Genomic DNA, 106,181 nt, shown 5'->3' with positions numbered 1-106,181 from the left:
TACAACAAACTACATTGAAATTTAGTCAGATTTAACTGTAGCATATTCGGGGTTCCAGTTAAGATGCGTTTACCCTGATATTTGTGGTACGCTCGACACCAACGAGTGCAGCGAGTTAAGGGGATGGAACTATTTAGGTGTCTGAATCCAGGGGATATTCTGCGCGATCGCTACCGAATAATCGCTCAATTAGGTGAGGGAGGGTTTGCTAAAACCTATACGGCTAACGACGCTTTGGGCAGCCCCGAAAATCCCTTGTGCGTCGTCAAGGAAATTCCGCCTCCTGAATCTAACGATCCGCGACTGTTGGAGGAAGCACAGCACCAATTTGAAAAAGAAGCTAAAACCCTGAAGTATCTCGATAAGTGTCCGCAGATTCCCAAGTTAATCGATCGCTTTCTTGAACAGGGAAAATTTTACTTAATTCAAGAATACATTGAAGGAAATCCGCTGAACAAAGAGATCGGTTCAGGCAGGCAGTTTCAGGAGTCAGAAGTTATTGATTTATTGCAGGACATTTTGTCCGTTTTAGCTTTAGTCCACGATCAAGGGATTATTCACCGCGATTTAAAACCATCAAACTTAATCCGGTGCAAAAGAACCGGCAAAATTGCCGTGATTGATTTTGGCGCGGTAAAAGCGATCGGCACTTTGGCGATCGAGGGCGGCCAAATAACTCAAACTCGTGTCATCGGTACAGACGGTTATATGCCAGCCGAACAGTGGAAAAATCAACCAAGATTTAACAGCGATATCTATGCTGTGGGAATCATCGGCATTCAAGCGATCGCAGGGTTAGATATTGAAGACTTTTTTCATGATAAAAAAACTGGGGAACTCGTCTGGCACTACTCAACTGACGATCGCCCGATGGTACAAATTAGCGACCAACTGAAAAAAGTTTTAAATAAGATGGTGCGCTACCACTTTAACGATCGCTATCAATCCGCTGCTGAAGTGTTGCAGGATTTGCGTGAAGCGAAGCTATCCCGTAGGGAATCGCTAACAGCGTTGCACTCACCTGCGCCCCCTTCACAACAACCTCTGCTGCCGAAGCCTCAACGCCAATGGCAAGATACATTGAGAGTCTGCTTGCCGATCGCGATCGCAGGATGCCTCGGGCTAGCAGCATTTTTAATACACAAAATTTTCACCCCTCAAACTTGTCCTTTAATCCAGGGAGATGCTGTGAGTTGCGGCGATGAAATTCTTATCAAAACATCTGCTTCTCGATTAAAACAATGGGGAGTAAATGATTTTTTTAATGGCAACCATCAATCAGCTTTTAATTTATTAAAACAATCGTGGAACGAAGAAGAACGCAAAGATCCAGAAACTTTAATTTACATGAATAATGCCCTTTTGAAGGCCCAAAAAGCTGATTACTACACCCTGGCAGTTGCCGTTCCCATTAGCAACAGCGAAGGAGGTACTGTCAATTCAGATTTGGCTAGAGAAATGTTGCGGGGCATTGCCCAGGCCCAAACAGAAGTCAACCTAGGACTGTTTAATTCCGATCGCAATAACGACTTTCCCGGTCAAGGTTTTTTAGCAGGGAAAGCCATTAATGGCAAGGGTATTAGAGTCATTATCGCTGACGATGCCAATCTGAAAGCAGAGGCACAAGCTAGGGCTTCTTCACTCGTCAAGCAAACCGAGATTTTGGGTGTCGTCGGTCACTATACGAGCGAGATGACTGTGCATGCAGTCGATATTTATGACAAAAATCACTTAGTCTTAATTTCGCCTGGGACTACAACGGAACAATTAACAGAAAAACCTCGGAAGTTTTTCTTTCGCACTGTCCCTAGACATCAAATTACTGCTGAAAACTTCAAGAACTATCTGATTGAAAACGCAGGTCAGAAAAAAGCGGTGGGTTTCTACTGTCCTGAGATTCAAGCTACTTCTTCATTGTGGGAAGAATTCAGAAAACAGTTTAGACAAGCAGGAGGAAATATTTTAAGCATCACTGAATACAATGTGTGTAAGAAAAATTTCAACGTTGAACTAGCATTACAAGAAGTCGAACGAAGCGAGAAAACAGCGATCGTCTTAAGTACGAGTCATGTCCCGGATGCAGTCAAAAATGCGATGGCACTTATTAAAGCCAATGGCGCTCGCAATTGGGTAGTGGGAACCGGGGGAATCTACAGCCAGAAAACCTTAGAAACTGCCTCCCAGTTACCGTCTTTTGAGAAACTGGTGACATCATCCTCTTGGCATCCCTTAGCTGCTCCCAACCGCACATTTGCCGAGAATGCTCGAAAGCTTTGGGGAGGAAATGTCAACCACCGCACAGCTTTAACCTACGATGCAACTCGCACGCTAATTAAAGCAATAGAAAGCCAAGCGCAACCGAGCCGCGAAGGGATGCAGAAAACTATTGCGAGTGCGAATTTTAGCGCCACAGGAGCAACCGGAACTATTGAGTTTGATCCGAAGGGCGATCGCCAAAATTTTCAACCGGATTTAGTGCATATTGTCAAGTGTCGAAAAGAACAGTTCGGTGTAGCTTTTGTTCCCGTCAAATATCGGACGGCAAAATCGGCAGGTTTAAAGTGCGATTGAACTCGTTTTTGACGGTTTCTGTGCGTTATTCCTGACTTATTTACCTAATTCTTGAGAACGCAAACAAGCTGCTTTCACGGCTTCGATTAGCGCAGAACGGAAGCCGCTACTCTCTAATTTAGCAATTCCCGCAATAGTTGTACCGCCGGGACTCGTAACTTGATCTTTCAATTGTGCCGGGTGCATTCCCGTTTCTTGCATTAGCTTCGCTGTACCGAATACTGTTTGTAAAGCTAATTGAGAGGCGATCGCCCGTGGCAAACCTGCACAAACTCCGCCATCTGTCAAGGCCTCAATCAAAATTGCTACATAACCAGGCCCGGAACCCGAAAGCCCTGTCACCGCATCCAGCATACTCTCAGGCACTTCTACCACTTCTCCCACGGCCTGAAAGATGCGCTTTACCAATTCTAAATCAGCCGGTTGAACAAGTTTTCCCGGAGCGATCGCGCTCATTCCCGCCCCCACCGTCGCCGGAGTATTCGGCATCACCCGCAGCACTCCCCGCCCCGGAAACGCTGGTTCTAGCTTGCTGAGTGGTACTCCTGCCAAAATCGACACTACCACCGCTTCAGGCTGGGAATTAGCCGTTTCTCCATTATTTCCCTGTTTGCGATCGGCCGCCACCGTCAACTCCAAAGCTACCGTATCAAAAACTTGCGGTTTAATGGCCAAAAACAGCACTTCTGTAGCGGCAGCAACTTCTAGATTGCTGGCTGTTGTTCCAACCCCGTATTTCTCAGTCAAAAAATCGCGGCGCTTTACCCCAGGCTCGCTCACCAATATTTCTGAAGGCAAATAAACTTTTTCTGCTATTAAGCGGGATAAGAGAGCTTCTCCCATTACCCCGCCGCCGATCGTACCAAATTTTATGTTTGTCATTAGTCAGTTATTAGTTAGTTGTTATTAGTTAGTTAGTTATTATTAGTTATTTGTTATTAGTTATTTTTCAATAGCCAACTGCCAACTGCCAACTGCCAACCGTCAACTGCCAACAGTCAACAGTCAACAGTCAACAGTCAACAGTCAACAGTCAACAGACTACTGAGCGACTGGAGCTTGTTCTGCCGGCCAGACTGTCGGTGCAGGAGCAGCAGGACGAGGGCGTCCTTGAGCAGGAGGCACTTCGTGAACCACACCAGACTGAGTTCTCACCTGCACGCAGCTAGGCGTAAACAAGAAAATACTTTCGCCAATTCGCTCTTGATGACCGTCCAGGGCATAAGTACCGCCCGCCACAAAGTCCACAGCTCTTTGCGCTTGGTCTGGGTCCATCACCGTCAGGTTCAAAACCACAGACTTCCGTTCCTTAAGCGCTCGAATTGCTGCCGGCATCTCTTCAAAAGTGCGCGGCTCCATTACTACTACTTCCGAAATCCCGTTCATAGCTCCAGGCATTCCTATCACGTTATTCATTACTGACCCTACTCCGCCGGTTGGTGCAACGACATCCATACCTGTCGATCCTACTACTGACCGCTCCCGCATTCTACGATTTTGACGACGTTCTTCCTCTGCTGCTGCGACGGCAGCGGGGTTGGGTTCAGGCGCTTGGTAGAAGTTCTGATAGCGCTCCCCTTCCGTTTCGTCGTAAACGTCATCGTACTCAGGCTCATTGTTGATGCCTACAAAATCTCGCAGTTTAGAAAAAATATTCATGATTCACGCTCCTTCACGACTTGGCTGCCCTGACTATACTCGCGTTGCGCGTTAGTCGCGGGTGGCTGACTATTCTATATTTAACCCAAATTGTCTTTATTAGAAGATTTCAATTATTTATCCCCTCCTAGAGCCAAATAAGGTTTGTCCTAGCCGTACCATAGTAGCACCTGCTTGAATTGCCAAATGATAATCTCCCGACATCCCCATCGAGAGCTGCTGCATTTGAATGCAGGGCAAATTTTGCTGCTGGATTTTCTGTGCAAGTTCGCGAGTGCTGTTAAATAATTCTAGGCTTTGCGAGTCATCTAATCCCAGCGGAGGAATTGTCATCAAACCTTGAATTTTGATATGCTGACATTTGTTGAGTTCTGGAAGGTCGGCCAGCAGTTCTGGAACGCTCCAGCCGTATTTGTCCGCATCTGGCAACATTTTGACTTGCAGGCAGACTTCGGGACAGCAGGACTGTTCGCCCGCCAAGCGCGAGAGCCGCTGAGCGAGTTTTAAGTTGTCGAGAGAGTGAATCCACTGGAAATGCTCTAAGGCCTTGGCGGCTTTGTTGGCTTGCAAGTGGCCGATCAAGTGCCAGTTGATATCCGGCAAATCTTGCAGTTGGCTTTGTTTTTCGACAGTCTCTTGAACCTTACTCTCGCCAAAATCTCGGATACCGGCCTCGTATGCTTCGCGAATAGCATCAGTCGATACCTGTTTGGTAACGGCAATTAACCGCACTGATTCGGGCAAGTGTTGGCGAATGCTGTTAATTCGAGAGGCAATGGTCATGGTTGCTCAACGCTGGGAACTGGAGGGAAGGAAAATTAACTCAATTGGCGTAAGTCCCACGCTGTAATTGTACTCAATTGGGCGTTGGGATATAAGCCAAGCAAGGTCTATGAAAAAAGAGCGACAATTTCCTCAAAAGTCTAAGATATAAGTGGTTGCGACCCACCCACTCGACTGCAAACAACAGGCTACAGTAGCAGTAAAATGCTTGGCCTCGGACAACTGCGAGAGAAAAGGGGAAAGAGCAGACCGCTGGTTGGTAAGGTACGTCCCACCATAAAATACAATCCAAGTTTGTTGTACGAAAATAGTTTTTTGCTTTGGGAAACAGGGCTTCTGCGTGGAGTCCCTACGAAGGGATAAAGGCCGTAAAAAGCTTTCTTATGCTGTGTCAGACTCCGATCGTCTTCAGTGACGAATACCCAGAAATGGGTATACCCAACAGAGCAACGGCAAACGATACACGAAGCCCGAACTATAACGGTATTCCGTTTAGTTTGGGTATTTCACGACAGTTACCAATTACCAAATTACTGATTTTAGTTATTGAAATGTGCGCTGGTGAATGGTCTGCAATTGTTCGTATTCGTGATATTGACCGCTGCGACGCAGGGTTCGCAGGCGAATTTCGACCATGAGGCGAGCGTCGGAGCGGCTGATTGGTTCAAATCTCAGCCCGCCAGGGCCGTTTGTCACCAAAAAAAACAGGCGTTGGGCGTATAGGGTGGTAAATAATTCTTGGCTGTCTTCAACCTGGGATACCCTGAAGAGGAGGCCAAAGTTTGGATGATTCAGGTAAGTTTCGGTAGTCATTCACACTCACAATCTATCAATTTTAGATTAAAGATTTAGATTTTAGATTTTAGTTTCGCTCGATCGCCCGACGGCGTTGTTTGACGGCGGGCTACAAAGGGCTATAGCCGTAGCCGTGCAATAGTCTCCGTCATGGCTGAGGCTCAATTGCCACTGGCAATTTCCCCAAACAGAGGCTTGTGCTGCTGCGGTTCCGTGCAGTTGCACATTTGGAGCACCGTTTTCGGAGCGCCGAATTTCCACATCTGCATACCGTATTCCCCGCCATCCCGTGCCTAGAGCTTTGACAACGGCTTCTTTTGCTGCCCAGCGCCCCGCTAGCTGGTTGCAGGAAACTCGATTCATTTTACCTTTAATGCTGCTGTGTTGAGAATTTAGTTGCGCGCAATCCCTTTGTTCGGCGGGCGTGTAAACTTTTTCGAGGAAGCGATCGCCAAACCGATCTAATGCAGCTTGTATGCGCGGAATATATACGATATCTGTCCCAAGATAGATGTTCAAGGTCTTGGTTCTCTAAATATTTGTCTCCATTACTTTAGCAGGACTATCGCCCACCAGACAAAACTGACTCAACTTTAGGCCAGTGATCGAAACCCCGCTAGAATCAGTCAATCGATTTGAGATTTGAGATTTGAGATTTGAGAATTGAAGCATTCACCCCACGGATAAATTCGGGGCAAGTTTCATCGGATACAGGTTTTTGATTTCTCCACATATGAATCCGGGGGCTTGTATCCTGGATGCTTTCAGTCATTCCCAATTATTGAATATTATTCAATCTAAAATCTAAAATCTAAAATCTCAACTGTCCCAACCCCAAACCAAGCGGGCGCTCCAGAGGAGGAGCAAGCAGCCGAGGGCGATCCAGTCTCGGATTTTCAATTGCAACTGGTGCCATTCTACACGGTGTCGATCGGGACTGGTGAAGCCACGAACTTTCATGGCGCTGGCTATTTGTTCAGCTCGCAGGAGCAAGTTTTCTAACAGCCGCTCCGCTATCATCAACCACACTTGAGCGGCGCTGCGAAATCCGAGTTTTTTCCAGTTTATCGCTCTGGTTCTGACCGATCGCACTAAATTTTGTATTTCTTCCAATACTAAGGGAATGAATCGCAAAGATAAAGTTAATGTTAAGGCTATTTCGGTAATAGGCCAGTTCAAGCGGCGCAAGGGCTGCATTAAGTTTTCAAGGGCGGCGGTAATTTCTTCGCTGGCTGTGGTAAGGAGGTAGAGGTTGGTGCTGTAAATTACTGTGAAAAATAGGGTGCTAACGTTGATAGCTAAATCTAGGGATTTGCGGGTGATTTTAATCGGGCCTTGTTTTAATAAAACGTAACGGTAGCTTGTGGGTTGGGGGAGTTGATTTGGGTTTTGGGCTTTGGGATTGGGGATTAGGGAGTTTGATCCCAACTTAAAAGATTGGTACCAGGGTTTGGGCTTTTGAGGGGCCCGAAGAGTTGCCGGTTGTTGGGAAAAGGTTAATTCGTCGGCGGGGATGCGGGGCTGGTGTTCTGCGGGGAGTCCGTCGGGGGCGATCGCGCTGAGGCAAAATACGAATAGACAGAATAGCAGCAGCAGTCCCATTTGCTGTTTCCACACGCGCAAGGGAATTGCTGCTGTTAGTGTCAGTACGATTAACATTCCTACTAGCATCAACCGCCAGATAGGATTGGCGAGTATTGGTGCAATCAGAAATGTCATCAACCAGGCTAGTTTTACGCGGGAGTCTAGCCTGTGAAGCCAGGTTACGGGTTGTTCTAGGTATAGTCCTATGGGGAGCGATCTAAGTAAGTCCATCTTGCGATTTTAGATTTTAGATTTTAGATTTTAGATTTTTTGATTAATTGATTGATTGGGGATTTTTTGATTGATTGGGGATTTTTTGATTGATTGGGATTTTTTTGATTGATTGGGGATTTTTTGATCGATTGGGGATTTTTGTGGGATTTGAATTTTTTTTTATTTACGATTTGCTGTTGGGTTTTTAGCAATTAAAGTTTTGATTGAGGCAACTGTCATCGCTAAAATTTCATTCGTTTCTGACATGATACTCCTCAAATTAGTGACCTCTAATAATTTAGCTTCAACTATCAGCTCCATCCAGTAAAAACATTCATCTGCTTCTTCTTCCACTATTCTGAGTTTGGCAATTAAGTCTGCTGTTGATCTAGTGCGACAAGCTGCTCGATAGTTAGCCCCAACAGAAGTTCCTGAACGAATTAACTGCTTGCCAATTACCTCAGAAACGGTAGTTTTTGGCAGCGAACTTACTAGCTTAATTACTCTCAATGCTAGTTCTTTCGTTCTTTGTTTAAACTCTTGTTCGTCCATCTTGGGATTTTAGATTTTATATTTTAGATTTTAGATTTTTTCATGGGGGATTTAAGATTGTTGATTTTCGATTGGGTATTTGACATTTGAATTTGGCAATTGTTTGATTTTTGAGGATACAAAAAAAACGCAATTCATTAATTTTATGATTCAATTGCGTTTTTTCTTCAATCTAAAATCTAAAATCTAAAATCTAAAATTACTTGACCCGCAGTGCTCTGTTTGTTGTGCTGATTTCTGTGGCCCGAACTTTTTTGCCTCTCCAAAGTAGCCGCATTGGTGTACCGGTAAAGCCGAGGTGTTTGCGGAATTGGCTTTCCATGTAGCGGCGGTAATTTTCGGTGAAACGTTTGGGATCGTTGACAAATAGGGCGATCGTCGGTGGCTGCGATCGCACTTGAGTACCGTAATAGATTTTGCCTTGTTTTCCTTGGCGGGTAACTGGGGCTGAGTGCCAGGTTGTGGCTTCTTCTATGACTTCGTTAATGACGGCGGTAGGGACGCGACGTTTGTGTTCGTCGGAGGCTTTGTCTACTAATTCAATGATTTTTTCAACTCGCTGTCCACTCATGGCGCTAACAAAAATCATTTCTGCCCAGTCGAGGAAATAAAGTCGGGTTCTTACTTCTCTTTCGTACTCGTATATGGTGTCGGACTCTTTTTCTACGGCATCCCATTTGTTGACGACTATGATGCAGGCTCGACCTTCTTGGCTGATGCGATCGGCTAATTTTTGGTCTTGATCTGTAACACCGTCTATTGCGTCAATTACTAACAGTATGACGTTGGCGCGGCGGATGGCTTTGAAAGCGCGGTTGATGCCGAAAAATTCTGCGCCGTATTCGACGTTTTTCTTTTTGCGGATTCCCGCTGTGTCGATCAGGCGGTAGGTTTTACCGTTCCGTTCTACTAAGGTGTCGATCGCGTCGCGGGTTGTGCCGGAAATCGGGCTGACTATGGCGCGGTTTTCTCCGAGAAATGCGTTTAACAAACTCGATTTGCCGACGTTGGGACGACCGATAATTGCTACTTTAATTTCCTCAACTTCGGGTAATACTTCCGTGGGAAGGTAAGTTATTAATTTGTCTAGCAATTCGCCGGTGCCGTTGCCATGAATGCCGGAAACTGGGAAAGGTTCTCCGAGTCCCAATTGCCAAAAGTCGGCTGCTTGGGTGAGTCCTGTATTTTCCGATTCGCATTTGTTGACGGCGAGAATAACCGGAACTTTTTGCAGTCTCAGCCAAGATGCGATCGATTCGTCGCCGCCGGTGAGCCCGGTTTTTCCGTCAACTACGAAAATGGCTGCGCTGGCTTCTGCGAGGGCCGCCATTGCTTGTTCGCGAATTAAAGGCAAAAATTCTGTTTCGTCGTCGAATACTAGCCCGCCGGTGTCTACGACTTGATATTCCCGATCGCCCCAGTATGCTGGTCTGTAAGTGCGATCGCGGGTGATTCCTGGTTCGTCGTGGACGATCGCGTCTTGGGTGTTGGCTAAACGGTTGACGAGCGTCGATTTGCCTACATTGGGGCGTCCAATAATAGCAACTATAGGTAGAGACATAAAAGTAGCAGCAATGAGGCTGCGCCGTAATTTTGAGCTTTAGTCTTGTATTGTAAGCTAATCTGACGAGATTTTTATAGATTGAGGCTGTGTTTCTGTCTTTTCATGCTGTAGGCGGTGTTTTACCGATCGCCCGTTTAAACATCGAACCCTAAAAAATAGCCACAGCCTATGGATCTGCATTCCCAGCCCCACTCTGAGAATTAGAAATAAAACTTAAATAACTCAACAAATCATCTCATCTGTGGTAATTCTTTGATGATTATGAAGGTAGATATAGGATTTTAGCGATCGGCTATTATTGAAAATAAGCAGGAGTTTAGTTTTTGACCAAAGCTTAAAACAGCAGCTTAAAAATGGAAACTAAATTTCCCTCAAAGCTCAACAAATTAGGTGGTAATATGGCTGTTCTGCAACTAGAAGACGGTAGAACATATACGGACATCCGGGCGATCGCGAATCAACTGGCCGTTTTAAATATTGAGATCGATTCCCTGCCCACAAACAAAAATCCGGCGTTTCAAGAACTGCTAGTTCAAGACATTCTCAATGTTACACAAAAACAGCAGATTCTCGCAGCATTTAATAGCGAGTTTGAACAGTTTAAGCGCGCCAGCGGATATCGGTGGTGCGACTTAAAAGTGCTGCATCCAGGTTCGCAGCAGATTTACGCGCTGATGACTCAAAGCGATCGCACTCACACCCACACAGATGCAGAAGTTCTTCACATTTTAGCTGGGGAATGCGTTTTTGGGTTTGTGTATTCTAACGGCTCTCAGGTACAATTAATGCTGCAAGCTGAAGAATACATTAAAGTGCCTGCCAATACCGAACATTGGTTTTATCTCACTCCCTCGCTGTACTTGAAAGCCTTGCAGTATTACACCACTGCTCAAGGCTGGGTTCCTAAGTATACTAACAGGAAACTAAAAATTAAAAACTAAATGTATGGTGCGCTTCGGCGCACCTTCCTATATCAAAATAGGCGATTCAAATGGCGACTTAACAAACAAAATCTCTCTCTAAGAGACTAGGATTAAATGCTCTCTGCTTCATTAGGTGTGGCCATTTCAATTTCTTCGCAACGCTGTAAAAGCGCTTCTATTTCCTGAGCTAAAAAAATTACTTCCGGCCAAGAAGAACCGTTGATTAAATCTTGAGCATGAGCTAATTTGTTTCTCAATGCTTCTGCTGACTTTAAAAAACGCTCCCCGTAGCGTTTGGATTTGAGCCCCAGCCGATCGACTATTTCAGCAGAAGTCAGGATTAAATCTCGCTTGTCGCAGAATTGCAGGTAATCGATTAAGTCAATTGCTTCATTTCGCGATCTCCCCAATTCCCAAAGGTGTTTTGCTGCTAAAATACGATCGCCCTTAAGGAATTTCTGCCAAGAATCTTGGGGAAAGTAAATCCGCACGATTCGCAATAAATTCATTTCGAGAAGCGTCACCAATCCAAACAGCAGCATCCGCACCGGTGCTTTTTGCAAATCGCCGCAGGTAACGATACCGTTGATCCTGTTGCTTTCTAATACAAATAACCTCGGTTTTTCTCGCAGCAGCGGCAGCAATTCCATCAAAGGAGTCGAGGCGGCAATTAATTGTGAGGGGTGAAAAATTTGCTGGTAGTCACTGCACTTGCCTGTCATTAAGTGCGATCGTTCTACATAGCCGCAAACCGTGCCGTTTTCTTCGATACCGAGCACGTCAAAATCGCGGGCCTCCATCCACGATCGCAATTTAGCTGCGTCTTCGCAAGCGGGGACAGCTTTCAGCGGTTCCGCGAGATATTTAACTGTAATGCTGTCTTTGAATAAATCCCGCAAATCGGCGGAACTTGATTTTAAATGTTTCATCTCATGTCTGGTAATTTCATGGATCGTTGCCCGACAAAATGACAATTAATATTTTAACTGCCAGTAAAGACGCCGTATTACCGTGGGAGAATCTCAGTTTTGTAAAAATGGTTTTTTAGAAGTGCGATCGTCCCCCTTGCACTCCTGTAAAATCAAAACTGAGATGCTGCCTTACCCTGTCCATACAGATTTCATGATATTACTTACTGGCTAATTCCGGGCAATAATGATTGGCGGCAAGGGTGGTAATAATATCGGCATCGGCGAGAAAACTTTCTTTGGCAGTTGGATTTTCGATACTGACAGCTTGCCCGATCGCTCTTAATTTAACTTCCGGCAGAGAAACTCCCGATTTTGCTTCTGCACACATTCTTTTAGCGGCCGCAATTTTTTGACCAGGGGCCCTTTGGATTGCTTGCAGTAAATTATTCGTTGCTTCGGGAGAGTAGCTTTTTGCTAAGCGTTTGTAGTCTTCAAGAAATTTACCATCGTTTCCTGTCAGCTTAATGTCTGATTCTTGAGGCGAACACAACAAATTTAAGTTAATTACTTCTCCCACTGAATTAACAAGAAAACATCCTTCGCGTTCTTGGGCGATCGCGCTTTGGTTGCTGGGTACAAATTGTATAATAACGGCGGACATAACAGCAGTTAAACGCGAGTAATTTAGCATGGGAATTACGTGATATATTTGGGATTTTTAACCGCCGAATGCGGAGCAATATGGTGTTTTTGAGTTAGAGCGTGTCCGGTAAATTAACCGAAATAATTGTAGGGTGGGTTTCACCAACCATCTATACTTATAACGGAAAATCTACATAAACCCGCCCTCCAAGCTGTCGGCAATTCAACAAAAATAATATCAGACGAACATTTCGTTGTCTAGGGAAGTTTTCATTAACAGCAAACATCCCCCTTCTGTGAGGGGCGAATGTGTGGAACCGGGAACCGATCGAATGTAGTCGCCTTGATGGCAAATTTCCCCTTCTACAATTAAGTCTCCTTCTAATACAAGCACTTCCTCCGAGGCAGCGTGTCGGTGCAGGGGAAATGTTACTCCAGGTTCTAGTCGCATCAAGCAGGTAATTTCGCGCTTTTTTTTATCAATGTAAAGCTTGCCGAACGAAACCCCCGGAACTCCATAAGATTTCCATTGGACATCGTGCGATCGCACTATTAAAGATGGAGCATTGTTCTCCGTTGGGGAGGTAACAATGGGCTTTAAATTGACTGATTTTGCTGGGGTTGGCGGCAGTTCGGCTATGCGCTGTAACAGGCGGTTTTTGAGGTCGGGTGCGACGGGAACTGGGGGGGCTGTGTAGGCGATCGCGGCAATTGTGGATTCCAAAGCAGCTAATTCACTTTTAAGTTCTGCGAACTCTTTCAATTTCTCTGCAAATGCGCCGCGTTCTGACTCGTCGAGGATATCGAGAGCTTGAAGGGCTGCAAGGATGATAGACTCCTCGTCTGGCATCATTTCCATCTGTTTTCCGCCAATAATTGTAATTCCACCTAAGTTGATTTTAAATTTGAGATTGTCTGCTGCCCTCGCACTCAAGATGGATGATTCGAGATGCCACAATTTTAGATAGATGTTAAACAACTTAAATTTTGTTTTTGACAATCTAAAATTGTTCGCTCAAAGCTTGACGCAATTTGGAAATACCCAACCGAATTCTGGTTTTGATTGTACCTGTCGGGATACCAGTTTTAGCTGCGATAGCCGCGCAAGTCAGCCCTTGGTAGTAGGCCAGTTCGATCGCCTGTTGCTGTTCCTTTGGCAGTTTTTCTAAGGCTGCTTTGACTTGTTCGCGGCGTTCTTTAAACATGGCATCTTCCATCGGTTCTGCAACGCTAGAGATGGGTACTTTAGCCTCTTCCAGACAAGCTTCAGCAGCCCGGACTGTTCGCTGCACAGCTCGGAGCCGATCGAGGGAACGACTGCGCGTAAGCATGAACAACCAGGTATCTGCTCGACTGCGAGAAGGATCGTAAGTTGCTGCTTTTTGCCAAATTTGGGAAAAAACATCGAGTACAACTTCTTCAGCTTCTTCTACCGAACCCAGAATTTTGTAAGCGAGAGCGTAACTTGGGCGACCGTAGCGATCGTAAAGTTTAGCTAATGCCGTTTCATCTTTCTGGGCAATCTGCACTAAAAGCAGCGATTCATCGCCTGACTTCTGGCCTGTCATCTCAGTGTACCGAAAATTTTTGTTTTGACTGCACAGATCCAAAATTAAAAATTCGGCGTATATCCCTACAGAACATAATTGTAAGTTTGAAGTTGGGGCTACCAGCTAGAGTATGCCTTTTCGGGCTAATTTTGTCGTGCTTTGAATTGTAAAAATCCCAAGTCATCTTGAATTTTACCACCGAATTAGTGATTTTTTTGAGACTTAGCAATCCGCTTTATGCAGAACGAAGAAATCCCTGAGCCTGAACAGTCAAAACCCCGCCCTGCACTCGTTCCTAAGCTCTGTTCGCTCGCTCCCAAGAAGAGCCGGGAAATTCATATAAGCGAGGCTTTGGCTCCACTAGATCGAGGGAGGCTCTGTCTCCGAGCAGGCATTGCCAAGAATACTCCGGGAACGAATAAATCCTCAATAACGCACTTTTTTACATAAATTAATCTTGCAGCACAGATCCAAAATTGCGAAACCTTCGTATACCATCAATAGGAGAAGGCTCAGCAACAGCGCAAAATCCCGACAGGTTGACAGATTTCGACCTGTTGCTACAAAAGTAAAAGCCGCGAATGCGGGTTATTTACCATTGATTTGTGCGAAAATATCATTGAAATAAAGGTGCTAACAGTGAAGCTCACAAAAAAAATTCGCCGAACCATATTAGCTATTGAAGTAGCTCTAATTGCTCTATTAACTCCAGGCATAATTGTCGCTTCTGACCACGACGACGGCGAAGTAGATATCAAAGGTCGCGCTGTAAATTTAACTGACCTGTACGTATATCGCGAAAAAGACCAAAACTCCGGTGCTGCGGACGGCGATTTAGTATTTACCATGAATTCAAATCCCAGGTCTGTAGCTCGCTATCAATATTATTTCAGCACTACAGCCCTCTACCAATTTCACATCACCCAGGTAGGTGACGTAAATTCTACACCTACTGGACGTTCGGATATTATCTTGCGGTTTGCCTTCAGTCCGCCTAACAATCAAGGTATGCAAGCGGTAGCTGTAACTGTTGTTCGCGGTGGCTCGGAGACTGTTGCTAAGACTACAGTTAACGGCGGGTTAATTGCCACAACTCCGCTGAATTCTAATGCTGTTTTGAATACAGTACCTGTCGGCAGTTCTAACTTGACTGTATTTGCTGGTTTACGCGAAGACCCGTTTTTCTTTGATGTGGAACAATTTTTCCGAGTTCGCGCCGCAGCTTTGGGAACGGGGCCGCGCACTGCTTTTAAACAACCGAATCAAGCGATTGACTTTACTAAAGGTTACAACGTCAATACAATTGCTGTCCGCATTCCGAAAGCATTTTTGCAAGCAGGAAGTGGGGCGAATACTTTTGATGTTTGGTCAACAGTTTCGATCCGGGATGGAGCTGGCGGTTTTAAACAATTCGAGCGTTTGGCAAGACCTGCAATTAATGAGGGTTTGATAGTTACTCCCGCTTATCTGGAAGCATTCAATAATATTCCTCCGAGATTGGATTTGAGCGGTGCGGCTGCTCCAGTGCGGCAGGAAGCTGTTGCTACTTTGAATGCTGTCGATCTGTTGGACGGTCGGGATAATGTCGATCCAAATGCGATCGCCGGAGCTTTCTTACCCGATGTCATGCGGATCGATACCACAAAAACCAGCGGCTACGCTAGCGCTACAAATGCTCAAGGAAGCTTGATCGGAGGTCGTATGCTGATGGACGACGTTATTGATATCACTCTGGGAGCTTTGGTGGGCTCTCCGGTTGGCGATAACGTTTCTTATAACGGAACTCCGGGAAATCCGGCTCAGGGACACAAACCTTTAGAACCGACTTTTCCTTATTTGGCTTTGCCTAATTAGTGATTAGTCATTGGTGATTAGTCATTAGTCATTAGTCATTAGTCATTGGTGATTAGTCATTAGTCATTAGTCATTAGTTATTGGTGATTAGTCATTAGTCATTAGTCATTAGTCATTAGTCATTAGTCATTAGTCATTAGTTATTGGCTAAGCTGTAGCGCATTTAAATTGTATATTCAGGGCGGGCGGGACACCCCACAAGACTTTAATTTGTTTGGACATACAATTTAAATGCCGCAACAGCTTAATGACCGAAAATACTTTTTTTAACCGCAGATGAACGCTGATTAACGCGGATGTATGAAAACTAAAATTAAACAGGAAATAAAATCGGATATTTTTTCGTGGTGGCTGCTGATAGTAGTTCCTGTAGTTGGGATGGTAGTAGTGAATTTACCTCCTAATTTGCGTTTTATTTCAGATAATTATTCTAACAAAAGTCCCGAAAATCTCGATACTAATTACCGCTATCATTTCTCGGAAAGTTTGAGAAATAATCCTAATCAAAAGGAAGCAATTCAGCAAGAGATTGCTTTTTACCAGCAGCGGTTGGCTGTTGATTCCCGCAGCGGTTTGAACCGGGCGTCACTGGCGGGATCTTATTTGAAAATGGCTCGCGCTACTGGGGAGGGAGGTTGGTTTTTATTGGCAGAACAAGCTGCTCAAAGGTCGATCGCCGATTTGCCTTTTGACAACCAAGGTGCGCTGTTAGTTTTAGCTCGAATTGCTGAGGCGAGACACGATTTTGCTACTGCTTTGCGCTTTGCTAAACAGGTGGGTTCTGACAATGAAGATGCGATCGCCCTTTCAGTTACATCTCACTTAGCAATGGGAAAAGTGAGCGAGGCAAATGCAGCCGCAGAAGCCTTAGTTAAACGGATTCCCAATTTGGGTTCTCTCACTTTAAGAGCTTTAGTGAGAGAGTCTCAGGGCCGAGATGCTGAGGTTTTGCAGGATTACCGCCAAGCAATGGCGGCGGAGGAACCGGGAGAGGTTGCGGGTTCGGCGCGGGCCCGATCGCTCTTGGGTCGATTTTACTCGCGTCGCGGGCAGTTTGTGCAGGCGAAAGCGCTGTTTTTGGAGGCGCTGCGGTTGGTGCCGCGATACCCGCTGGCGCTGATTTATTTGGCGGATTTGGAGACGCGGCAGGGCAATTATCGGGAGGCGGAAGGCTATTACAGCAAGGTTTCTGCGTATTCTGGCCCGGTTGAGACTGTGTTCGATCGCATTGTCGATCGCGGTATGGCGAGGGTGAAGGATTTGCAGGGAGATGCGATCGAATCCCGGCGACTTCGGGAAAAAGCAGAAGCTGGGCTGCGACAGGAACAGGTTTCTGGATCTGGCGGTTTTGGCCACCGCAGGGATTTGGCAAGTTTGCTGCTGGAAAAAGGTCGATCGCAGGATGTGACGGAAGCGCTGGCGTTAATGCAGGAGGAGGTAAAAATTCGGCGGGATGCTGTCACGCTGGATACTTTAGCCTGGGCGTTTTCGAGTGCTGGGGAATGGCAAAAGGCCGATCGAGTGATGGCCGAAATAATGCGATCGGGCATTCGGGATGCGGGGATGTTTTACCGGGCTGGTGCGATCGCCCGGACTTTAGGTAAGGATGCTGAATCTCGCGCTTATTTTCAAAAGTCCAAGGAAATTGACCCGAGTTTTGACGATCGAGCTCGCCAAGCATTGGGCTTGGGAAGTTATGAATTTTGAGATTAGCTAATAGCAGCCATTCGGCCAAGTTCGCTATTCCGTCAATCCGCCAGGGGTTGAAACCCCTGGCGGACTGTGAGACTCACGAAAAGATTGATCGCCTCAAAAATCCCAACAAACACAAATAATTCAAAAACAAATTACCTAAAAACGAAGGTATTTATGCACTACAAATTGAACCAATTACTAAAGTTTTTCCTCCTATTTTTCTTGACACTTTCATTGTTACTAACAACCTCAACCAGACCAGTTTACTCGCACTGGTCAGACTTATCCGTAGCAGAAATAGTAGTCAACGATTTGCAAACCGAAATAACATTAACTTTCCCAACTGGCTTAACAAACTTCGCCGACGACAATCGAGACAGCCAGCTACAACCTGCTGAAGTTCGCAGCCACCAAACACAGCTAGAAAAGTTTTTTAGCCAACAAATTCGCCTCACCAACAGTACCAACATTCAAGGCTCAGTAGCAGTAAACCCGCTAGAAATAGCAGCTAAAAGCGCCAGTGCGATCCAGCAGCCCAATACCCACAGCACCTTAATTTTAGACTACACCTGGCCCGCATCTTCTCAAGATAAAACCCCCGGTTTACCTGACTCCATTTCCAAACTAGAGAAATTGCGGATTAATTACAATCTGTTTTTGCCCGGAGTTCCGACAGCTAGCTGTCAAGCTACGATTGTGCAAGCCGGTGCTGTAAAAAGCTTTGTGTTTACGCCGCAAAACCGGGACTTTTTGTTAGCAGCAGGAAACGAATCTATCTGGGATTCAGGTTGGAGTTTACTGCTAGCAGTAGCGGGAGCATTTGCTTGGGGATGCGTGCACGCGATGTCGCCCGGACACGGAAAAACCATAGTCGGCGCTTATTTAGTGGGTTCGCGGGCCACTCCCCTACACGCTTTATTTCTAGCAGCGACGACTACAATTACTCACACTGCCGGCGTGTTTGCTGTGGGCGGAATTACTTTGTTTGCTTCTAACTTAATCGATCCAGAAAAATTAGATCCTTGGCTGAGTTTAATCTCTGGTTTATTAGTAGCCTTCATCGGGTTTAACTTACTATTATCAAAAATCAAGACAAGGTTGGTAGTGAGGGCTGAAGTTCTCAAAAAAATCAAAAGTAAAGTTTTTAATAAAAACTGGTTTCTAAGGACTAAAGTCCTTACTGCGGAATGTGAAGAACCAGTAAATCTTTTGAGCAGGGGAAGTTGGGAGCGAGAATTTAAGCCTGTAAAACCCGATATATCTCACCACTACCACGATCACGGAGACGGTCGCCTTCACTCGCATTTGCCGCCCGGTACTGACGGTTCTCCCATTACTTGGAAAAGCTTATTAGCATTGGGGATTTCCGGCGGTTTGTTGCCTTGTCCTTCCGCTTTGGTGATGCTGTTGAGTGCATCGGCTTTGGGCAATGTTGGTTTGGGAATGACGTTAGTGGTAGCGTTTAGTTTGGGATTGGCTTTAGTGCTGAGTGCGATCGGATTAATTTTAGTTTATGCCAAACGGAATTTTGATAAACTGCCCAAACAGATAACAGCAGTCAAATTTCTGCCTGCGATTAGCGCTATGTTTGTAATGTTTTTGGGGTTGGGAATTACCGGACAGGCGATGTTGAAAATATTGGGGGCGAGTCAATGGGTAATTGGCAATGGATAAGCCTACAATTAGGAGTCTCTCTCCTAACTACAAACTTACGAATAAGTCGGATTTTAGATACCCGATTTCTTGAAGAAGCCGAGTATCTGGGTATTCTGTTTTTTAGCCGTTGCTCACTTATCCGGCCGCACTATGTTTATTAATAATTTCGGCTAAATCCGGTACTCCCTTTTCCACGTAATTCTTAGCTGAGGGGCGGAGTTTGGCATAGGCGCCTTTAACCATCGCTCTTGTGCTTTTCTCGACCCTTTTGTCGCTGATCTGGAGCAATTCGTCTGCTACTTCACCTTTTCTTTGGGCTAGATATTCGACTGGGTTGCCATTGTTTACGGCTTCAGTCCACATCGGATCGAGTGCGATCGAGATTTCGGGCAGAAGTTGATCGACGACTTGGGCGCAATAGTCAGCCCGTATCCCCTTGACAGTAGAGTAGGCAGCTTTAAGAGCCATACCACCCAATCCTGGCGCTGTCGCCACTTGTTGGTCTATCAACTTCACACAGTCATTCACAAAAGTTTCTCTATTGTTTTCATTCAATAGAATATCGCTAAGTCCCATTTTTACTCTCCTTGATTTAATAGTCAATGTGCTTATTAGCTTTGAGCTCAATCTGACATCATATATCTATTTTGAACTTTTACTCAAAGTTCCCCAAGTTTTTTAATGTTTGAATGTCTCTATAAGACAGCCTAATGTTGAGATTTGTTGAGTATTTTATAGGAATTAATGTTCTATCTACTACTAATTATTAGCCTACGGTTTGTAGTCAGGGGTTTAGTCCTTATTAGGTGATATTAATGAGGACTAAAGCCCTGACTACAAACTGATGATTTGTCAACACTCACATAGAAAAGAGAAGAACTCGAAAAAAATATTATAGAGGCTCTGCCTAAGTCCGATCGCACTTGCACGTATGATCTGGCACGTATCATTAGGATTGGACATTCGGCTTGATGCCCGCAGGTACTGCAACGATGGGAAGTTTCACAGTTTGAGCCGGGCGATCGCTCGATCGTAACACCACATTTTTCGGTAATTTCGCGGAAGTGCTTAGTCCGGGAAATATTTGAAGCGATAAGGTTAAGCCGGCCGCTAATAATAGTTTTTCTAACATGGCATTGTCTCCCCTACATATGCCCTAGGGCATAATTTCTCTTACACCTACAACATATAAACATCCTCAGTCGCTTGGTGCGATCGCACGGGCATAGTTAAGTGACATCTATCACCACTGAGAAGGGGGTGATGGGGATAGGGGGTGTGGGCATAGGGGGTGATGGGCATTAGGGAGGTGGGGGAGAGTGGGAAATCTTGACTCGCACTTCTGGCGTCAACATCCGTTGAACGTGTTAAATTCCTTACACTGCTTCCTTGCCAAACTTCCCTACAAATCAAGAATTGTCCTAGAGAAAGAAGCCGTTGAGTCTCTCTCAAAGGTAGAATTAGCGCGTAGAAGTTATTTGACACAGCGGAGGTACCGACAATATGCTTGCATACTTTCTGGCGTTAGCGGTCGGTCTAGGCAGCTTCAGTATTTACATGGCGGCCTTCTTTTTTCCAGAAGTGCACCGCAAAAGTGATTTTACCTGGAGCGGGGTAGGACTTTTTTATGCGTTAATTTTATGGGCTTGTGCGGGACGAATTACTGGTGCTCTCCTGCTTGGTCAAATGGCGGGCGTGGCGATGTTGGGCTGGTTTGCCTGGGAAACTCTGACTTTGCGCCGGCAGGTGACGCCCGTTGCTGAGCAAACGCCGATTCCTCAGTCGGCGAATTTGGCTGCTGCAGGCTTGCCGTTGGCTGGCTTGTTTGCCAAGAAAAAAGAACCCGCAGCAGCGAAAAAACCTAAGTTTGTTCGATCGCCCAAACCGAAAACTGATGTGGTTCCAGCACCCACTCTGGATAAGGGCGAGGTAAAGCTAGAGGAACAGCCAGCGATTCCCCCCATAGCTGAAAGTATTGCCGAAAGTGCGATCGACGAGCCAACGACCGAAAGTGCGATCGCCCCTGACTTGAAAATTCCCGACTCGAAACCACCTGCAATTGCAGAAATACCCGTCTTTTCAGTCGAAACTCCTGCTGCTGAAACTTCATCAACCCCAGCAGAAATAGCCAGCAGCTTCACTCCTCTACCTCTACCTCTAGAAATTTCAGAAATAGCCGTTGCACCAAGTGTGGAGCCAGCAGAGGCTCAGCCAGAGCCTCAACAGCAGCCAGAAGCAGATGATTTTGACGAGGAAACAGAATGGAGGACAGCCGTTAAAGAGTCGCAGGCGGCAGCGGCGGCGGCCCCAACTCCTCCAACTCCTCCAACTCCTCCTAAACCAGCTAAAAAATCTGGCGGTTTCGGAAGTCTGTTCGGCAATATCAAAAATAGTCTCGGCGGTATGTTGGGAAGAGGTGTGGCTAAAAACAAGTCTGATGCAACTCCCCAGACGCCAAAACCCTCAGTGACTCCAGAATCGATCGTACCTGAATCTAAAATAACGGCAACTCCTGCACCGGGTATCGACCAAATTCTCGAATCCGAATTAGCCCAGGCGGCTGCGGAAGTGGCAGCAGAAACCAGCAACACTGCTGTCGAAACCAGCCTTGGAGTGCCTTTTCCCACCAATGTTGAAGCAATGGCCGCGTTGATGGCCACAGAAACCGCGAGTTCTGACAAAATAGGGGAAACTCCGATCGAAGATCGATCGTCCGCTGAAATTCAGACACCTCTGGCTGCAGTTGGTGAACCGGAAGCAGCAGCCCCTGCTGTATCTCTTGAAACCCAGACACCGCTGGCTGCAGTTGGTGAACCGGAAGAAGCAGCAGGCGTACCGGAAGCAGAAGCCCCTCCTGTATCTATAGAAATGACTGTGGTGGAAATGGTTTCAGTAGCGCCTGTGGAGATGGAAGCATCGGGAGAAACCGAGTTAAGCGCGCCAGTGGAAGCAGTTTCAGTAACAGTTATCTCGATCGAATCTACAAATGAAGAACTCTCTTCTGAGGCAGAACAAACTGAATTGAGTTCCCCGAATCACCCCGATCCGAATCTAGTTGAAACTGCTAAACCGGCCACTGAATCCAAGTCTGAGAATGTATCCGGCGAAGATAAGCCGTCATCTTAAGGCAGAAAGCAAAAGGTAGAAACCAGAATTTTTTTGATTCTGCCTTCTGCCTTCTTACTTCTTACTTCTTACTTCTTACTTTTTTCTTCTTACTTCTTACTTCTTACTTCTTACTTCTTACTTCTTCCCTCTTCCCTCTTTCCTCTTCCTTCTTCCTTCTCCCTTCTCCCTTAATATTATGAAAGCAATTATGGTCGTGGGAACAACATCTCACGCAGGGAAATCTTTACTCGTGGCAGCTTTGTGTCGAATCTTTTCTCGGCGAGGCTGGCGGGTAACTCCGTTTAAAGGTCAGAATATGGCACTGAATTCCTATGTCACAGCGGCCGGCGGAGAGATTGGTTACGCTCAAGCAGTGCAAGCTTGGGCTGCGGGCGTCGCACCTTGGGTAGAAATGAATCCGATTTTGCTCAAGCCACAAGGAGACATGACTTCTCAATTAATTGTCAAGGGCCGGGCGATCGCCAATGTGCGAGCATCTCAATATTACGAGCAGTATTTCGATCTCGGCTGGCAAGCTATTCGGGAATCTTTAGAATTTCTCAGCCAAGAATTTGACATGATTGTGTGTGAGGGAGCCGGTAGCCCTGCTGAGATTAATCTCAAACACCGCGATTTAACAAATATGCGGGTAGCTAAATATTTAAAGGCTCGGACTTTGCTAGTAGTTGATATCGATCGCGGTGGTGCTTTTGCTCACCTTATCGGTACTTTGGAATTGCTCGATCCCGACGAACGAGCTTTAATTAAAGGATTCATTATTAATAAGTTCCGAGGGCAAAAATCGATATTAGATCCGGGCCTGACTTGGCTAGAAGAAAGGACGGGAATCCCGGTAGTTGGGGTGATTCCTTGGATAGACGAAGTGTTTCCCTCAGAAGATTCTCTCGATTTGCTCGATCGACGTTCTCCAAATTCTCAAACCGACATAAATATTTCGGTCATCCGCCTGCCCAGGATTTCCAATTTTACCGACTTTGACCCCCTGGAGTCGGAAACTTCCGTCACAGTCAAATATGTCAGCCCAAAAGACCATTTAGGCCATCCAGACGCCGTGATTTTACCAGGCTCTAAAACTACAATTTCCGATTTGCAGGTGCTGCGCCAAACAGGTATGGCAAAAGCTATTCAAAATTATTTAGTAGCTGGCGGTACAGTCATGGGAGTTTGTGGCGGCTTTCAGATGCTGGGACAAAGTATCACGGATAAAGAAGGGGTTGAGGGAGAAAAGGGAGAATTTCCAGGATTGGGGTTGCTGCCTTTGAAAACTGCGATGGCACCGAACAAAATTGCGCGCCAACGAATCGTAACATCTAATTATCCTCAACCGGGTTTGCCAGTTTCCGGTTACGAAATTCATCAAGGAAAAACGCAAATCCTAGAGTCAGATTTGACTCAACCGCTATTTGACGATGCTAGTTTAGGCATTGTCAATACTTCTCAATCAATTTGGGGTACATACCTGCACGGCATTTTTGACAACGGAGCTTGGCGGCGAGCTTGGTTAAATCACTTGCGGCAGCAGCGGGGACTCCGCGCATTGCCTACAGGTATTCCTAATTACAGAGAACACCGAGAAACTCTGTTAGACTCTCTAGCAGATACAGTGGAAAAGCATTTAGATATAAAGCATATTTTAGGTTAATTAGTTAACTGTTGACTGTTGACTGTTGACTGTTGACTATTAACTATCGTTTGTTAGAGTTGAGGTTCAAATTAAATGACAAAAGTTTGTTTTTTACCTGATAACGTGACAGTTGAAGCTGAACCAGGAGAGCTTTTGCTAGATGTAGCCAAACGTGCAGGGGTTTCTATTCCTACTGGCTGCCTCATGGGTTCTTGTCACGCTTGCGAAGTAGAAATTGATGGCGGAGATACGATTTGTGCTTGTATTTCCGGCATTCCTTCCGGGAAAAAGCAAGTGACAATTAATCTGTATGTTGACCCAACTTGGTAATTTGTCAGTTGTCAGTTGGCAGTTGGCAGTTGGTTGTTGGCATTAGTCATTAGTCATTAGTCATTAGTCATTAGTCATTAGTCATTAGTTAACAGTCAACAGTCAACAGTCAACAGTCAACACCTAATTTTTTTGCCATTCTTGCTGTTTCTTGCGAGCAGATTGCAGCCATTTTTGGGATTCGGGATAAACAGTTGTTCCGGGTTTCACGGATTCTAATTGATTGATAATTTGTTGCAACTGGCTGAGGGAGTAACCAGGATTTTGACTCAGAGAATTCACATTATTTTGCAAGTTGGCAAACAATCTTTTAGCTTCTTGCAAAGCTTTTGCAGAATCTTTTTCTGCTTCCAGTCTAATCTGGGTAATTCCTAAATTTTTTTGATATTCAGCGAGTTTGGTTTGAGCGTCGAGATACCCAGGGTTATCGACAGAAATCAATTTCAGTCTATTAATACCTTCTTGCCACAATTGTGCTATTTGCTCCCACTGTGCGGCGGGATGCGGCGGTTTTTGGGAGGCGACAGCGGCGGAGAGAGCAAATTCTTTAGCAGCTTCAATTAAGTTGTCAGCCTGCACAGAACCGGTGGCGACGCCGCCCATTGCTTGAAAGTCTCTTTCTGCTGCTGTGAGTGTTTTCTTAGCCGTTTCTCCCGCGAGGGTTTCGGCGGGAATTTGATTGAGTTGGTCGATCGCACTTTGCCAATTTACCGTTGCTTTTTGTCTATCCGCAGCGGTTTTGGCTTGCTGATACTCCTGTTTCGCCGCGTTGAGAGTTTGTTCGACTTGATTTAACTGACTAAAAGCATTTTTTTGCTGGAAAATCTGAGCCTCCATCCGCCCGACATTTTTGCGGGCGGCTTGAAATTCATCGACTGTAAACCGCCAACGGCAGCCGAAAAAAGAGCAGTAGGTTTGTGGATAATAACCTAAAAACCAAACCGGCAAGGCGTCGAGGTGTTTTTGAGCCTCTTTTGCTTTAATTTCGCCCAAGTCAAAATCAGCGACAGCCGTAGCTTTATTGATTAGTTGATCGGATTGTTCCACAAGGGCGATCGCCTGCCGGTAATTGTGATCCATACTCCTAAAACTCGGCAGCAATAATATCGGCATTGTTTTCGCCACGGGCCAGCGAATCATGGGAAAAGGTAGGTTAATCAGCCAAATTATCCCCGCAGCACTTCCCAGCAAACTCCCAGCAAAGATGATTTTACCGAACAATCCGGGCGGGCGGTTGGCTTTGACGGCAGCTTTGAGAGCTTGTTCGCTGAAGTTGGGAAATTCGTCTTTGAAGGTATCGCGGATTTCTTCTATTGAGGCGAAAGTGCCGTTTTGCGATCGTAACTTCTCCAACCGCTTGATTACCATCCGTCGGTAGACATCACCGGCTAGACTATCAGCCGCCGCGCACTTGTCAACTTCTGCCCGCAAAATTTCAAAAGCTCGATCGGTAAGACGCGCCATAAAACTCACCTATTCCCTTTTAATTATTTTATAAGTTTCCCGTCGAAATAATTGTTAAAACATATAAAGTTTATCTCAAATAATCCGAATTAACTTCATGGCTACTGCTTTAATCACTGGTGCTTCTGGCGGAATTGGTGCAGCCTTTGCCGCCGAATTAGCCAAACGCCAGCACAATCTAATCTTGGTAGCTCGTTCCGAAGATAAATTGCAACAGCTAGCTGCTCAACTGCAACAGGAATTCAATATTTTGGTCGAAATTATCGTTCAAGATTTGACCGCACCAGGAGCCACAACTGCTGTATTTGACGCGGTTGTTAAAAAAGGTTGGACGGTTGATTTGTTGGTGAACAATGCGGGTTTTGGCGATTACGGTGTTTTTGCTGTTAGCGAAGCCCTCGAAGAGGATCGCCCGCTTGCGAAACAACTAACAATGGTGCAACTAAATATTGTAGCATTAGTTGAACTCTCGCACTTATTTTTGCAGGGAATGCGGCAGCGAAAATCAGGAAATATTATAAATGTTGCCTCCCTCGCAGCTTTTCAACCGATGCCGTACTTGTCAATCTATGCAGCTACTAAAGCCTTTGTTTTGAGTTTCAGCGAGGCACTTTGGGCGGAAAACAAAGACTTAGGAATTGGCGTTTTGTGCCTTTGTCCAGGGCCGACAGAATCCGACTTTGCTGCAGTAGCTGAATTTCCGAAATCTCTGGCATCCAGCAGCGGGCAAAAACTCGTTCCTGCTGCGGAAGTAGTGCGAGATGCTTTGAAAGCTTTAGACAAAAATGAGTCTAATGTTGTGACAGGGGGAATTCCCAATCAAATCATTGCAAATATGCCTCGATTGATGCCGCGAGAACTTTTGGTGAAGTCGGTAGGAAAGCTGTTTCGGGCGAAAGCGTAATTACCAAGGAAGTAGTCTACGGGATTTAACGGATTTAACCGAGGTAGATTCTAGGAAAGTTCGGCAACAGATTGTGTACGAGATTTAACCCATTTAGCCGGGATCGGGAAAAAGGAACAGGGAAAAGAATTCCCAATTCCCAATTCTTAATTACTAATTCCGAGAATTACAAATATCGAGTTAACTGGACTCGATAGCGTTCCTTCTTAGTAACAGCAACTTCCCCAATTTCCAATCTTCCCTTGCCCGTAACAGCAATTAAATCTCCAGACTTGACATTATAACTAGCTTGAGTAACGTCTTTCCAGTTAACTCGCACGTCGCCACTATCAATTAAATCGGCCATTTTGCTGCGAGACATTGCGAATCCAGCCGAGGCGACAGCATCCAATCTCATGGATGCTTCAACGGTTGTCATTTCTTTCTTTTTGGGTTCTCTAATTTTGAGTTCGCTCAACTCAATGCGCCGCGTTTGCACGGGAACCGATCGCACTTGCTGCAAACTCATCTCCAAATACTCTACCATCTCCGGCATGACAATAGCTTGCGCGCCGCGTTCACCCAAAACAATCACATCGCCAGTTTTCTCGCGGACAATCCCCGTACCCAACATCGCCCCCAAAAAGTCGCGGTGAGAAGCTGTATCGAACAAGAAATTGCCAGCGATTTCTACCGCAGCAACGTTAACGCTAGCAGAGTCGATCGGGATATCCGATCGCGCGATCGCAATTCTTTGTCTTTCAGCTTGCGGGTAGCCGCCCCAAGCCACTACTTCCACGTCTGTTAAGCGCTTAAATACTGTCAGAGTGTCCGCCAATTCTGGAGGCGACAGAAAATCAGTCAGAGTAACTTCCCAAGTTTTAATTGCTTGTTCCGCTTGGTCGATCGCCCGCGCCACACATTCGCGGTTTTCGATGCCTTTTAACAGTTCTTCTTTTTGTAACATCAGTTAATGCTAGATTCTAATTTGAAATTGCCAAAAATTGCTGTAACTAAAAAGTCTACTTTTTTAACAGTCGCACTACTTTAATTATAGTCTAAAATCATCAAATAACGATCGTATGATTTTAGTTGCTGGTAAAGCTGATATGATGAGCACGATTATTGTACCAAATGTATGAAGTCTTCGAGTTTAAGTTTTTGCAAGAGTTCGATCGAGTATGGCAGCAAAATAGTCCACCCAACTACTTATTCTTCTTCACCCGCAAATAGAGTTCTTCCATCGCCTCAATAAACGAACCATCCTTGTGCCAAAACTGTGGAAAATCTCCCTGTTTCTTCACCACGATCGCACTTACCCCACTTGGCGCTGCCACCTCAATCGTCTGCGGTAATCGCTTCGCACCATGCCAAAACTCTTTCAGGCTGACCGTTTGCGCCTCACTGGCGATCGCCTGCGTGTAATAGGAATCCACCGCCACAGGGGCCGCTGCATCAGCCGTTAACTCGGCAGAAAGCGCCAAGCCCAAAGGCGTTTTTGCTAATTCGCGGTGCAGCACTTCCTTAGAAAGCCCCCGTAATTCAAACAGTAAAAATGGATCTTTGTCCAATTCGGCCGCCACCAAATAATAAACTCCGGCAATATGTTTGCAGGGATTGCTATAGTCTGGGCAAGAGCAAGTAGTCTTAAAGTCCTCGCGGCTGCTGGGTAAAAGGTGCAATCCGAGGGGTGAGAAAGCATTTTCAATATTGTCGGGCATTTCGTTGAGTAGCAGCCGGGAAATGAAGCTGGCTTTCGATGCCATTTGGGCGATCGCCACTTTCCACTTTTCCTGACTAATCGGCTCAAACTCAATTTTAGTTTTGTACAGAGGTTCCTTATAAACCCCAAAATAAGGATTTACCGATCCCCTTACTTCTGCCATCACTAAGCCATCATTAATCTTAAAGCTTTTTACCTTGTCATTCCGTGCATAGGAACGTCCCCGTCCGAGTCGCCCAGAATCTGTAAATCTTTCCAGCGCGCTGATAAATTCATTACCCCACCAAGTCCGAGTAAATTGTGACATAAGCTGTTCTGCATTTAAATTGTATATTTCGATGACAATCAAAAATCCTCTCCCTCTCTCCCCCTCTCCCCCTCTCCCTCTCTTATGTTGTTTCTCCTAATCTAGAACCGCATTTTTATTGAGCCTAATTAATTTCTTAAATGCCTCATTATCCAACTCAGTCAACCACGACTCATCCGCACCAATAATTGACCCTGCCAATTTCTTTTTGTCTTCAATCATTTGGTCAATCTTTTCTTCCAAAGTGCCAATTGCCACAAACTTATGCACAAACACATTTTTTTGCTGTCCGATCCGAAACGCCCGATCCGTTGCTTGATCTTCCACAGCCGGATTCCACCAGCGATCGAAATGGAACACGTGATTGGCTTTTGTCAGCGTAATTCCCACGCCGCCCGCCTTCAGTGACAGAATAAATACCGAAGGTTCAGACTCTGGATCTTGAAACTCTGAAATCATCCGTTCCCGTTTTTCGCGACTGGTTCCCCCGTGGATGTAGTAAGTGTTGTAATGTAGCGTTTGTTTAATATATTTTTCCAACGCGCTTCCCAGTTCTGTAAACTGCGTAAATACCAATAAACTTTCGCCTTCTGCTTTGACTTCCTCAATCATCTCGATCAGCCGTTCCAGTTTGTGCGATCGCTCTGGTGTAAACTCACTTTCATCTTGCAAAAACTGGCGCGGATGGTTACAAATTTGCTTCAGCTTCAGCAGTGTCGCCAAAATCATCCCCTTGCGCTTCATCCCTTCCGCCGCGTCAATTTCTTGTTCTACCTCTTTCACAATCGCTTCATAAAGCGAAGCTTGCTCGCGGGTGAGATTGCAGTAGAGCTTTTGCTCAACTTTGTCGGGGAGATCCTGAATAATCGACTTATCGGTTTTTAGACGCCGGAGAATAAAGGGTTCCACTAATTTTTTGAGCGCTGCCGATTGTATGCGACTCCCATGTTTTTGAATCGGTAATTCAAACATTTTCCGAAACTGTGCCTCTTTACCCAAATATCCGGGATTGAGGAAATTAAAAATTGACCATAAATCCAGCAATCGATTTTCCACCGGTGTTCCAGTCAATGCTAGTCGATGGGTAGCAGGTAACTTTAAAATCGCCTTGGTTTGCGCCGCTTTTGGATTTTTAATATTCTGCGCTTCATCAATTACCACGCGATGCCACGCTACGCTGCTCAACAGTTTCTCGTCTTTTCGCACCAAGGTAAAGGAAGTGATCAACATATCACAATCTTGGACGGCGGCTTTAAATGCTTTGGCATCTTGCAAACGCCCTGGGCCGTGGTGAATCAGCGATCGCAATTCTGGAGCAAATTTTTCCATTTCCTTTTGCCAGTTACCAACTACGGATGTGGGCGCAATTAGCAGCGTGGGTAGAACCGAAGGTGCGATCGCTTTTTCTGTCTTTTTTTCTGTCTCTTTTGTAGTAGATAAAACTTCCCGCTCTTGCAATAATCGAGCAATTACCTGCGCCGATTTACCCAAACCCATATCATCGGCAAGACAGCCATTTAATCCCAAACTTTCCAAATAACTCAACCAAGAAACGCCGCGCTTTTGGTAATCCCGTAACTTGCCGTGAAACTTTGCTGGATCTGCAATTAACTCTAACCGACTCTTATCGTTCAGCTTCTCCAACATCTCCGATAACGCCCGATCGCGCTCAACCTCCAACTGTTCGCTCGCTTCTCCTTCTGCCGTCAACTTCATAAAGTCAATCAGGCTTAAATCGGGGTTTTCTTCGCGATGTTTTTGCCAAAAATTTAGCATCTCCTGCATCTTGTCTTTGTCCAGTTCCATCCATTGTCCTCGGAACTGCACCAGCGGTGTTTTGCTATTTACTAACGCCTGCCATTCTTGTTCGCTAACCCGTTCACCCCCGATCGCCAATTCATATTGATATTCCACCAAGGAATCCGCCGAAAACAATCCTTTGCCCTTGATGGCAGCGCTCTTGCTGCCCTTCCCTTTGACTTGCAGGCGAATCTTCGCCCGTTGTCGTCCCTTCGGCGTCCACCAAGCGGGGACAATCACTTTGTATCCGGCATCTTCTAATACCCAAGCGGACTCGCTGAGAAAGGTGAAAGCATCATCTAAGCTGAGGGTAATGTTAACAGGTTTGTCGGTTTCTAGCCCTTGCCAAAGTTGGGGATAAATGCGGGCAGCGTAGCCGAGATTTGTCAGCAAATGTTGCTCAAAGTTGTCTCCGAATTGTGTTTTCAACTGTTTTTGTTGAGTCGATCGCGATCGCCAATAATCCTGCAACGGCATCCGCAGAGATGGGTCTTTTTTCGCAGCCACCTGAAACTCTAAAACCCAAGGCTGTTCGGGGTTTTCGGGGGACTGTAGTTGAAAGCAGAGGGAGAATGAGTCAGCAGATTGATTGCGCGTAATGCGATCGCGCCAGGTTTGCCATTGCCGGTATTGCTCAAGGCTTACTCGCGCGATTTTTCGTGTTTGGTTGAGGCAGATTTGGAGTAAAGAATCCGCAATCTTATTTTCAAACGATGCTGGGATGGGGGTTTGAGTGACAATTTCCGCGATCGCACACTCGGAAAAATGCCGCAGCAACCGTTCGCGATCGTAGAACTTTGGTGTATCTTGTAGCTGGATCTTCCGAAAACCGGACACACAAACTAAAGGCATCCATTCAACATAGCGTTGTAAATCAGTTTCGTACTGTGTTGAAACAATTTCCCATCCCGGATAAATCTCAAAGCTGGGTTCAATTTTGGCAGGTGTTTTTGGAGTTTTTGCAGTTGTTTTGGTTTTTGTCTCGCCCGCTTTCTTACGCCCGCGCGTGGCTTTCTCAGCGGGTTCGGATGTTTCGATGGGTGCGATCGTGATCGGAGCAGTTTCTCGATAGCGCAACGCCGGAATATAATGATCTTTCAGAACAATTTGCTTAAAATTTTGGGTGTAGTGATACCAAAATAGCAAGTCTGAACCAAACTGAACTTCTGCTACATCGTAGAGGGCAAAAAAATGCAGATCGTTCAATACTTTAGTCAAAGTGTGGGTGGCGATGCACACACAATCAACTTGCCAATACTCCAACTCAAATGTTTCGGGTAACTCTGTCTCTAAATATCGCGCTAACTCTAAAGAGGGCAACGGCTGGTTGTCGGCAGTGGGCAGTAAAAAATACCGAGGGAGGATCGCGTATTCTCGCCCCATCGCACTTGTATTGCTGACTGCTGACAGTTGAATCCCGGCTTCTTTCGTTAGAAACTCTCTTAACTGTGCCGTCTCCAATTGTCGGGGATGAACCTTAGCAGGCTGTTTTTTCTTTTGAGTGGTTTCAACCCAAAGACAAAAAGTTCCAGGTTGAATAAAATTTTCTTCTGCTTGAGGAATCCAAGTCCCGTGGAGGATTTTCATAGGTCATACCAAACGCAACCTTTGGCAGCCTATCATACCATGAATGAGTGGGAAAAGATAAGACGGCGGTTGAAAGCAGGTTTATACAAACCATGTCTGCTGGATGCCGACTAAATAGAATAACGTAATTTTACCCCAGTTGTACTCTTTACTCTTTAACCCGCCTCTGCGTATTTTGACTTGATAGATGCGGTTTCAAACGCCGAGTCTTCTTACAAATTTAGAAAATATCAGTTAAATCCAACACAAAACCTGGTAGTACATCTTCACCGGACAGAGTTGCAGGCGAGTCTAAAATTTCCACATCTGAACCTTGACGGGAGATTTCTACTTTTCTATTTTTGCGATCGAGCAACCATCCCAACCTCGCTCCATTTTTCACATATACTTTCATTTTAGCCCGCAATTTTTCTAGCGAGTCAGTAGTCGATCGCAATTCCACCACAAAATCTGGACAAATCGGCGCAAATTTCTCTTTGTCTTCAGCAGTTAAAGCATCCCACCTATCGCGCCGCATCCAAGCAGCATCGGGAGAAATGTCTGTACCGTCGGGGAGTTTAAATCCAGTTGAAGAGTCAAAAGCAATTCCCAAAAGCTTATTTTGACGGCTCCAACCTTCGAGTTGAAAACTTAGATCCGCATTCCGTCTGCCTGTATCGCTACTCGCAGGCGGCATAATAATTAATTCTCCCGTTGCAGTCCGTTCAAATCTTAAATCCCGGTTGTCAATACACAACTGAAAAAACTGCTCGTCTGTTAATTCCAGCGTTAATTCTAGGGGAGAATGTAGGGGGATAGTTTGTAATTCCATAACTGCCTCCAAATATTACACGAGTTGAATGTCAACAGTCAACAGTCAACTGTTAACAAACAAATAACTAAGTCTCTGTATAACCTTGGATATTTTCCGGTTTAAACTGCTGCAAAATCTTCGCAGCTTTCCCAGTCAAATCATCAGTACCCTTAACCGCAATCAAAAATTTACCCGCATTCAAACGGTTGCGGTAGGGCAAAGCATCGCCGCTACCAAAAGCCATACCGCCCGCGCCTCCAACAAACACACTGCCCATTGCAGCGGCGATCGCACCGAGTACACCACCGATCACATGATCGCCAATTTCTCCCGCCCAGGCAAAAGTCTTCAACTCAGTAATCAAGCTGAAAGTAACCCCAGCAATAAAGCCAAAGGGAATCAGCCAAATAGCCATGAGTTTAGCTTGTTTCTTCGCTTGCTGGTTCGGGTCGATCAAGCCAAATTCATCAGCAGTTTTGTAGCCGCGGCCCAAAATACTCACTTGCTTCATAGGCAAGCCTTCTTTTTCCAGAGCACAGTAGGCAGCTTCGGCTTGAATTCGATCGGGCAGTACGGCGATAAGATAATTCATTAGAAAACAATTCCTGATAGTTAGGCTGGAATAGCCAAAGTCTATTATATCCCGAAAAGACATACTAGCTAAGCAGTTGGGGGATTTTAAGACGTTCAGAGAGTCCGATCGCCCGCAAAGCTAAAATATTTCACGCAAAAAACGGCCGACCTTGACCGAATACAGATACAATTCAAACTGCACAAAGGCAAGCTTGAGCTGAGCTGTTAGATACTGCTCTAAGTCATAAGTCTCACTTTGAGCTCGCCAACGCTCGGTCTATTTTTACTATTGCACTCAATTGCTTGCTATGCCTAAAGTTCTAGTATCCGATCCGATCGACCAAGCCGGAATTGACATCCTCTCCCAAGTCGCGCAAGTTGACGTAAACACAGGACTCTCAGCCGAACAACTGGTAAAAATTATTCCAGATTACGACGCTTTAATGATCCGTTCTGGCACCCAAGTTACCAAAGAAATCATAGAAGCCGGGAATTTACTCAAAATCATCGGCAGAGCCGGTGTCGGTGTAGATAATGTCGATGTACCCGCCGCTACCCGCAAAGGAATTGTAGTCGTCAATTCCCCCGAAGGCAACACGATCGCCGCCGCCGAACACGCGCTCGCCATGATGCTCTCGATGTCCCGCCACATCCCGGAAGCTAACGAATCCGTTAAAGGTGGTAAATGGGAACGCAACCGCTTTCTCGGCGTAGAAGTTTACAAAAAAACCCTCGGCATCGTCGGTTTGGGCAAAATCGGCTCCCACCTCGCCGCCGCAGCCAAAGCAATGGGCATGAAACTGCTGGCCTACGATCCCTTCATTTCGACCGAAAGAGCCGACCAGTTGGGCTGCCGCTTGGTAGAACTCGAACTGCTGATGCGCGAATCCGACTACATTACCCTGCACATCCCCAAAACGCCGGAAACCCTGCACTTAATTAACGCTGAAGTGCTGTCGAAAATGAAGCCCACGGCCCGCATCATAAACTGCGCCAGAGGCGGCATCATCGACGAATCAGCCCTCGCAGAAGCTATAAAATCAGGCCAGATAGCCGGCGCAGCGATCGACGTTTACGAACACGAACCCCTCGAAGCCGATTCCCCGCTGCGGAGTGTCGGCCAGAACATCGTGCTGACACCTCACTTGGGAGCATCCACAGCGGAAGCTCAGGTGAATGTGGCGATCGATGTTGCTGAACAAATCCGCGATGTACTGTTGGGGCTGCCCGCGCGATCGGCTGTCAACATACCAGGAATTTACCCAGACTCGATCGAAAAACTCAAACCCTACCTGCAACTCGCCGAAACCCTCGGCAACCTCGTCAGCCAGCTAGCCGGAGGCCGAGTCGATTACCTCAACGTTCAACTGCAAGGCGAATTGGCCAGCAACCAAAGCCAGCCCGTAGTCGTCGCCGCCCTCAAAGGCCTGCTATCCCAAGCCCTGCGAGAGCGCGTTAACTACGTCAACGCCAGCATTGAAGCCAAAGAACGCGGAATTCGCGTCGTCGAAACCAGAGACGCCTCAATTCGCGACTACACCGGCTCCCTGCACCTCTCGGCCAAGGGAACCCTCGGCGAACACACCGTGACAGGTGCAGTGCTCGGCGAAAGCGAAATTCGGATTACCAGCGTTGACGATTTCCCGGTTAACGTTTCCCCCACTCACCATATGCTGTTTACCCTGCACCGCGATATGCCGGGGATTATTGGCAAAATTGGTTCCCAATTGGGCAGTTTTAATGTCAATATTGCCAGTATGCAGGTAGGCCGTAAAATCGTGCGAGGCGATGCGGTGATGGTTTTGAGCCTTGATGACCCTCTACCAGAGGGGATACTGGCCGAGATCCTAAAAGTTCCGGGAATTCGGGATGCTTACACGGTAAATCTTTGACGGATTTTGGAGTTTAGATTTTGGATGCCAGGGCTGATAATTGGTAATGGGTAATTGGTAATTGGTCATTGGCCTGAAAGCGGGAATTTTTCTATTAGCCAATCCTCCTTCCTCACTCCCCAGTTCCCAGTCTCCAGTTCCCCTGGGCCAATCTAAAATCTAAAATCTAAAATCTAAAATCGTTATGGCACATAGCTGGTGGGAAATTAGAATTCTTTGCGATCCGGCGCTGGAAGATATCATCTTTTGGCGTTTGGAACGATTTAACTGTCGGGGAACTGCTACTGAGCTCAAAAGCAATTCCTGCCTGATGTCGGCTTATTTGCCCGAAGAACAGGCAGGATTGCTGGATTTGGCCGCTCTGTCTCTGTGGCTGCGCCAAGATGCTCTGTGTGCAGGTTTGCCCCTACCTGCGATGCAGTGGGATTTGATTGAAGACGAAGACTGGGGCAGCACTTGGAAGGAGCACTGGCAGCCTCAAGAAGTGGGCGATCGCTTTTTAATTAACCCGGCTTGGCTGCCCTTACCGACTGATACCGATCGCGTTATTTTGCGTTTAGATCCGGGTGTAGCTTTCGGTACTGGTGCTCACGCTACTACTCAACTTTGTCTGGAGTCGCTGGAAATGCGTCTCGGTTTTGATGACAAAGAGTGCGTAGTTGCTGATATCGGCTGCGGATCGGGTATTTTGTCGATCGGCGCGGTGTTGTTGGGCGCTACAAAAGTTTATGCTTTGGATACTGATCCTTTGGCAGTGCGATCGACCATTAGCAACAGACTACTCAACCGCGTTAATTCTCAGCAGTTGGTTGCAGAACTCGGAAGTATCGATCGTTTGAAAGAAATGGTAGATGAGCCGATCGACGGTTTGATCTGCAACATTTTAGCAGAAGTAATCATTGATTTAATCCCGCACTTCACTGCAATTAGCAAACCCACTACTTGGGGCGTGCTCAGCGGCATTTTGCTCGACCAAGCTAAGCCAATTGCTGACACTCTCGAACAGCATGGCTGGATTGTCGCTACTCTGTGGAAGCGCCAAGATTGGTGCTGTTTTAATATTCGGCGTAGTTAACAATATGGTAATTGCTAATTCCTAATTGCTAATTGGTAATTTTGAGCTCATGTTTCATCTTTGGGAAGTGAATTTAAATAAATGTCGCACCTGAAAATAAACCGCGCCAGCCCAGTAAAAACCATTCACCAAAATCAACAACGTTTTTCCAGCATAAGAGTTAACAAAACCAAAAACCCGGAAAGTTGACAGCAGCACTAACAACATTTCCACCACAGAAACAATTGACCCGTAGTGCTTCCGATCCCAATAAGAAAACGGGCTAATAAAACGGTAATTGCTGAACGGAAAAAAGTGCCTATGAGCGTCGTCATTGTGTACAGGCAAATCTCCCAGAGAGTGTAGTATCATACTAATAAACAGAATTTGCACGCTTTGCCAGCCAAAGTAATAAGCAATTAGCAAACCAATAACCGCCAGGGGAATTGAATGAAACAGAGCCACAATATCTTGCACAAAAGGCTCATAATATGCTTTTGACCAAATTGTAGCTGCGGGCAAGCGAGCAATGTATTTCGCCCAAAAGTAAAATAGAAATATTGGGATGTCGGGTAAGATTCCGCCGATCACAATAATTAGATTAGCTTGCGGCAGTTGCGGTTTGCCAAGAATGGCGAGATTGATAATAGCGTGGCTGGGAGTCTTCATAAGTAAGGTGCGTCAACTAGGATTATTTTATTCATAATTAATCAGATATTAGACATCTCCCATAATTGTTGTGGAACAGGCAGGATGCCTGTTCTTGAATATCTTTTTGGGAGATGTCTATTGGCTGACGCACCCTACGTGTGAGATAATTGGCTCCGGCTACAAGTAAGGTTGCACTCGATCGATCAACTGCGCCGCTTGCATAACTCCCTCAATTCGATCGACCTCAGCGCCATTTTTGAACAGCACCAAAGTCGGCAAAGCATAAATGTGATGCTGCGACGCCAACTGTTCGTACTTATCGGTGTCAATTTTGACAACCATCAGCTTGTCTTTCATCTGACCGCTTACTTGCTCCAAAATCGGTGCCATCATCTGACAAGGCCCGCACCAAGTAGCGTAAAAATCTACCAACACCGGCAAGTCAGAGCCCGATAGTAACTCCTCAAAACTGCTGAACTGTTTTTGAACTGCCATAAGACAAAATAATTTTTTTGGTTCTGGCTCGATTTTAGTGCAAAATTCTCTGGTAGATTGCGAGGATACAATTATGGAACTATTGCCAGAGACTTTTCAGAGATTGCGGGGTCAAGTTGCTGTCGTGACCGGTGCGTCGCGGGGAATCGGCCGCGCCGTTGCTTTAGCCCTAGCGGCAGAGGGCGCTAAAGTCGCCGTCAACTATGCGAGTTCGAGTGCTGCTGCTGATGAGGTGGTAGCAGAAATAGTTGCTGCTGGAGGAGAAGCTGTCGCACTTGCAGCAGATGTCTCGAAAACTGAGCAAGTAGATTTACTCACCAGTAATGTCATGGAAAAATGGGGACGGATTGACATTTTGGTGAACAATGCAGGCATTAATCGCGATACTTTGCTATTGCGGATGAAGTTGGAAGATTGGCAAGCGGTAATTGATTTGAATTTAACTGGCGTGTTTTTGTGTGCGAAAGCTGCGAGTAAAATCATGCTGAAGCAGCGAAGCGGCCGAATTATTAATATTGCTTCGGTTGCTGGGCAAATGGGCAATCCCGGACAAGCTAATTACAGTGCGGCAAAGGCTGGGGTAATTGGGTTTACTAAAACAGTGGCGAAAGAGTTGGCGAGTCGCGGGATTACTGTGAATGCAGTTGCACCGGGTTTTATCACTACAGATATGACTAAGGATGTCAAGTCTGATGAGATTTTGAAGTATATTCCCTTGGGGAGATATGGGGAAGTTGAGGAAGTTGCGGGGATGGTGAAGTTTTTGGCGGCAGATGCGGCGGCTGCTTATATAACCGGGCAGGTTTTTAATGTGGATGGGGGGATGGTGATGGCTTAGGATTTGGGAATTTTTTTAACCGCAGATGCACGCGGATTAACGCGGATATTTGCGGTTAATAATTACTTTAAGGATGCACGCAACTGACTGAGGACTTTTTTGTATTTTGCAATGCGTTGAAAATCTGCCTCTGTCGGATTGGCGATGCGACGAATATCAAGGTTATGAGTAACATCAGCGATCTTGACTCGCAATGCGATCGGGTTGGCAATCACACGTTCTAAATAAGCTGCATAAGCTTCTCCTTCTATTTTGGTAATCGCCGCGATCGCCGAGACTAGAACTTCTGGAAAACTTTCGCTTCTAAGTTGCTCCAGTGTAAGTTCAGAATCTTCGACCGCATCGTGTAGAACGGCTACGATTTTCTCCTCTATAGAATTTACATTTTCCATCACAAATAGGGGATGATCGAGATAGGGATTGCCTGCCTTATCAACCTGCCCATCATGAGCTTTGGCGGCGATCGCGATCGCTCGTTGTAGTAATAATTCGTACTCTGAATTCGTATTTGACAGCATAGTAAAGAAGTTCTCTATTAAAGTTTCAGTCTCATCGCGGGGAAAAGGTAGTGTGGGAATTTTTATTTTAAATATTCCTGCAACAATTTCCAAGCCATTTGAGTACCTTCCCCTGCGTTGACTTTCTCGAAATCTACATCTTTTCTCAAAACTACAAAACCCACACCTTCTTTGATTTCTATTTTTTCAAAATTGCTAATTTTTGCCAAAAATAGGTGATTGTTTTGGATAAATTTTGGATTATTGTTTGTCGTGTAAATAAAAGTTGTGACAAATGCAAGGTTACAATCGCTTTTTAGGCTAGTTTCTTCTTCCAATTCTCGCACGGCTGCTTGCTGTGGACTTTCTCCAATGTCCACGCCACCACCAAAAGTAGAAAGCATTCCTTGGCTTGCAATACCCGGAATATTATCTCGCAGTTGTGCGACTATCTGACCGTTGGGGAGCATGAGAAAAATCCGAACTATTGACTGAGGAATATTCATCTTGTCGAGGGAATAACAAAACTCAAAAAAGTTGCTTTATAGTTTTCTAATTTGAATCCAAATTTTCTTAATCCAATTGTACACCGCAGCATACAAAGTACACAAATTTTTGACAAAAATTTTCCAAATAGATTTTTCTTTGACCTCGGAAATCGAGGAGATTTCCAGGGGCAGCGGCGGCATCCCGACTACTTCATACAGCGGATATTCGCCACTTTTCCCCGGAATTGGCACTGATACACGCCGATCGACGATCGCCAATTCCTTAACTTCCTGATAAGTCTCCTCGGAAATAAGTAAACTGGTTCCTACTTGCTTATTAGCCGCCTCGATCCGGCTGGCCAAATTCACCGCATCCCCGATCGCCGTAACTGTCTGACTCTTCGATGCCCCCAAATTCCCAACAACCACCCAGCCACAGTGAATGCCAATCCCAATCCGCAATCGGTGACGGTATAAAGTCTCAAAATAGGGATTGAGTTTCTCTAGTTCCTCCAGCATCTCCACCCCAGCCCTCACAGCTTGTTCCGCCGCCTTGTCGGGATTTTCCAACCCAAACAGCGCCATAAAACCATCTCCCATGTAATTATTAATCATCCCGCCATTGCGGTTTATCACATAACCCATTTTTTGGAAATAGCGATTTAAAACATAAATTACATCGTAGGGCAACAGGGATTCTGCAAACGCAGTAAACCCTCGAATATCGGCAAACAAAATTGCAATTTTCTTCTCTTGACCCACAGGATTAGAAATCAACTTTCCGGCGATTTGGTCGGTAAATGATTCCAAGTCTTCAGAATCGATCGCCAGCCGCCGCAAAATCACCTTCCCGCCCGCCACCTGCGTCTGACAAGCCAGCCTAATTTCCGGTTCTAAACGCAATTTTTTGGCAAGTTCCTCTTCCGGCGAAGTGCGCGGAGAGCAAAATTCCAAACCTTCGACAATCAATACCCGGCAAGTCGAACATCGGGCGCTACCACCGCAGATGTGGGTGTGGGGAATGTCGGCACGCAGGGAAGCTTCGAGAATTATATCGTCGTCGTCTATCTCGATCGTGCGATCGTCCGGCAGATAGTGAATCTGTGGCATATGTGGCGCGTCTAGCTAATTAGCGAGGAATCTCGCGGACATCTGTTATTGCAGCGAACCTGTATGCAAACCCGGTTTCTGGGCATTTTTTCTGTATCCCTGATTCCTTAACTATAGCAATCCTAAGTGATTTTCTATATCTGTAAAATCTGAAAGTCTTGCTATACAAGAAGTCTAGGAAGACAAGAGGGCGTTGTGTTGTGAGGCTCAAATCGGATTGCTATATAAGTCGCGATCGGCATTTCCTTCTCGTTTCGTCACCTCAACCGCCCAACTGACACCACTTTAAAAAAAGAAAGCAACTCTAGGCAAGAGTCCAACTCTTAGCTCATCATTCATTCTCAATTCTAAAATTTAAAAGGGTATAAAGGAACACTAAAATTTTCATCACACCGTGAAAATACCCGAATTCAAGCTGTAGAGTTAATCTAAAATCTAAAATCTAAAATCTAAAATGGACTGACATAATTCTTAATAAAATTAAGATCGCCCAAAGCCTTATAAATCCGTTATAAAATCCCCTTCAACCGTCATATATTTTTAGGATTTTGGAGAGTTGGTCTGTGCAAACCTTACTTGGCAATAGTTTCAGCTTTTTTGCTCTCTAACAACCAGCCAATTTTCGTGAGATAGAATAGCAGCATCTTTAAAAGCAGTATAACCATGACTTCATCAACAGCCCTACAAAACATCGAAAACCACATTCCCCTCGTGGGAAATATCCATACCAAAAGTCCGATCGCCTACGGAGCAACTCGCCTCGCAGCCAGTGCAGTTAACACGCTGCACATGGCAGTAGCAGAGTCTTACATCAACGGCTTAGAAGTACCGGATTCAGTATTGCGATCGCTTTTTGATACCTGTATGCCCGTATTGTTTAAGCATTTTCCGTCCCTGCTTGTCCCCTACGAATGGGTACTGACAGAAACAGATCGTACCGCCGAAGGGCCGCGGGATTTAATGAAGATTCAGTACGACTTACCTCAAGCAATGCTGAATCCGATGTTAGGCGACGGAAAACTCATTTATCCTAAATACAGCATGGGATTGTGGGAAAAAGGAGCGGCAAACCTTGAACAATCGCAAATGCAAATGATTGATGATGTGATTGAGAAGCTAGAGATTCAGGATGGCGACAATATTTTAGACTTTGGCTGCGGTTGGGGTTGTGTTCCCAATTACATTCTTTCCAAATTCCCCAATGTCACCTTTACCGGGATTAACTTGAGCCACCAGCAATGCGAGTATATGCGTCAAAAGATGCAAGACCCCGAAAGCTACCTTAGTTCTGGTCGATTTATCCTATATGAAGGAGATTTGAACGAGGCCCAATTTGAGACAAAATTTGACAAAATTCTCTCCATCGGAGTTTTTTGTCATGTAGGCAATTTAACGAAAGCTTTCCAAAAGCTGGCATCTTTCCTGAACGATAATGGCAAAGTTTTTATTCACATCATCACAGTTCGCATTCCCAACAATATATCCAGCGTTTTCACCCACAAATACATTTTCCCCCACGGTCGTTACTGGAAATACGATGCAGTTCCCAGCCACAACAAAGACCTCAAAACCATAAAAAACTGGTATCTCAACGGACACAATTACTCTACAACCTTAACTACTTGGCTGACAAACTTTGACGATTCTCAGGCAATAGTCAAAGATTTAGACTACGGCATGGACTATGCCAAATTTCGTCGCATCTGGCGGTTTTACTTGATTTGGTTTGTGTCTAATTTCGCGAGTTGCGACGGCGAATATAACGGCAACGGTCAATATTTAATGGTTCGTGCCTAACCGCTAATCAAGACCCAGCTCAAAAAACCGAACACCCCGAACCCCGACATCTCAAAGAAGTCGGGGTTCTTGAGTGCGAGCTACTTATCGGGAGAATGAAACCTTTCAACCTAGATTTAGGGCGATCGAGAAGTGTTGCCTTCTTTTGAGGAATTTTTCTGAGTTTAAAAAAATCCGGAATAAGATTATTGGTCGGTGGATAAGACCTATATCAAGCGTGAGCCTGCAGAATACTTTTTAAATTCCATCCTTGATCAGTAGTGATCGATGTCCGATATTTTACTACAAAAAGAGAGTTGATTTATACAATGGTAGACAATATGAAACCTTCTCTTCCTCAAGACGACCCGAACCAAGAACAGCGCAAAGATTCCTTGAATCGTCAGCAACAAGCTTATCAGTTTGACTATGAGAGTTTATCACCTTTGGCATTATTGAAAGATGTGCCCGCAGTCGAGAACTTTTCGAGCAAGTATCTTGCAGAACGGATATTAGCAACATCGGAACTTCCGGCAAATATGCTGGCAGCCGATTCGAGAACTTTTCTCGATCCTCTCGACGAACTCCAAGACTATGAAGACTTTTTTACTTGGCTGCCGCTACCTGGAGTTGCCAAAATTTACCAAACCGATCGCTCTTTTGCAGAACAGCGCCTGTCTGGAGCAAATCCGATGGTGCTTCGCCTCTTAGATGCCAGCGATCCTCGGGCAGAAACACTCAGGGGTCTTTCCAGTTTGCACCCATTATTCGATCTGCAGCAAGAGTTGCAGCAAAAAAACATTTACATTGCCGATTACACAGGTACTGACCAACACTATCGCGCGCCTGCTCTCGTTGGAGGCGGAACCTATGAAAAAGGCAGAAAATACTTGCCCAAACCACGGGCTTTTTTCGCTTGGCGGTGGACGGGAGTCCGCGATCGCGGTGAAATGACACCTATTGCCATTCAACTCGATCCGACGCCCGGTAGCCATGTCTATACCCCATTCGATCCTCCTGTCGATTGGCTGTTTGCGAAACTCTGTGTACAAGTAGCAGATGCCAATCACCATGAAATGAACTCGCATTTAGGTCGAACTCATCTGGTGATGGAACCAATTGCGATCGTCACCGCCCGACAGTTGGCTAAAAATCACCCGCTTAGCCTGCTGCTGAAACCGCACTTTCGCTTTATGTTGACTAACAACGATCTGGCACGTTCTCGATTGATCAATCCCGGCGGGCCTGTTGATGAATTGCTAGGCGGTACCTTGGCTGAGACAATGGAACTGACTAGAGAGGCGTGCAGTACATGGAGTCTCGATCAATTTGCCTTACCTGCTGAACTGAAAAATCGGGGAATGGATGACCCCAATCAACTGCCTCACTATCCTTACCGAGATGATGGATTGTTGCTTTGGGATGCGATTGAAACCTTTGTATCCGGCTATCTTAAATTCTTTTACCCGACGAATCAGGCGATCGTACAAGATGTGGAACTGCAAACCTGGGCTCAAGAATTAGCGTCTGATAACGGCGGTAAAGTCAAAGGAATCCCAGACCACATCGACACAGTTGAACAATTAATTGCAATTGTCACAACTGTAATTTTTACCTGTGGCCCACAGCATTCAGCCGTCAATTTTCCCCAGTATGAATACATGAGTTTTGCAGCTAATATGCCTTTGGCCGCCTACCGGGACATTCCTAGGATTACCGCTTCTGGTAATCTAGAAGTGATTACGGAAAAGGACATTTTACGGTTGCTTCCTCCGTACAAACGAGCGGCCAATCAACTGCAAATTCTGTTTATTTTGTCAGCTTATCGATATGACCGTTTGGGTTATTACGATAAATCTTTCCGAGAACTCTACCGGATGAGCTTCGACGAAGTTTTTGCGGGAACCCCGATCCAACTTTTAGCCAGACAGTTCCAGCAAAATTTGAATATGGCAGAACAAAAGATTGATGCCAACAATCAAAAACGAGTCATTTCTTATTTTGCTCTCAAGCCTTCGTTGGTGCTCAATAGTATCAGTATGTAGAATTAAAAATTTAGCAGTATATCGCAAAGTAAGGTGTGCAGTGCACACCTTACTCAGTATTGGTCGTTAGCGTCGGTTTCTAGTTGTAGTCTGGGGGGAACTTGTGAGAGTAAGAAGTGTATTTAGCTATAGGAAAGGCGTTACAGCAGAATTATCAAGAGGGCAATTTACCGAATTTTCCCCTAAATAATCAGTTAAGGTAACTTCATCTTTGTAATGCCTAGGAGTTTCCATTAACAATTGCCAAGCTTCATCAGCATCAAGTAAATTCATCCGCCCAGGATAGTGAATTTGGATCAAGTCTTGAACCAAAGGGTAATAGTCTGAGTTAAGACTAGGGAAAATATGATGCTCCGTGTGATATGAAAAATTGAAATGCAACAAATCAACTATTTTGGGAACCCGTATTGAAAGACTATTAATCAGCGGGTCATTAACACTCGTCATCCGGCAAATCAGATGATTGGTGTAGATATAAAACATGATTCCTGAATGACCAATTGCTAGCGGCAGAAAATAGCCAAAAGCTAGTTTTAGGGGATGAAAGTCTAAATAAAATAAAATGCTAAAATGCAGGCATAAAATTCCCATAAACTCAAGGGCAATTGTCCACCGATCCCGAGCACTGACTGTAAAAGCAGCCGGCACATAATCAACAGACTTATTATTAAACAACAGGATCGAAGAGAGGTTGGAAAAATTATGAAATAACCACGAGCCTGCCATCCCTACTATGAAGAACCAAAATGGATTGAAGTCAAGAGATGGTACAAAGAAATTTTGAATTCTTTTTCCCCAAGTATTAGGCTGTTGGTAGAGGTAATTGCGATCGGGATCTCCTAAAGAATTTGTTTGACTGTGATGTACAATGTTATGAAGAGATTTCCACTGAGTCGGGGGCATAAACAACATTGCGAACCCTAGAAAACTAATTATCTCAGTCATGCGAGATTTTTTCTGCACACTACCGTGCATGAAATCATGGGAGATAAATGATAAAGCTATTATACTATTACCCATAATCAAAGCTAAAGGTAAATAAAGCCATAAAAGATATACAGGCCAATGATCGAGACGAGCCGCAATTCCCCAACCCAGTAGCAAAATGCCCATATTAATGAACAGTATAACCAACTTACTACCATCGGGTGTAAAGGCTTCTGATGGCAGAAGTGGGCGCAATTTCTTAGCGTATACTGAGTGTGGAATTAGCGTTTCTTTGCCTAAAGTCGGCGTTGCCGTCTTGTCTAGAGTATTGAGTGATTTTTCTGATTTCATGTGATCGCTAAGAGTATTTTCATGTGACTTAATAAGTTTCTAAATTTAATTAGATCCCGTACCCGATTTGAGATTGAACCCACACATAAATCCGGCGGCTTATTGTCAGGCTGCGGAGATTTTATCTGTCTCCACTGCGGCTATCCGGGAGCTTGCGATCAAATTGCTTTAGATCAAAGCTGCTTGACTGTTGTACCAAGATATTATATCCCATAAATAAAATTTTAGAAACAACTATTAAAGGCTTACGAATCTATAATACTTTCCCACTTTTCAGTTTGGTTTAATCCCAATAACCAATCCTAAATAACCTATAAGATTAAAAAAGTCCGTTTCCCTGAACAATTTCTTTGATTGTCGTCAGGGTATCTAACCCGATCAATCCCCGACGATAACCTTTTTGGTTGGACATTCCCAAAAATATCGCATCTCCCCGATTTTGATAACGCCAAAACCGAGGCGAGGCATTAATAAAAGTTGAGGCGCTGTTAACATCCAGAGCAAATTGGCGACTTTCTAAGTAAGATTCAGTGGCGATGGAGTCAGCGTGGCCGCTGCTGTAGCGGTTGATCCAGCCGATCGCAATCTCTAAACTATCGACAACTTTAAACGCGATGGTTTTGTTTAAATAAGGTTGAGTCCACTCGTATGGTTCCGCCAGCTTCAAGTCTGGGAAATCTGCAACAAGATCCGCATCAGCGCTAATTTGAAAGCCTTTTTCTTTTAAACTGTTCCACAACCTGACTAGGGAAGAAGGCTTTTGGTTGCGATCGATCAGCACTTTCTCGATCGCGTTAACAGGATCTGGCACGCTTTGATGGCTGTCCAAAATCATCCACCTTGCCATCTCCAAACTGCCAGTCGGTGACCAATAAAGGTAACAATTTCCCATTGCCGACCTCAAAACTGGTGCTGTGCACAGCCTTACCACCTGCTGCACCAAACTTGGTCTACCGTAGGGAATAATTAAATTGAGATATTGGTCTTGAGTGACCAATTCTCGGATCGAAGCGCCCCGATCCGGCGGCAGTACCTGCAAACATCCCGAGGGCAAACCGACCTCATCGATCGCCGACACCAAAGCTTCCCCAATTACAGCATTAGTTTGCCAGCTTTCGCTGCCGCCTTTAAGAATCAAACTGTTAGCGCTTTTGAGAGACAAACCCGCGGCGATCGCCCCCAACTCTGGAAACGCCTCGTAAATTAGAGCGATCGCCCCCAGTGGTAGCGACTGACAGTAAACCTGACACCGATCAACCTGATAAGAAGCATTGATCACCCGCCCGATCGGATCTGGCATTTCCCCCAACCGTTCCAGAATTTGCACGGTTGTCTTGATCCGTTCCGGCGTCAGCTTCAGCCACTCCACAATCAACTCGGGAATCGCCATGTCCCGACTCGCTTCTAGATCCAGAGTATTTGCTTCTAAAATGTCATTTTGCCGGCGTTTCAGCGAGCCCGCCATCGCCTGCAAAGCTGCCGCGCGATCAGCACTCTTTGTCGCAGCCAACTCCAAAGAAGCTTGATAAGCGCGACGCGCTACATTTGCGGCATCTGATGAATGGGTAAAATCCTCTATTATCATCTAGCTAACGCCTGTAAGCGAGCCATACCATCAGCGCCGGCAGCATTGCTAGCAGCACAGCGACCATTGCCCACAGAATAATATTCGGGCCCGGCGAGTGCAGCGCCAAGGGCAACCAAATCACTAACGGCACCAATATCATACCCAAAGCCAGTGGCAAGTAATGAGCCTTCAAACCTGGATGCGCTCTGTTCCACTGGTGACCCGTCCACCGCCAAGCCTGCTTGTAAGGATAGTTCGTTGATAGTTGCTCGATCACGTATCCACTTTCGTCCAATACAAATATTTGTTGACAGCGGTTGCAACCAAAGGCTTCTGTCAACGTTATGGGAACTAGACGACCCCGGCGTCGGCAAGGACAGGGGTACTCATCGTTTAAGTCAATCTTTGGAGCTTTTTGAGATGGCACTAGCGATCAGATAAAAAAAGCGTTTTTACAAAAATAATCGTTAACATATCCACTTAATCAAACTTGTCAATTCCGCCATAGCGAGGCTTTCAACTGCCTGTTCCGAGATATCGACCGATCGGCAATTTTGACTTGCAAGTTCTGGATTCAATCTTACCACTAACTTAGGTATTTTCAACCATCATTAGGAGTATACCGAAAACTTTCTGGATCTACTTTCCGGTTTCCTTGATTTTTTTCTCTTCTAAAGCGGGTGACGCGATTCGAACGCGCGACATTCACCTTGGCAAGGTGACGCTCTACCACTGAGCTACACCCGCATTTCCTGCGGTATTAACAATATTGTCTCAATTCTCGAAATTTGTCAAGTCTTTTTAGTAAGTTTTTTTCACAAACCCAGTAAAACCCCCCCAAACCAACTCCCCACCTGAAATTTCAGCACCCAGAGTCTTAACCAAATCAGTAATTGCCGTGAAAATTGACCGCCATCCGCCGACGGCAAAGCTACAATCAAGCTGGAATTGTGGGAGAACACTGTCATGTCAGATTTAAATCGCGGAATCATGAAGTTCAAGGGAGCTGACAGTCCTATAGCGATCGCCATTTCGGCGATTGTCATTGCCGGCGGAATCGGCTTCTTGATCTGGTGGGCGCTGCAATCAGCCTACACCTTCAGCTAACAGACTACTCAAACGTAAAACTTATAAGGCCTTGCTCAGAAGGCAGAATTTAAGAAAAATTCTGTCTTTTGCATTTTTTTGCCCTTAGTCTTGAATTTATTGCCCAGGAATGCGGATTGATTGCTGACGATCGAATGATTGCCATAAATCACCCGATCGGGCGAGTCGCTAGCATGAGCCGAGATGAGCTCCCGATCAACTACTTTTGTAGTACACTTGTAAACAAAGCGCGCCGAGAGCGCAATTTTAGATGCAAGTGTTTGCAAGGGTTGTATCTCAACACAAATTTATGGCAAGCTTTCAGGACATTTTCCAATACTACAGTCGCTACTGGAAAATCTCAGTTTACAGCATAGGCGCATCCAGCGTTTTGGCACTAGCCGATTTGCTTGTTCCTTACGCGATCGGTCAAATATTAAACGTATTGTCGGGTCAAGCTACAGATACAGTAACCCAAAAACTGATAACAGCGATCGCCTCTGTTACCCAGCAGTCACCCAACAAAATATTATCGCTATCCGTCTTGCTGGGCATAATTTTTCTGGTAACAGTCGCCAAAGCACCGATCCAACCTTGGGTAGCAAATTGGTTCCACTGGGCGATACCATTGAGGGCAAGGCGCGATCGAATGAGAAGTGCGATCGGCAAAATCCTCACCTTACCCCTAGAATTCTACGACGAAAACAACGCCGGACGGATTGCCAGCCGCATCGCCAAAGGCATCGCCAACCATACTTGGACTTACCCAGAAATTGCCGGCGAATTCATCCCCGAAGTCGTCCGCTTAATCGGCATTTTTGCCGTTATCTGCTTAATTGAGTGGCGGATTGGCTTATTAATTTTGGTTTCATTCCTATTTATCCTCAGTTTCACCCTCAAAGGCCTGCAAGGGGTGACTGCGCGAGAAGAAATTCTGGATGAATACATCGAAGATACCGAAAGCCGCAACTCGGAAATTATCACCAACATCAAAACAGTCAAAGCTTTTGCGACAGAAAGCGATGAACTCAAAAGGCAAACCACCAGACTCGATCGCGAATTAAAAGTCGTGATCAACCGCATTCACAAAGGATACGTCACCTTGGGGACATACCAGCAGACGATCGTCCAGTTGTGTTTGTTTTCAGTTCTTGGTTTTAGCCTAGCAGCCACGGTTGCAGGCAAAATTTCCCTCGGATATTTTGTTACCGTCTACACCCTGGCAAGCATGGCATATTCCCAACTGCGTCCGATTAGCATTATCGCCGAATTATTGGCGCGGCGCTATTCTTCAATGATCCGGTTCCACGAGTTTATGCAAACGCCAGACGGTGTTGATGCGGTTAATTTAGCAGAAAATGCTCGATCGGCGTCGCCTTATAAATTTACCGGCAAAGTTGAGATCAGCGGTCTGACATTCGGGTACGACAGCCAAAAACCCGTTTTGCAAGATGTGAATTTATTGATTCATCCCCGTCAGACTGTAGCATTAGTCGGGCGATCGGGTTCCGGGAAATCAACTTTAGTTAAACTTCTGTTTCGCTACTTTGAACCAAACTCCGGCCGCATTCTGATCGACGGCGAAGACATTCGCAGCTTAGACGTGACTCGCTACCGCCAGCGTTTAGCCATTGTCCACCAAGAAGTAGACGTTTTTAACGGTACTTTGCTGGAAAATTTGACTTACGGAAACAGAAATGCAACTTTCGAGCAAGTTGAGGATGCTTGTCGCATCGCCAAAGTAGACGATTTTGTGCGGCTGTTGCCCCAAGGTTACTATACCGTGGTCGGGGAGAGAGGAATGCGGTTGTCCGGCGGTCAGCGGCAGCGGTTGGGGATTGCCAGGGCGCTGTTGGTGGAGCCGGATGTGTTAATTTTTGATGAGGCTACTTCTAGTTTGGACTATGAGTCGGAGCGATCGATCCAGATAGCCATGCGAAATATCCTCGGTACGCGCACCACCATAATTATTGCCCACAGACTGAGTACAATTCGCGAAGCCGATGCGATCGTCGTACTCGACGGCGGTAGAATCGTCGAAGTTGGCAGCCACGAAGAACTTTTGAGTCAACAAGGTATTTATCGTCGCCTGCACTCCCTGCAAGAAACCGGGGAATTAGTGAATTAGGGATTTCCTCTTAGTCTAGACTTAGGGTGCTCCGGGCGAGCACCCAGCCTAGACTTAGCAATGCACACCTTAAACAGTGTTCAATTTTCCCGTCTGCCGCTAACTCACTTATGTGTTCTCAACTTAATGATTAGAGTTTTAAATGTAATGTTGCAAATAAAGATTCTGGTGCTAGGATATATAACTGTGATGGAAATGGGTCGATGCCCGAGCGGTTAATGGGGGCGGACTGTAAATCCGCTGGCTACGCCTACGCTAGTTCAAATCTAGCTCGGCCCACCTCAATTTAATAAAAAGTTAAAATTTAAGAATTAAAAATTAATTTTTTAATTGGAGGTTCTTAATTTTTTATGCCCGTGTAACTCAGTGGTAGAGTACCTCCTTGGTAAGGAGGAAGTCACGAGTTCAAATCTCGTCACGGGCTTCCTAATTTATAGTATATCAACCAAGGGTTTCACGCTCATCGCACAGCAAGAAGGTTAGTTTTCGCCTCAACTTTCGTGCTGATGGTTTTCTAATGCGTCCAAAACGACCTCCATATCTGCCTAGCCCGCCCTCGACTTTTTGCGTCTGGCTTTTAACTGATTTAGCAGGTCGGCCTGTTCTGGAAATTCTGCGACTCCCCACAAGAAAACTTATTCTTTGTGGAACAGGCAAGATGCCTGTTCTTGAGAATGGTGAAACATCTCAGTTCCAACTGACTTTAGCTATGAGACAGGGGTTTCACCCCCGGCTGACACTGCCACAAACTGATCACAATATTGTACCCGTATCGAAATCCCGGACTTCTTCAATAAATCGGTAATCTAATCATCCTCATCCAATCCCAGCGGCACAAAATATTGACTGTAAACCACACTATTCGGCTCCCAAAGCGGCCGCCAATAAACATTTTGCATCACCGCTTTCTCCCCATCACCCTCAGCAGGCCACTGAAAACTGACGATCGCAATATTGCTATATCCCACAATCTCATCACCCTCTTGCAGCCAGCGATTGCGCCACAACAGCGATATAAAATTCCATAACCTATGCAGGAATGACAATTGTTTATTTTTATGCGTTCTATCTGACGCAGTTCCCTTTTCTAGCAGCAAAAACACCCGAGCTCTTTGCCGTTTAATCCAGTCAATCCGATAGCCCCAATCAGGCAGAGATTGTCTATTTCTGACAGCAGCCGCCAGAGCCTTCTTTTTGCCACCCCTCGAAATCTTCATTAATTCCAGCGGCTCATTCCATCCCAAACATTCGTGCGATCGCTCAGGAAGCAGCGACTTAATCTTAGTATGAATTAAATGCGTTTTCCACTCCTCATTGATAAAAGCACTAGCCGTCAACTGCGCCAGCACAGAATATTGACAATTTGACCGATAATTCTCCCTCGTCAAAGGCTCAATATTTGATCGAGAATCGCCAAAATGACAATCAGACCAATAACTCAGCCGCACAGCAGCAGCATAGTGAATATCGCCGCTCAACACAATCACCCGATCGCGCTGCTTAAAAAACTCCGACAACAGCTTCACAAAAGCCAACTCGTGAAAATTCCACGCATCCCCCGCATCGCTATTAAAAACTTTCCCCTGTTCCACCTCCCGTTTTTGCACCGCATCAATAATCCACAAACCCACCAAATTTGTTGGTACAACTACCAGCGTCGCCTCAATCTCAAACTCCCCTGTTTTATTCAGCAAATTAGTCTCCTTCAAAGGTTTCTGAATTTGCTCTTCAAAACCTTTGTGAGTCAAAAGCATCGGCGGATCGATCGCGCTTTTCACCGGATACCCCCGCCAGTTCCGCGTATCCAGCACAATCACCTCGTGCTTAAAACTTCTCACAATAAAATGCCAATTTAAAACCTCATTTACACCCTCGTCATCTCGATCCAAAATAAAAACATCTTCATCTAATTTCAACTTAGGCAAATGAGTTTTCGGATCGAGTTTTGGAATTCCCAAATACGAAGCCGCCTCCTCCCAAGCAGAAACATCAGTCCCCGCCGAAGCCGACCATTTTTCAGCCGCCTTTAATAATTTATCTCCCGGTTTTTCGCGATCGAACTGTGCGGGCGTATTTCCCCAAGCCTGAAACACAGCGTAAGCCAGCAAAGCATTCTGCACCACCCGCCGGCCCAGTGGCTTTCCCAGCACCCGGTAACACCACTCTCGATTCAAATAAAAATCGTCGCTAACATCATGGTCATCGCAAATCATATAAGTAGGAATATTCGCTAGCGCCCTCCTCACTCTCCACAAATTGCGAGCAAAACCGTCAAGTTCAACAACTTCTCTATCCCAGACTTTTGCCTGCTTAGAATTTGGGCAAATATCCTTACCCTTCGGAAAACTCGTGCACCAGAGTACCGGCGACCAAACTAACAAATACATCGCATAATATTCGCCCAAGCTAAACAAGTGACTTTTAGCATTGTTGGGTTTATTCACCAACATCGCCGTAAAGCCGCCACAATCTCTGGCAATATCGCTGCGAGTCCCCGGCTGTAACTGAATTGGTTTTTTGGACTCATACTCAGTATCAGACGGTTTCTGAATTGGCGACTCTCTAAAAATTTCCCTCTCTTCGCCAACTGCATTTTCGTTTTGCGAATTTTTAGGTATACTGATACACAAATTCTTTTTTATTTGGGCATCATCCATCAGGGGCAGACTTTCTTCCCAGCCCAACAGGGTATCGCCAGCATCCGTCAAAGCCCACAGCATCGCATCGGCCACGTCGTCGCCGTAAATTTGGTCGCCGGTTAAAAACAGTTGGTGGGGCCTGCTATTTGCCGTACCTGCAAACTGTTCGATCGAATTATCCAAGATGGGCAGCGCATCTCTGCCGTCTCCGTGGGGCTTGCGACAAGAACCGTGAACGATACGCAAATAGTTTAAATCCTGCGGCGGCAGGGCAAAAGTGGGCAACTGGTGAGCGAAATAACTGATCGTCTCCAATCCCAAAGCCGATAAATCAGGGGCGGCAGGCCACAGGCAAGAAATGAGATTTTCTGTCTCATTTTCTGGGACTGCACCCCCGACGTTCGACTCGCTACTCCCAGTAAACTTGATGTCATAAGCATAAATTTGCCCGGATGTCAAGACACTGCTGTCGATCGGTGTAGCAGTCACCGCCACTACGTGCAGGTATTTGCCGAGATGCACCGTAGAGTTTGCACCTTGGAGTAACGGGATGCCAACAATTTCGCCGGTTCCGCCCTCTGTCGAATAAACCTTGAGTTCGACTTGGCGGGGTGCTTTCAGAGCCAGCCAAACTGTCACCGCCCTACTTTCAGTCCGGCGCAAAATCGGGCCCGCAAGGATAAGCGGCAAGTGATGAATTCGATGACTTAAGGGAGTCCACGACATAGGATTAAAAAAATAAAAATTAAATAACAGTGTTCTAGCAATCAGATTTTAGGCGATCAAGCATCTGTCACCCGCTTAATTAATGCTAAGTCTGCCAACCCAAGTCTCCAAAATTGTAACAACTCATTAAGTAAAATTAATAATCATGCTACAAGAAGAAAAATTACAACATTTCCTAGATTCAGCCCCGCAGTTGCCCGTAATTAAATCATCAGAACCCGCCGGACGCCCCAACAGCAGGCCTCTCTACTCGTCACCTTTAGATCGGGCGATCGACCGCCACCCCCTCACCGTGGCTCCAGAAACCCCGATCGCCCAGGTGTTGGCTCTCATGAACCCGATGCGCGTCTCCTGTCACCTTTGTGGCGAAAAACAAAACGCTGTTGCTAGCGCAGCCAAGCGCAGTTGCGTATTAGTCGTCGAAGATAATCGGCCCATCGGCATTTTTACAGAACGGGATATCGTCAAGCTAACTACTGTCGCAGCTTGTACAGTCGGACTGACAATTGCTGATGTAATGACTCGATCGCCCATTACCCTCAAACAATCCGAGTCTCAAGATATTTTCACAGCTATCTTCACGTTGCGCCAGCACCAGATCCGGCATTTGCCCGTAGTGGACGAGGACGAGCGACTTCTCGGCATCATCACCCGCGAAGCCATTCACGAAGCCCTGCAACCAATTAACTTGCTAACCAATTTGCGCTGTGCAGCAGATGTCATGACGCACCAAGTCATTTCGGCCCCAACAACTGCCTCAGCCCTCGATTTAGCACAGCTCATGGTCAAGCATCGAGTTAGTTCCGTCGTCATTGTCCAAGAGCCAACTCAGCATCCCGATCGGGCGATCGCACCAACACAAAATTATCAAATTCCGATCGGCATTGTCACCGAACGCGACATCGTGCAGTTTCACGCCCTCGAACTCAACCTCTCGGAAATCCCAGCAGCAAGGGCCATGAGTGCGCCTTTATTTTGCATATCTCCCGTCGATTCCCTCTGGAGTGTCCACCAGTCCATGCAGCGCCACTGCGTCCGCCGTTTGGTAGTAGTTGGCAGCCAGGGAGAACTTTTGGGTGTTGTTTCTCAGACAAATTTGCCGCAAGTTTTTAACCAATCTGAAATGTATGGGACGATCGAGCTGTTACAACAAGCAGTGGACGATCGAGCCACCCAATTGCAGAAAGCCAACGAACTTTTGCAGCAAGAAATTTTAGAGCGGCAGCGGGCCCAAGAAGCCCTGCGCCAAGCTCACGACGACTTAAAAAAACAAGTTGAAGAACGCACCGCTCAACTTTTAGAATCAAATGAATTGTTGAGACGGGATATTATCAAGCGCCAGAGAGTCGAAGAAGTCCTGCGGCGAAAGCAAACTTGCTTGAAAAATCAAGCGCAGCAATTAGAGGAAACTGTGCGAAAGTTGCAGCAAACTCAAACTCAATTAGTGCAAACCGAAAAAATGTCTTCTTTGGGACAAATGATTGCCGGTATCGCTCACGAAATTAACAATCCTGTTAATTTTATCTACGGCAACCTTTCCCACGCCAGCCACTACATCAAAGAATTGATCCAACTTTTGGAACTTTACCAGCAGCACTATCCCGAACCAGTCTCGGAAATTCGGGAAGCAGCAGCAGAGATGGAAGTCGATTTTTTGGTAGAAGACTTATCTAAGCTAGTGTCTTCTATGCAAGTAGGAACCGAGCGCATCCGCCAAATAGTTGTGTCGATGCGTAATTTTTCGCGATCGGATCAATCTAACATCAAGCTCGTTGACATTCACGAGGGACTCGACAGCACTTTGTTGATTTTGCAGCACCGGCTCAAAGCTCACGGCGGACATCCACCTATCCACATTATTAAAGAATACGGTAATTTGCCCCCGATCGAGTGCTGTGCCGGTCAGATCAATCAGGTGTTCATGAATATTATCGGCAATGCTATTGATGCTTTGGATGAAGAAATCCAGAAAGGGGAATGGGCCAAGAGAGATGCGAAAAATTCATCCCCGTCAAATCCTAGTTCTCCATTGACTCTTCCCACTATTACAATTCGTACTGAAGTTGTTGGTGGCGATTTTGTCGCAATCCGCATTTCCGACAACGGGCGGGGCATACCGGAGGAGATTCGCCGCCAATTATTTGACCCGTTTTTTACTACCAAACCAGTTGGCAAGGGCACTGGGTTGGGACTGTCGATTTCTTACCATTTAGTTGTCGAACAGCACGGGGGGCGGCTAGACTGCGTTTCGGAAGCTGGACGTGGTACTGAATTTGCGATCGAGATTCCGATCGTGAGTTCTCATTAGTCAGCAGCCATACGATTTGAGATTTTAGATTTTCGATTGAAGAATTGGAAATGACTGAGGAAGCTCGTGGTTTGGATCACGGGCCTACAGTTGCATCCTTTTTTTCAACTGGTATCAGAGGATTTTAGATTTTAGATTTTAGATTTTAGATTGAAAAATTGAAGAATGGGAAATGACTCATTAAGCTCGTGGTTTGGATCACGGGTCTACAGTTGCATTCTTTTTTTCAACTGGTATCAGTCGTCATGGGGAAGACATGATATTCTCCCCATCCCCCACTCTCGCCATCCACTCTCCCTCTTCGCGACTCATTCTCCCACTCTCCGACTCCCCACCATTTCCTAAAAATTCACAATTTTTTACAAAACACCAGAAACCCCAGCAAAGTCAATCTTTCCCAATCTCAAATCTCACATCTCAAATCTCACATCTCAAATCCCATAACTCAAATCCCATAACTTTCTCCCTCTCCCCGACACACTCCCTCACTCTCCGACTCCCCATCATTTCCTAAAAATTCACAATTTTTTACAAAACACCCGAAACCCCAGCAAAGTCAATCTTTCCCCATCTAAAATCTCAAATCTCAAATCTCAAATCCCATAACTTTGCCCTCCCCTGACCCAACTGATCCGAACTCACTTCGAGTTTGCCTCATCCACTAGCGCCTTTATGACCGTTTCAGTTACGCGCACAAGCCATCAACTGCCTGCATCCTAGCCCCAAAGCCAAAAGCCCAGATTGTTTGAGAAGTTAATTTTTGTTTTATTTTTGTACCTCTTTATATTAAGAAAGTATTCTAAAATAGATAAAAAATATAAAATAATTATAAAACTAGATTTTTATATCAAAAAACCAGTTAAGATTCCCAAAGATGCAAAATAAACAAATTTACTAGCATTTTCATTTAGACGCCCCCTTTCTTTTCATCGCAAGTTAGCTAATAATGCTTTCAACGAGGTGACTAAGGGCCGAGTCCAAAATTGGCCTAACCCAAAGACGGATACAAGCCCCAAACAAAAGTCGTCGAGATCGAAAATTTGAGTTAGAGAGAAGCCCCAGATTCATCTGTGGAGTCCATTCTTTAATCTCAAATCTGAAATCTCAAATCGACGGACAGTAAGGGCATTGCAATTGGGCTATTGCAATTGGGCTATGGAAATTGGGCGATCAAAAAAAAGCATGAAACCCCAGCCCTCATCGTTTTGATAGAAACCTATAGGAGAACCAAGAGTGAAACTAGCAGTTTACGGAAAAGGTGGAATTGGTAAATCGACAACAAGCTGCAACATCTCCGTTGCCCTAGCCAAGCGCGGCAAAAAAGTTTTGCAAATCGGTTGCGATCCAAAGCACGACAGCACATTTACCCTCACTGGCTTCTTGATCCCCACAATTATTGACACCCTTCAACAAAAGGACTATCACTACGAAGACGTTTGGCCCGAAGATGTCATCTACAAAGGCTACGGCGGCGTTGACTGCGTAGAAGCAGGTGGCCCTCCCGCAGGAGCTGGCTGCGGCGGCTATGTAGTCGGCGAAACCGTCAAACTCCTCAAAGAACTCAATGCCTTCGACGAATACGACATCATCCTGTTCGACGTACTCGGTGACGTAGTGTGCGGCGGTTTTGCAGCCCCATTGAACTACGCCGATTACTGCATGATTGTTACCGACAACGGGTTCGACGCTTTATTTGCAGCCAACCGCATCGCCGCCTCAGTCCGCGAAAAAGCCCGCACTCACCCGTTGCGGCTCGCTGGTTTAATTGGCAACCGCACCTCAAAGCGCGACTTGATCGACAAGTACATTGACTCTGTACCCATGCCGGTGCTGGAAGTGCTGCCCCTGATTGAAGACATCCGAGTTTCTCGCGTCAAAGGCAAAACATTGTTTGAGATGGCCGAAAGCGATCCTTCCCTCAACTACGTCTGCGATTACTACCTCAACATCGCTGACCAGATTTTGGCAATGCCCGAAGGAGTAGTGCCCAACGACACGCCCGATCGCGAATTATTCGCCTTACTTTCAGATTTTTATCTAAATCCTGTGCAACCGGTGGTCAAGAAGGAGGAAGATGAGCTAGACCTGATGATGGTTTAATAGGTCTAGCGATCAGGATGAGGATAAAGAGGTTATGGCTTTTTTTGATACTTTTTCAGTTGCTCTCAAACAGAAGTGGTTGGACTACTACCAGGTAAATCGGGCTTGGCTGCTCCTGCACATGACGGCTGACAACACGGTCGCCACACCCGACGGCGGGAAAAGGCCTGTTTCTTACCTCATCCTGGGAATTGCGGCTGCCCTGGAGCCGGAACTCCAGCAATTAATGCTGCCCTTCTCAAAACTCAAGCCGGATGCAGACAGCCTGATCGAAGTGTTGGGACTAAATTTTGACCCGGACCTCGCGCTGGGTATGCCCTCAAATATCGTGCCGCAGACGGCCGGCACATCTCCAAGACCCGCAGCAGCTCAAACTGCCACTGCTGCACCCGCAGCAGCTCAAACTGCCACTGCTGCACCCGCAGTCGCTCAAACTGCAACTGCTGCACCCGCAGCAGCTCAAACTGCCACTGCTGCACCCGCAGCCAAATCTAAGAAATTAGGCGGTGCAGCCTTAGCAGCAGCCGGAGCAGTCGCCGGAGTCGCCGGAGCAGCCGGTCTGGCAGCAGCAGCGTCAGCACTGAGCTCCGACGAGGAGGAATCCTTCGATGAGTTTGGGGAAGAAGCAGTCTCCGACTTCGACCTGGGCGATGATGAGGAAGAAGCAGTCTCCGACTTCGACATGGACGATGACGAGGAAGAAGCGGTCTCCGACTTCGACATGGACGATGACGAGGAAGAAGCCTCGGCTTTGGACGGTCTCGGTCTCGAAGACGATGAGGAAGACGCCGTATCTGAATCTGACTTTGATATGGGCGACGATGAGGAAGACGCCGTATCTGACTTTGATATGGGCGACGATGAGGAAGACGCCGTATCTGACTTTGATATGGGCGACGATGAGGAAGAAGAAGCCTTAGCTTTGGGCGGTCTCGACCTCGGCGATGACGAGGAAGATGAAGCCTCGGCTTTGGGCGGTCTCGACCTCGGCGATGACGAGGAAGATGAAGCCTCGGCTTTGGGCGGTCTCGACCTCGGCGATGACGAGGAAGATGAAGCCTCACAATTTGGGACTTTGACCTCTGGAGATCTCGAATCGGGGATTTCCGATCCGTTTGGGGAAGAAGATGCAGAGTTTGTCGCCGAAGAAATACCCGATCCTTTTGGGACAGCGACCTCAGATGACCTAGACATGGATCTGGGCGACTTGGATGATGACGGTATTGACGATTTCTCTGTATCTGATGACGATGACCTCGACGATCTCGGACTCGACGATCTGGGGGAAGCAACTACCGGAGATCCCGATGAAGATGATTTAGATGCTCTAGGTCTCGGTGATTTGGATTCCGACGATGAGGATGAAGAAATTTCCGGCTTTTTATCTGATTTTAAGTGAGGTTGTTGCGATCGCCCGCATCTCTTCTAGTCTTGAAGTTTCCCGCTCTATTTGTGAGTTGTGAGTTGCGAGTTGTTAATTTTTAATTAGCTCAAACTCACAACTGCCAAAAGGCTCTTTGCCTTAGCGAGTTGAAGAAAACTAAATTCCTGCTGTGAGGGATTGTATGCCCTCGCGCAGAATTTTTTAGCCAGAATTTTGGATACTGCGGCTGCTGCGGAAATATAGAGTGGGCTGCATCTATTTTTTACAGGAATTAGCCCAAAAATAGGTATTTCTATTTATTGTTCGCTGTGCGTCGCGATCGCACAAAATAGGTGTTTTCTCGCCACTGCGCCTGTTCGTGATCGAGAGGAAAAACAACCTATTCCTCTCCTGGGCGATCGCACCGAGACGATCGCAAAATCCAGGTGTTTCCTCGCTCCGCCGCAAGTCCTGTTCGAGACGAAAAACAATTTAAAGGGAGAAGATTTGAGATATGACTGCTATTACTACTAATGAACCGGAAGCTTTAAATTTTGAATGCGAAACAGGCAATTATCACACATTTTGTCCGATTAGCTGCGTAGCTTGGCTTTATCAAAAAATTGAAGATAGCTTTTTCTTGGTCATCGGTACCAAGACTTGTGGCTATTTCTTGCAAAATGCAATGGGCGTGATGATTTTTGCTGAGCCTCGCTATGCGATGGCTGAGTTGGAAGAAGGCGATATTTCCGCTCAGTTAAACGATTATGATGAGTTGAAGCGGCTGTGCTTGCAAATTAAGCGCGATCGTAACCCCAGTGTAATTGTCTGGATCGGCACTTGCACCACCGAAATCATCAAAATGGATTTGGAAGGGTTAGCGCCGAAACTCGAGGCAGAAATTGGCATTCCCATCGTCACAGCGCGCGCTAACGGCTTGGATTACGCTTTTACTCAAGGGGAAGATACCGTTTTAGCGGCTATGGCTGCTAAATGCCCTGAGAAAGCGCCCGTGATGGAATCTCAGAAACAAGAACGCAATGCTATCTCTCAACTGCTGAATTTCGGTAAGAAAAAAGAGGAAGTTGCAGCAGATGAATCGGAATATGTCAAGCACACACCGCTGGTACTTTTCGGTTCTTTGCCCGATCCGGTTGTTACTCAGCTAACTCTAGAATTGAAGAAGCAAGGAATCAAAGTTTCCGGTTGGCTTCCTTCCAAGCGCTACACTGAATTGCCAGTCTTGGAAGAAGGCTATTATGTATCGGGCATGAATCCCTTCTTGTCGCGCACTGCTTCTACGTTGATGCGCCGCCGCAAGTGTAAGCTAATTGGTGCGCCATTCCCGATCGGCCCTGACGGAACTCGCGCTTGGATTGAAAAGATTTGCTCAGTGTTGGGAATTGAACCAAAAGGTTTGGACGAACGGGAAGCGCAAATTTGGGCTGGTTTGGAAGATTACCTGCAAATAATTCGCGGCAAATCTGTCTTCTTTATGGGCGACAATTTGCTGGAGATTTCTTTAGCACGTTTCTTGATTCGCTGTGGCATGACTTGCCCGGAAATCGGCATTCCATATATGGACAAGCGCTATCAAGCGGCCGAGTTGGCGTTGTTAGAAAAGACTTGTCACGAGATGGGAGTTCCTACTCCTCGGATTGTGGAGAAACCAGACAATTACAATCAGTTGCAGCGGATTTACGAGCAGAATATTGATTTGGTGATTACTGGTATGGCTCACGCTAATCCTTTGGAAGCGCGGGGGATTAATACTAAGTGGTCTGTTGAGTTTACTTTTGCTCAGATTCACGGCTTTGGTAATGCGCGGGATATTTTGGAGTTGGTGACTCGTCCGCTGCGCCGGAATAATTCGCTGAAGGATTTGGGTTGGGGTAATTTGGTGAAGAATGAGGCGAAGGTTTAATCGTTTTTAGTAAGATAGTAGGGTGGGCTTTGCTCACCTTATTTTTTTGGGAACCGCTGATGTAGGCGGATTGACGCAGATGAACGCGGATGAAGTGTGCGATCGTACTTTTAGTTAGAAGATGAAAGTCAACCTTAAATCTCTAGATTATTACTTGAGTCTGAAATATCCTATCAATTTTTATCCAGAATCTGAAGGTTATACAGCCATAATAAAAGACCTTCCGGGTTGTATGTCTGTGGGGGAAACTTTGTGGGAAGCGATGGAGAATATTCAGGAAGCTAGGGAATTGTGGATAGAGACTGCTTATGAGTGCGGCGATGAGATTCCTTTACCTGCTAAAAGTTAAAGTAGGGTGCGTCGCTTCGACAATTCTCGGCAATAGTAGCTATCCGATTGCTCGGATTGAGATTTAAATCATGAGTAACCGCCGATAAAAACTCTTCTATTCCATCAAGCAATGGCTGTTCGTTTATACTTTTCTCCACCAAATATATTAACAACATATAATTTCTGGTCGCATCAAATGTATGTGGGTCGGTGTAACTCAAATCAGGAATCACTGAGTGGCCACCTATAATACCGGGTATATGCTCTATCCAGCTCTCTGTATTTTGGTTGACACCTTCTCTAGCAGCATAGGCACAAGCAGCCGCAGCAACATCAGCTATTTGTATGCCAGGAAATTTATCGGATTCCACAAATTGAACTTCTTGGGATAGATTAAATGTAATGGGTTCTTCTACTCCTTGAAAAAAGTCAGTATAAATCTTATCCTCTCTCCCAATCATAGTATCCAACAGTCCCTTGTTTTCTTTTAGTGGTTTACTAACATCACAAAAAACTTTAAGTTGGTTAAACTCTTTTCCCCAGTCACAGAGAATAGACAACAAAGCCGGGTACGAAAGCTCTAAAATCCACTTGCCTATATCAGTTCCTTGTAAAGAGTTTAATTCTTGATTAATAGTATCTCTATGATGAATACAGAAAGTCTTTATGCCGTCGAGTATAGGCGAAATATCAGGTGTTTTTGAAGAACTAAAAAGATAGTTAAGTTCTGTGTCCTCCAAACTTCTCATAAGCTTCTGAAAATCGCTAAATATTTTTTCAGCATCCGCGCTCTGAGATACAAACTCTACATATAAAATGTTGCTGATAAATCGGTGAAATTTTATCTGGTAAAATAGAGAGTTTTTTTCTGATAAAACTGGCTCAAATATATATTCATACAATTTGCAAGCTAAGTTGAATTTTTTATGATATACAGCTACTTTTATGCGATCCTTAAAATTTATCAATATCTCAGCTATTACCTTTTGACCCTTGGAAGATTTAAGAAGGTTTCGACCTTTTAATTCGCCACCTTGTAGCTTATATTTTTGAATTATATTATTTACATATTCTGTAGCTTCTTCATGGTTAATTGCTACACTTGCATAAGCAAAAATCGGTGAATCTCGGTCCATAAGATTATTACCATTGCAACCTGATTCATCGCAGTAAATTTCTTGAATGGTTTGTTTCATAGGGATTTTTAGTTTAATTGTGAGGAGTGTGTATTACCCGTAATTTTGGTAGTATAACATAAAATTACAAAACCACACCACTTCAGAAATGAAACTTAACAGCCTCCTTTCACAAAGGAGAATTAACAAAATAATACAGGACTTGGTATTTGAGTACGCTCATAAAAACTGCTTGCTATGATAAGAGAGTGGGTCGATCGCACTTTTTCCCCAACCCCTCCAAAATCCCAGGCTACACCCCTGTAACACGATCGCAGGTACGATCGCCTATAATCGAAACTAGCCCAACTCTCATCAGTTGAGAAACCGCCATGAGTCAAGACAAAGAAGAAATTAGCTATTCAGAGAAAACAGAACGTCTCAGAGTTATCGGTCAGTTTATCAAAACTGTCACACCGATGATTTGGACGATCGTAATTTTAGTAGTCATCATTCCCCTATTAGGTAACTTTCTAATTTCCCAGTCACTAACAAATACCGGAACCACAGCAGTTGTAGTCTCGCCGCCACACGATTTTAGCAAAGTCAACCAAGACATTAAAAAGGCTATCCAACAATCCCATATAACAGCCGAAACTTTCGCATCAAAAGAGTTGGACAAATGGGAAAGCGAAGTAATTGCACGAGTAGACAACAGTTTCCTCGATTGGTACTTTGATTACTTCACTCAAAAAAAGATGGAGTTTGCCGTACCTTTTAATTTCGTGAAATCTGCCGTACTCAACAGATTTGATATGACAGCAGCTTCTCGTGCTGTTTCCGAAAAATTAACCGAAGACTTTCAAAGAGAATTTGCTAACCGCGTGCTGGTACCCAAAAACGCTCAACTGCGATTTCAATTAATCACTCAAGATACTGCTAATTTGTACATATCAGAAGTTAGCAAGAATGTGAAAGTTGTTCAAAACAATTATAATATACCGCAAGTACAGTGGGACAAATACCTGAACGATATTGCCACCACAATTAGCGACAAAGGAAATGTCTCGAATTTATCATTAAAAGTCTTAGTTGGCGGCAGCGGCTACTTAATTGCTAAACCATTAATTTTGGGAGTAGCAGCTAAAGTTGGCAGCAAAGTTACGGCAAAAGTTGCCAGCAAAGCCGCAGCCAAGGTAGCCACAAAAACAGGCGGTACAGTTGCTAGTCAGTTGGGAGTAAGTTTAATCGACCCGATTGTTGGCATCGGGATTATCATCTGGGATTTGTGGGATTACAATCACACAGTCAAAGTAGAAAGACCGATTTTGCGGGCACACATTGTAGAATACTTAAAAGATGTCAAAAAGTCCCTGCTCACAAATCCTGAAAGCGGAATCATGGCAGCAATTTATCAGTTGGAAAGTGGTCTTCTTAAGTCACTTTAATTATTTAAATCGCGTCTGAATGATGTGTATAAATCTCCTAAAAGTGGTGATATCCGCTGCAAGAATGAAAAGGGGTAGACCAGTAGTTAGTGCCAGCAGCGGACGCTCCCACTCGCTACATGAGCGCGATAGAATACCCGACTGTGGGCGATCGCGCTCATGTAGCAAAAAAAGAGAAAAAATGAATGTTAAACGAGGCAAAAAAAGAGAGGATGTTGGGACAAAAAGAAGAGTTGCACAACTTTATTGACCCTAAAAAGATATCCCATAATGGACGAGAAAAGAAGGTTTTAGACTCATATTACACGGATTGAGTTGTCGCCATTTTTTTTAATTAGCTGTGGATTATGAGTTGTGGCATTTACAGCAGAAGACTTTAAAAGCTCCGATTGACAGGGTATAGTTCGGGGGGGAGTGCGTTTTACCGATGAAGCTCTACGGCGAGGTTTGTAGGGATTTTCTGAAGTATTTGACGCAGTTGTTTTAGTTCAAAAAGGCATAACTTCTCAGCCGGAAGTTTTGTCGGCTTGGTCGAAATTGCGACAAAAAATCGAACTGTTGATGAAATAGTCGAAAGTCAAGGATCGAGTCGGCAGTTGCGATCGCCCCCTGAGACTAAAATCAAGTAAATTTGCAAGTATTGGTCGATCGACCCCCGTTACTCGACTATATTTGGATTCAAGGTTTGCTATACTCCAGAAATAGACACATATTAACCTTTGGAAAATCAATAGGCCGGAGCTATGACATCCTATGCAACCTCTACAGCAAGAGCCGAGATGAGTGAGATCCGGCGCTTGAAAAACATACTGCCCCCAGAACTCCAAAGTTGGGTAACAGTAGAAAAAACAATAGAAGTTAATCCTACTCTGATCCGCAGCGAAGAAATAGGCAAAGACCAGGTAGAAATCCAAATAGACCTGATCCGCTGGGAACAGCTAGCAATGGATCAGCGTAACCTCCTATTTTGGCACGAAGTCGCCAGAATCCAAAACGACACCATTCCCAGAGACGGTTGGGAAATGGCAGCCCTCGCAATTGGTTTAGGCGGCGCTGTCGGCGAACTTTGGGTGCAAGACGGCTTGCTGCTGTTACTAGCCCTATCCCTGTGCGGCGTCTCCGGCTGGAGACTTTACCAAAAAAACAACGGAGAGAAAAGCTTAAAAGAAGCAGTAGACGCCGACGAAAAAGCCCTCGCCCTGGCAACCCGCTTCGGCTACACTCTCCCAAACGCCTACAAAAGCCTCGGCAGCGCCTTAAAAACATTAATCGAGCAAACCTCCAAAAAACAGCAGCGGGCTAAATACGAAGCTCGTCTCCAGGCCCTCAAACGCAACGCAGCCAAAGCCAAAGCCAAAGTCAAACCCATCACCCGCGAAACCTCCCAGTCAGAAAACGTCTACAATTCTTAACCTCATCCCCCGAGGCTTGTTACGGGGGTTTTCCAGTTAACCGTTAACTGTTAACTTCTGTGTTAGCTGTTAACTGTTAACTGCGATGGTTATCCGGTGCAAGAGAGACACCAAAATGATTAACGACAACATTAATCGGCCTGAATCCACAAAAATCTTGATTCCGATGTCAAAGTTGGGCCGCGACTGCGTTCAAAAATCTTTGCGCCAAAACAGGCACTGGTAGACTCAAGTCTATTTTTGCCTTTGATATCATTCTCGGCGGGCGAGTTTGCAGGCGTTTTTGTAAAGTTTGTATAAAGCTAGCCTTTTGTTAACCATAATATTTGGTAAAGGGGGAGCTGCTAGGACAGAATAGGCTAAAGACATCAGCTTGAAATTTGAAACCAGGACTTCATGGTCAGTCAAACCCCAGAGGCAGATTTTCGGGTAACTTACTCGGACGAGATTCCCTCAGTTCACATACCCGTGCGCTTGAGCGTACTTGAAGCCGTAAACTTCAAGACAACCTGCCAGCAACTTTTTTCGGAAAGCACCACCGTTCCCAGCAAGATTGTCCTAGACTTCAGTCAGACGACATTCATCGACAGTAGCGGGATCGGTGCTTTAGTCAGCAATCTGAAATTTGCCAAACAGCGTGGCAGCGACTTGGTGCTCCAAAGCCTCAAGCCGCAGGTGATGGCAGTATTTGCTCTCACCAGCCTAGATCAAGTGCTGACGATCGAGCAGCCCTCTGCAACCTCAACTCCCACAGAGACTAACCCCTCGGACAATCACCTACCGATGACCCACCCCTCAGTGCAATCGTGGGTGAAGCGGCTGATAGATATCGTTGGGGCAATCGTCGGTTTGATGATTACAGGAATTTTGTTCGTACCTATAGCTGCAGCCATCACTATCAACGATCCAGGCCCGATATTTTTCGGTCAAACCCGCTGTGGCTGGATGGGCAGAGAATTTCGGATTTGGAAATTTCGATCGATGTGTACCAACGCCGAAGCCATGAAAGCCCAAATCAAAAACCAGGCTTCTGGCGCATTTTTCAAAAATGACAACGACCCGCGGATTACTAAAGTCGGGCGCATCTTACGCAAAACCAGCCTCGATGAACTGCCACAGTTTTGGAACGTTCTCAAAGGCGAAATGAGTCTGGTCGGCACTAGACCGCCTACTCCAGACGAAGTTGAGCGCTACGAAGTCCCTCAGTGGCAGCGTTTGGATGTCAAACCCGGGATGACAGGGGAATGGCAAGTCAACGGTCGCTCTCAAGTCCGCGATTTTGAAGATGTCATCCGTTTAGATTTAAAATACCAACAAAACTGGAGCCTGGTGTATGACCTCAAACTAATTGTCAAAACTGTAACAGTCCTGTTTAACAAAAATAGTGGCGCTGTGTAGCAACCCTCAACAACCCACCGCTGAACTTTGAGGTGCTGTTGCCAACGGGGGGCGGGAACTCGAACTTGATACTTAGTCAAGCAGACGATCGCTAACGATAGCTACGTTAGCATTAAGTGTTAAAATTCACACGCCCAGAAAATGCACAGCTAGTTGCCAGCTCTGCAATTAGAGCATTAATAATTAGCAATTAGCCAGTTCGAGGTCATACTCGAATGATCCCAGCATGATTTTCGAGGACGAGAAGAACTAACCTGTGTTTAGAAAAGTAGCGACTGCTAACACGGTCGAAGCTTAAATCACTTCCTCGCAAGCTGACTCGGGAATTTTCCCTATTTAAACGCCCTACCGAGGCGGGTTACAGTATCGGAAGTCTCTCATTTGCTGTGCGAGTAAATGGTGCGAAAGGAATGCTCACCTTGAGGCAAAACGGGCTTCTTCAACTCAAGCTTGACTTAACTAATATGTTGCCAAGACCTTGCCCTCCTTTTTCTCTCCCTCCGGCGCTGAGTACAGCGGTGGTGGGGGCCGACCAGGGGGAAGAAAGATGAAAGACAAGCAACCAAAGGCCGAGCCGCACCTTCAGGTTGAAACAGACCTGAATGCTTTAACATCCGTTTTGGAATGGTTGGAGAATATCGTTTTGCCCCTGCTGCCAGCGGATTTTTGGTGGCAGTGCCGGCTGATAATCAACGAAGGCTTTACAAACGCTGTCCGCCACGCTCACCAGAACTTGCCCTCCACAACGCCCATAGACATTGAGGTAAAAGTGTTTGCCGATTACTTAGAAATTAGGATTTGGGACAGGGGTCAACCCTTCAACTTAGAAGCAAAGCTGCACTCGATTATGCAAGAGCAGCGCGATCCTTTGGACAGAGAAGGAGAAAGGGGACTGGTGTTCATGTACAAGCTCACAGACGATCTTCGCTATATCCGTACCGACGATCGCCGCAACTGCCTGGTAATGCGAAAAAACATTAGCTGAGGGCGCGATACCCGCCCGGTAAGGGCGGCTTCTTTCGCAAGGAGTGGAAGATCCCCTCGCCCCCTATTGTCCTACCTGGAACCCAACCACATCGTCTGCAATTCTGCGGGTGCAGGCTCGATGCACGCGGCTGCAGGACAATTTGCTTCAAAATAAATATTATGCGTATTCTAATTTATTCCTATAACTACTATCCAGAGCCGATCGGCATTGCCCCCCTGATGACAGAATTAGCGCAAGGCTTAGTCAAGCGCGGGCATCAAGTCCGAGTCGTCACAGGAATGCCCAACTATCCCCAGCGCCGGATTTATCCGCAATATGAGGGCAAATTTTACCTCACCGAAGAACACAACGGCGTCACAATTCAGCGCAGCTATCTGCGCGTCAACGGCCCCCACCCCAGCCTCCTAGACCGACTTGTGCTAGACGGGAGTTTTGTCGTCTCCAGCGCCGTCCAAGCCTTCAGAGGCTGGCGTCCCGACGTGATTTTCTCGACAATGCCCCCTTTACCGATTTGCGTCCCAGTCGCTTTTTACGGCTGGATTCGCGCTTGCCCGATCGTCCTCAACGTTCAGGATATCGTCTCAGAAGCAGCCGTGCGCGTCGGCTTGGTCAAAAAAAACGGACTGCTAGTTCGCATTGCTGACGCTTTGGAAAAATTGGCCTACCACACAGCCAGCCAAGTCAGCGTCATCGACAGCGGTTTTGTCAAAAAATTGCATTCTCAGGGAGTACCCCCCGAAAAAATAGTTTGCGTTCCCAATTGGGTGGATGTTAATTTCATTCGGCCCTTACCCAAGGAAAGTAACTCATTTCGAGAAACTCACAAACTCAAGGGCAAATTTGTAGTTCTCTATGCTGGCAATATTGCCCTAACTCAAGGCTTGCAAACAGTTGTCCAAGCAGCGGCTCGTTTGAAACACATAACCGAAATTGCTTTTGTAATTGTGGGGGAATCAACAGCCTTGGCGCGATTGCAACAAGATTGCGAAACTTACAAAGCTAATAATGTAATGCTGCTACCATTTGAACCGCGAGAAAAATTGCCCGAATTGTTAGCTGCTGCTGATGTTAGTTTAGTCGTACAAAAGCGCCGCGTTACTAACTTCAATATGCCTTCAAAAATTCAAGTAATTCTCGCCAGCGGCAGGGCTATTTTGGCGTCGGTTCCCGAAACCGGTACGGCCCAGAAAGCAGTGCAGCAAAGCGGTGGCGGGGTGGTGGTAGCGCCGGAAGATCCGCAGGCTTTGGCTGAGGCTGTTGAGGATTTGTACCTGCACCCTGCCAAGGTGGATGCGTTGGGCGACCAAGGCAGAAATTATGCTGTGGAGAATTACGGATTTGAGGAAGCTTTGAATCATTATGAAGCTTTATTTGCGGCGGTGGCAGCGAGTCATGGTGATAAGCTGTTGCAGCCTTTGCCGAAATAATAAGCTCATTAGGTTAGTGAGTACCGACCTTTATTTGTTTCTTGGTGAAACCGAATCTTAAGAGTTATAATGTATTTACTGTATTTAAAGAGCGATTAATATTTAACTGTTTTTACAAGGCCTGCCAAAGACACATATCACAATGCAGTTAAAAATGCCCTGCTAAAAGATGGTTGGAGAATTACGGCTGACCCGTACTTCATCAAATATGAGGATGCGGAGTTGTATGCCGATATAGCAGCAGAAAAGCCGATCGCCGCAGAACGCCAAGGACAAAAAATAGTTGTTGAAATTAAGAGCTTTATTGGGCGATCGCGCTTTGTATGATTTTCACGGCGCACTCGGTCAATACATTGTCTACCGAAATCTGATTCAACTCACGGCTCCAGAATACAGGCTCTATTTGGCAATTGATGATATCGTATACCAAGATTTCTTTAAACGCAAGTCGATCGAAGTAATTACTAATGAAAATCAGGTTTTGTTAATGGTAGTTGAAATGGCAAAGGAGGAAATTCTGGAATGGATAAATTAGAATACTATCGCACTACAATTAAACAAATATTGACTGGATATTATGAAATGACCGTCCAAGGGGCGATCACAGTAGATGAATTAGAGCCAGAGCATCGTCTAGCATTTGACGAAAAACGAGATCACTATCTATGGTTTCGTTCGGGCTGGGATGGCAAAAAACGGCTCCGTCACATTACCATGTATCTTCGGATTAAAGATGGTAAAATTTGAGTGGAAGAAGATTGGACGAATTTGTGCGTAGTTGATGATTTACTAGCAGCAGGAATTTCTAAGGGCGATATTGTTTTCGGGTTTCATCATCCTAGCAAAAGACCTTTGACAGAATTTGCCACAGTTTGATGAGAGACAAAAATTTATACCCTCATTTCACTCCTCATGGCAAATGAGGGGAGTTAAGAGATGTTAAATAGTCAGGCATTAATGCAGTCGAGGAGGGATAATAATGCTCAGCATTAATGAGAGCGGAATACCTTGTCCTAATACAAATTGAGTGTAAAGGCTATAACAATGATGAGGTAACGCTGCGGGACGGGACAAAAAGCCCTGGTTTGTTCGCTTATTTGCGGAGTCTTCAAAGTGCGACGGGGCGCGATCGCAAAGATGTCATCCGTCAAGTTTTTAACGATGTCACCAACCGCATGATTAGCGGCGGATTGCTGCGAGATGTGGTGAATAAGGTTAATGATCTTCACTTCGATAACTCAGAAGAAGTGAACATCCTTAGCAACCTCTATGAGTCTATGCTCAAAGAGATGCGGGACGCTGCGGGAGATTCCGGCGAGTTCTACACGCCCCGGCCGGTAGTGCGGTTTATGGTGAAAGTTCTTAACCCACAAATGGGTGAAACTATCCATGACCCGGCTTGCGGCACGGCTGGGTTTTTGGTACAAGCTTACGAACATCTCAAGGCACAATGTCAGCCTAAAGATTGGGAGATTCTGCAATCAAGTTTGTCTGGAATTGAAGCCAAGCCCTTGCCATTTATGCTGACTCAAATGAATTTACTATTGCACGGCGTTGAGTACCCAGACGTTGAGATAAAAAATAGTTTAGCCAGGGCTATCCTCCCCGAAAAACACCGCATCGTCGCCTACCTCGACAACCTACAATCCAAAGTAGAGGCCCTCAAGCCCCTGCAAGTCGAAACCGCCACCGAACTGGATGCGCTGCTGCCATCTATCCTCGACAAAGCGTTTAAAGGAGAATTATAAACATGGGTGTTGGCGAAGATTTTAAACTTTTCTGCGATTATTTAACCGTGAATAATCGCAGTGATATTTCAGACCGGTACGAGACAATTACTCAACGTCTTAACACAGACTTCTGGCTTTCAAATTCTAAGACTAACCACAGCCTTTATGTTGGTTCTTATGGTCGAGGCACGGCCAGAAGAGGATTTAGTGATTTAGACATGATTTTTATTTTGCCATATTCTTTGTATGAGCGTTATAGTAAGTATGCCTATAACGGTCAATCTGCGCTTTTGCAGGCTGTTAAAAATTCTATTAAAAATAGATATTCTGCAACAGATGTAAGTGGAGATGGCCAAGTTGTAGTTGTTTCTTTTTCAGATGGCATGAGATTTGAGGTAGTCCCTGCTTTTGAAAACACAGATTATAGTTTTACTTATCCAGATTCAAATGCTGGAGGTAAATGGAAAATTACAAATCCCAGACCAGAAATTGAAAGCATCAACATCAACAATATTTTAACCAAGGGTAATCTGGTTAATTTATGTAGGATGACAAGAGTATGGAAGACTTATTGGAACGTTCCTATGGGGGGGCTTTTAATTGACACATTAGCTTGTAAATTTTTAACAAATTGGTCTTATAAAGAAAACTCTTATGTTTACTATGACTGGATCGTCAGGGATTTTTTTGAATATTTGGCTTGTCAGAATCCCAAACAAGAGTATTGGTTAGCAGTAGGGAGCAATCAGTATATATGGAGGAAAGGAAGTTTTGAGTATAACGCAAAGCGCTGTTTTAATTTAGCCCTAGAAGCGATAGAATATCAATCTAAGCAAATGAGCTGGTCTGCCAATCAAAAATGGAGAGAAATTTATGGTACAGTCTTCCCAATCTAATCCAGCTAATAATAGCGATGTAACTGTGTTGGAATCTCAAATCAGAGAGTGCTATAGCAATCCTAAGTGATTTTCTATATCTGTAAAATCTGAAAGTCTTGCTATACAAGAAGTCTAGGAAGACAAGAGGGCGTTTTGTTGTGAGACTCAAATCGGATTGCTATATGGCAGGGTCGTGTGGACTCACAAAACTCACGAAAAATGTGCTGATATTTATGCTGCACAACTTAAAGCATTAAAAACAACTGAAATTGTTTTATCGGCTTTGACAACTACCAGCTTGTTAACAAGCATATTTGTCGCTCAAAGATGGGGAATAATTATTGTACTCTGTTATCTACACTTCTTTTGGGGTAACTATTTATGCCAAAGATTATGATTTAGGAAAAATAGCGAAAAGCCATGCAGATACAGCCGTGAAAATGTGGAGTATCAGAGAATCTTACTTGTCTCTTCTCACAGATATAAAATTAAACAACTTAACCTTAAACCAAATCCAGGCGAAAAGAGATGAACTGCAAAATCAACTAGCTTCAGTTTATCAAAATGCACCGCGAACAAATAGCAAAGCTTATGACAAGGCAAGCCAAGCCTTAAAATCAAATGAAGAAATGACATTTTCTGATGAATAAATTGAGAAGTTTTTACCTAATGATATTAGAAGAAAGCAGTCGCAACCTTAACTTAATAAACAGTATATTAGGGCTGTCAACCTACGCGCGATTGCCTCGCCATCAAATCTGCAAAACTCTGCACCTTCCCTGTTTCGTGCCGATCGCAACCCCGAACAACAGCACCGCAGCACCTACCAATATCGCCCGCGCCGGCACTTCCCCAAACACCAAATAAACCATACAAGCAGCCGATCGAAACAAAACGCTAAAATAAAAATATTAGATCGTACAATTTTGGAGTTAATACTTGGCACTTGCACCCGCGCGCGAAAACGTCCTAGCTTGGCTCTATGAGCGCGTTCCTGCTGCCCGGATCAAACACATCCTCGGAGTCGAACAAGTAGCAGGTGACTTGGCTCGCCATTACGGCCTCGACGAAGCAAAAGCCCGATCGGCCGGTTTGTTGCACGATTTGGCAAAATACTTCAAACCTCAACTGCTGCTGCAAATGGCCCAGAAGGAAGGTTTAGAGTTAGACTCAGTGTTGGAAGCACACCCGCATTTGCTGCACGCAGACGCCAGCGCGATCGTCGCCAGAGACGAATTCGGGGTGGTCGATCGAGAAATTTTGGACGCAATCGCCAATCACACCCTCGGCAGACCAAACATGAGCCAGCTCAGTTGTACCGTATTCATAGCAGATACCATAGAGCCGAGCCGCGGCAACACACCCCAACTAGAAGCACTGCGCGAGGCAAGCTTGCAAAATCTTTATGCAGCCGTGTGGCAAACTAGCGATTATTCTCTTAAATATTTGCTAGAAACTCGCTGCTACATCCACCCCCGCACCGTACTTACGCGGAATTGGGCGCTGCAAATGGCCCGCGAATCGCAGGAAACAGGAAATTCGACCCAGAAGTTGATCGAACAAATCACAAGTTAAAAGTAAAATTTATCAGCAATCCTGTCCTTACTTTTGGCTTCAACCTAACTCCTATTTCCCGTCTCAAACTGCCAACAATTGATCGCGAAAGCGCACCGATTCCCCCTTACCGTATCAATTAGGAAATTAAACACTGAATGTCAGATCTAACCCAACTCGAATACTCCAGGGCTCAGTCTACAACAACCGACGGCACCTCCCCAGACGAAGCCCACGGCCTGATCATGACCGTTGCCCAAGCAGCCGATGACCGCAAAGCAGTAGATATTGTATTACTCCGGGTGGCAGAAGTATGCTATTTGGCAGACTACTTTGCGATCATCACCGGATTTTCCAACGTGCAGGTACGAGCCATCTCCCAAGCGATAGCAGACCAAGTTGAAGAAGAGTGGCAACGCTTGCCACTGCGTACACAAGGCCTATCAGACGCTAGTTGGGTCGTCATGGACTATGGCGACGCGATCATTCACATTTTGAAGCCTCAAGAGCGGGAGTTCTACAATTTAGAAGCGTTCTGGGGACACGCCGAACGCATTGACTTTTCCCCCGCGCCGTGAGGATGGCTAATGTGAAAAACGTTTCTGCTTCTATTTGTCCCGTTCCGCAAGAACAGCGACCGATCAATGAATACCAAGAACTTAAAGAATCCTGGTTTTTTAGCTGGGTAACACTCAATTGGCCCGGATACCTGGCAAAACTAGCTTGGGTGTGGGCTTGGAGTTGCTTGGTATCGGTGCCGATAGCTGCTTCTAGCTTTGCTCCAAGCAAGTATCCAGCTCAGTTTGTCCTGTGCGGTGCCGCAGGTGCCGGTTTTATTCTAGGATTAGCTTTGCTGCGACTCTACTTGGGTTGGTTCTACGTGCGATCGCGCCTTTCAAATCCCACGGTCGTCTACGAAGAGTCTGGCTGGTACGATTGTCAATCTTGGCCTAAAACTCCCGAAGTTTTGCTTCAAGATCAGTTGATTGTCAACTACCAACTAGAACCAATTCTCAGGCGTCTGCGGCAGACATTTTATGGTTTGACAGTATTGCTGGTTGCCGGGGGACTAACTTGGAGTTGTTTGTAATCGCGAATGGAAGGAAGTTTTGAGTTTTGAGATTGCCGCCCACAGCCAACAGGGCACACGGAGTGCATGAGTGAGAAACGATCGCAGAAAGATTAACTTTATAACTCTATAACTGGCAGCTCGCAACTCATAACTTCCACCAGCCCCAATCTAAAATCTAAAATCTAAAATCTAAAATTGATATGACAAGGGGAAAACGAACCCAAGCTCCCGAACTGGAAGTGACATTGCTGCGCGAAGGTATTGTGGAATCTAGGCACCGCGCCCAGGCCGCTGTCTGCGACAACCGCGGGCGTGTTCTGTCTGTTGCTGGTAACTCGGAAACGGCCTCATTTGTCCGTTCTTCACTCAAGCCTTTTCAAGCTTTGGCGGTGACGGCGACTGGCACTTTAGAACGCTACGAATTGACCGATCGAGATTTAGCGATTATTTGCAGTTCCCATCAAGGTACGATCGAGCAATCGCGCCAGGTATTTAACGTCCTGTGGCGCTGCGACATTGACCCCTCTAAACTTCAATGCCCCATTCCCGAAGGCAAAAAGAGCGCCCTGCAATACAACTGCTCCGGCAAACACGCCGGAATGCTGGCTGTCTGCCAGCAACTGCACTGGCCTCTGGAAAATTATTTGCGCCGCAAACATCCCGTCCAGCAGCTTATTTTGGGCAAAGTGGCTGACTTGCTGGCAATGCCTGCCGAAGAGTTTATCAGCGCTCGCGACGACTGCGGCGCTCCTACCTATCTGTTGCAGTTGGGGCAAATGGCGTCTTTGTACGCTAAGTTGGCCTCTGGCGACAATGTGGAGATGGAGCGGATTGTCCGCGCTATGACTCACCACCCGATGATGGTTGCCGGTGAGGGCAAATTTGACACGGAACTGATGCGCTTGACTCAAGGGGAATTGGTGAGCAAGTCCGGCGCCGAAGGGGTGCAGTGCATTGGCCGCGTTGGCGAAGGCATGGGCTTGGCAATTAAGGTGACGGATGGAGGAAAGCGCGCTCAATTTGCTGTGGCGATTCACTTGCTCAAGCAGTTGGGGTGGATTACTCCGACGATCGCCGAAACTCTTTCGGAGACTTACCTGACTCTCAGCGAGTTCAAGCGCTTGGAGGTGATCGGGGAAGTTTCGATGCTTTAGGGCGATCGAGACTCTGATCCGATTTCAGCAACCCCTCCCACAATCTAAAAAGTTTTTTTGATGGAGGGGTTGCAATTTTCAGAAAGATATGTTTATATTAGTAAAGAGACAAAAAGCGACGCGGGATAGAGCAGCCTGGTAGCTCGTCGGGCTCATAACCCGAAGGTCAGTGGTTCAAATCCACTTCCCGCCACCAAATTCAAGCGAACCCTGTAATCTTTAAGGTTTCAGGGTTTTGTTTTTGGAAACCACTAGAGAGAGAAAGCGACGCGGGATAGAGCAGCCTGGTAGCTCGTCGGGCTCATAACCCGAAGGTCAGTGGTTCAAATCCACTTCCCGCCACCAAATTAAACAAGACAAGCCCCGGCATCCTAAAAGTTGCAGGGGTTTGTTTTATACCGTCTGTTTGATGCCTTCTGCGATCGCATCTTCGACAGATTGATATCGTTTCCGGTTGCACGAGCGCCATGATATAGAGGACACGGCACTGCCGTCTCGAAAGCTGTGGGTAATATTAATTCCGATGCTGCCAGATTTGATATGAAGGTAGTTTATTTTAGGCGGCAACAAAAATGAGGACACAGCAATGCTGTGTCCCTACTGTATATTTGTATTTTTTTAATTGGGACAAAATAAGACCCACCCTCAACCTAAACACTTAACCCTATACTTTCCGACGACCCTTTGTGCAAGCTTTATTTGTTAAAAAATTGCAATCCCATATCCATATTTTTTAACTCAGGATTTTAAATTGCTAAGCCGGCTGAGCTTCCAACCAATCAAAAATTAGGTTTAACTGTTCCAGAGTCACTAACCCGTACTGCCACAGAACCATCGGCAGTTCGCTGGCATCTTGTTCACCGTGTCGGAGAGCAACGGCGATCGCAGAATGCGATATTGCCAACTCTCCCCGCAAATAATCGATCAGTTGAGCCTTTCCCATCACCTTCACCGCCAGTTTTATGTGCTATTGTAAAGATATGTAGCTAATCGGTCTGTATCGGAAGTTTAATAATCTTAATTGTCTGTAGAGAATCAGGGATGTGGTGTGATGGAAACCGCACAAAACTGGTGATAAAACTCAGATAAAAAAGCGATCGCAGTCACAATAACTCCGAGAATCAAATATGGGGTTCCGCGATCGCTCGTTTGCTTCAAATGAATTCATTTAAAATTGCTAAAGTCCTAGCTGAAGCTGAACTCCCGCTTCTGTGCCACTGTCGGTTTGTTTGGGAGGTAAAGGATTTCCTTGACGCTGGGCGTCCGAAGGAGTAGTAATAAATTCTAATGGGCCCTCGATTTTGAGGCGAAATGTGTCGCCCAAGCTTCTTTCTCTTCTAGCAGAATTAGCAGCCGTTTCTGGTTCACCAATCAAGTTTTGATAGTCCGAGTCTACGGTTCTGTCCTCCACAGTCCTGAGGGAGTCCCCAGATAAAGTCGTTTCCGAATTTTGGGGCGCTGGTTGCAGTCTTTGTTGGGCGAGAACCGCCGGGGTCAAACCGATAACAATTGAACTCAGTCCGAGAGCAGTGCCAAGAGTAGCAATAACTGCGTTCATCATCAATGCCTCCGCTAGTTGCATCCTACTATGCTTATTGTACCGAGCCGGAATTAAGTTGCACTCTATCAAAAGTAGCTGCTTGTGGAGATATCAATTAAAGTTCCTGTGAAAACTTATAACTTTGGATAGCGTTATCGGAAAAATAGAACTGACGCAGCAACCGGGTTGAAACGCCAAAATACGTCATTTCAGGAATGAGTCCACTAAAAACTCGGTTTGTTTGATTAGCGCGCGTCAGGAGTGGAAAAATTGTTAGTGCTGGATGCACTGGTGGCTATCCGCCTGGGCATCCATCGGTTTTTTTTTTCACGAAAATACGTCGTTGCAGCCCGCCGAAACGCTAAAAAAACTCGGTTTCAGATACCAGTTTAAAAAAAGAATGCAACAGCATGCAAGTTCTAAACCCTTACAGAATCAGTCTTTCCCAATTCTTTAATTCTTTAATCTCAAATCTCTAATAGTATGAGCGTGTAGAGTGAGTCCAGGATTGATACTGCATTCATCTCGATCGCCAATGTTCCCAAAGCGGACGATCGCGCTAAGATGGCGGTGGCAGTCGTTAAAAATTCAGTTGCCAGCGGCAGATTCCGAGTTATTAACAGCACTTTGCCTACTAAAACCATCTCAACTTCAAAACCTGCGCTCATCAATTTGTACTTGACCCGAATGTTGTGGGTTAATAATAGTTCTGCTTTACCATGCCAATCAAATATCTAACCGACTCGATTTTAAAAATGTCGGGCAAAGTGCCAATTCGCATCGTCCTTGTTGTGCCTTTTGCCCTTCAGACTTTCGCTGCGGTAGGGTTGACGGGGTGGCTGTCGCTGCGGAACGGGCGCATAGCCGTCAACGATGTTGCCGCACAACTGCGGACAGAAGTCACATCGCGTATCCAGCAACATATTAATAGTTATATTGAAACGCCACACCAAATAAACCAGCTCAATCTAGATGCCATCCGTCTCGGCATTTTGAACGTGCAGGATGCTGATAATTTGCAACGCTACTTCTCCAAACAAATCAAAACCTTTGATAAAATTAGCTACATTCAATTCGCCTCTGAACAAAAAGATTTTATTGGAGTTGAACGCCTCGACGACGGCAAGTTGCAAGTTCAGATTTCCAATCAATCTACGGGCTATAACTTTTACAGCTACGCGCCGTCGGAGTTCGGGGAATCAACCAAGCTATTAAAAACTACTCTCAACTACGACCCCCGCATCAGACCTTGGTACATAGCTCCGGTGCAGGCAGGTAAACCGACTTGGAGTAAAATTTATACTTATTTTGATGCTCCCAAACTAGCGATTACGGCTGCTCAACCAGTCTATGGCGATGATGGGAAACTGATAGGAGTCCTGGGTTCTGACTTGACACTTTCCAAGCTCAATCAATTCTTGGAAGGTCTAAAAATTGGCAAATCAGGACAGACTTTTATTGTAGAAAGATCTGGGCAATTGGTGGCAAATTCTACTCTGGAACCGCCATTTATTGTTAGCAACGGCGTTCCGAAACGGATTGTGGCAGCCAGCAGCAAGAATGTTCTGATTCGATCGACTGCCCGCTATTTGACAGAACGCTTCGGGGATTTGCACAAAATTGACAGATCTCGCCAGTTAGATTTTACGATCGACGGTCAGCGGCAATTTCTACAGGTGACACCGCTCTCAGACAGCAGGGGCCTTGACTGGTTGATTGTGGTGACGGTTCCTGAAGCCGATTTTATGGAAAGGATTAATGCCAACACTCGGTATACTGTGGTGATGTGTCTGGGTGCTTTGGTGCTGGCAACGGCGATTGGCGCTCTGACTTCTAGGTGGATTGTTGTACCGATTCGGCGTCTGAGCAAGGCTGCGGAGGCTTTGTCCCGGGGAGAATGGGACGGGATGGCAGTAGATTCCCGCTTGATGGCGTCTGTAGAGCGGGAGGATGAGGTCGGTGTCCTGGCTCGCTCTTTTAATATGATGGCCGATCAATTGGAAGAGTCGTTTACTACTCTCGAAGATCGGGTAGAATCTGCGATCGCCGATAAAAATCAATTAATTATTTCTCTGAAAAACTCGCAGCAAAAACTGGCTCTCCATCTTCACCAAACTCCTTTGGGAGCGATTGAATGGAATCTAAACTTTGAAGTAGCGGAATGGAATTTATCAGCGGAAAGAATTTTTGGATACAACCGCTTGGAAGCAATGGGACGCCACGGAGTCGATCTCATAGTTCCTGAAAGTGCTAAGGAGTATGTCAGGCAACTATCTATAACTTTGCTCACTAATACAGGAGGAGTTACCAGCCTTAACGAGAACATCAGAAAAGACGGCAAAATAATTCTGTGCGAGTGGTACAATACGACTTTGGTTGATGCTGACGGCAGCATCATTGGGGTAGCATCGCTGATTCAGGATGTGACTGAATTTCACAGTGCTGTGGAGAAGTTGCGGGCTAGCGAGGAGCGGTTTCGCCAGTTGGCAGAAAATATTCATGAGGTATTTTGGATTAGAGAACCCAATCAAAAGCAGCTAGTTTATGTGAGCCCTGCTTGCGAAAAAATATGGAATTTGAGCTGTCAGAGTTTGCAGTCAGAACCGCAGGCTTTTTGGGATGCTATTCACCCGGAGGATCTCGATCGCGTCAAGGCTGCTTTTGAGAAACAGGTGCGGGGCGATTATGATGAGGAGTATCGGGTAGTGCGATCCCCTACGGGGGCTACGCCAACGGACGGTTCAGTTTGCTGGGTGCGCGATCGGGCTTTTCCAGTCCGCAGCCAAACCGGAGAAATTTACCGCATCGTCGGTATTGCCGAAGATATTACCCAGCGCAAATTAGCAGAAGAATTCCAAAAAGTCGCTCAAACAGCTCAAGCTGCCAACCAAGCCAAAAGCGCCTTTTTAGCGAATATGAGCCACGAATTGCGAACTCCCCTCAACGCGATTATTGGTTACAGCGATATGCTCAAAGAAGACGCCGAGGATTTAGGCTGCGAAGATTTTATCCCCGACTTGCAAAAAATTCAAACAGCGGGCAAACACTTGCTATCTTTAATTAGCGACATTCTAGATATTTCTAAGATAGAAGCGGGTCGGATGGAACTTTACTTAGAAACTTTCAACCCGGTTAATTTAATTGACGAGGTAGTTTCTACTGTTAAACCCTTGGTAGATAAAAATTCTAATAAGTTTGAAGTTGATTGTGGTGACGACTTGGGAATGATGTATGCGGACATTACCAAAACTCGTCAAATATTGCTCAACCTGCTGAGCAATGCAGCCAAATTTACGGAACAGGGCACTATTACCCTCTGCATTGAAAGAGTTAAACATAACAGCTTAACCACTCAAGAAATAGCAGAACCTTCCGACTCAATAATTTTTCGCGTAGCTGATACGGGCATTGGGATTCCCCCCGAACAATTGCAGCATTTATTTCAAGCGTTTATGCAGGGCGACGCATCAACTACGCGCAAGTATGGCGGCACCGGTTTGGGATTGACTATTAGCCGTCACTTTTGCGTGATGATGGGTGGCGATATGCAAGTTGAAAGCGAGTTAGGTTGCGGTTCGGTTTTTACAGTGTGCTTGCCCGCCCGCGTTGAATTATTGGTCAGCAGTTAGGCATACTTTCGTGGATGCAATTGTTATATCATTTCCGGTTACACCGGAATGATGTTGACTGTTGATTGTTGACTGTTGACGCCGTGAACAGTGAACAGTCAACGCCGTGAACACTGAACTCGAATTTACTATTCCGATGCTAACGGATTTGATATTACACAAGAAACCAGGTTTATTGACAAAAAACCTACGCTTTCAGATAATTTATGAGCAATAAACCAAGGTGAGGATAGGATGCAGCCTCAGTCTTATTCTAGTTAATTCGCCGTTTCTGCCGCCCCAAAAGTTGAGCTGTTAATACCCCGCCGACGAAGCCAAAGAAATGCCCTTGCCAGGAAACTCCCGGCTGCTGCGGCAAAACTCCCCAAATTAAACTGCCGTAGAAGAAACCGACAATTAAAGATACCAAAATAGAGGTAAAGCTGCGTTCAAAATAGCCCCGCAGCAGCAAAAAGCCGAAGTAACCAAAGATTAATCCGCTAGCACCAATGTGAATGGAATTGGGCGCGCCGGTCAGCCAAACTCCGAATCCGCTGACTAGCACAGTGACGGCACTCACGATAAAAAAGTCGCTTATTTCTCGCAGCATTATCAACCAACCCAATGTCACTAAAGGGAGGGTATTGGCAGCTAAGTGAGCAAAACTGCCGTGCAGAAAAGGCATCAACAGGATGCCTTGAAGTCCGTCGAGGCTGCGGGGGCGGATTCCGTAGACATCCAGCCTGCCTCCGAACAGGAAGGCATCGACAATTTCGATAATCCAGAGGAGGGAGACGAAGCCACCGAGAATGGCGGCGTGGCTTTGCAATTCGCGGGTGATAGCTTTGGTTTCTGGGTTACTCATGGGTTGTGAGGGCGGTGATACCGATTATTTCTCATTGTAGAAGTTTCTGAGCGATCGCGAGCAAAGATAGTTGGGGCGGGGTTTCAGGGTTGTTTGCAGCAGAGCTTATTTAGAAATATGATAAGTTTTATTAAAAGTTCCGCATTTTCACGTATAGGATAATTCACCTCGATGCGTCACAATTGTAATTGAACTACAAAAGGAGAGTCAACCGAAGGTTGAAGCTAGAACGTAGAAGACAGAATTTTTACCCTATCAATCAATTGTTCGGCTTGAAATGAGGACACTTTTTCGATCGCACACCGTGACTAAAAAAAATCAGGAACTACTTTTCTCGCCCTAAGTCATTAATTTAAGAAGTTCAATCCGGTAAAGCAAAACGAGATGCTGTAGATACTGATTGTAGATAATATCGCACAAGCTCTACAGAGAGTTCTTGGCACCTCGTTATAAAAGAGGAAGAGAGCAAAATGAACGTATTTGAGCATACAGTCTCCTACCGAACTCTGCCAAATTGGGTAGGATTTGGCAAACAAGAAACAGCCGTTAATGTCGCTACAAATTCTCAACCTTACGGTCAAAAGCCACACTTTGACCCCTTGCATCCGCTAAAACAATGGCTTGATAACACTGCAATTAAAAGTCAAAAGTTGGCTCGGTTGCTGTGTAAGTTTATTCCCAGCCAGTGTCCGTTTGAGCGGGAAGTTAAAATTGGCGATCGCACTTTATTATCCATTCCGCCGCTGTGCAAGTTAAATCCGCTTTACGAGCAAGTGGTTGGGCTGCGCTTTCGAGCTTTGTGTTATTTGGCTGACGAGTGTGGCGAAGATGTAACTCCTTATTGTTAATTCTGCAAAAACTTAAATTTCTCACTGTCTTTTCACCCTCCCTTCTCCTTGTTGGGGAGGGTTTTTTTATTTTGAGATTATTCGGCGGTTGAAACTTGTTATATCAATTCCGGTTGCACCGGAATTATTGTTGACTGTTGACGGTTGACTGTGAGTCGAAAAACTGAATGGTTGAGTGTTAACAGTTGACTCGATTTTATTATGTTGATGCAACCGGAAACGATATTAACCTCAAACTCAAATGTGGCGAAGCGCCGGTCATTTGAATTCGAGGTTAAATTATACAAACTTTCGTCTGCCTCAGCAGAAAAGCCAGATATTCTGTTAAATCCCCGGCTTTTTGAAGAATTCGGGGCTTGAAAGAGCGATCGCATTTAAATACTAAAGGGAGCGAATCACTCGTTGTTCGAGAATGCGTTTGCCTTTGTTATAAATACTAAGGCTGGCTCCTGTAACGATGTAATCGTAGGTGCCATTTTTTGCCACGTAACCAGTCCCCTCTTCAGTTCGAGCACGCAGGGCGATCGTGCTGCCGTTACTCTTTTTAACCCCGTAGTAATATAGTTGATGAGCGTGGTTGTAGCACAGATAAATCCGAAAGTTGCTGGTCTCGAAATAGTTTGCCACTTTCTGTCTTTTGCGAGCACAAAAATCTCTCACCTGTTTTTGGGGAGTGGATACATGAGCTATTTGTATGGTTTCAATCGGAGACTGAGTGCGAGACGCTGTTGGTGCAGTGCTTGTGTTCGATTGTCCTATAGCAAAGGTTGCCGCTGGATTGCTGGCAAATAGCATTAAACCGAGTAAGCTGGTTTGTGTGAGTCTTGCTGTGAAGTTCATAAGTCATTCCTTTAAAAGATGTTGATGCGTCTAATCTAGGTAAGTTGGATTGATTAGGGCGATCGAACAGTACAGTTTTCACAATTGGCCTCAAGGAGGAAATCCTTGGATGCAATTTCCGTTTCCCCTGAGATCGGGCACTATTCTCAATAAGCTTTTAGGGGCAGGCTAGAAGCCCGCCCCACAAGAGGATTGAATGTATAGTCGAAAGCTGGTTACTGAGAATGATATTTTTTTGTGAGTTTCCCTGCAACTGACTAGCCGACAGACAATTAAAAAACTGGCACTTTGGATTGCTGAGAGGACTTATGTACTAACAGGCGATCGCGATGACAAAGCAGAGAATTCTTTTAAATCTTGTGCGCCAACTGCTGGCGCGGATGCTAATTTTCATCAATTTCCATAAGTGCGATCGGGTAGTCCTGACAATGCAGGACTACCATTTTATTATGTGTGGATTGGCTTATAATATCTAAGGTATACTTATTTGATAAATCAATTGTAGCAAATACTCTTTCAAGCTGATTCTAAAGTTACGAGAGAGTTAATCATTTTCAGATAAAATATTACTTTCTCAATCATCGTTCAGTATTCGAGGCCAAAAATGGGGGAAATTTCAGAGACAAGCCGTTTTCAAGGACGAGTGGTAAAAATTTTTAGTGATAAAAGAGGCGGATTCATTTCCCCCGATGATAAAACTGATGACCTTTATTTTATCGCTTCACAAGTTGAACACGATAAATTTGGAACTTTGAAGCTGGGATATGTCGTTACTTTTACTGTTGGTCAAAGCAAGGATGGCCAGCGGTTTTTTGCTAATAAAATAGAATTAGTCAGCGAAGGATATCATCGGTTTTCTACAACAAAACTTCGTTTTTCTGGGTATGTAAAAAATATTTTTACTAACAAAAAATGGGGTTACATTACGCTTGAGGGAAGCACTCAAGAACTCTATTTTATAGCCAAGGAAGTAGAAGATAATAAATTTGAAAGTTTGAAAGTAGGCGATGCAGTTACCTTTACCATTGGTGAGAGCGAAGATGGGAGACGATTTGCCAATAGAATCCAACTTCTTGATGTTGACCAAATAGAGCAAAATGATACTCCTGCTGAGTTGCTCCCCACTCCTATCACCTGTGATGAACTTAAAAACCAAATAATTGAGCAATTTAAGCGAATAGTACATACAACCAGCTCAAGTGAATTTGAGGACTTGACTTTTTTATTACTGAAAAATTTGGGCATCCATTATCTCTATCAATATGACAAAAGAAACCAAGCTGGTAGAGCCGATGGATTTTTCATTATTGGCAACCTTGCAGTAATGTATGATTGCACGCTCAGGGAGGGTTTTGAAGAATATAAAAAAGACCAGATTGAAAACTATATAAATAAGCTTGAGCAGGCTCAGTTGACATTTAACCTGAGATCTTCAGACGGTGTACAAAAGAAAAAAACTCTTAGAATTGATGGCAAAAGCAAACAAGTTTGGATTATTACTCTAGGTCAAACGCGAGAAATCAGTGATTACGGTAATATCAAAGTTAAGGAAGTTTCGGTAAATCATCTTATTTGGCTACTTCAAGAGAGATTAAACCGAGATGTGATAGAAGAAGATGATTTGGCCCTGAATCTACTATCTCGTATAGAAAAGTTCATTCCTGCTTAAAGCAGTTTTGCATTTTGAGTAAGGTGGGCCAAATGCCCACCCCATCAACTAACTATGCGCCGACAGATTCCTTCGCTGCGTACAGCACCTCAACGGTAATCTTATCAATTCCCCGATCGCGCGCAAACTTCTCAGTATTCCGCTTCACCTTACCCCGCACAAAACCAGGGATTTTGTTCAATTCTGCCTGTCCATCCTTCGTCCAACCCATGTCAGAATCAGCCGAAATACCCTTCGTAATCACTTCCTTGGTATCGTGGCCGCCGAAGATTTCCAGCAAGTGGTCTTCCATTCCCAAAGTGAAGGAATTGTAGACCAAATCTACGCACTGATTCGTGCCTTCATAACCCAAAAATGGCTTGTAGCCGATCGGGAAATTTTGGACGTGAATCGGTGCAGCAATTACGCCGCAGGGAATATCCAAGCGCTTACCAACGTGGCGTTCCATTTGCGTGCCGAAAATCGCCGAAGGTTCCGCTTTGGCGATCGCATCTCCAATCGCCCCGTGATCGTCGGTGACGAGCACTTCATCACAATACTCGCTAACCTGTTCCCGGAACCAGTCAGCGTCGTGTTTGCAGTAGGTTCCAGCCCACACAACGTGGATTCCCATCTCGCGAGCCAAAATCTTCGTCATCGCCGCAGCGTGGGTATTATCGCCAAATACGACGGCTTTTTTCCCGGTTAAGTTTTGGCAGTCGATCGATCGCGAAAACCAAGCAGCCTGCGACACAAATCGAGTTTGTTGATCAATAAAGTTTTCGTAATCAACATCCGCACCTTGAGCGTTCAAAACTTGCTGAATCTTGCGGATGCAGCGCGCAGTTTCTACCACACCCATCGGCGTAATATCCACCATCGGCGTGCCGAATTCTTTTTGCAAATACTCCCCGGCCATCATCCCCAATTCCCGATAAGGAACCAAGTTAAACCAAGCGCGGGGCAGTCTTTTTAAGTTATGAACCGAAGCACCTTCGGGAATAACTTCGTTGACTTCAATGCCCAAATCTGCCATCAAACGCTTCAACTCGGTGCAGTCGTGCTGGTTGTGGAAACCCAGCGTAGACATACCGATAATGTTGACAGATGGTTTTTCGCTTTTGGCTTCTACTAAATCGCCTTTTTTGCGGGCTTTGTTAATGTAAAATTGGACGATTTGATCCAAAGTGCGATCGGCAGCTTGCAGTTCGTTTACCCGATAATGGTTAACATCCGCCAGCAATACATCGCCTTTGGCATCCAATTGAGCTCTCTCCACGAAGTTTTCCAAGTCTTCTTGCAGAATGCTGGAGGTGCAAGTCGGGGTGAGCACGATTAAATCTGGGTGTTCTTCTCTGTCTTTGCGGGTGATGTTGTCCACCACCCGTTCTTGCGAACCCCGCGCCAGTACGTGTCTGTCAACGACGCTGGTAGTTACTGGAGTGAAATCCCGTTCCCTCTCCAGCATGGAACGCATGACGTTAAAATAGTCGTCTCCAATCGGTGCGTGCATGATTGCATGGACGTTTTTGAAGGAAGTGGCGACGCGCAAAGTGCCGATGTGGGCTGGGCCTGCGTACATCCAATAAGCCAATTTCATAGGTTTTTTTCCTGGTGCTGGTTGAGAATTGCCCGATCGGGCGATTACTGCTAAATTTTAAGGTTGTTTCTGATTTTCTCACCGGATGAATCCTTGAGAAATACTAAGTTTCTGAGGATTTACACATTTGGGAAATGCTCAAACGCTTTGTCTGCTTGGCATTTGACTCGCAATTTAAACCACTTTACCTGGGTTTTATGGCAATAATTCTTAATCTTTCCTAAAATTTTCTTAAGAGTTAGGCAAATTTGATTAATGTAGGGTTCGCTGCCGCGCACCAGACAAGGTGCAATAATTCAGCATTTTTTGTCAAATTTACTCTGCTCAAACGGTCAATCGATTTTAGATTTTAGATTTTAGATTTTAGATTAAAGAATTGAAGGATTGACCCCACGGATAAATTCGGGGGTTCCTTTATGGGATACAGGTTTTTTATTTCTGGACGGATGAATCCGGGGGCTTGTATCCTGGATAATTTAGGTCAGTTAGTATTGTTAATCGATCGGTCAAAATAGATAGAACTGAAGAAAATTTCAGATTCCGAAGCAACACTTACTTCCCTCAGCGCCTCGGTCGCCAATTATAGTTAAGATTTGCACCGGCCGATTTTTTTAAAGCACCCACAATTCGGGCCTTCTCACGGAAAAAAATACATCTTTCACCACTTGCATATTTTCACGAGATGTGGTGAAGATCCCCTAAAGTCAAGCGATTGCTTGGAATCGGAGATGATTTGGTTGTCAGAATGGCGATCGAGCATTAGAGTAAATCCTTACACAAATCCTGTATTTGTGATTTTGTTTACCTAACTGCTGAGGTGACGAAAGCCCCAGGGCGCTTTTGTCAGCAGTAGCTCTTTGCTGTCAAGGCCTGCTTTCCCACACATCCCAAAAGATAGCTCTTGAGCGATAATGAAGAATAACATAGGATTTACGAAAAGAAACCCGATTTACACGATAAAATCTTGGGTTTGTCAACGACTAGCAACGAAGAAACCCGGTTTCTAGCCCGCCGCGCGTCAGTCCTGTAACATTGACCAAGCACACCTAATTTGAGAGAACCCAACTATGATGGCAATTCCCGGCGTTGCAGTTCTCGCTCTCATTTATGAAAGCAGCACTTCCCTGGTTTACCGCGGTCACAACGAGCAGAACAACCAACCTGTTATTATCAAACTTATCAAAGAAGACTATCCGACTCCTGAAGAACTGAATAGATACAAGCGCGAATATGAGATCACTGCCAACTTAAGCCTGTTGGACGGAGTTGTGAAAGTGTATAAGTTGCAACAGGTTAGAAATAGTCTGGCAATGATCTTAGAAGATTTTGGCGGGGAATCTTTAAAAATTTTTATGGGTTCCCAAAAATTTACACTTTTAGGATTTCTGACTACTGCCATCAAAGTAGCTGAAACTTTGGGAGAGATTCACGGAAAAAATGTAATTCATAAAGATATAAATCCCTCTAATATAGTTTTTAATCCTGCTACAGGACAAGTGAAACTAATAGATTTTAGCATCTCAACAGCATCCAACCTAGAAAATATTCCCAGTAAAAATCCCAATTTTTTAGAAGGCACTTTAGCCTATATGTCGCCCGAACAAACCGGCAGAATGAACCGGGTAGTCGATTACCGCACCGACTTTTATTCCCTCGGCGTGACATTCTATGAAATCCTGGCAGGACAACTCCCTTTTCCCACTACAGATCCCATGGAGTTAGTTCACTGTCACATCGCCAAACAGCCAGTACCTCTCGCTGAAATAGTCCCAGAAATTCCTAAAGCTGTTTCAGATATTGTGATGAAATTGTTAGCAAAAACCGCTGAGGAGCGTTATCAAAGTGCTTGGGGACTAAAAGCCGATTTGGAATCCTGCCTGTTTCAGTGGCAAACCTCTGGGGTTGTTTCTGAGTTTCCTCTCGGCAGCCAAGATATTTCCGACAAATTTCAAATCCCTCAAAAACTTTACGGCAGACAGCGAGAAGTTGAAACTCTTTTAGCGGCATTTGAACGGGTAGCAGCCACAAATAATCGAGGCTACCGCACCGACAATTCTCAAATTTCTGTCATCAAAAAAGAGAGCAAATCGAAAAAAGAAATTCCCTTGTCAGTTTTGGCGAGAGGACAGCATAAATCCCGCAGCGAGATGATGCTGATTGCCGGTTATTCCGGCATTGGCAAATCTGCAATGGTGAAGATTTTAGACAAACCTATCACTCGCAGACGTGGATATTTTATTTGGGGAAAGTTTGACCAGTACAAGCGAACTATTCCTTACTCGGCCGTTGTCAGCGCTTTTTCGGAATTGGTGCGGCAACTGTTAACTGAAAGCGAAGCTCAATTAGCAGTTTGGCGCGAAAAACTCCGCAGTTCCTTCGGTCAAAACGGGCAAATTATTATTGATGTCATTCCCGAAGTTGAACTAATTGTCGGAGCTCAGTCTCCTGTAGCTGAATTGGGGCCGACGGAATCTCTGAACCGCTTTAATTTAGTCTTTCAAAATTTCATTCGCGTATTTTGCCAGCCAGAACATCCGCTGGTCATTTTTCTCGACGATTTGCAGTGGGCTGATTCTGCTACTCTCAAATTGATCGAATTGATGATGACAGATGAAGCTACGCAATATCTGTTTTTAATTGGTGCTTATCGGGATAATGAAGTTAGTCCCACTCATCCTTTAATGATGACTTTGGAGACGCTGCGAAATCAGGAAGCTATCATTAATCAGATTGCTTTGTCGCCGCTGGGGGTGGAAAACATCACTCATTTGATTGCCGAGACTTTGCACAGCGATCGAGAATCTGTCAAACCATTAGCTGAATTGGTAATCAGCAAAACCGACGGCAATCCTTTTTTTGTCAATCAATTCCTGCAAACATTGTATCAGGAAAACCTGCTAGTTTTTCACCCGCCCCAGTCGGGGAGCAAGGGCGGCTGGCATTGGGATATGACTCAAATTGAGCAGTGCGCTATCACTGACAATGTAGTAGATTTGATGGTACAAAAATTGAGAAAACTGCCAAGTTCAACGCAGCAAGTTTTGCGTTTAGTGGCTTGTTTGGGCAACGAATTTGACTTAAATACTCTTTCTTTAATTCATGAAAAAGAAGCCTCGGAAACTTTTTCTCACCTGTTGCCGGCGATTAAGTCGGGACTGATTCTGCCAACTTCGGAATTGGAAAGCAAGTCATTAGATTACGTGCTATTTCCGCTATTAATTCTGAATTATAAATTTTTGCACGATCGCGTACAACAAGCAGCTTACGCTCTGATTGACGACTCGCAAAAAAAGGCAGTTCACCTGAAAATAGGCAGGCAAATCCTAGAAAACACCCCGGCTGAATATCGCGCTGACAGAATCTTTGAATTAGTCGATCACTTGAATGTAGCTCGATCGCTAATTAAAGACGATCGAGAATTAATTGAACTGGCAACGCTGAATTTAGACGCGGCCCGCAGAGCCAAAGATGCCACTGCTTATGTTGCTGCCTTGCAGTATTTGACCGCAGGCATGGATGGTTTGAGCGCCGATATTTGGGATGCCCACTACGATTTAGCCTTTGCCTTGCACATGGAGCGGGCAAATGTTGAGTATTTAAACGGTTATTTCGAGAATTCTGAAGAATTTATTAATATAACTCTGGAAAAAGCGCGATCGCCCTTAGAAAAGGTAGAAATTTACAACCTGCTGATCGTGCAGTACACCCTGCGGGCGAAGTACGAAGAAGCCGTTAAAGCCGGAATCACAGCTTTGGACTTGCTAGGCATTGACTTGCCACTAGACGGGCTACAAAAAGTCATATCCGAAGAATTTGCAGCAGCTACAAATATTTTAGCAGGTAGAGAAATAGCTTCCCTAATTGACGCCCCCGAAATGACTGTACCCGACAAAAAAGTTGCAGTCAAATTAATTACAAACTTGCTGACATCGGCTTACCTCAAAAATCCCGACTTGTGGAAAGTCAGCGTTTTAAAAGGAGTCAATCTTTCTCTACAATACGGTTTAGTACCCGAAGCCTCTCTTTGCTATGCTGGCTACGGTATGTTCTTAAACGCAGTTTCGGGAGATTACAAAGCTGCGTATCAATTTGGCTTGCTATCGCTGAATCTCAGCGAAAAATCTGGCAATATCGGCTTGAAGTGCAGAGCTTGTTCATCCCTGGTCAGTATTTTTTATTACTGGTTCAATCACATCAAAGATTCCCATGCGATCAGCAATGAAGGATATCAAGCAGCTTTAGAATCAGGAGATTTAGAGTATGCGGGTTATATCCTGTCCAACCGCATAGCTAACTCCTTTTTTCAAGGTAAAGAAATCTCGCAAATTTTGGTCGATACGAGCAGGTATTTGCAGTTCAGCCAAAAAACAAAAAATCAGCTCGTAACCGATATATTATTAGGGGTAGAGTTAATTCTCCGTAACTTGAGCAAACTAACTCCTGAAAAGTTTGTATTTGAAAGCGAAGATATCAGCGAAGCTGAATACGTACACAACTGTCAAGCTCATCAAAATTTGTACTCGCTCTGCCTTTATCAGATTCGTAAATGCCAGGTAATGTACTGGTACGGCAACTTCAACGAAGCGCTACAACTAGCTTTTGAAGTAGAAAAACAGCTATCTTTTATTACCGGAGCCATACCCGCTACCGAATGGAATTTTTTCTTTTCTCTAACTTTAGCCGCCGTTTTCCCAAATGTTTCAGAAGACAAGCAAAAGGAATACTTGGAAAAGTTAGAGGAAAACCAAAAACAGATGAAAATTTGGGCAGACAACTGTGCCGAAAATTTTCTGCACAAGTACCTTTTAGTACAAGCAGAAATAGCCAGAATTTCCAAGAAAGATTCAGAAGCTGTAGAATTGTACGATTTCTCTATAAATTTAGCCCAAGACAATGAGTTTGTTCAAAATGAAGCGCTAGCTAATGAACTAGCAGCTAAGTTTTGGTTGAGTAAAGGCAAGTATCAATATGCCAAAATCCACTTGCGTGAAGCTCACTCGTGCTACTTGCGCTGGGGTGCAGTTCGCAAAGTAGAAGATTTAGAACAGAAGTATCCGCAGTTGCGGGAAATGACGCCGCTCAACGGAAGTTTTAACAACAATCAAACTACCACAACTATTCATACTTCTACGGGCAGCGATGCGAGAGTGCTGGATTTGGCAACGGTAATGAAAGCATCTCTGGCGATTTCTAGCGAAATTGTCCTCGATAAGTTGCTGGCTTCTTTGATGAGAATCTCCTTAGAAAATGCGGGTGCTCAATTAGGTTTTCTGATTTTAGTCAGAGATGGCAAACTGTTGATTTCAGCTAAAGCGTCAGTATTTTCTGAAGATGTAGCCGTGCTGCAATTTACGCCTGTTGAAGGCTATCAGGATTTACCTGTGACGGTGATTAATTATGTGGAAAGGACTCGCTCGGATTTGGTATTGAGCAATGCGGCGGCTGAGGGACTATTCACAGCAGATCCTTACATCGCTAAACACCAACTGCAATCTATTTTGTGTACTCCAATCATCAATCAAGGCAAACTGATCGGCATTCTTTATTTAGAAAACAATTTGACTGTCGGAGCATTTACTCCTCACAGATTGGAAGTTTTAAGGTTGCTTTCTTCCCAAGTTGCTATTTCTTTGGAAAATGCTCTCCTTTACAATTCGGTGGAACAGAAAGTGCAAGAGCGGACGCAGGAGTTAAATGAAAAGAACGAGCGTTTAGAACAAACTTTGCGCGAACTTAAACTAACTCAAGCTCAATTAATCCAAACGGAAAAAATGTCTAGTTTGGGGCAAATGGTCGCTGGTGTAGCTCACGAAATTAATAATCCTGTAAGTTTCATCTACGGCAATCTTAATCCGGCTAGCGAATACGTTAAAGACTTGCTAAACTTGATTGAGCTTTACCAGCATCACTATCCAGAACCGGCTGAGGAAATTTTAGAAGAAATAGAAACAATTGAGCTGGAATTCTTGAGCGAGGATTTGCAAAAGCTGCTGGATTCCATGAAAGTAGGAGCAGAAAGAATCCGGGATATTGTGCTAAGCTTGCGGAATTTCTCGCGCCTCGACGAAGCGCAAATGAAGTCGGTAGATATCCATCAAGGCATCGACAGTACGGTGATGTTGCTGCAACCGCGCCTGAGAAAAGAGGGCGGGCGTTTGGGAATTGAGGTGATTAAAAATTACAGCACGCTACCCCTAATTACTTGTTATGCGTCTCAGTTGAATCAGGTGTTTATGAATATTTTGACAAATGCGATCGATGCTCTCCTCGTAGCAAGAGATTGCCCGGAAAACTCTCATCAACAGCCTACGATTACAATTTCTACAGAGGTGACTGACAGGAATTCTGTCATCATTAGAATTGCCGACAGCGGGCCAGGGATGAGCACTGAGGTGCTGCACAAGATATTCGATCCATTTTTTACAACTAAGCCCGTGGGTTCGGGAACTGGTTTGGGATTGTCTATTTCTCACTCGATTGTTGTCAGTTCTCATGGCGGAAAATTGACTTGCGTTTCTGCACCCGGAGAGGGGAGCGAGTTTATTATTGAAATTCCGATCGCCCCACGGCAAGTTTTGTAATCGGCGCTACTATCAACCCACAGCATTGCTGAAAGAATAATGATGTTTCAGGGAAAATGGAAGAATAAACGTCTCTACCTCTCTTTATCTGCGTAAATCCGCGTCCATCCATTGTCATCTGCGGTGAATACATTCTCTTTTTTAAATCGCAGATGAGAGCAGATAAAAACAGATTAATTTGATATATTCCGGTTGCGCCGTTCGTGATTGTTGACCCTTCGGCGAAGCTGATCAGCCATCGCTCTTGAAGGAATTCCTAAAATAAATTAGTGATAAAGTTTCCAGCATTCTCGCGCAATTTCCCAATCCTCCTGCGTGTGAATTACCAAAATTCTCACCGCTGAATCCACTGCCGCAATATCTTGATCAATCGGTGACTGTTGATTTTTCTCGCCATCCAATTTTAACCCGATAAATCCAAAAGCTTCGCAAGCAGCAGCCCGCACAACAGCAGAATTTTCCCCAACTCCCGCCGTAAAAATTAAAGCATCCAACCCTCCTAAACTCGCCAGCATGGCACCAATTCCGGCACGCAAACGGTGGACATAAATATCCAAAGCAAGTTGAGCTCTCTGATTACCTTGGGCGATCGCATCTCCTATCTGCCGCAGATCGCTAGACACCCCTGAAATCCCTTTTAAACCAGAATTTCGATTGAGAATACCATCAAGTTTCTCAGCAGTAAAATCGGATTGTTTTAACAGATGAATGAGGATGCCTGGATCGATCGAACCCGATCGACTTCCCATCATCAAACCTTCCAAAGGCGTAAATCCCATCGTCGTGTCAACACTCCAGCCACCGCGAATGGCCGCCAGAGAACATCCGTTGCCCAAATGACAGCTAATCAACCGCAAATCTGCCAAATCCTTACCCAGAATGTCGGCGGCCCGACGCGCGCAATATTGATGGCTAATCCCGTGAAAACCGTAGCGCCGAATCCCATTTTCCAGCCATTCATAGGGGCCGGGATAAACAAAGGCTGCGGGCGGCAATTGTGCATGAAAAGCTGTATCAAATACTGCTACTTGCGGCACATTTTCAAGGATTTTTTCAATCGCTTCGATACCTTCGAGGTTAACCGGATTGTGGACAGGGGCGAAAACAGATAAACGGGCGATCGCCTTTTTAACATCCGGCGAAATTAACGTACTTTGCTGATAATCTTCCCCGCCATGTACGACGCGGTGGCCGACAATATTAATCTCTTTTAAATCATTAATTGTTTGAGTTTTTCCCCTCCAAAGACTCTCCAGCATTCGAGAAATAGCATCTTTGCGAGAGTCTGAGGCAAACTCCTCCTCAAGTTGATCGCCTTTTGCTGTTTTGACTTTCAACTCTGCTATACCCTGCTGGTGAGTCCAATCAATTTGAGCTGACCAGAGGGGTTGCAAAGGTCGATCGGGCAGGACATCGTTTAACTCGTAAAGACAGCTCTTTTGACTGCTAGAACCCGCATTTAACACCAGTATTTTCATGCTTTATTATGTCCTGTTGATTCGTTCTTTCGATCGCTAGGCGATTGAAATCGCGTCTTGTCAAACTTTGGTTTCAGCAGAGGGGGAGTAAAAAATCTTGAGATCCTGGGAAAATTATTAAGAAAAATGTCGAAAAATTAACTGTTAATGCAATCTGTAGCTAACAGTTGCATTTTTTTGATATATCTTCTATGCAGATTTTCATTTACTAAAGTTTAAGGAGCCGATCGATGTTTACACCAATTTTACTTGCCGTTGCCCCCAGAACCGTAGAGTGGAGCCCCACGATCGGTTTGATTATGATTCTTTGCAATATTTTAGCTATTGCGATCGGCAAATCAACCATCCAGAATCCTACCACAGGCCCAGCAATGCCCTCATCTAGTATGTTCGGCGGTTTGAGTTTGGGTGCAGTTTTAGGAACTACTGCCTTTGGTCATATTTTGGGAGCAGGTACTATTTTAGGATTGTCTTACATAGGCGCGATTTAGTTTCAGACACTCCGGGTAGGCAGTGCGCGCACCCTACCCGCAATTTCAAGTACCGGGTAAATTGCGGAGGTTTTCATCCATGTACGATCGATCGCCCAAAACCTCCAGCAGCGGCCCGCGCACGTCAAACTTGACAATACTGACAGAAGCTGCTAAAGCGGCAATGCGATAGCGATAACGTCCCAAATCAATCCCCAACAAACTGCACAGAATAATTCTAATAGTCGCCTTGTGCGAGACAACCAAAACATTACCGCTCTTGTACTTTTCCTGAATTTCTGCGATAACTAAGGACGATCTGCTAGCAATTTCCACGGAAGTCTCGCCGCCATTCGGTGCATTCCAAGCAGGTTCAGTCAGCCAATTAATATAATCTTCTTCGTATTCTTTTTTGACATCTTCTACTGTTTTGCCCTCCCACTCACCGTAATTAATTTCCCTCAGTCCGTCGTGAAGCTGCATTTCAATTCCCACAGCATCGCACAAAGGTTTTGCAGTAGCAATAGTTCGTTTCATCGGACTGACATAAACAGCATTCCAAGGCAATTTGGCGTAAGTGGCGGCAAACTGTTCTGCCATTTGAGCACCTACGGGCGTTAATTCGGGATCGATATGGCCACAGAAACCGCCAGTCTGGCTGTAAGTCGTTTCACCGTGTCGTACAAAGTAGATTTTTAAGCTCATGAGTTAATTGTGTGTGAATTTTACTATGTTAGCAAAAGAGTGTAAAAAACTCCTTCAAATCATTGAGAGCAGGATGAGCCCAATTCCAAATATCTTTTTTGTGTTTCATAACATAATCAAACTCAAACATACTGCATTTTCTGCCAGCTTGTTTCTGATCCTGTTTTGAGCAAGTATCCAACCTCACATAGGTGTTAACCCAGAATTTATCAAAATCTTTCTTCTTGATTTCCTTTTCCTTGCCTTCTATGCATTCTTTCCAACTATCCAAACAATCAGCATGAGTAGAATCTTTAGCCTTTATTTCCTTTAAAAGCGTTTCCAGTTCGCCTTGACCTCCAACATTTGTAAAGTAACAAGCCAATTTGGCTTTTGTTCCATTATCTCCAGAAATATCGATAAATTGTTTAGTGCTTGACAAAGTTTCAGTTTCAGTTCCAAACCCATTTTTTATACAGTTGTTTACCAATCCCAGCCGCTCTTGCTCTGAATAGTTATCGATATCAATAATAATCCCTATTTTTTTTACCCCTTTTTTTGGAATCTCTGCTTTTAAATTTTTTAAAGCAGAGATTAACTTTGTTTTGTCCAAGCCGTCCAAACTTTTATAATCATCTATATAAATAGGTGATGCTACCTGGAGATCGCAGTTTAGTTTCTCAACCATTGCCTGCATGAAAATTCTATCATTTTTACTTTCTACTATGACAATATTACTCACCTCTCACTCCTTCTTGATGCTCAATGGCATAACTAAGAGTTTCCAAATCGCGCCGAATTCCGATTATTTGATCTGTTTTCCATTTCTTTGCCATTTCAAAATATGCGCTGCTGCATTCCTGATTTGGTTCTAAACCCACATCAGCAAATGCTTGAAGCATCTCTAAACTGTGCGTTGTAGCAAAAATCTGGGTATCCAGTTCAACCGCCAACCGAAATAACACTCTCCAAAACTCCCGCTGACTTGTATGGTGAATGCCATTTTCTATCTCATCGATTAGCAATATTTTATACTTATTGTTTACCAGTTTAAGGATTATTTCTGCAACTCTGTTAATGGCATCTCCAAACAATGATAAAGGCAAACGCTGTTCGCCTTTTCTTCTCAAGTAGAGCGTGGGTTCTCCAATCGAAAAACTCTCTACTGATTCTATAGAAGAGTCTAAAACTTGAAAAGCTTTCAAAACTTCACTATCTTTGTCATCCAAACGCGCTCGATCGTAGGCTTCTGTGATCTCTTTTCCAGAAAACATGATAAAGGAAGGAATGATTGGTACTTGGTCAGTAGTAGAAGTGCTACCAGTAGTTATTGAACCACTGGAACTGGCTATTAAAGAAGACGTAACTGCTTTTTTTTCGTTTATTATTAACTTAATAGTTATTACAGATACACCAGACTTGTCCTTCGGCAAAGAATCTATTATTTCTCTTATATCTTGACGATGCGACCTCTTACCTATACCCAAAATATCATCTATGCTTATAACTTTATTGAGGGATTCTATGGATATTTCTACTAGCTCGGATTTCTGATTTTCCTCTTTTCCTATAATTACTATTATTCTATCTTTTTTTAGTGCATAAAATAAGTTATCCCAAGCTCTCTGAGGCATAGCTTCTAGGGCGTCTGAGGACTCCCGTCTAAGTTCTCTTAATATTTCTAGACTGCCAGCTTCTGGAGCAACATTGAGAAAAATTGCTTCTAGCAAGGCTGTCTTGCCAGCATTATTTTTACCGCCGATTAAATTGACTCTTTCAAACCCAGAAATTTTGATTTGCTCAAAACACCTAAAATTTTGGATTTCTATTTCTTTCAGCATTACCGCCTCTTTTGAATGTACAAATCCTAAACCACCGTTGATTTATGCTAACATTAATTCTATCTTAATTGTTTTACTTGATCCGCAACAAGCAACGATCGTCATGCAGAATGTAGACCTATTTGAAGTGATTGAACGCGATCCAACCAAGGTGAGTGGTGCATGGATATTTCGGGGAACGCGCGTACCTGTTGCCGCCTTTTTCGAGAACCTTAAAGATGGAGCCTCTATTGACCAGTTTCTCGAATGGTTTCCGGGAGTAACTCGCACCCAAGTACAGGTACTACTCGATCGCGCCCTACCCTCGCCTCATTAACGCAGATAGCGCAAGCATGAAGATATTGTTCGACCAAGGTACGCCAGTACCGTTGCGCCGATCGTTGCTGGATCATAAAGTAGATACTGTTTATGAACGTGGATGGTCAACATTAGCAAATGGCAATCTGCTCGACACAGCCGAACGCGAGGGGTATAATCTGCTGGTCACGACCGATCGCAGATTGCGTTATCAACAAAACCTGGCAAGCCGACAAATTACTGTTGTGGTTTTGCGGTCTACTTCTTGGCCTCGCATTCAAAAACATCAAGACGAGATTCGGAACGCGATCGACACGATTGTTCGGGGCGCATACCTCGAAATTGAGATTGCTTGCTGAAGCTTTATTCTAATACAAATGGAATCCCGTAGGGACACGGCAGTGCCGTGTCCTAATCCACGATCCTGTGCCGGACACGGCAATGCCGTGTCCCTACCCAGAATATCGCTATCCAGGCGCACCCGATCGCACAGTTTGATCTGGTGTCGCCGTCGGATCTTTCGTTTCCTTCGGCGGTTCCGGCGAAACCGGGCCCGCGTGCGGCCACTTCCAGTCGCGGATTTCCGGCATATCATCGCCGTGCTTGGTGATATACTGCGTGTGCTCGATCAGCTTGTCACGGATAGCTTGTTTGCCGTAAGCTGCTACAGAACTCAGTTTCGGAACGCGATCGAGTACATCTCCAACTAAATGGAATCGATCGAGGTCATTAATCACCACCATATCAAACGGCGTCGTAGTCGTTCCCTCTTCCTTGTAACCCCGAACGTGAATATTCGGGTGATTTGTCCGGCGATAAGTCAAGCGGTGAATCAGCCAAGGATAGCCGTGAAAAGCAAAAATCACCGGCTTATCCTTCGTGAACAAACTATCAAAATCCTTGTCAGACAAACCGTGGGGATGTTCGCTAGCAGGTTGCAGCGTCATCAAATCCACCACATTAACCACCCGCACTTTTAAATCCGGATAATCTCGGCGGAGAATGTCAACAGCAGCCAAAGTTTCCAGCGTCGGAATATCACCCGCGCAAGCCATCACCACATCCGGTTCGCCACCTTTATCATTGCTGGCCCACTCCCAAATGCCGATGCCGGTCGTACAGTGTTTAATCGCAGCATCCATATCCAAATACTGCAATGCCGGCTGCTTCCCTGCAATAATCACGTTGACATAGTGACGGCTGCGGAGACAGTGATCCGTTACAGACAGCAAAGTGTTCGCATCCGGCGGCAAATAAATCCGCACCACTTCCGCTTTCTTGTTAATTACGTGGTCGATAAAACCCGGATCTTGGTGAGAAAAACCGTTGTGGTCCTGCCGCCAAACGTGAGAAGTTAGCAGGTAGTTGAGAGAGGCGATCGGTCGGCGCCAAGGAATGTCGTTAGTAGTTTTCAACCACTTGGCGTGTTGGTTGAACATCGAATCGATGATGTGAATAAACGCCTCGTAACAAGAGAAAAAGCCGTGGCGTCCCGTCAGCAAATAGCCTTCCAGCCATCCCTGACATAGATGTTCGCTGAGGACTTCCATCACCCGGCCGTCGGGGGAGATGTGGTCGTCTTCGGGCAAAATTTCCCCCGCCCACATCCGGTTCGTCACTTCAAACACCGGATCGAGGCGGTTTGAGGCCGTCTCGTCGGGCCCGACAATGCGGAAATTGGCGTTTTCCTGATTCAGTGTCATCACCTCTCGCAGGAAGCGGCCGGAAACGCGGGTTGCTTCTGCTATTACAGTGCCCGGTTTTTGCACGTCAACGGCGTAGTCTTCAAATTTCGGCATTTTCAAGTCTCGCAGCAGCAGGCCGCCGTTAGCGTGGGGATTTGCCCCCATGCGCCGAGATCCCTTGGGTGCGAGTTCGGCCAATTCGGGAATTAACTTGCCCTTTTCGTCGAAGAGTTCTTCCGGCTTATAGCTTTTCATCCAATCTTCCAGGAGTTGGACGTGTCCCGGCTTAGAAGCCATTTCCGAAAGTGGGACTTGGTGCGATCGCCAATAATCCTCAGTTTTCTTACCGTCAACTTCCTTCGGCCCCGTCCAGCCTTTGGGAGTTTTCATCACAATCATCGGCCACTGGGGACGGCCCGAATAGCCCTCTGTCCGGGCTTTTTCCTGAATCGCCTTAATTTCGCCGATCGCGGTATCGAGAGTTGCAGCCATCAACTGGTGCATGGTTTCCGGGTCTGAACCTTCCACCCAATAAGGTTTGTAGCCGTAACCAACCATCAAACTTTCCAATTCCTCTTGCGGAATGCGGGCCAACACGGTTGGATTGGCAATTTTGTAGCCGTTCAAGTGCAGAATCGGCAACACGGCCCCGTCCCGAACCGGGTTGAGAAACTTGTTAGAGTGCCAGCTAGCAGCTAGCGGGCCTGTTTCCGCTTCCCCGTCGCCGACAACGGCCGCCACAATCAAATCGGGGTTATCGAAGGCCGCCCCGTAAGCGTGGACGAGGGCGTAGCCGAGTTCGCCGCCTTCGTGAATCGAACCGGGGGTTTCCGGGGCGACGTGGCTGGGGATACCGCCGGGAAAGGAGAACTGTTTGAACAGGCGTTTGATACCCTCTTCGTCTTCGGAAATGTTCGAGTAATATTCGGTATAAGTACCTTCGAGATAGGTGTTGGCGACCAAGCCCGGCCCGCCGTGTCCGGGGCCTGCGATGTAGATGGTGTTGAGGTCTTGGGCTTTGATCAGGCGGTTGAGGTGAACGTAGATGAAGTTTAAACCTGGAGTGGTGCCCCAATGTCCGAGGAGTCTCGGTTTGACGTGTTCGATTTTGAGGGGCTCTTTGAGTAGGGGGTTGTCGAGGAGATAGATTTGTCCGACGGATAGGTAGTTTGCCGCCCGCCAGTAGGCGTTCATTTTGTGTAGTTCTGAGTCGGAAAGCGGCTTTAATTGCGGGATCTCGGTTGTTCCTAGCATCATCAGCGATTGACTCCTGAGTTTTGGTTGTTTTGTAAAGTGCGATCGATAAGTGCGATCGATATTAATTTGTTATTTGTGACATTTTGTATTTAAACTCCATGTCTTCCACGCAAACTATTGAATTCTAGCTTGTTTATGCCTCCATCAAAGTTTAAATTAATGTTAATTTATAGCTAAATATCGCACGACTTTGATGCAATAAAGCGGGCTACTTGCGGGGATCAAGGGATTCAGTAATACATAATAGGATTTACACAAGATTTTTGGTAGGCTGTACACTCCGCACTGAGCCGTAGTATATGTTGCGAGTGGTAGGATGTGTTGGGTAAGTCCCCAAAAAGATACTTCTCAAGGTAGAACTCGTAATGATTTATATGTGAATTAAATTTTATTTATGCAGGCGAATTGTCTGCTGACTCCTTTTCTGATAGAGTTCTGTATGTTTGTCATATCAAAGTTCTCGTTAGTTTAGCTTAGGGACGTACTTAAATCATACTCATCTTGAATATTCTTGATTCTGAAACTAGCATTAAATTTTTTCTTAAACTGACTTTGTAGCTGTTGTATATTTGTTGTTTGTTTTGGCACACGTGTAGACACCACAAAACATAGCTTCTTAATCTTTTGGGGATTTTCCGAAAGTAATTTAATAGTTGATTCTATTTGTTTAACCGCCTGTGCAATATCGCTTCCTTTCAACTCTACATATATTTCTACTGCATCAGAAGGAATGAGTGCATAGTCGCAACGCAAAGTCTCATTGTCACTAATAACGCAGCCATCAACCTTAATTTTTAATATTTCGTCTTGATTCGGGTTGAGGAACGTTATTTTACTTTTGTTTTCCTTCAAGACAATATTGGTGTCCGATTTACGTTCCTCACACTCTGGAAGACTTTTCATATACGATTCAAACTAAGTTGAGAAGTTGATCGAATTCAATAGCTAATTCATCAGAAACAGAATCAATTACTCGCGCGTCAATCAACCCAGTATCAGGACACACAATACTATTGCATTTTCCCTTCATCAAAACATAGGCTGAGATGTCGTCCACATCTAATGATTTGTATCTAGATACAATCTTTTCTAGTTGATGTTGTATATCTTCGCTGGACTCTTCATAAAGAAGCCCAGCCTGGAGCAGATTATTAAGTGCTGTCAGGACATAAGGACTATGGGTAGTTATAAAGAATTGAAGTTGCTCTTTGCGAGAATTAAAGACAGTAGCGATCAACTCGACAATATTACGCTGTGCGCTTGGAAATAAATGCGCTTCCGGCTCCTCAATATAAACTGTCTGACCGACAGGAGGGGAAGCTAGAACAGGTAGTGCAGCTAGGATAATTGTCAGAGGCAATGTTTCCTGTTGACCGGAAGATGAGTTCGCAATACTAATACGTCTTCCATCTGCCACCTCCAGAAAATCTTTGCCTTTTTCGTGTATATGCTTACCACATAAAGACTGCTCTATTAGCCTGTTTATTTCCTCTACTATATCTTTTGTATACTTATCTTCAGGAGGAATATATTGTATACGCAAATTTTTTATCCTTTCGTATGTTGAGCCAAACGATCTTAGAAATGGATCTAAGGTATTATTGCTTGAAAGAAAAGAAAAAATATTGCTCTGAAGATTAGCGAAAAATGAGCGGCCAGCAGGAATAAAAAGCTGATTGAAGGCTGCCTCTCGACCAATGGATCTGCCTAAACTTTCTACTAAGTGATCTTTTAAAATTTTCTGGCTAAAAAGTGAACTATTAATAATATTAAAACTAAAAGTTATTTCAGAGCTTTCCTCTCTGGCTTTTTTGAGTAAATTGCGTAGGTCTGCCAATTCTTTCTTGAAAAAATCTGAATAGCTGAGGGAAATTCTACCTTTGGTATCCTGTTTTCTCCTAACTTCTATAAAAACATTGGAAATTTCATACCTGATGAAAAAATCTTGTTTTCCCCAAGAATCAGGAGGAAAATATTCCTCAAACCTCTTGGAATAGTTTGAATCTAGATTGCGTTTTGTCTGCTCATTCTCTACAACCGATAAAATTTCCCAGACAAAGTTCTTAAAATAAAATAGAAGTTTAGCGCAAACACTTTTACCACTGGCTTGAGGGCCAATAAGTATATTTATTCGTTTGATTTGAATTTCTAAATTTTGGATACCACAAAAGTTTCTAATTATTAATTTTTCAGCCATAATTGAAATCAAGTATGGTAAGGGCTTGTGTCATCTTAACATACCAATTTAAATTTTATGGTTAAAGTGGTCACTTTTGTGTTAATAAACCGAATTAGTCACCCAAGGAAAAACTTCAAACAACTCTCATTAATATCAAGATGGATTTATACCATTTGTACCAATATACTTTTGGATGACCGCAGTTTTTTCGTGAAAGTCGATCGCCCATATCGCCTTTCTGGTCGCTGAGGAGATTTTAGACCAACGTGCGGTTAGTGATAGGGAAAGGAATTACCGAAACCCTAAAATAATACCATTTTTACAAAGTTTGGCTAGAAAATAAGTGTTGGGTTTATTTACATCGGCTCTCGATCGCACAGGTGCGGCTCTGTGAGATTGTCGATATGCTGCGTTAGGGGTTGTTTATGGCGGCGCATCCTACGACTACTTAGCAGATGCTACAAAGTAAACTCAAGCAATCTCAATCCGAAAATCACTGCATCGGTTTGATTGCTGGCTAGATGCCATCGCCAATATTTCCGGCTGAAAAAACTTAGGAGGCGACTAAAACAGGGCTCTCTGAAATCCGGCAAACATTGGACACAGTTGGCTGCTGGGAAACGACTCGCAGTTCGTGAGGATAGCGGGGACGCGGGTCATTTTCTAACCAGATGGGCGGTACCATCATTACTTCATAGTAAGCGATCGTATCGAAAACACCTGGCTGGGACTTCAACTCCACTGTTAAGCCCGCTCTGTACTCAAATGCTTCTTCCCAGTCTAGATTTTCATTGATACCCATAGCGATCGCGCCTCTTAATCTTGTTTCTTTTCTCCATTGTAGAGCACTACATAAAGCATTCGGTACTTTCTGTTGCTTATGATACAATTTTTAACCTTATATGTTCGTTCCCTGACAATTCAAGAGAGAAGAGCAATTGTCAATAAGTAAATAGGATGATTTTGCTGACGGGTGACAAGTAAGCCCAAAAGCGAGCCCTGACAAGCGTTTGAGTTGAGATGTCTCAAAAAGAATAAGGGCGATCGAACCCCGCAGACGTTTATGACACAAAGGAAGAGAACAGAAGAGAATTTTAAGGACGGAAGTACAAACCTATTTTTGCCAGCTTGGCTAATATTTTATAAGTCAGCCTTAATTTGGAACTGGTATAAACACATGATTATCTAGCCCCAAAACACTACATATAGCCTTTCGATCTCTCATATGAGGTACTCAGGGGCATAGGCCTCCGTGGCCTCCGTGGGCATACCTCACTTTTTTGAGAACCGCTATATTTTGTGCTTTGTCAAGCAAGCTATAATCAAAAAAATTATCAAAATTTTCACGCTCCCTCGATTGCAATCTAGAGTCAACTGATTCGGGCGAGCGCACTATAATAGCAAATAGCTACATAATTCATAAATCCTAAAATTTCCATGACAATCAAAGAATTAGAAACACAACTTTTGGCATTAACGCCAACCGAGAAAGCTGAGGCAATCAGCATCTTAACCCAAAGCCTGAAAAACAGCGGCCGCCCGATTACAAAAACTCCCGGCGTGATGGGCGGCGATGCTTGTATTCACGAAACTCGCATTCCCGTTTGGTTGCTCGCCAGCTATCACAATGACGGCGCTACCGATGCTTTTATCCTAGACTGCTATCCCCATCTCAGTGCTGCTGATTTGGTAAATGTTTGGGCTTATGCTGAAGCTTATCCTGACGAAATTGAGGAAGCAATTAGACTGCAAGATGAGGCGGACGAAATGTTAGATACACCTGAAAATATCAAATAAACCTATGGCGTGTCTCTACGCAGACGAACAATTTCCTCGGCAAGTCGTGCAAAACCTGCGGTCTTTGGGGCATGATGTCCTGACTGTTCAAGAAGCAGGAAATGCTGGACTACCTGATGAGGATGTATTAGCATTTGCCATCATTGAAAATCGGGCTGTTTTGACCGTCAACCGACGGGATTTCTTTCAACTGCACAAGCTGCAACCTGACCACTGTGGTATTATTGCCTGCACGCGAGATGACGATATTGCTAGACTGACTGCTAATATTAATGATGCAATATCTACTGCTGAGACATTGACGAAAAAAGTGATTCGTGTCTATCGCTCAGGGCCGCCGTCCATATCTTAATTGAATTCAATAATAAGGAATTACCGAAGCCCTAAAATAACAAAGGCTCCTTAAGGAGCCTTCGCCAAAATATAAATTTTGGTATTCAGAACGTCTTTACCGGAATTCCTAGACCCTCGTGAGTAACGGGATGTCATGATTAGATCATGTCTGCTGCATCCATAGGTCTAATATAATTTATGGTTTGGATCTGTGTCAAGTTTTACTCAAGCAAAGTATTAAAATTTTCCAGTGTGGGCGATTTGCGGTATAGTACGCTTTCTAGTTCTGGATTGCCGCAGTTTTGTCGTGAAAGTCGATCGCACATATGGCCTTTTCTGGCGGCCCAGGAGATTTTAGACTAACCAAAGGTCAGGGATAGGGTGGGTGGTGCGATCGGCGTTGGGCGATGGAATAGCGATTTGTTAGGTTGCTGAATAATTTGCAGCACTCTTCAATAGTAGTGCGTTAATTTCCTCAATCGTAAGTGGTGGCGAACGTCGATGAATCATGGCATGGCAATTGGGGCATACAGGACGCAAATCTTCTACCGGATTAACCTCGTATTCTTCACCAATCTCAGAAAGCGGCCGAAGATGATGGATGTGAATAAAGCCCTCTCCTAATTCCCCAAACACTTTCCCAAAATTGAAACAGCAGACATAGCAAGTTGCCCCGTAGTGTTCAATACATTTTTGTCGCACAACTGGGTTGCGTTCATAGGCGTTGACTGATACTTTACAGACTGTTCCTTCTCGGAAAGTCGTAGATGGAGAAATTTCATCAGGGAATATTTCTGTCTCAAATGTCCAAATGATTTTGACAGGTGTGATATCTTCTACTTCTTCTGCGTTTCCAATTCCAGCAAAGATGAAGGGTTCTTTGTTATCTTCACGCCATAAAATATAGGTATCGCTATGGGAGCATCCCGGTTTTGCAAAAGCCTCAAATAGCCAAGAGGTCGTTGAGGTAAGCACAACGAAGTTTTAGCATTTG

General features: G+C 45.1%; 92 protein-coding genes, 5 tRNA genes and 1 pseudogene. 51 read left to right on the top strand and 47 right to left on the bottom strand.

The features are described 5' to 3' along the window. The first annotated feature begins 123 nt into the window (after nt 1-123). Nucleotides 124-2,571, top strand: a complete 2,448-nt coding sequence (locus tag QUB44_RS10650; protein ID WP_333366489.1) for a bifunctional serine/threonine-protein kinase/ABC transporter substrate-binding protein — start codon at nt 124-126, stop codon at nt 2,569-2,571. 36 nt (nt 2,572-2,607) lie between these two features. Here the strand turns inward: QUB44_RS10650 and proC are convergent, their stop codons facing one another. The 8 genes from proC to der form a co-directional block, all read right to left on the bottom strand. Continuing rightward, nucleotides 2,608-3,453 carry a pyrroline-5-carboxylate reductase gene (gene proC, locus QUB44_RS10645; protein WP_333366486.1) on the bottom strand — a complete coding sequence of 282 codons (846 nt, stop codon included), beginning with the start codon at nt 3,451-3,453 and terminating at the stop codon, nt 2,608-2,610. A 159-nt stretch (nt 3,454-3,612) separates the two neighbouring features. Then, nucleotides 3,613-4,230 (bottom strand): cell division protein SepF, encoded by a 618-nt coding sequence (locus QUB44_RS10640; RefSeq protein WP_333158943.1) that lies wholly within the window; start codon nt 4,228-4,230, stop codon nt 3,613-3,615. A 117-nt stretch (nt 4,231-4,347) separates the two neighbouring features. Next, a complete protein-coding gene (locus tag QUB44_RS10635; protein ID WP_333366483.1) occupies nt 4,348-5,013 on the bottom strand; it encodes a YggS family pyridoxal phosphate-dependent enzyme in 666 nt (221 codons plus the stop codon). A 543-nt stretch (nt 5,014-5,556) separates the two neighbouring features. Further along, nucleotides 5,557-5,826 carry a transcriptional coactivator PipX gene (pipX, locus tag QUB44_RS10630; protein WP_333366479.1) on the bottom strand — a complete coding sequence of 90 codons (270 nt, stop codon included), beginning with the start codon at nt 5,824-5,826 and terminating at the stop codon, nt 5,557-5,559. Nucleotides 5,827-5,868: 42 nt separating this feature from the next. Further along, nucleotides 5,869-6,327: a holo-ACP synthase gene (acpS, locus tag QUB44_RS10625; RefSeq protein WP_333366476.1), complete on the bottom strand. Its 459-nt coding sequence runs from the start codon at nt 6,325-6,327 to the stop codon at nt 5,869-5,871. Nucleotides 6,328-6,627: 300 nt separating this feature from the next. Continuing rightward, nucleotides 6,628-7,623, bottom strand: coding sequence for an energy-coupling factor transporter transmembrane protein EcfT (locus QUB44_RS10620; protein WP_333366473.1), 996 nt, complete (start codon nt 7,621-7,623; stop codon nt 6,628-6,630). Between the two features lie 162 nt (nt 7,624-7,785). After that, nucleotides 7,786-8,157 (bottom strand): four helix bundle protein, encoded by a 372-nt coding sequence (locus QUB44_RS10615; RefSeq protein WP_333366470.1) that lies wholly within the window; start codon nt 8,155-8,157, stop codon nt 7,786-7,788. 199 nt (nt 8,158-8,356) lie between these two features. Next, complete coding sequence (gene der, locus QUB44_RS10610; protein WP_333366466.1) at nt 8,357-9,718, bottom strand: ribosome biogenesis GTPase Der; 1,362 nt, start codon at nt 9,716-9,718, stop codon at nt 8,357-8,359. A gap of 356 nt (nt 9,719-10,074) precedes the next feature. Between der and QUB44_RS10605 the strand changes: the two genes are divergently transcribed. Further along, nucleotides 10,075-10,662, top strand: coding sequence for an acireductone dioxygenase (locus tag QUB44_RS10605; protein WP_333366463.1), 588 nt, complete (start codon nt 10,075-10,077; stop codon nt 10,660-10,662). 92 nt (nt 10,663-10,754) lie between these two features. Here the strand turns inward: QUB44_RS10605 and QUB44_RS10600 are convergent, their stop codons facing one another. From QUB44_RS10600 to QUB44_RS10585, 4 genes are all read right to left on the bottom strand, one after another. Continuing rightward, a complete protein-coding gene (locus tag QUB44_RS10600) occupies nt 10,755-11,573 on the bottom strand; it encodes a hypothetical protein (protein WP_333366460.1) in 819 nt (272 codons plus the stop codon). 199 nt (nt 11,574-11,772) lie between these two features. Beyond that, nucleotides 11,773-12,216, bottom strand: coding sequence for a DUF732 domain-containing protein (locus tag QUB44_RS10595; RefSeq protein ID WP_333366457.1), 444 nt, complete (start codon nt 12,214-12,216; stop codon nt 11,773-11,775). 219 nt (nt 12,217-12,435) lie between these two features. Beyond that, nucleotides 12,436-13,197 (bottom strand): cupin domain-containing protein, encoded by a 762-nt coding sequence (locus tag QUB44_RS10590; protein ID WP_333366454.1) that lies wholly within the window; start codon nt 13,195-13,197, stop codon nt 12,436-12,438. Nucleotide 13,198: 1 nt separating this feature from the next. Beyond that, nucleotides 13,199-13,765 carry a sigma-70 family RNA polymerase sigma factor gene (locus QUB44_RS10585; RefSeq protein ID WP_333366451.1) on the bottom strand — a complete coding sequence of 189 codons (567 nt, stop codon included), beginning with the start codon at nt 13,763-13,765 and terminating at the stop codon, nt 13,199-13,201. 621 nt (nt 13,766-14,386) lie between these two features. Between QUB44_RS10585 and QUB44_RS10580 the strand changes: the two genes are divergently transcribed. From QUB44_RS10580 to QUB44_RS10570, 3 genes are all read left to right on the top strand, one after another. Continuing rightward, nucleotides 14,387-15,601, top strand: coding sequence for a DUF4331 domain-containing protein (locus QUB44_RS10580; protein ID WP_333366448.1), 1,215 nt, complete (start codon nt 14,387-14,389; stop codon nt 15,599-15,601). Nucleotides 15,602-15,901: 300 nt separating this feature from the next. After that, entirely contained in the window at nt 15,902-17,308 is a 1,407-nt protein-coding gene (locus tag QUB44_RS10575) for a tetratricopeptide repeat protein (RefSeq protein WP_333366445.1), read from the top strand. A 162-nt stretch (nt 17,309-17,470) separates the two neighbouring features. Next, complete coding sequence (locus tag QUB44_RS10570; protein WP_333366442.1) at nt 17,471-18,970, top strand: HoxN/HupN/NixA family nickel/cobalt transporter; 1,500 nt, start codon at nt 17,471-17,473, stop codon at nt 18,968-18,970. A 117-nt stretch (nt 18,971-19,087) separates the two neighbouring features. On the opposite strand, the gene QUB44_RS10565 is transcribed toward QUB44_RS10570, so the two are convergent. The 3 genes from QUB44_RS10565 to QUB44_RS10555 all read right to left on the bottom strand — a co-directional run bounded on the left by QUB44_RS10565 (nt 19,088) and on the right by QUB44_RS10555 (nt 20,437). Further along, a complete protein-coding gene (locus QUB44_RS10565) occupies nt 19,088-19,528 on the bottom strand; it encodes a DUF6918 family protein (RefSeq protein WP_333366439.1) in 441 nt (146 codons plus the stop codon). Nucleotides 19,529-19,901: 373 nt separating this feature from the next. Then, on the bottom strand, nt 19,902-20,084 hold the full coding sequence (locus tag QUB44_RS10560; protein WP_333366436.1) for a hypothetical protein: 183 nt from the start codon (nt 20,082-20,084) through the stop codon (nt 19,902-19,904). 47 nt (nt 20,085-20,131) lie between these two features. Beyond that, nucleotides 20,132-20,437: a hypothetical protein gene (locus QUB44_RS10555; RefSeq protein ID WP_333141061.1), complete on the bottom strand. Its 306-nt coding sequence runs from the start codon at nt 20,435-20,437 to the stop codon at nt 20,132-20,134. A gap of 18 nt (nt 20,438-20,455) precedes the next feature. Between QUB44_RS10555 and QUB44_RS10550 the strand changes: the two genes are divergently transcribed. From QUB44_RS10550 to QUB44_RS10540, 3 genes are all read left to right on the top strand, one after another. Next, nucleotides 20,456-22,078 (top strand): Ycf66 family protein, encoded by a 1,623-nt coding sequence (locus tag QUB44_RS10550; protein WP_333366433.1) that lies wholly within the window; start codon nt 20,456-20,458, stop codon nt 22,076-22,078. 178 nt (nt 22,079-22,256) lie between these two features. After that, complete coding sequence (cobQ, locus tag QUB44_RS10545) at nt 22,257-23,723, top strand: cobyric acid synthase CobQ (protein ID WP_333366430.1); 1,467 nt, start codon at nt 22,257-22,259, stop codon at nt 23,721-23,723. Between the two features lie 75 nt (nt 23,724-23,798). Next, entirely contained in the window at nt 23,799-24,035 is a 237-nt protein-coding gene (locus QUB44_RS10540) for a 2Fe-2S iron-sulfur cluster-binding protein (RefSeq protein WP_006634188.1), read from the top strand. Between the two features lie 123 nt (nt 24,036-24,158). Here the strand turns inward: QUB44_RS10540 and QUB44_RS10535 are convergent, their stop codons facing one another. Further along, nucleotides 24,159-25,499 carry a hypothetical protein gene (locus QUB44_RS10535; RefSeq protein ID WP_333366428.1) on the bottom strand — a complete coding sequence of 447 codons (1,341 nt, stop codon included), beginning with the start codon at nt 25,497-25,499 and terminating at the stop codon, nt 24,159-24,161. Nucleotides 25,500-25,596: 97 nt separating this feature from the next. Between QUB44_RS10535 and QUB44_RS10530 the strand changes: the two genes are divergently transcribed. After that, complete coding sequence (locus QUB44_RS10530) at nt 25,597-26,403, top strand: SDR family oxidoreductase (protein WP_333366425.1); 807 nt, start codon at nt 25,597-25,599, stop codon at nt 26,401-26,403. A 166-nt stretch (nt 26,404-26,569) separates the two neighbouring features. Here QUB44_RS10530 and QUB44_RS10525 read toward each other — a convergent pair whose 3' ends face one another. The 5 genes from QUB44_RS10525 to QUB44_RS10505 form a co-directional block, all read right to left on the bottom strand. Continuing rightward, a complete protein-coding gene (locus QUB44_RS10525) occupies nt 26,570-27,349 on the bottom strand; it encodes a photosystem II S4 domain protein (protein WP_333366422.1) in 780 nt (259 codons plus the stop codon). A 238-nt stretch (nt 27,350-27,587) separates the two neighbouring features. Further along, nucleotides 27,588-28,412, bottom strand: coding sequence for an SWIM zinc finger family protein (locus QUB44_RS10520; RefSeq protein ID WP_333366419.1), 825 nt, complete (start codon nt 28,410-28,412; stop codon nt 27,588-27,590). Nucleotides 28,413-28,508: 96 nt separating this feature from the next. Then, nucleotides 28,509-31,799 carry a DEAD/DEAH box helicase gene (locus tag QUB44_RS10515; protein WP_333366416.1) on the bottom strand — a complete coding sequence of 1,097 codons (3,291 nt, stop codon included), beginning with the start codon at nt 31,797-31,799 and terminating at the stop codon, nt 28,509-28,511. 220 nt (nt 31,800-32,019) lie between these two features. Beyond that, nucleotides 32,020-32,610: a Uma2 family endonuclease gene (locus tag QUB44_RS10510; RefSeq protein ID WP_333366413.1), complete on the bottom strand. Its 591-nt coding sequence runs from the start codon at nt 32,608-32,610 to the stop codon at nt 32,020-32,022. Between the two features lie 67 nt (nt 32,611-32,677). Then, nucleotides 32,678-33,184, bottom strand: a complete 507-nt coding sequence (locus QUB44_RS10505; protein ID WP_333168125.1) for a hypothetical protein — start codon at nt 33,182-33,184, stop codon at nt 32,678-32,680. A 289-nt stretch (nt 33,185-33,473) separates the two neighbouring features. Here QUB44_RS10505 and serA point away from each other — a divergent pair, with 289 nt between their 5' ends. Both serA and prmA read left to right on the top strand, forming a co-directional pair. Next, nucleotides 33,474-35,057, top strand: coding sequence for a phosphoglycerate dehydrogenase (gene serA / locus QUB44_RS10500; RefSeq protein ID WP_333366410.1), 1,584 nt, complete (start codon nt 33,474-33,476; stop codon nt 35,055-35,057). A gap of 184 nt (nt 35,058-35,241) precedes the next feature. Next, nucleotides 35,242-36,132 carry a 50S ribosomal protein L11 methyltransferase gene (gene prmA / locus QUB44_RS10495; protein ID WP_333366407.1) on the top strand — a complete coding sequence of 297 codons (891 nt, stop codon included), beginning with the start codon at nt 35,242-35,244 and terminating at the stop codon, nt 36,130-36,132. Nucleotides 36,133-36,186: 54 nt separating this feature from the next. Here the strand turns inward: prmA and QUB44_RS10490 are convergent, their stop codons facing one another. Both QUB44_RS10490 and trxA read right to left on the bottom strand, forming a co-directional pair. Continuing rightward, a complete protein-coding gene (locus QUB44_RS10490; RefSeq protein ID WP_333366405.1) occupies nt 36,187-36,780 on the bottom strand; it encodes a hypothetical protein in 594 nt (197 codons plus the stop codon). A gap of 159 nt (nt 36,781-36,939) precedes the next feature. After that, nucleotides 36,940-37,257, bottom strand: coding sequence for a thioredoxin (gene trxA, locus QUB44_RS10485; RefSeq protein ID WP_015178505.1), 318 nt, complete (start codon nt 37,255-37,257; stop codon nt 36,940-36,942). A gap of 73 nt (nt 37,258-37,330) precedes the next feature. Here trxA and fabG point away from each other — a divergent pair, with 73 nt between their 5' ends. Continuing rightward, nucleotides 37,331-38,095: a 3-oxoacyl-[acyl-carrier-protein] reductase gene (gene fabG, locus QUB44_RS10480; protein WP_333366402.1), complete on the top strand. Its 765-nt coding sequence runs from the start codon at nt 37,331-37,333 to the stop codon at nt 38,093-38,095. A gap of 62 nt (nt 38,096-38,157) precedes the next feature. On the opposite strand, the gene QUB44_RS10475 is transcribed toward fabG, so the two are convergent. The 3 genes from QUB44_RS10475 to QUB44_RS10465 form a co-directional block, all read right to left on the bottom strand. Further along, nucleotides 38,158-38,613 (bottom strand): HD domain-containing protein, encoded by a 456-nt coding sequence (locus QUB44_RS10475; protein ID WP_333366399.1) that lies wholly within the window; start codon nt 38,611-38,613, stop codon nt 38,158-38,160. Nucleotides 38,614-38,675: 62 nt separating this feature from the next. Then, on the bottom strand, nt 38,676-39,098 hold the full coding sequence (locus QUB44_RS10470) for an NUDIX domain-containing protein (RefSeq protein ID WP_333366396.1): 423 nt from the start codon (nt 39,096-39,098) through the stop codon (nt 38,676-38,678). A gap of 36 nt (nt 39,099-39,134) precedes the next feature. Next, nucleotides 39,135-40,190 (bottom strand): adenylate/guanylate cyclase domain-containing protein, encoded by a 1,056-nt coding sequence (locus QUB44_RS10465; RefSeq protein WP_333366392.1) that lies wholly within the window; start codon nt 40,188-40,190, stop codon nt 39,135-39,137. Nucleotides 40,191-40,853: 663 nt separating this feature from the next. On the opposite strand from QUB44_RS10465, the gene QUB44_RS10460 reads away from it, so the two are divergent. Next, a complete protein-coding gene (locus tag QUB44_RS10460; RefSeq protein ID WP_333366389.1) occupies nt 40,854-41,987 on the top strand; it encodes a class I SAM-dependent methyltransferase in 1,134 nt (377 codons plus the stop codon). 320 nt (nt 41,988-42,307) lie between these two features. Then, complete coding sequence (locus QUB44_RS10455; protein WP_333366387.1) at nt 42,308-44,011, top strand: lipoxygenase family protein; 1,704 nt, start codon at nt 42,308-42,310, stop codon at nt 44,009-44,011. A gap of 126 nt (nt 44,012-44,137) precedes the next feature. Here QUB44_RS10455 and QUB44_RS10450 read toward each other — a convergent pair whose 3' ends face one another. The 4 genes from QUB44_RS10450 to QUB44_RS10435 all read right to left on the bottom strand — a co-directional run bounded on the left by QUB44_RS10450 (nt 44,138) and on the right by QUB44_RS10435 (nt 47,603). After that, nucleotides 44,138-45,289 carry a fatty acid desaturase gene (locus QUB44_RS10450; RefSeq protein ID WP_333366383.1) on the bottom strand — a complete coding sequence of 384 codons (1,152 nt, stop codon included), beginning with the start codon at nt 45,287-45,289 and terminating at the stop codon, nt 44,138-44,140. 319 nt (nt 45,290-45,608) lie between these two features. Next, entirely contained in the window at nt 45,609-46,874 is a 1,266-nt protein-coding gene (locus QUB44_RS10445) for a glutamate-5-semialdehyde dehydrogenase (RefSeq protein ID WP_333366380.1), read from the bottom strand. A 4-nt stretch (nt 46,875-46,878) separates the two neighbouring features. Continuing rightward, nucleotides 46,879-47,283 carry a hypothetical protein gene (locus QUB44_RS10440; protein WP_333105204.1) on the bottom strand — a complete coding sequence of 135 codons (405 nt, stop codon included), beginning with the start codon at nt 47,281-47,283 and terminating at the stop codon, nt 46,879-46,881. 248 nt (nt 47,284-47,531) lie between these two features. Then, nucleotides 47,532-47,603 (bottom strand) — tRNA-Gly (locus QUB44_RS10435). 219 nt (nt 47,604-47,822) lie between these two features. On the opposite strand from QUB44_RS10435, the gene QUB44_RS10430 reads away from it, so the two are divergent. The 4 genes from QUB44_RS10430 (at nt 47,823) to QUB44_RS10415 (ending at nt 50,494) form a co-directional block, all read left to right on the top strand. Next, a complete protein-coding gene (locus tag QUB44_RS10430; protein WP_172188980.1) occupies nt 47,823-47,963 on the top strand; it encodes a hypothetical protein in 141 nt (46 codons plus the stop codon). Between the two features lie 289 nt (nt 47,964-48,252). Further along, nucleotides 48,253-50,070 carry an ABC transporter ATP-binding protein gene (locus QUB44_RS10425; RefSeq protein ID WP_333366377.1) on the top strand — a complete coding sequence of 606 codons (1,818 nt, stop codon included), beginning with the start codon at nt 48,253-48,255 and terminating at the stop codon, nt 50,068-50,070. A 197-nt stretch (nt 50,071-50,267) separates the two neighbouring features. Next, a tRNA-Tyr gene (locus QUB44_RS10420) sits at nt 50,268-50,349 on the top strand. A gap of 73 nt (nt 50,350-50,422) precedes the next feature. After that, nucleotides 50,423-50,494, top strand: a tRNA-Thr gene (locus tag QUB44_RS10415). A 382-nt stretch (nt 50,495-50,876) separates the two neighbouring features. Here the strand turns inward: QUB44_RS10415 and QUB44_RS10410 are convergent. Next, complete coding sequence (locus QUB44_RS10410) at nt 50,877-53,399, bottom strand: PhoD-like phosphatase (protein ID WP_333366374.1); 2,523 nt, start codon at nt 53,397-53,399, stop codon at nt 50,877-50,879. 181 nt (nt 53,400-53,580) lie between these two features. Between QUB44_RS10410 and QUB44_RS10405 the strand changes: the two genes are divergently transcribed. The 5 genes from QUB44_RS10405 to QUB44_RS10385 all read left to right on the top strand — a co-directional run bounded on the left by QUB44_RS10405 (nt 53,581) and on the right by QUB44_RS10385 (nt 61,479). Then, the gene (locus QUB44_RS10405; RefSeq protein ID WP_333366371.1) at nt 53,581-55,743 is read left to right on the top strand and encodes a CBS domain-containing protein; all 2,163 of its coding nucleotides are present in this window, start codon (nt 53,581-53,583) and stop codon (nt 55,741-55,743) included. Nucleotides 55,744-56,976: 1,233 nt separating this feature from the next. After that, the gene (gene bchL / locus QUB44_RS10400) at nt 56,977-57,843 is read left to right on the top strand and encodes a ferredoxin:protochlorophyllide reductase (ATP-dependent) iron-sulfur ATP-binding protein (RefSeq protein ID WP_006634709.1); all 867 of its coding nucleotides are present in this window, start codon (nt 56,977-56,979) and stop codon (nt 57,841-57,843) included. 34 nt (nt 57,844-57,877) lie between these two features. Further along, nucleotides 57,878-59,242, top strand: coding sequence for a DUF5331 domain-containing protein (locus QUB44_RS10395; protein ID WP_333167219.1), 1,365 nt, complete (start codon nt 57,878-57,880; stop codon nt 59,240-59,242). Between the two features lie 478 nt (nt 59,243-59,720). After that, nucleotides 59,721-61,130, top strand: a complete 1,410-nt coding sequence (locus tag QUB44_RS10390; protein WP_199292772.1) for a ferredoxin:protochlorophyllide reductase (ATP-dependent) subunit N — start codon at nt 59,721-59,723, stop codon at nt 61,128-61,130. A 121-nt stretch (nt 61,131-61,251) separates the two neighbouring features. Next, nucleotides 61,252-61,479: a type II toxin-antitoxin system HicB family antitoxin gene (locus QUB44_RS10385; RefSeq protein WP_333331809.1), complete on the top strand. Its 228-nt coding sequence runs from the start codon at nt 61,252-61,254 to the stop codon at nt 61,477-61,479. On the opposite strand, the gene QUB44_RS10380 is transcribed toward QUB44_RS10385, so the two are convergent. Continuing rightward, nucleotides 61,469-62,656, bottom strand: a complete 1,188-nt coding sequence (locus QUB44_RS10380) for a DUF3800 domain-containing protein (protein ID WP_333215559.1) — start codon at nt 62,654-62,656, stop codon at nt 61,469-61,471. The genes QUB44_RS10385 and QUB44_RS10380 overlap by 11 nt on opposite strands. Before the next feature lie 311 nt (nt 62,657-62,967). Here QUB44_RS10380 and QUB44_RS10375 point away from each other — a divergent pair, with 311 nt between their 5' ends. The 19 genes and pseudogenes from QUB44_RS10375 to QUB44_RS10290 all read left to right on the top strand — a co-directional run bounded on the left by QUB44_RS10375 (nt 62,968) and on the right by QUB44_RS10290 (nt 75,981). Further along, complete coding sequence (locus QUB44_RS10375; RefSeq protein ID WP_333366367.1) at nt 62,968-64,023, top strand: hypothetical protein; 1,056 nt, start codon at nt 62,968-62,970, stop codon at nt 64,021-64,023. A gap of 743 nt (nt 64,024-64,766) precedes the next feature. Next, nucleotides 64,767-65,435, top strand: a complete 669-nt coding sequence (locus QUB44_RS10370; protein WP_015178535.1) for a DUF3318 domain-containing protein — start codon at nt 64,767-64,769, stop codon at nt 65,433-65,435. Between the two features lie 396 nt (nt 65,436-65,831). After that, nucleotides 65,832-66,833, top strand: coding sequence for a sugar transferase (locus tag QUB44_RS10365; RefSeq protein ID WP_333366364.1), 1,002 nt, complete (start codon nt 65,832-65,834; stop codon nt 66,831-66,833). 547 nt (nt 66,834-67,380) lie between these two features. Then, a complete protein-coding gene (locus QUB44_RS10360) occupies nt 67,381-67,818 on the top strand; it encodes an ATP-binding protein (protein WP_333162512.1) in 438 nt (145 codons plus the stop codon). Nucleotides 67,819-67,979: 161 nt separating this feature from the next. Continuing rightward, nucleotides 67,980-69,248, top strand: coding sequence for a WcaI family glycosyltransferase (locus QUB44_RS10355; protein ID WP_333366362.1), 1,269 nt, complete (start codon nt 67,980-67,982; stop codon nt 69,246-69,248). 159 nt (nt 69,249-69,407) lie between these two features. Next, a complete protein-coding gene (locus QUB44_RS10350) occupies nt 69,408-69,575 on the top strand; it encodes an element excision factor XisH family protein (protein WP_333366492.1) in 168 nt (55 codons plus the stop codon). Then, the gene (locus tag QUB44_RS10345) at nt 69,532-69,783 is read left to right on the top strand and encodes an element excision factor XisH family protein (RefSeq protein ID WP_333366359.1); all 252 of its coding nucleotides are present in this window, start codon (nt 69,532-69,534) and stop codon (nt 69,781-69,783) included. Before QUB44_RS10350 ends, QUB44_RS10345 begins: the two co-directional genes overlap by 44 nt. Further along, nucleotides 69,771-70,124, top strand: a pseudogene (locus tag QUB44_RS10340) (XisI protein). Before QUB44_RS10345 ends, QUB44_RS10340 begins: the two are co-directional and overlap by 13 nt. A 116-nt stretch (nt 70,125-70,240) precedes the next feature. Beyond that, entirely contained in the window at nt 70,241-70,996 is a 756-nt protein-coding gene (locus tag QUB44_RS10335) for an N-6 DNA methylase (protein WP_333366356.1), read from the top strand. 2 nt (nt 70,997-70,998) lie between these two features. After that, entirely contained in the window at nt 70,999-71,874 is an 876-nt protein-coding gene (locus tag QUB44_RS10330; protein ID WP_333366354.1) for an SMODS domain-containing nucleotidyltransferase, read from the top strand. 175 nt (nt 71,875-72,049) lie between these two features. Then, complete coding sequence (locus QUB44_RS31130; protein ID WP_445299886.1) at nt 72,050-72,253, top strand: hypothetical protein; 204 nt, start codon at nt 72,050-72,052, stop codon at nt 72,251-72,253. Then, on the top strand, nt 72,198-72,506 hold the full coding sequence (locus QUB44_RS10325; protein WP_333366350.1) for an SLATT domain-containing protein: 309 nt from the start codon (nt 72,198-72,200) through the stop codon (nt 72,504-72,506). Before QUB44_RS31130 ends, QUB44_RS10325 begins: the two co-directional genes overlap by 56 nt. A gap of 19 nt (nt 72,507-72,525) precedes the next feature. Further along, on the top strand, nt 72,526-72,723 hold the full coding sequence (locus QUB44_RS10320) for a hypothetical protein (protein WP_333366347.1): 198 nt from the start codon (nt 72,526-72,528) through the stop codon (nt 72,721-72,723). Between the two features lie 72 nt (nt 72,724-72,795). Continuing rightward, entirely contained in the window at nt 72,796-73,431 is a 636-nt protein-coding gene (gene yqeK / locus QUB44_RS10315) for a bis(5'-nucleosyl)-tetraphosphatase (symmetrical) YqeK (RefSeq protein ID WP_333366344.1), read from the top strand. A gap of 137 nt (nt 73,432-73,568) precedes the next feature. Then, on the top strand, nt 73,569-73,988 hold the full coding sequence (gene rsfS / locus QUB44_RS10310; RefSeq protein WP_333366341.1) for a ribosome silencing factor: 420 nt from the start codon (nt 73,569-73,571) through the stop codon (nt 73,986-73,988). 2 nt (nt 73,989-73,990) lie between these two features. Next, the gene (locus QUB44_RS10305; protein WP_333058566.1) at nt 73,991-74,500 is read left to right on the top strand and encodes a CGLD27 family protein; all 510 of its coding nucleotides are present in this window, start codon (nt 73,991-73,993) and stop codon (nt 74,498-74,500) included. A gap of 182 nt (nt 74,501-74,682) precedes the next feature. Then, nucleotides 74,683-75,636 carry an asparaginase gene (locus tag QUB44_RS10300; protein ID WP_333366338.1) on the top strand — a complete coding sequence of 318 codons (954 nt, stop codon included), beginning with the start codon at nt 74,683-74,685 and terminating at the stop codon, nt 75,634-75,636. A gap of 119 nt (nt 75,637-75,755) precedes the next feature. Next, nucleotides 75,756-75,832: transfer RNA gene (locus QUB44_RS10295), tRNA-Met, on the top strand. Between the two features lie 72 nt (nt 75,833-75,904). After that, nucleotides 75,905-75,981 (top strand) — tRNA-Met (locus QUB44_RS10290). 409 nt (nt 75,982-76,390) lie between these two features. Here the strand turns inward: QUB44_RS10290 and QUB44_RS10285 are convergent. The 3 genes from QUB44_RS10285 to QUB44_RS10275 form a co-directional block, all read right to left on the bottom strand. Further along, entirely contained in the window at nt 76,391-76,579 is a 189-nt protein-coding gene (locus QUB44_RS10285; RefSeq protein ID WP_333366335.1) for a DUF2949 domain-containing protein, read from the bottom strand. Nucleotides 76,580-76,813: 234 nt separating this feature from the next. Continuing rightward, entirely contained in the window at nt 76,814-77,197 is a 384-nt protein-coding gene (locus QUB44_RS10280; RefSeq protein WP_333366332.1) for a hypothetical protein, read from the bottom strand. Between the two features lie 446 nt (nt 77,198-77,643). Further along, nucleotides 77,644-77,844 carry a hypothetical protein gene (locus tag QUB44_RS10275; protein WP_333366329.1) on the bottom strand — a complete coding sequence of 67 codons (201 nt, stop codon included), beginning with the start codon at nt 77,842-77,844 and terminating at the stop codon, nt 77,644-77,646. Nucleotides 77,845-77,895: 51 nt separating this feature from the next. On the opposite strand from QUB44_RS10275, the gene QUB44_RS10270 reads away from it, so the two are divergent. After that, complete coding sequence (locus tag QUB44_RS10270; RefSeq protein ID WP_333366326.1) at nt 77,896-80,805, top strand: PAS domain S-box protein; 2,910 nt, start codon at nt 77,896-77,898, stop codon at nt 80,803-80,805. Nucleotides 80,806-81,058: 253 nt separating this feature from the next. On the opposite strand, the gene QUB44_RS10265 is transcribed toward QUB44_RS10270, so the two are convergent. Then, nucleotides 81,059-81,649 carry a rhomboid family intramembrane serine protease gene (locus QUB44_RS10265; protein WP_333366324.1) on the bottom strand — a complete coding sequence of 197 codons (591 nt, stop codon included), beginning with the start codon at nt 81,647-81,649 and terminating at the stop codon, nt 81,059-81,061. 470 nt (nt 81,650-82,119) lie between these two features. Here QUB44_RS10265 and QUB44_RS10260 point away from each other — a divergent pair, with 470 nt between their 5' ends. Beyond that, nucleotides 82,120-82,497 carry a Mo-dependent nitrogenase C-terminal domain-containing protein gene (locus QUB44_RS10260; protein WP_333048531.1) on the top strand — a complete coding sequence of 126 codons (378 nt, stop codon included), beginning with the start codon at nt 82,120-82,122 and terminating at the stop codon, nt 82,495-82,497. 381 nt (nt 82,498-82,878) lie between these two features. Here QUB44_RS10260 and QUB44_RS10255 read toward each other — a convergent pair whose 3' ends face one another. Beyond that, complete coding sequence (locus QUB44_RS10255) at nt 82,879-83,337, bottom strand: hypothetical protein (RefSeq protein ID WP_333366320.1); 459 nt, start codon at nt 83,335-83,337, stop codon at nt 82,879-82,881. A gap of 604 nt (nt 83,338-83,941) precedes the next feature. On the opposite strand from QUB44_RS10255, the gene QUB44_RS10250 reads away from it, so the two are divergent. Further along, the gene (locus tag QUB44_RS10250) at nt 83,942-85,006 is read left to right on the top strand and encodes a cold shock domain-containing protein (RefSeq protein WP_333366314.1); all 1,065 of its coding nucleotides are present in this window, start codon (nt 83,942-83,944) and stop codon (nt 85,004-85,006) included. 52 nt (nt 85,007-85,058) lie between these two features. Here the strand turns inward: QUB44_RS10250 and bchB are convergent, their stop codons facing one another. Continuing rightward, on the bottom strand, nt 85,059-86,585 hold the full coding sequence (gene bchB, locus QUB44_RS10245) for a ferredoxin:protochlorophyllide reductase (ATP-dependent) subunit B (protein ID WP_190659189.1): 1,527 nt from the start codon (nt 86,583-86,585) through the stop codon (nt 85,059-85,061). A 1,067-nt stretch (nt 86,586-87,652) separates the two neighbouring features. On the opposite strand from bchB, the gene QUB44_RS10240 reads away from it, so the two are divergent. Next, on the top strand, nt 87,653-93,166 hold the full coding sequence (locus QUB44_RS10240) for an AAA family ATPase (RefSeq protein WP_333366311.1): 5,514 nt from the start codon (nt 87,653-87,655) through the stop codon (nt 93,164-93,166). Nucleotides 93,167-93,432: 266 nt separating this feature from the next. On the opposite strand, the gene QUB44_RS10235 is transcribed toward QUB44_RS10240, so the two are convergent. Further along, a complete protein-coding gene (locus QUB44_RS10235) occupies nt 93,433-94,644 on the bottom strand; it encodes an acetate kinase (protein WP_333366308.1) in 1,212 nt (403 codons plus the stop codon). A 230-nt stretch (nt 94,645-94,874) separates the two neighbouring features. Here QUB44_RS10235 and psaK point away from each other — a divergent pair, with 230 nt between their 5' ends. After that, the gene (gene psaK / locus QUB44_RS10230) at nt 94,875-95,135 is read left to right on the top strand and encodes a photosystem I reaction center subunit PsaK (RefSeq protein WP_333331916.1); all 261 of its coding nucleotides are present in this window, start codon (nt 94,875-94,877) and stop codon (nt 95,133-95,135) included. 45 nt (nt 95,136-95,180) lie between these two features. Here the strand turns inward: psaK and QUB44_RS10225 are convergent, their stop codons facing one another. The 3 genes from QUB44_RS10225 to QUB44_RS10215 are packed head-to-tail and all read right to left on the bottom strand — an operon-like array spanning nt 95,181 to nt 97,639. After that, a complete protein-coding gene (locus tag QUB44_RS10225) occupies nt 95,181-95,819 on the bottom strand; it encodes a histidine phosphatase family protein (RefSeq protein WP_333366305.1) in 639 nt (212 codons plus the stop codon). A gap of 28 nt (nt 95,820-95,847) precedes the next feature. Beyond that, nucleotides 95,848-96,540, bottom strand: a complete 693-nt coding sequence (locus QUB44_RS10220; protein WP_333366302.1) for a DUF3226 domain-containing protein — start codon at nt 96,538-96,540, stop codon at nt 95,848-95,850. Beyond that, nucleotides 96,533-97,639, bottom strand: coding sequence for an AAA family ATPase (locus tag QUB44_RS10215; protein WP_333366299.1), 1,107 nt, complete (start codon nt 97,637-97,639; stop codon nt 96,533-96,535). The genes QUB44_RS10220 and QUB44_RS10215 overlap by 8 nt, the downstream gene beginning before the upstream one ends. Nucleotides 97,640-97,742: 103 nt before the next feature. Between QUB44_RS10215 and QUB44_RS10210 the strand changes: the two genes are divergently transcribed. Next, nucleotides 97,743-97,955 carry a DUF433 domain-containing protein gene (locus QUB44_RS10210; protein WP_333366297.1) on the top strand — a complete coding sequence of 71 codons (213 nt, stop codon included), beginning with the start codon at nt 97,743-97,745 and terminating at the stop codon, nt 97,953-97,955. Nucleotides 97,956-97,971: 16 nt separating this feature from the next. Next, complete coding sequence (locus QUB44_RS10205; protein ID WP_333366294.1) at nt 97,972-98,295, top strand: DUF5615 family PIN-like protein; 324 nt, start codon at nt 97,972-97,974, stop codon at nt 98,293-98,295. A 108-nt stretch (nt 98,296-98,403) separates the two neighbouring features. Here the strand turns inward: QUB44_RS10205 and QUB44_RS10200 are convergent, their stop codons facing one another. From QUB44_RS10200 to QUB44_RS10185, 4 genes are all read right to left on the bottom strand, one after another. After that, nucleotides 98,404-100,878: a phosphoketolase family protein gene (locus QUB44_RS10200; RefSeq protein ID WP_333366291.1), complete on the bottom strand. Its 2,475-nt coding sequence runs from the start codon at nt 100,876-100,878 to the stop codon at nt 98,404-98,406. Between the two features lie 468 nt (nt 100,879-101,346). After that, nucleotides 101,347-101,781, bottom strand: a complete 435-nt coding sequence (locus QUB44_RS10195; protein ID WP_333366288.1) for a hypothetical protein — start codon at nt 101,779-101,781, stop codon at nt 101,347-101,349. 7 nt (nt 101,782-101,788) lie between these two features. After that, nucleotides 101,789-103,075 carry an AAA family ATPase gene (locus QUB44_RS10190; RefSeq protein WP_333366287.1) on the bottom strand — a complete coding sequence of 429 codons (1,287 nt, stop codon included), beginning with the start codon at nt 103,073-103,075 and terminating at the stop codon, nt 101,789-101,791. A gap of 535 nt (nt 103,076-103,610) precedes the next feature. Next, nucleotides 103,611-103,859, bottom strand: a complete 249-nt coding sequence (locus QUB44_RS10185; protein WP_333167058.1) for a hypothetical protein — start codon at nt 103,857-103,859, stop codon at nt 103,611-103,613. A 635-nt stretch (nt 103,860-104,494) separates the two neighbouring features. Between QUB44_RS10185 and QUB44_RS10180 the strand changes: the two genes are divergently transcribed. Together QUB44_RS10180 and QUB44_RS10175 are read left to right on the top strand one after the other, a co-directional pair. Further along, nucleotides 104,495-104,854, top strand: a complete 360-nt coding sequence (locus QUB44_RS10180) for a DUF433 domain-containing protein (protein WP_333366284.1) — start codon at nt 104,495-104,497, stop codon at nt 104,852-104,854. Between the two features lie 4 nt (nt 104,855-104,858). Beyond that, nucleotides 104,859-105,206 carry a DUF5615 family PIN-like protein gene (locus tag QUB44_RS10175; RefSeq protein WP_333366281.1) on the top strand — a complete coding sequence of 116 codons (348 nt, stop codon included), beginning with the start codon at nt 104,859-104,861 and terminating at the stop codon, nt 105,204-105,206. Between the two features lie 404 nt (nt 105,207-105,610). Here QUB44_RS10175 and QUB44_RS10170 read toward each other — a convergent pair whose 3' ends face one another. Continuing rightward, a complete protein-coding gene (locus tag QUB44_RS10170) occupies nt 105,611-106,162 on the bottom strand; it encodes an HNH endonuclease (RefSeq protein ID WP_333366278.1) in 552 nt (183 codons plus the stop codon). Between the last annotated feature and the right edge of the window lie 19 nt (nt 106,163-106,181).

Source organism: Microcoleus sp. AT3-D2, from assembly GCF_036705715.1.
GTDB lineage: Bacteria > Cyanobacteriota > Cyanobacteriia > Cyanobacteriales > Microcoleaceae > Microcoleus.
The sequence above is the reverse complement of the archived record's forward strand: the minus strand, read 5'-3'. Positions and strand labels throughout refer to the sequence as shown.

Excerpts from the sequence above, each read along its gene's own strand:
- QUB44_RS10585 (WP_333366451.1), bottom strand. The coding sequence starts at position 13,765 with ATGACAGGCCAGAAGTCAGGCGATGAATCGCTGCTTTTAGTGCAGATT.
- QUB44_RS10450 (WP_333366383.1), bottom strand. The coding sequence starts at position 45,289 with ATGAAATCAGAAAAATCACTCAATACTCTAGACAAGACGGCAACGCCG.
- QUB44_RS10525 (WP_333366422.1), bottom strand. The coding sequence starts at position 27,349 with ATGTTACAAAAAGAAGAACTGTTAAAAGGCATCGAAAACCGCGAATGT.
- QUB44_RS10300 (WP_333366338.1), top strand. The coding sequence starts at position 74,683 with ATGACAAGGGGAAAACGAACCCAAGCTCCCGAACTGGAAGTGACATTG.
- QUB44_RS10270 (WP_333366326.1), top strand. The coding sequence starts at position 77,896 with ATGCCAATCAAATATCTAACCGACTCGATTTTAAAAATGTCGGGCAAA.
- QUB44_RS10445 (WP_333366380.1), bottom strand. The coding sequence starts at position 46,874 with ATGATAATAGAGGATTTTACCCATTCATCAGATGCCGCAAATGTAGCG.
- QUB44_RS10190 (WP_333366287.1), bottom strand. The coding sequence starts at position 103,075 with ATGGCTGAAAAATTAATAATTAGAAACTTTTGTGGTATCCAAAATTTA.
- pipX (WP_333366479.1), bottom strand. The coding sequence starts at position 5,826 with ATGACTACCGAAACTTACCTGAATCATCCAAACTTTGGCCTCCTCTTC.
- QUB44_RS10620 (WP_333366473.1), bottom strand. The coding sequence starts at position 7,623 with ATGGACTTACTTAGATCGCTCCCCATAGGACTATACCTAGAACAACCC.
- QUB44_RS10180 (WP_333366284.1), top strand. The coding sequence starts at position 104,495 with ATGACAATCAAAGAATTAGAAACACAACTTTTGGCATTAACGCCAACC.
- QUB44_RS10200 (WP_333366291.1), bottom strand. The coding sequence starts at position 100,878 with ATGATGCTAGGAACAACCGAGATCCCGCAATTAAAGCCGCTTTCCGAC.
- QUB44_RS10640 (WP_333158943.1), bottom strand. The coding sequence starts at position 4,230 with ATGAATATTTTTTCTAAACTGCGAGATTTTGTAGGCATCAACAATGAG.
- QUB44_RS10430 (WP_172188980.1), top strand. The coding sequence starts at position 47,823 with ATGTCAGATTTAAATCGCGGAATCATGAAGTTCAAGGGAGCTGACAGT.
- proC (WP_333366486.1), bottom strand. The coding sequence starts at position 3,453 with ATGACAAACATAAAATTTGGTACGATCGGCGGCGGGGTAATGGGAGAA.
- QUB44_RS10365 (WP_333366364.1), top strand. The coding sequence starts at position 65,832 with ATGGTCAGTCAAACCCCAGAGGCAGATTTTCGGGTAACTTACTCGGAC.
- QUB44_RS10250 (WP_333366314.1), top strand. The coding sequence starts at position 83,942 with ATGGGGGAAATTTCAGAGACAAGCCGTTTTCAAGGACGAGTGGTAAAA.
- QUB44_RS10635 (WP_333366483.1), bottom strand. The coding sequence starts at position 5,013 with ATGACCATTGCCTCTCGAATTAACAGCATTCGCCAACACTTGCCCGAA.
- bchB (WP_190659189.1), bottom strand. The coding sequence starts at position 86,585 with ATGAAATTGGCTTATTGGATGTACGCAGGCCCAGCCCACATCGGCACT.
- QUB44_RS10335 (WP_333366356.1), top strand. The coding sequence starts at position 70,241 with ATGAGAGCGGAATACCTTGTCCTAATACAAATTGAGTGTAAAGGCTAT.
- QUB44_RS10330 (WP_333366354.1), top strand. The coding sequence starts at position 70,999 with ATGGGTGTTGGCGAAGATTTTAAACTTTTCTGCGATTATTTAACCGTG.
- QUB44_RS10355 (WP_333366362.1), top strand. The coding sequence starts at position 67,980 with ATGCGTATTCTAATTTATTCCTATAACTACTATCCAGAGCCGATCGGC.
- QUB44_RS10505 (WP_333168125.1), bottom strand. The coding sequence starts at position 33,184 with ATGAATTATCTTATCGCCGTACTGCCCGATCGAATTCAAGCCGAAGCT.
- QUB44_RS10195 (WP_333366288.1), bottom strand. The coding sequence starts at position 101,781 with ATGAAAAGTCTTCCAGAGTGTGAGGAACGTAAATCGGACACCAATATT.
- QUB44_RS10570 (WP_333366442.1), top strand. The coding sequence starts at position 17,471 with ATGCACTACAAATTGAACCAATTACTAAAGTTTTTCCTCCTATTTTTC.
- QUB44_RS10395 (WP_333167219.1), top strand. The coding sequence starts at position 57,878 with ATGGCTTTTTTTGATACTTTTTCAGTTGCTCTCAAACAGAAGTGGTTG.
- QUB44_RS10370 (WP_015178535.1), top strand. The coding sequence starts at position 64,767 with ATGACATCCTATGCAACCTCTACAGCAAGAGCCGAGATGAGTGAGATC.
- QUB44_RS10375 (WP_333366367.1), top strand. The coding sequence starts at position 62,968 with ATGAGTCAAGACAAAGAAGAAATTAGCTATTCAGAGAAAACAGAACGT.
- fabG (WP_333366402.1), top strand. The coding sequence starts at position 37,331 with ATGGAACTATTGCCAGAGACTTTTCAGAGATTGCGGGGTCAAGTTGCT.
- psaK (WP_333331916.1), top strand. The coding sequence starts at position 94,875 with ATGTTTACACCAATTTTACTTGCCGTTGCCCCCAGAACCGTAGAGTGG.
- QUB44_RS10550 (WP_333366433.1), top strand. The coding sequence starts at position 20,456 with ATGCTTGCATACTTTCTGGCGTTAGCGGTCGGTCTAGGCAGCTTCAGT.
- QUB44_RS10320 (WP_333366347.1), top strand. The coding sequence starts at position 72,526 with ATGATATTAGAAGAAAGCAGTCGCAACCTTAACTTAATAAACAGTATA.
- QUB44_RS10235 (WP_333366308.1), bottom strand. The coding sequence starts at position 94,644 with ATGAAAATACTGGTGTTAAATGCGGGTTCTAGCAGTCAAAAGAGCTGT.
- QUB44_RS10475 (WP_333366399.1), bottom strand. The coding sequence starts at position 38,613 with ATGCTGTCAAATACGAATTCAGAGTACGAATTATTACTACAACGAGCG.
- QUB44_RS10390 (WP_199292772.1), top strand. The coding sequence starts at position 59,721 with ATGACTGCTATTACTACTAATGAACCGGAAGCTTTAAATTTTGAATGC.
- QUB44_RS10510 (WP_333366413.1), bottom strand. The coding sequence starts at position 32,610 with ATGGAATTACAAACTATCCCCCTACATTCTCCCCTAGAATTAACGCTG.
- QUB44_RS10305 (WP_333058566.1), top strand. The coding sequence starts at position 73,991 with ATGGCTAATGTGAAAAACGTTTCTGCTTCTATTTGTCCCGTTCCGCAA.
- QUB44_RS10255 (WP_333366320.1), bottom strand. The coding sequence starts at position 83,337 with ATGAACTTCACAGCAAGACTCACACAAACCAGCTTACTCGGTTTAATG.
- QUB44_RS10530 (WP_333366425.1), top strand. The coding sequence starts at position 25,597 with ATGGCTACTGCTTTAATCACTGGTGCTTCTGGCGGAATTGGTGCAGCC.
- QUB44_RS10380 (WP_333215559.1), bottom strand. The coding sequence starts at position 62,656 with ATGAAACAAACCATTCAAGAAATTTACTGCGATGAATCAGGTTGCAAT.
- QUB44_RS10460 (WP_333366389.1), top strand. The coding sequence starts at position 40,854 with ATGACTTCATCAACAGCCCTACAAAACATCGAAAACCACATTCCCCTC.
- QUB44_RS10605 (WP_333366463.1), top strand. The coding sequence starts at position 10,075 with ATGGAAACTAAATTTCCCTCAAAGCTCAACAAATTAGGTGGTAATATG.
- QUB44_RS10225 (WP_333366305.1), bottom strand. The coding sequence starts at position 95,819 with ATGAGCTTAAAAATCTACTTTGTACGACACGGTGAAACGACTTACAGC.
- QUB44_RS10405 (WP_333366371.1), top strand. The coding sequence starts at position 53,581 with ATGCTACAAGAAGAAAAATTACAACATTTCCTAGATTCAGCCCCGCAG.
- QUB44_RS10385 (WP_333331809.1), top strand. The coding sequence starts at position 61,252 with ATGAAAGTCAACCTTAAATCTCTAGATTATTACTTGAGTCTGAAATAT.
- cobQ (WP_333366430.1), top strand. The coding sequence starts at position 22,257 with ATGAAAGCAATTATGGTCGTGGGAACAACATCTCACGCAGGGAAATCT.
- QUB44_RS10520 (WP_333366419.1), bottom strand. The coding sequence starts at position 28,412 with ATGTCACAATTTACTCGGACTTGGTGGGGTAATGAATTTATCAGCGCG.
- QUB44_RS10280 (WP_333366332.1), bottom strand. The coding sequence starts at position 77,197 with ATGATGAACGCAGTTATTGCTACTCTTGGCACTGCTCTCGGACTGAGT.
- QUB44_RS10565 (WP_333366439.1), bottom strand. The coding sequence starts at position 19,528 with ATGGGACTTAGCGATATTCTATTGAATGAAAACAATAGAGAAACTTTT.
- rsfS (WP_333366341.1), top strand. The coding sequence starts at position 73,569 with ATGTCAGATCTAACCCAACTCGAATACTCCAGGGCTCAGTCTACAACA.
- QUB44_RS10650 (WP_333366489.1), top strand. The coding sequence starts at position 124 with ATGGAACTATTTAGGTGTCTGAATCCAGGGGATATTCTGCGCGATCGC.
- QUB44_RS10540 (WP_006634188.1), top strand. The coding sequence starts at position 23,799 with ATGACAAAAGTTTGTTTTTTACCTGATAACGTGACAGTTGAAGCTGAA.
- der (WP_333366466.1), bottom strand. The coding sequence starts at position 9,718 with ATGTCTCTACCTATAGTTGCTATTATTGGACGCCCCAATGTAGGCAAA.
- QUB44_RS10275 (WP_333366329.1), bottom strand. The coding sequence starts at position 77,844 with ATGAGCGCAGGTTTTGAAGTTGAGATGGTTTTAGTAGGCAAAGTGCTG.
- QUB44_RS10175 (WP_333366281.1), top strand. The coding sequence starts at position 104,859 with ATGGCGTGTCTCTACGCAGACGAACAATTTCCTCGGCAAGTCGTGCAA.
- QUB44_RS10240 (WP_333366311.1), top strand. The coding sequence starts at position 87,653 with ATGATGGCAATTCCCGGCGTTGCAGTTCTCGCTCTCATTTATGAAAGC.
- QUB44_RS10215 (WP_333366299.1), bottom strand. The coding sequence starts at position 97,639 with ATGCTGAAAGAAATAGAAATCCAAAATTTTAGGTGTTTTGAGCAAATC.
- QUB44_RS10285 (WP_333366335.1), bottom strand. The coding sequence starts at position 76,579 with ATGGGAAAGGCTCAACTGATCGATTATTTGCGGGGAGAGTTGGCAATA.
- QUB44_RS10515 (WP_333366416.1), bottom strand. The coding sequence starts at position 31,799 with ATGAAAATCCTCCACGGGACTTGGATTCCTCAAGCAGAAGAAAATTTT.
- QUB44_RS10600 (WP_333366460.1), bottom strand. The coding sequence starts at position 11,573 with ATGAAACATTTAAAATCAAGTTCCGCCGATTTGCGGGATTTATTCAAA.
- QUB44_RS10465 (WP_333366392.1), bottom strand. The coding sequence starts at position 40,190 with ATGCCACAGATTCACTATCTGCCGGACGATCGCACGATCGAGATAGAC.
- QUB44_RS10455 (WP_333366387.1), top strand. The coding sequence starts at position 42,308 with ATGAAACCTTCTCTTCCTCAAGACGACCCGAACCAAGAACAGCGCAAA.
- QUB44_RS10535 (WP_333366428.1), bottom strand. The coding sequence starts at position 25,499 with ATGGCGCGTCTTACCGATCGAGCTTTTGAAATTTTGCGGGCAGAAGTT.
- QUB44_RS10425 (WP_333366377.1), top strand. The coding sequence starts at position 48,253 with ATGGCAAGCTTTCAGGACATTTTCCAATACTACAGTCGCTACTGGAAA.
- serA (WP_333366410.1), top strand. The coding sequence starts at position 33,474 with ATGCCTAAAGTTCTAGTATCCGATCCGATCGACCAAGCCGGAATTGAC.
- QUB44_RS10560 (WP_333366436.1), bottom strand. The coding sequence starts at position 20,084 with ATGTTAGAAAAACTATTATTAGCGGCCGGCTTAACCTTATCGCTTCAA.
- QUB44_RS10615 (WP_333366470.1), bottom strand. The coding sequence starts at position 8,157 with ATGGACGAACAAGAGTTTAAACAAAGAACGAAAGAACTAGCATTGAGA.
- QUB44_RS10575 (WP_333366445.1), top strand. The coding sequence starts at position 15,902 with ATGAAAACTAAAATTAAACAGGAAATAAAATCGGATATTTTTTCGTGG.
- prmA (WP_333366407.1), top strand. The coding sequence starts at position 35,242 with ATGGCACATAGCTGGTGGGAAATTAGAATTCTTTGCGATCCGGCGCTG.
- QUB44_RS10210 (WP_333366297.1), top strand. The coding sequence starts at position 97,743 with ATGCAGAATGTAGACCTATTTGAAGTGATTGAACGCGATCCAACCAAG.
- QUB44_RS10470 (WP_333366396.1), bottom strand. The coding sequence starts at position 39,098 with ATGAATATTCCTCAGTCAATAGTTCGGATTTTTCTCATGCTCCCCAAC.
- QUB44_RS10360 (WP_333162512.1), top strand. The coding sequence starts at position 67,381 with ATGAAAGACAAGCAACCAAAGGCCGAGCCGCACCTTCAGGTTGAAACA.
- QUB44_RS10265 (WP_333366324.1), bottom strand. The coding sequence starts at position 81,649 with ATGAGTAACCCAGAAACCAAAGCTATCACCCGCGAATTGCAAAGCCAC.
- QUB44_RS10595 (WP_333366457.1), bottom strand. The coding sequence starts at position 12,216 with ATGTCCGCCGTTATTATACAATTTGTACCCAGCAACCAAAGCGCGATC.
- QUB44_RS10185 (WP_333167058.1), bottom strand. The coding sequence starts at position 103,859 with ATGGGTATCAATGAAAATCTAGACTGGGAAGAAGCATTTGAGTACAGA.
- QUB44_RS10205 (WP_333366294.1), top strand. The coding sequence starts at position 97,972 with ATGAAGATATTGTTCGACCAAGGTACGCCAGTACCGTTGCGCCGATCG.
- QUB44_RS10260 (WP_333048531.1), top strand. The coding sequence starts at position 82,120 with ATGAACGTATTTGAGCATACAGTCTCCTACCGAACTCTGCCAAATTGG.
- QUB44_RS10490 (WP_333366405.1), bottom strand. The coding sequence starts at position 36,780 with ATGAAGACTCCCAGCCACGCTATTATCAATCTCGCCATTCTTGGCAAA.
- trxA (WP_015178505.1), bottom strand. The coding sequence starts at position 37,257 with ATGGCAGTTCAAAAACAGTTCAGCAGTTTTGAGGAGTTACTATCGGGC.